Origin of the sequence: Legionella jordanis (genome assembly GCF_900637635.1) — a bacterium.
Lineage (GTDB): Bacteria > Pseudomonadota > Gammaproteobacteria > Legionellales > Legionellaceae > Tatlockia > Tatlockia jordanis.
This window is the reverse complement of sequence record NZ_LR134383.1, coordinates 911,543-1,026,885: the sequence shown is the minus strand read 5'-3', so window position 1 is coordinate 1,026,885 and position 115,343 is coordinate 911,543. Positions and strand designations below refer to the sequence as shown.

Genomic DNA, 115,343 nt, shown 5'->3' with positions numbered 1-115,343 from the left:
TAAACAGCTGGATTGGCAATAATACCAAAATCACCCAGGAGGCTGGTGTATTTAGTATAGCTGCACAGGTTTGGGATCTTTACAATGGTTTACCTCCCAACCAACAGCAATCCATTGGCTTCCAGATTTCAGGCCAGATTTTAAAAGACATTTCCATCAATGTCTTAGGCTGTGATGCGAAGTAAATTTTAATTGTTCTGCATAAGCTAAATCCTTCATTCCGCAGCTTGCGGAATGAAGGATAGTAATTTGATGTTAATCTCAGTTGCAGTTGGTTTTAAAATTCTCTGGCAATTCGATTTATACTTATTATTAAAGAAGAGTTGCATAAGGAGAATGCAATGAGCCTAATGCTTGAAAGTCCGGTTTTTGCCCATAAGACTTTTATACCGAAAGAATATACCTGCAGTGGTGCGGATTATCCCCCACCGTTGATATGGCATGATCCACCACCGAACACCAAATCATTTGCTCTGATAATGGAAGATCCTGACGCAGTCAGTGGCTTGTGGGTTCATTGGCTTGTATTTAATCTGCCTGCTGATTGCAGGGAATTAAGGGCAGGAATTAATGCAACCGGCCAAGGGGTTTGCGGTAAGAACAGTTGGGGTAAAACCGCTTATGGTGGACCCTGCCCCCCCAGTGGCACTCATCACTATTTCTTTAAGTTGTATGCTCTGGATACGGAATTGACCCTGGATAAAAATGCGACCAAACAAGAACTTGAGAATGCAATGAAAAACCATATTTTGGAAGAGGTCAGTTTGATAGGTCTGTATAGCAAATCTTCTTCCCATTAACGTGTTTAGAGCGTAAAACATTGACTGAATAATAAGGCTTATCCTGAAACAGAATAAGCCTTATGTAATTTCTCTTAGTCATTGTCTCTATTGGAGCGTCTACCGCCCTTTTCTCCTGCTCTGCTAAGACTCTCATGACCACGAGTTTGGGCAGCTTGTTTATGATCAGCAGCTTTCCCCCCCTTTCTTCCGGCTTCACTCAAACTTTCACGTCCACGAGTTTCAGCAGCTTTTTTTCCTCCTTCTGATGTACCGGCCATAGTAACCTCCTTTTCACATCAAAAAACCAAAGAATTAGCCAAGAAAAATGATTCCTTGCTATTTTAAGCTTAAGAATTGGGTTGACGATTGTCAAAGCAGTATGAGCCTATTGTGCCTTTTTTATTTGCAATTAGCACTTTTTTGCAGCGAGGATGGGAAATTAATGTGGCTAATAATTGAGGCTCGCAGCTTAAGATTATTTACGCGTACTTAGAGAGGTCTGCTATGATAGAGCAGGTATTGCCCTAAAAATCGGCTCATCCAATAAACAGTTCAATAACATGGAGAAGAAAAATAATGAAACTCTATTTTAGCAGAGGCGCTTGCTCCTTAGCAGTGCGAATTATTATCAATGAGCTTGGTAAAAACTGTGAGTTTGAGGCTGTTAATTTAAAATCCAAGCAAACCGATGAGGGACAGGATTATCTGAAAATTAACCCAAAGGGCTCAGTTCCAGTTCTTGAATTGGATAATGGTCAAAGACTTACGGAAAACTGCGTGATTTTGCAATTTTTAGCTGACAGCTCACAAGCCCGACATTTACTTCCCGGAACAGGGGATTTTAATCGCTACCGAGTTTTAGAGTGGTTGAATTTTATAACCACAGAGCTCCATAAAAGCTTTGGGGCTATCTTTAATCCCAAAATCCCCCAAGAAATGAAAGACAAAGTTTTTATACCAATTATAAAAACCAAATTAGGATTTGTGGATAAACAGTTAAAACACCGATTCCTTATGGGCAATGACTTTACACTACCTGATGCTTACCTGTTTGTAATACTCTTTTGGTGTGCAAATTTTAAAATTAATATTCAGGAATTTGATCATTTACCCAATTATTTTAAAAATTTACAAGAAAAGGATTGCATTGCAAAATCTCTAAAACAAGAAGGATTAGAAATCGCTTAAATTTTTTGAATTTGGGTTAAATAATCCCCGGATTGCTTCCGGGGAGCTTAAATTCAGTCAACCTTAGGCCGAACAATAAGCACATCACATTCCGCGCCATGCAGAATTGCATTAGCTGTGGAGCCTAACAGCAAAGCCAAACCATGCTTCCCATGACTTCCGGTGACAATTAAATCAATTTTCTTTTCTTTGGCTACGCGCAAAATTTCATTTTTGGTGGATCCAAACTCAATCATGCAATGCGCATTATCTACTCCGAGTTTTCTTGCTAAATTAGCCAGCTCTTTCTCAGCCTGTTCACGTATAGAAACTTCCACCTCAGCAAATCCTGCGAATCCAGGGTAAGCATAGGCAGGAATTGGTTCAACAACGTGAACTAACAGCAAATCAGCATTATTCTCATCAGCAATTTTTTTCGCTTTATGGGCTGCCTTTATACCCACCTCGTCGAAGTCAGTCGCGAATAACACCCTTTTGTACATTTTTTTCTCCTTGGCTACGCTTATTCAAGAATTTCGAAATTAAATTTCTCTTTGTTAGCAGTTTACTATAAAATTCAGCTTTCTTGAATTGAACGAATGATTTAAAACAAGATTTTACAAAGGCATAAGATTAAGAGGTTAAAATTTTTACTTTCTGCTTGTGAAAGTGACTTTTATACTTTCAAATCTTGACCTTTGTTCAAAGCAAGAAATTAAGGGGTGCTTTATCTCTGAAACATTTAATCAGAGTAAGGCTGAGAAATACCCATTGAACCTGTCGGGTAATGCCGTCGAAGGGATGAAACTATGCTTCTTGATGTTTTCGGAGCCCTATTATCATTAGTGGCGACATATTATTTTATTCGCATCAGCAGTAAAGCCTGGACAGCCAGTCTTTTAGCGATAATTCTCAATATGTATTTGTATTGGCAGAAAGGAATTTACGCGGACAGCCTCCTTGAAGGATTTTATTTTTTCAGCACTTGCTATGGCCTTTATCGCTGGGTGCGTGAGGGTAATCAGCAATCCAAAACAGTTGTTTCTCTTAGTCTTAAACAAAATATATTTCTAGTCATGGCAACCAGCCTCATTTTTCTTTTAATTGCCCTGTTTTTAATGGGTTTCACCCAATCTGATGTGGTCATTTTAGATGCGCTAACTACTGTTTTAAGCCTGGTTGCTCAAGGCCTAATGTGTTATAAAATTATTCAAACGTGGCTGCTGTGGCTCATCACTGATTCTCTTTACGCCTACATGTATCTGAAAAAAGACATCCTCTTTCATAGTGGGCTCATGCTTTTGTACACCATCATGGCTATTGTTGGTTATTATTCTTGGAAAAAACAGCAGCTTGATAGTCAAAAACAGACTTTTACCGCAATGGATTACAAAAAGGAGCGTTCCCCTCGAAGAGAGGAGAACAGCCAAAACTGCACTAACCTACATTCGTAAGCCCGGCGGTTGAACGAATCCAGGGTTTAAACTGAGTTAGAAAATGAGGCAGATTTTTAGCTACTGTCTGGGCTTGATCCATACGGGCATATTCACCCAAAGTCAGAATATACCAGCTATTATCCCCCCGTCTAACCATTCGAATGCTGGTGTTGTCCAGATGATGCTGGTTAATAAAACGCTTAAGATCTTCAATCTTTTGGCTGGCAAGGAGTTGTACTGTATAGCCACTCTTTCCTGTTATTTTTTGCTGCGTCGCAGCGTTTAAAGCTACTGCCGAGATTTGCGCGATTGAGGGGCCTTGATGAATGGTTTTCGGCAACTCTCTGCTTGAGATAACTTTCCGTTCCAAGCGACCTTGTGGATTTTCATCGATGCTGCCTCTACGGCTGGGTTTCGGAATCACCACAACTTTATCCATCACTACAAGAGAATTATTGTCTTTGTCCTCTTCATCCAAAATAATATCAACGACTCGCTTCAAAGGAGGCGGCTGAACGGCTTGAATTACTGCTGATAAATTGAAAGGAGGAATATAGCTATCCTCCCGTTTGGCCTCTGTTGTATTTTTTAGGGACAAACCGGGTATTTCACTGCTTAATACAGGATGCCTCTCAATCTGAATTGCAGGAATTGTTGAAGACAACTCTGGCTCACTCATACCGGCTGATTCCTTTTCCGTTAGCACATTTTGCTTTTTAAAAAGGTCCTGATTTTGCCAAACGTACAGCGAAGCCAACATCACCACCGCAAAGCTTGCGGCCACACCAACGTATTTCGGCGCCCTGGTGGATCCCCTACCTAGAGATTTCTGAGGTTCTTGACAAAAATAAGCAGTCATCTCTTTGTTAATGCGGGCAATATTGCCTCCTGTAATCTGATAAAATTGCTCCAACCGCTTATCAGACATACTTTGGTCCAATCGTCTTGGGGCTGGCAGATTACTCAGCAAATAACTTTTGGTTTCGGCTTCCGTCAATGCTCCAGGTTCCAAAGTCTGAATCAAATTAGCCAAGGCGGTGCCCTCCAATTTGTTCAAAGCAGCAACGATAGAAAAATCGGAAACCAGGCAGAGATGAAAATAAGGTTGCTCTTGTTGACTTATCTCCATCAAGATATTTTGTAAAAACTCATCTGACAAATGGTGAGCATCATCGACAACGATGAGGGTATGTGCTTTCCTTTCATTGATTTGTTGCACAAGGCTGCGAGGGGTAGCCATAGTCTCGGTGCGTAAATGAAAAATTCCAGCAAGCTCGTTCAAAAAATTCTCTTGTGAAAACGGCGGTTTTATTTTAATCACATGAGCTTTAATTTGACTGTCCAGCCCCGACATTAACAACTCAATAAAGGTACTTTTACCTCCACCCGTTTCAGCCAATACAGTAATTAAAACATTATTAAAAAGAACTGAATGATTGATAAAGTCAATTTTATTCAACCAGGAGGCGGGTTTAAAAATATCTTTAGCGGGGGGAATGGTTATGGAAAGATTCATTTCCTGAGCCATATTTTGCATTAATTAATCTCCTTCAACCGCAGCCTGCAATACAGAAAACACCAAATCATCTTCAACTTTCTCTTCGATGTAACAATCACCCGGTGCTTTCATTAATATGAAGCGCAATTTTTTATTTTTTATTTTTTTATCCTGAGACATTGCCCTTCGCATTGCCTCCAGACTGACATCCCTAGGAATTCGTCTGGGTAAATGAGCCAGCGACAGCATGTCATTAACAAGCTTCACCATAGCCTCATCCAATAGCCCACAGCGATGAGATAGCAATGCCGCACAATACAAGCCTATAGCCACGGCTTCGCCATGCAACCAACGTTCATAATGAGTGATTGATTCCAAAGCATGAGCAAATGTATGCCCTAAATTCAATAAGGCGCGTTGGCCAAATTGTTCAAACTCATCTTGTTCTACATAATTGGCTTTGATTTGACAACAATCCTTGATAACAGTCACTAAGTGTTCACGTTGTTCTTCGTCTAATCCTGCTTGTAAAACGGCATAAACCTGCTGCAAAAAATCACCACCCGCTAGTAAGGCATATTTGATGACTTCAGCAAAGCCTGCCCGAAATTCCCGCTTGGGCAAAGTTCTTAGGGTATTTAAATCAATAATAACCGCAGCCGGTTGATGAAAGCTGCCAATCATATTTTTACCTTGAGGGTGATTAATGCCAGTTTTCCCACCAATAGAAGCATCCACCTGGGCTAACAACGTTGTTGGAATTTGCAAAAATCTTACTCCCCTTTGGTAGGTAGCCGCAGCAAATCCAGTCATATCACCAATGACACCGCCTCCCAAAGCAATTAAAGTGGTATCACGATGATGTTTATTCGTTATTAATTTATCGTAAATGCTATTTAAACTGTGTTGATTTTTAAATGCTTCACCATCAGGAAGGATGACACAGTCGCATTGCTTACCTGTAAAAGCCGATTTAACCAAATCCAAATACAAGGAAGCCACCTTATCATTGGTTACGATTAGGATTTGCCCACCAGCTAAATACTGATTGAGCAAATTGTCGTCTTTTAGGACATCGTAACCAATAAAAATAGGGTACTCACGTTTGTTCAAATGGACTGTCAGCTGCTGATAAGTATCAAACTTCGCCATATATATATTTGATAATATTGTTGGCAACAGCTTTTACAGTTAATTTATCTGTTTCAAAACTAATATCAGCAAGCTCGTCATAGAATGGCTCACGCTCATCGCGCAATAACTCCAATCGGGTTTCCAAGTCATCCGTTTGTAATAGAGGGCGTTTTGTATCTCGCTTGGTTCTTTCATATTGTTGTTGCAAAGAGGTTTTGAGGTAAATGACGGTTCCTCGACCTGCCAGTGCATTGCGATTTTCTGGAGTCATTACAACCCCCCCGCCTGTAGCTAAAACAATATTTGTTTTTTGCGTTAATTCTTCAATTACTTTTTGCTCACGGCGGCGAAAGCCTTCCTCTCCCTCAATATCAAATATCCAAGAAATATCCGCTCCTGCTCGTTCTTCTATCACTTCATCGGAATCATAGAACTCGAGTTTGAGCTCTTTTGCCAAAGTACGGCCTATTGTGCTTTTACCCGCTCCCATCGGCCCTATTAAAAATATGTTTCGTACTTTAACTATGCTCATTTTTAATCACATACCCCTTCAGCTGAACAAGGAGGAAGCCTCCCTTGTTATTAAACATAGTACACTAGAGAAAGTTTAAACTTATTCTTTTTGCCCTATTTGATTTTGGTCGAAATGCATGTGTTAGCATGACTAACCTCAAGCTAAGCTGTGCCCCCTACAAAATCCAAATACAGCGCAAAAATTAAGCCACATTTCCCTTACTTGATTCCCGGATTTATTTTATTTTACACGCAACAAATCACCTCTTGCCATTCGACCTTGAATTTACTAATCAATACTCAAACTGACGTTGTTCCTCAAGATCTTGTTATATCTTCCTGATTCACTAATTTTACACCTCTTACAACATTTTGCCTTCCGTTATTCGGATGTTTTGGCAAAGAATAGTTTGTTATTATCCTAGGAGTAATGAAAATGAGCAACTCCTCATTTCGAATTGATGCAGCCCGATTTCGAAATAATCCGCCCAGCAAAGGCAGCTCCCCCAAAAAAGGTACGCGATTTATCTCGTTATTTTTATCTTGTTTATAGATTCCACCCAGCACAATGGTCTGACAATTATTTGCTAAGATCTTGGTTTGAATTTCCTTTGTTAAAATTGTCGGCACTCCATTAAACACTTTTGGTGTAGGGATGTCCTGGTTAATTTTCAAATCCATTAAAATTTTAGCGTCAGGTGTAATTTGTGGCGTAACTTTCAAACTGAGTACGGCTTTTTTGAATGACACAGCAGTGGCGCCACTGGAAGTGGATTCCTGGTAAGGAATTTCCTCTCCAGACTCAATTAATGCAGGCTGCTGGTTGGTGGTAATCAGCCGTGGGCTTGAGATTACCTCTCCGCGCCCTTCGCTTTCAAGTGCGGAAAGCTCTAAATCAAGCAAAATACCGTCGCCTAATTTGGCCAGCGCAACCCCAATAGAGACAGGTGAACTGGGGACAGCCAGATTGCCAAAATCAAAATTTAAACGCTCAGCCAGAGAGGAACTTGCTTCAAGATTTTGTCCTTGAGCTCTTAAGGAAGACAATAATCCAGGTTTGGAAATACTAAAATGCAAACCCAAATCCTGCGCAACGTCCTTGGTCACATTGACAATACGCGCCTCAATTAACACTTGTTTCACCGGCACATCGAACTGCTTAATTATTTTTCTAATGGTTGCCAAGCGACTCGCGCTGTCCTGAACCCACAATGTATTTGTTCTGGGATCAGCAATAAGCTGACCTCGCGGAGAAAGGAAAGCCTCCTTTTTATCCTGTAAGATACTGGCAATGTCAGAAACTTTGGCGTAGTTTATGGTAATGAGCTGGGACTTCAAAGGAGCCAAGTTTTTCAGTTCGAGTTTGGATTCCTGAACTTTTTTTTCATAATGGCTGATTTCATCTGTAGGAGCAATAAACAAAACTCTACCCATCAATCTCTTCTCCAGAGATTGCGTTCGTAAAATAATACTCAAAGCATGATCCCAAGCTACATTGTTTAAACTAAGTGTAATTTTGCCCTTTACTGTATCACTGACAACCATATTTATTCCAGCAAATTCAGCCAATACCTGCAAAACAGCGCGAACTTCAATGTCTTGAAAATTTAAAGAAATTCGTTTTTGATGAAACGATTGCTCTAAGGCTTTGGTGTCCGAAGGCGGAGCCGCTGCTGCCGGATTAGCAAAAGCGAATTCATTGGTTATCAGTAGATACAGTCCTAGTATGACGTAAAAACATTGCAGTCTAATCAACTTACGAGTCCCTTATTAGTTGCTAATCTTAGAGAACCACTCTTGAGAATCAAAGCCGCTTTATGAATTTTTATGATTCTACTTTTCTCTCTTCCCAGGTAATCCCCTTTTTTTACGTGTATTAACTTTCCATTTCCGCCTAAGACCAGGGCCCAAGTCGTGGATGTGGTTCGAAGTTGACCTACAAATCTAATCTGTTTCAAAGGCGTTTTGGTTAAAACTTCCGTAGAGGATACAACTGGGTGCTGCTTTGTTTTTATTCTTGTCCCCCAACTAAATGGGGTTCGTATTTCTATGTGAGCAGAATAAAAATAAGGGGGAACAAGGCCCATCCCAGGTAAGACTAAAGATATAGTATTTTTCTTGCTTACATGAGCCCTGCTGTACTTTTCAATAAAGTCACTCTGTGAGGAGTTAGATGTACTCATCATTAAGGACAGAAAAATAAAAGATAATCCTTTGAATACTGTCATCTATTTCAGCCGATAAATTTTTAATGTCAATTTCATTAATAACTCCTGAGATGAGTTAGCAGAAGATGAGCTTGAGATTTCAAAACTCCTAAATTGCATTGCACTTAAAAGACCAGTAAGCCCGCCTAGAAAGCTCGCCATTTCATGATAATGTCCTTTCACGCTCATCTTGATCGTCAATTCGCGATAAAATCCATGGTCTTTTTCTGAGGAAGGAGCAAAGAGGTTGATACTAAGATGCTGGTCTTTGGCTTGCTGGAATAGGGATTCAAGTAGGGAAGGCGACTTGCCTCCACTGGCCAATGGATTCAATGAGCTTGCCAAAATTTTATGGACCAAGCTGATCTCTGCCCTCATTCTATCCAGCTTTACAAGGGATAATCGACTTGTCTTAAGCTGCTGTTTTAAAGCCCCTTCAAATTGCTTTAAATGCCAATAGCTTTCTTTTTGAGGTTTTAGGTAAATTAGATAGCCAAACCCTAGGGTTGATAAAATACCAGCAATAAGGATAATCTTTAAAAATTGGAAAGCCTCAAGGAAACCCGATTTCCATTCAATACATTTCATGCTAGTTTCCTCACCCAATTGCGTCCGCTTTCAGCATCAAGCTTAATTTAAACTGCGCTACATTCTTTCCGTGGAATTCCATTTTTCTCATTTCAAGCAAGCGAGGTTGCGAAAGCCAGTGATTTTTTTCCATTAAACGAATTAAAATTCCTAATTCATGTTGAGACTTTGTTTGGCCTTGTAATAAGATAAGCTGATTTTTTCCAGAGATTTTCTTTAGGCGTACCTGCTGTGGCAGAATGGTGCAAAGCTCTTCCAATAAGTGCACCGCAAGGATGCAATGCCTCCGAAATTGCTTAATTCTTTCAAAAAATCTCATGACAGAAGCGTGCTTTTGATAAACCTCCTGATTTCCCTTGAGCTTAAGCTCGCATTGCTTTATCTCACTTTCTAATTGAGCATTGCGTTTTAGCTGTCGGGTAATTGCAAAGCTGTAATACGATTTAAAAAAGCCAATCAGGCTAATTGAAGACAACAAGGAAAAAACAAGTAGCAGAATAAATCTTGTACGCCGCTCTGCCCTAATTGTGTTCCTCCAAGGCAAAAAGTTTATATCATTCATGTCCCAATGAGCTCCTTAAAGCCAAACCACAAGCCAGACTAAATGAAGGCCATCTAGCCTTTGCTGGTTTGACTGAGCAATCCTCTGAGAATTTCAGTCGCGCAAATGGATTGGCAATACTGACGGAGGTTCCCAGTTTTTCTCGTAAGCGTTCATTAAAAGAGAAAACATCATTCATTTCAGCAATTAAAAAGAAGTGATCTATCGATTTCTTATGAGTCGAAGCAAAAAATTGCTGCATTCGTTTAATCTGTCTTAACAGAAGCTCTTGAGGAAGTTCTTCAGTTTTTGCTTGCGTTGCAGGGATTTGTCTGAAAATTCCGGCAGTATCCTTTGATAAGGTCTTGAGCCATTGTTGAGTGGCAAAGCTTTCTTCATAGCTAAAAATAGTTGTTGCTTTTTCCATGACGTGAAGACTAATAGAAAGATTTTTTATTAAAACAATACCTGTTGTTTTCGATCTAAACTCATTTGGAGAGCTGCCTAGCCAGAGTAGAAGACGTTCAAAGCTGGTCGATTCCATCTCGACTGCTTTGGCTGTTAGACCAAGTTGATTCATAATTTCCAAACGGCTATTGATGTGCTCAGCTCGGCTGGCAAACAACAGCACATCCAAGGCATTATTATGCATAGCGGATTGGCCTTTTATGACAAAATCAAAATTTAGTTCTTGTGCAGGATTGGCAAAAAGCTTAGCGGCTTCAAACAAAATAAATTGTTCGCGCTCCATTTCGGGTACTTTATTGCTTATCTGAATGAGTTTGCAAAGCACTGCCGAGTTAGGCAAAGCAAGTACAGCTAAATTACTTGTTAACCCGATCTTTGCGAGCATTTTGCTAATGCAGCATACAATGGCATTTGCATCTTGAATTTGGTTATCTATGACAGCATGAGGAGGCAAAGCTTCGCTAAGAGCAAAATCAACCTGACATTCCTTCAAGTCCCTTGAAATCTGCACGATTTTCACCTGCAGGGGACCTATATCAATACCCAAAATAGGGCGATTGAAATATTTAAATCGCCTAAACACGTTAATTCCTTATTTGCTGAGTTGGACAATCCATGGCAGACCATTTCCTATGCCGCCAAGGGGATGTAAATATATCCTAAGTTTTTGAAAAAATAAAATATTTATTGCATGAATGGATGGATTAGATTTAAAACTATACTTATTAACTTTTGCGTTGCCCGACTGTCCAACACTTGCACTCCCATTAGGCTTTAAATATAGTGGATTTTGCTGGGAGCATTTTTACCCATCACATAACATCGTTAAAAGGAGTTTTTATGACACGTTTACAAGAAACCATCCAATCCCTTTGTGAAATAATTTTAAGTTATGGGCAAAGTCAACCTGAGCAAGGCTCAAAAGAGTCTTGGCGTAATTTAAATATTGAAGCGTTATTAAAGAATTCAAATAGGGAAATTTTTGAAACATTACAAACCGTAATTAATGACTCTACCCGCAATTATACGGATCGGCAAAATCTAATGGATTATTTTTTGTTCAATTACATGAAATTGAAACCTTTGGTGGACCAACCGAGACCACTGAGTCCTACTGAAATTGAAGGGGTTTCTCAGGATCTTAAAATTTTAATTCAAGTAGCCAGTAATTTATTAAAAACTTCTCATAATAACGAATTGACGATTGTATATGACGGAAAAAGTGAAAAACTCATTGGCTGCACTAGAGGTCTTTTAAAACGTTATACCCTGTCCAATTCAGGGCAACTAATCGAGCGTTTACTTCTGCAACCCTTATCTCTGACCGACTACAGTGAAAAATCTATTACTTCCCTGATTGACAGACTTATTAATGAACACCAGCAACAATTTTCTGAACAAAAAAATGAAGCTTTAAAGCAAGAAAATGAGCTTTTAAAACAGAAAAATGATGCGTTAGCGCAAGAAAATGAAGAAATGATAAAACGGGTTCATCGTCTGGAAGAAGAGGTAAAGTTGCTGAAATATGAGAAACAGGAACTTGAAGAGGAAAAAAAATCAGTTTATGAAAATAAGCCAAAGCAAGAAGAGGAAAAACAATTTCTCCTTGATGAAATTGAAAATCTAATGTCCGCTCTGGCTCGGGCCAAAGAAGAACATGAGCGGCAACTTGCTGAACTACAATCAGAAAGAAACGATCTCAAACAGAAAGTTGTTGAATTGAGATACATGACCACGCCCATTATCAGAGGAACTTTGGGACACAGAGCCACAGTAGGATATCACCCATTTTTTAATGCAGGCCTGGGAGCATTACTGAAAGAAAAATCATTGGATTCAACACCCGAAACCAATTCTGCTAATCATCCGGATTGAATGTTGTCCCCTCAGATATCGAGGGGATTGCACCAATTCCATCAAAACTTAAGTTAAATTCCCTAGAAAGATCGCAATATACCCAAAAATAGCGCTATAATCCCACGAATTATTGATCGATTCTGCATAAAAATCTCATGAGAAAATCGGCATATTTTTGGCGCAAAGGTTTATGGGCTTTATTCAGTCTTTTATTTCTACTTATTGTGGCAGTGAGTTTTCTCTATCTTTATTTGGAAAGTCAACTACCCAATGTGGATTCCCTTAAAACCGTACGCTTGCAAGTCCCGCTGCGAATCTATACTCAGGATGGTTTATTAATTCAGGAGTACGGAGAGAAACGTCGAATTCCACTCAACTATGAAGACATTCCCCCTCTGCTTATCAAAGCAATCCTAGCAACGGAAGATCAACGTTTTTTTGAACATCCTGGAGTGGATATTTTTGGTTTGGGTCGGGCAACTGTCCGCATGCTGCAAACTGGAACAAAATCTCAAGGTGGCAGTACCATAACTATGCAGGTAGCGCGTAATTTCTTTCTAAGCCGCAAAAAAACGTTTCTAAGAAAGTTTAATGAGATTTTACTGGCCATTAAAATCGATCGCGAATTGCCCAAAGAAAAAATCCTTGAACTCTATCTGAATAAAATTTATTTGGGTAATCGAGCCTATGGGGTCGGTGCCGCCGCTGAAGTTTACTACGGGAAGCCACTAAAGGAATTAAATTTGGCAGAATTAGCCATGATCGCAGGTTTACCCCAAGCTCCTTCCACGCAAAATCCCATTGCTAATCCCATGGCAGCCAAAAAACGACGCGACCATGTGCTTCAACGTCTCCTCGAAGAGAATTTCATTACTGAAAAACAATATCAGGAAGCCATAGCCCAACCAATTACCGCGAAATATCATGGCACAAACATTGAGGTACCAGCTCCCTATGTAGCTGAAATGATTCGTCAATCGCTGTTTGATCATTTCGGCCCTAAAGCCTACACAAAAGGATATAAAGTCTACACCACCATAAAAGGTGACCTACAGACTACTGCTAACAAAGTAGTGGTTGATAATCTTCTCGCCTATGACCGTCGGCATGGTTATCGGGGGCCCATTGCCAAAATAACCGGCGTAAACAGCCAGTCTCCGGATGCTTTGCATAAATTGCTGGCGCAATATCCTGCAGTAGATTCACTTGAACCTGCTGTTGTTTTGGCAGTTGGCGATAAAGAAGCAATAGCTGCTAACCGGCAAGGTCGCAACTTTACTATCACTTGGGAAGGAATATCCTGGGCAAGACCCGCTCTTAAAAATGGTTGGACAGGACGAAGCCCGACGAAAGCTCAACAAGTCGTTACTGTGGGCGATATTATTTATGTACGCAACCAAAATAATAAATGGCTGCTGAGTCAAATTCCGCAAGTTGAAGGTGCTTTGGTGGCTTTAAACCCCAACAATGGAGCTTTGGAAGCATTAGTGGGCGGCTTTGATTTTCTAAAAAGCAAATTCAACCGGGCTACACAATCTGAACGACAACCAGGGTCAAGCTTTAAACCCTTTGTCTATGCTGCTGCTTTGAATAAAGGTTACACACTCGCAACCTTAATCAATGACGCGCCGATTGTCGTTGATGATCCAAGCCAGGCTAATTTGTGGCGGCCCCATAATGTGAATCTGACATTTAATGGACCCACCCGCCTTAAAGATGCCTTAATCCACTCAAGAAACTTGGTGTCCATTCGGGTCCTGGATGACATAGGCTTTGATTATGCAATTGACTTTATCTCTCGTTTTGGCTTTCGAAAAGATAAATTGCCTCGGGCTCTTTCTTTAGCTTTAGGAAGCTTATCCGTTAGTCCCATGGAATTAACAGCCGCTTATGCCGTATTTGCAAACGGTGGTTTTCGTATCGAACCCTATTTGATTGATCACATTACGGATAATAATGGCGCCATTTTGCTTCAAGCCAAACCATCCATTGCTTGTGATGACTGTTCAGCGGATAAGGTTGATCCTGCGAGCTTGGCACCTCGAGTTATTTCATCTGATGTTGCTTTTTTAATGACTTCGGCATTAAAGGGGGTCATTCAGCATGGTACCGCTCATGCAGCAAGAATTTTAAATCGACCTGATTTAGCAGGAAAAACAGGAACGACTAACGATCAAGTAGATGCCTGGTTTGCTGGATTTAATCGCGATTTGGTTGTTACCACCTGGATTGGCTTTGACAATCCGCAATCTCTTCATGAATACGCAGCCAACTTGGCATTGCCCATGTGGATAGATTTTATGAAAGTCGCCCTGGTGAATATGCCGCAGAAGGAAATGCCACAACCTGAAAATGTTGTGGCCGTACGCATTGATCCTAAAACTGGCCTCTTGGCTAGAAACAATCAAAGCAATGCCATCACTGAATATTTCCGCAAACAGGAAGTTCCAGGAACAGAACCTTCCTCAGACGATACTGAAACGTCAACAGAGGCAGACACACAAGAAAATCTATTCTGACAGAAACTGGCATAATTTAGTTATGCCAGTTTCCAGAAATGGTTGTCCATGGTCAATTAGCTAGCAAAACTTCGAATGAGGTTGTTGTCAGTTTTGCCTCACCGGACTAGATTAAAACTGCAGACTGTGTTGGGCGAGCCCAACACAGGGTTAACTGGCCAAAGCATCGGTAGCATCGACGTGTTCATAGCCCAAATCACGAGCTACTGCTTCATAAGTAATCATACCTTTATGCACATTAAGACCATTTAATAAGTGGCCATCGCTGAGCAGCGCCAGCTTTACTCCTTTGGTAACCAAACTGATTACAAAGGGTAAAGTAGCATTGTTTAAGGCAAAGGTCGAAGTACGCGGCACAGCACCAGGCATGTTTGCAACGCAATAGTGAACGATATTCTCAACCGTATAGGTAGGGCTTTGATGAGTAGTGGGTCGACTTGTTTCGAAGCAGCCACCCTGATCGATAGCCACATCCACCACCACAGAACCAGGGCGCATGGATTTAAGCATAGGCCGGGTTACTAATTTAGGAGCCGCGGCTCCTGGGACCAGAACGGCGCCAATGACCAAATCAGCCTCTGCAACGCACTGCTCAAGCGATTCAACTGTGGCATATATGGTTGTTAACTTTGATCCGAATTGAAAATCCAGTTCACGTAAACGGGTTAGTGATTTGTCAATTACTGTTACACGTGCCCCCATACCCATTGCCATGCATACAGCATTACTGCCAACAACTCCGCCTCCAATGACCACCACATTGGCAGGCGCAACACCTGGAACACCACCTAAAAGCACCCCACTGCCTCCTTGTGCCATCTCCAGGCAATGAGCACCCGCCTGAATAGACATTCGACCAGCAACTTGTGACATTGGCGTCAGCAAGGGCAAGCCACCATCATTTTGCGTAACGGTTTCATAGGCAATAGCTGTAGCACCTGACTCCTTTAAAAGCCTGGTTTGCTGTGGATCTGGGGCTAAATGCAGATAGGTAAATAGGGTCTGCCCTTCTTTTAAACGTTTGCATTCAATGGGTTGTGGTTCTTTAACTTTAACGATTAGTTCTGCTCGTTCAAATACTTCTTCGGCAGTAGCAACAATTTCTGCTCCGGCGGCGCGATATTGTTCATCAGTGATACCAATGCCCAAACCAGCACCTTGTTCAACGAGCACCTCACTTCCGGCCCTAACAATTTCACGTACACTACCAGGAACTAGACCAACTCGGTTTTCCTGGGATTTAATTTCCTTTGGCACCCCTACAAACATCATTTTTCCTTTAAAAATAGTCTAAATTAATGTCGCCAAGATGTTAATCTTCGCGATATCCAATCTCGTCCGGTTTATCTACAGAACAACACATATTCTTTTTCCAGCACGTTCCACCAGCACTTTACGATTCAGAGTGCCTTAATTTTTGAGTAAGTTCAGGTACAATTTGAAATAAATCACCAACCAGACCGTAGTCTGCTATTTGAAAAATAGGCGCATCCTCATCTTTATTAATCGCCACGATTACTTTTGAATCCTTCATACCGGCCAGATGCTGAACTGCACCTGAAATGCCTATTGCCATGTATAAAGTCGGGGCAACTACTTTTCCGGTTTGCCCTACCTGATAATCATTGGGAACGAAGCCTGCATCAACTGCTGCTCGGGATGCACCTACCGCAGCACCTAAAGCATCAGCCAATTCTTCAATCAATTTAAATTTTTCTGCACTTTGAAGCCCACGGCCACCAGAAACAACAATTTTTGCACTTGCTAAATCTGGGCGCTCTGAGCGACTCAATTCGTGCTTGATGAATCGGCTTGGGTTTTCCTCAACCGTTTTATCCAAACGTTCGATGCAGCAAGGAGCTTGATCATTGTCAACTGCATCAAATGCTGTAGCCCGAATCGTCATAATTTTAATTGAATCCAGCAGCTTTACTGTTTCAATGGCATTTCCTGCATAGATTGGATGCTCAAAAGTGCAATCGTCAACAATGCGAATGACGTCAGACACTTGTGCCACATCCAGCTTTGCTGCCACCCGTGGAAGGATATTTTTTCCGAAAGTGCTTGCGGGAGCAAGAACAGCTTTGAAAGAATTGGCCAGTGAAACAATTAATTTCGACATGTTTTCGGCCATTTGATGAGCTAAAGAAACATTATCTACCAGCCATACAGCATGAACACCAGCTATGCTTGCAGCTTGTTCAGCAACCTTCTGGCACTCGTGTCCACAAACCAATAAAACAAGTTCTTTATCAATTTGCAAAGCCGCAGTTACCAGGTTGCGTGTAACTGGGTTCATGCTGTTATTATCGTGCTCTACAATGACTAAAGTGCTCATTCCTTCTCCTTATGGAAGCACTTTGGCTTCAAATTTTAATTTATTAATCAGCTCGTCAACAGAAGACAGTTTGACCCCAGCACTTCTAGAACTGGGTGCGCTCACTTCAAGCACCTGAATGTGCTCTTTTAAATCTAACCCCAAGCTAGTAAGCTCAATGCTGTCTAAAGGCTTGCGTTTTGCTTTCATGATATTAGGTAAACTGGCATACCGAGGTTCGTTTAGTCTTAAATCACTACTGACAATTGCCGGCATATCCATGGCCAAAGTTTCAAGACCGCCATCAATTTCACGGGTCACTTCAATGGTTTTTCCATTAACGAGCAGTTGGGAAGCAAAGGTGGCCTGGGGCCAGTCAAGAAGCGCAGCCAGCATTTGCGGTGTCTGATTATTATCGCCATCAATGGCTTGTTTACCCATTAACACCAGATCGGGTTTTTCTTGTTCGACCATTTTGTGCAAGATTTTGGCGATATTTAAACTGCAATAGCTTTGCTCGGTTTTGATTAAAATCGCCCTGTCTGCGCCAAGAGCCAAAGCATGTCTTAAGGTTTCCTGACTCGCATCATTACCTATAGTTACAGCAACAACTTCTGTCGCTATGTTTTTTTCTCGCAGGCGCAATGCTTCTTCAACGGCTATCTCATCAAAAGGATTCATTGACATTTTGATGTTTTGGGTTTCGACACCCGTTCGATCGGATTTAACACGAACCTTCACATAGGGATCGATGACTCGCTTCACTGCAACCAGAATTTTCATAGTTCCTCTCTGGAAATATTGTTTAGTCAGCATCTTGCCAGAGATATTGACTAAAGTTCAAGTTTGATTTTCCTTTCCTTTCCCTGCTAAAAATATCTAGCATTCAAATTGAACGCAACCAAGGTCTTCTTTGTTATTGAACTGTGAAACTAATTCAAATTTTGTAAATAATCGTTAAATTCCTGCCCAATTTCTGGATGGATTAAGCCCAATTCCACAGTCGCTTGCAAATAACCTAATTTTGAACCGCAATCATAGCGCTTTCCATGAAATTGATAAGCCTGAACTTTTTGCTGTTTCAATAAACCGCGAATACCATCGGTTAACTGAATTTCTCCTTTTGAATCAGGGACGGTTTGCCTAAGACTGGAAAAAATTTCTGGAGTGAAAATATACCGTCCGACTGCTGCCAAATTAGAAGGAGCCAACTCCCGTTGAGGCTTTTCTATCATTGCAAGTATAGTTGAATAATTGTTGGAAGCATCGACAACACTCACCACGCCATATTGTGGAACATCATGCCAGGGAACTGGCTGAACTGCCAACACGGATAAACCATCTTGCTTGAAGTGTTCAGTCATGGCAGACAAGCAAGGCATCCGGGAATCATCAATTAAATCGTCTGCTAGCAGAACGGCAAACGGGTCATCGCCAATTACATGTTCTGCACAGAGTACAGCATGTCCAAGACCTAAAGGCTGATTTTGGCGCACATAAGTAAACTGAATTCCTGGGGGCGAAACGTTTTTAACCAACTCAAGCAATTTATTTTTACCCTGCTCTTCCAGGCGTTTTTCCAATTCATAGTGATTATCAAAGTGATCCTCAATGGCCCGCTTACTAGAGCTGGTAATAAAAATCATATGGTTAATACCAACCCTAACTGCTTCTTCAACTGCATACTGGATTAAAGGTTTATCCACTATGGGTAACATTTCTTTTGGATTAGCCTTTGTAGCAGGTAAAAAACGTGAACCTATTCCTGCGACGGGAAATACAGCTTTTTTTATAGGCATCCTTTTACTACTCCTAGATTAATTTTGACTCTTAACCAGCGGCCGGCCTACTGAATAGTAGTAAGTCAGTTCTGCTGCGGCCACTGTTTTCAAATCAAAGCAATTACGTCCGTCAATTATCGGCGCTTTACCCAATCTATCTCTTAATGTTTTCAAGTCAAACTGTTTAAAATCAGGCCATTCCGTAGCAATGACCAAAGCATCCAAATTCTCATCAAATACCTCCTCTGCACTCTCACAAAAGACAATTTCGGGATCATTTGTGAATATTTTTTTAGCAACTGGCATTGCTACTGGATCAAAAAGCCTGAGTGTTGCACCAGCCTCTCTTAGTGATTGAATCGCCACGAGGCTGCTCGCCTCCCTTATGTCATCGGTCCCTGGTTTAAAAGACAAACCCCAGATGGCAATTGTCAATCCTTCAAGATGATTATTGAAATGTCCGGCCAATTTTTTAAAAACCCAGTTTTTTTGCTCTCGATTCACCTCATCTATTGCTTCTAACAACTCAGAAGGGAGTTTTTTCGCCTTAGTGACTTGGATAAGAGCCCGTACATCCTTAGGAAAGCAGGATCCACCATAGCCAATACCCGGCTGTAAAAAATGAGGGCCAATCCGGGTATCCAAACTCATTCCTTCACGTACTTCATCAATATTGGCACCAACCGCCTCAGCCAATTGGCTTATGTGGTTAATAAAACTGATTCGGCTAGCCAGCATGGCATTTGCTGCATACTTGCTAAGTTCTGCAGACGTTCGGCCCATACACAAAAGAGGAATACCTTGTTCAACAAGGGGATGATACATGCGTTTCAATGCTTCAAGGGCCCGCCGATCGCCACCAATCACAATGCGATCCGCTTTTAAAAAATCGTTAACGGCCGTTCCTTCACGTAAAAATTCAGGATTTGAAGCCACAGAAATATTGAGTGCTTTGCCTCTCTTTGCCAACTCCTCTTCAACTAAACTTTGAATGGCATCCCCTGTCCCTACGGGCACGGTTGATTTGGTGACGAGAACCCCATCTTTTTGAACATGCTCCGCCACCTGGCGGGCAACAGCAAACACTTGAGATAAATCAGCACTGCCGTCTGGCAGGCTAGGCGTCCCTGTGGCAATGAGATGAATATCGGCTTGCGCAATCGCTTCGGCCAGATTGCTGGTGAAAAAGAGCTGCTCTATTCTGGATTGTTCATGCAACAGTTCAGGAAGATGTTCTTCATAGATAGGACACTCACCCCTTCGTAACATAGAAATTTTTTCTTGATTGATGTCCGCGCAAGTTACTTGATGACCAAGTTTGGCCAGGCAAGCAGCGGACACAAGGCCAACATAGCCTGCTCCATAAATTGAAATCTTCATTTAATTTCCCACAAAGCAAATCTTTGCAATTATCGGCAAAATCATCAAGAATGCAAATAACTTTCGTGGCAAATTACCTTTTTCTTACCTCTTGGGGCTTTCTTTTCTGAACACCCAAATTACCCAGGTTACTTACTTCCCCTTGAAATTCCTGTTAATAGATTCAGCTCTGACCAATGGATAACGTGCGCTCTTGCGCCACTGAAGGTTCAAGCAATAACTTTAAGGTATTTCTTGCATTACTGATTGCCTTGGCTGTATCGCTCCCGTAAACGTTTATCTTCCTATTATCAGCAAGGGTCTGTATTATGCTCCTTGCCTGTTGCAATTTTATATTTTCTTCAAGCCCGCTTTTGTCCACTAGCTGAAGACCCTGCAGCGCCTTTTTGATTGCAGCATTTTTTTTACTGCCTAAACGCCAATCATAAAACCATTGCTTTTCCAAACGGCCTGATTGTTCTTCCAGAATGGCGGCAATTAATTTTAATTGGAATGTTTCAAACCTTAAACCTCCAAACAAATCCTGTGGAGCAAGTGCTAAAGATTTAGCATCTTCGGTCAGCATTTGAGTGGGTTGAGTTTGGCAAGCCAATATTCGATACAAGCCATCGCTCGCATCCACGCTTAGATTAACAGCCCCTTTGGCAACAAATATATTTAATTCCGTCAAGCGGGCCACGAGCGCAGTGACAGCGCTGAAAATCGCTTCACCAAACACGCGCATGGTTTGGCCAATCATTTGTATCCCATTGGAGTGAGAGTGCTCAATCCATCTTCCACCTCTGGTCAGGGTATAAGTGACTGCATACAGTAAAGCCAATTCCTTCAAAAAAAGGCTTAGGCAATATCCTGTGGTTAAATAAGGCATTAATTGGCTAATTTTCTGTGCCCAAATCAAGGAAATTCGGCTATTGAGCTGACTGTTATATTGGTCAGCTGATTTCAACATGGAAAGGACACTATCCAGCAAAGCTCGCTCAGTAAGTGTTTTTGCTAACTTTCTATCTTGCCTCAAGCGGAAAATAAGAGCATCCATTGTTGCTATATGCTCAAGGTGAAATTCAGGAGCCTCTGGGTTTTTTAATTTTGCTTCGCATAATTTTGCTAAATTTAAGCAACTTGACGGATCAAATACATCGGCGCTCAGTATAACTTGTAACCATTTAATTTCAGGTGAAGCAAGAGGGAAGCGATCGGGATGGAGTAGCTTTTCAAGCTCTTTCATATAATATTCGATGCATTTTTCATCCAGTCCATCTTGGGAAAGATATTGGCAAACCAGAGCGATAAAACTGGCTTCAACTTTTTGTCGTTCTGCAAACGTCATCGTTTTTTTTTCTTGGTAGACGAAAAGTTGCGAATCAAAATCGGCATAGGCTGCAATTAATGGCTTGAGTTCCTCTTCAAAATTCATGTTTGCTCCCTGCTATTTGCTTTATTGCTCCTGTTTACAGCTTAAGTTAAGGGTAAAAAAATGCCAATAAGCAATTTTAGGTTTGTTGCGTGACTGAATTGTTTCGAATGGAATCACATTCCGCATGAACGACTCTGGTTTATTCTCGACTTTTTTTGCATAATGACCAGTTCTTCTTCGAACTATTGCCTCAAATGGATGTTCTAACAACAAAAAAGGCTTTTTGGGCTGAGTACCCTTCCTTTACACTCTTTGTAATCTGCCTCAGTTTGCTTTTTATTCGAATCTATTTTCGAGGCGATGTGCTGTTATTAGACGAATCTGAACAAGTCGTTCTTGCTCAACAATTTAAACCAGGGTACTTAGGTCAGCCTCCTCTTTACAGCTGGTTGCAATATTTTTTTTTCCAGTTTTTTGGCAGCAATCTGATTGCGGTTGCCTTGCTGAAATATAGCTTACTGTTTTTGTCATTTTATTGCTTTTTTTTAATTTGCGAAATTCATTGCGAATCTTCATCCATTGCCTTTTATGGCTTGGCTTCCTGGATACTTATTCCATCCATCGGCCTGGATCTCATTAAAGACAATACACATTCCATCACCGTATTACTCATGGTTACTTTGACCTGGTATTGGCTTGTAAAACCTGCTCCTGCAAATAAATTGCTCTGGTATTTGATTTTTGGATTAATAGTAGGGCTGGGCCTCCTATCCAAATTTAATTATCTTCTTTTTCTCATCATTGCCATCTCAGCGGCACTCTCAGTTAAGGAATATCAAACGATCTTATGTAATCGTTATATTATCCTGAGCCTAGTGGTGAGCTTACTAATGTTCAGCCCTTATTTGAATTGGATTTTAAAACACCCTCAAATTGCCTTTTCAAGTGCTTATAAACTCAATCCCCATACCCATGCCTCATGGCAAGGATTTGTGAAATTCGTACAAAATCTGCTGTTGTTTACGCTGCCAGTCTTGGCTTGTCTGTGGGCTTTTTTTCCTCGGGAAAATTACAGACTGCTCAGCACCGCAAAAGATAGACTGCTTAAACGTTATCACTTAATCGCTGTGCCTTTTCTGTCATTGCTTGTTGTCATTGCTAATATTCATGATTTTAAATCCCGTTGGTTGCTGCCTATTTTGTTTCTTTCTCCGTTGCTGTTTCTAAGTCGACTAAAAAACACAGTTTCGGTGAAAAAATCAGGAAAGTTTTTTTTAATATTCTGCCTCTCTGCTGAGTTGGTTTTCCTGGCGATTTTGGTTTTGACTCAACATACGGATCAAAATCGTGAACGAGAAAAGCAATTACGCACCATAATCCAGTTCGTTGGTCAGAATACAAAACAAGACGACTGGATTGTGTCAGATTCATTTTGGTTGCTTGGAAATCTAGCCTCTGCTCTTTCTTTAAAACATCTTTGGCTATTATCCGACGCGAATGATTATTCCTTGCCGAAGGGACGTTGTTTACTGGTTTGGTTGGGAGACAGCATTCCCTTTTGGGTCTCGCAACAGCCAAAACCGCTTGTTCAATTTATTTCGGATCCCGAGAAGAAAATGGCCATAGCAGGACATACTTATTTAGTGTTTTAACTTGACCTGTGGTATTAAAAGGTATTTGTCAGATTCAGCCAAGCTCCACTGCAGACGACCAATCCCATTCACATCCTTGTGCAAACTAACGGGAAAATGGCCAATTAAACCAAAATGATGGTATTCTTAATTAAACTGCACGACTGCTTTAAAGAACAATAAGAGCTGGGCAGGAAATTAATAGCCCAATTAAATTAAATTCCCTTTTGACTCATGCGATCTATCCTGGCCATACGAGAAGCCCTCTCCCTCTGAATGAGATATAAGTTTCTACCATAGATGAACACACCTGTGGATTGCCCAAGAATAAATACAGGGTCTTGTTTATAAATAGAATAAACCAACAAAGTCACGCCACCCAAAAGACTTAGGTACCAGAATGCGACAGGAATAATACTTTTTTTCTCTTTCTCACTGACGAGCCATTGGACAATAAAACGGGCGGAAAAAATTCCTTGTCCAATTAAACCAAGAGCCAACCAGTACATTTCAGTTTTCATGAGTGGATACCTCCGGCGCACAGGGTCGTTTTAGCAGCCAGCGAACACCTATGAGATCATGAATGCCTACAAACAATCGATTCATCACACCATACTTTGAAACACCATGCCATCTCGGACGATGATTGACTGGCACATTTACCAGTTTAAAACCAGCCCGAATAAAAAGAGCGGGCAAAAACCGATGCAAATGATTGAAATGGGGAAGTGCTAAGAAGGCTTCCCTTGGAAAGAGTTTTAAACTGCATCCGGTATCGGGGCAATCATCGTCTAAAAGCCGCTTTCTAATGCCATTACCAACGCGTGATGAAATCCTCCTTAAGCCGTTGTCATCTCTTTTCTTTCGATTTCCGAGCACAACAGTCTTTGCATCTTTTAGATGTTTAAACAAAAGAGGAATGTCGTTAGGATCATTCTGCCCATCGCCATCGAGGGTAACAAGCATGGGATATTGTGCCGCTCTGGCTCCACTGACAAGGCCGGCACTTTGACCATAATTTCTTTTGTGATAAACAACCTTTAGATTATCGAATTGCTGAGAAAGTGCTCTTAAGCGGTCTGAAGTACCATCTGTGCTTCCATCATCAACAAAGATTACTTCATAAATAAATTGTTCCTTCGGCAAAGCCGCAACAATTTCCTGATATAAACTCTCCACGTTATCTACTTCATTGTAAACAGGAATGATGATTGAAAGCTCATTAGGGGTCATTATTGGTATTACTCTTCTAAAGTAAACATGAAAGCGGGCATTATACTGCATGTCCCCAGGCCGGTGCTAGCCAGGATTTTCGGCGTAAAAAGCAGAGTAAAATGCCTATTTCAAGCAAGCTTAAATAACTAGCCGCCAAAACGTCGCTCAAATAATGATGGTTTAACAATACGCGAGAAAGAGCCACCGTAATTCCTGCTATTAAGAAAGCATAGGTATAGCGCGGAAAGAGGATTATCAACCCAAACGCCAGACTCATGATGGTTGTTGTATGTCCAGAAGGAAATGACCAAAACGGCACATGCAATTGTAAGCCGAAAAAGCCATACACGTCGTAATGCAGCCACAAATTGGGTCGTGCTCGTCCGAAAAGGACTTTTAAAAAACCGCAAATCACCCCAGGAATAGCCACGCAGATAAATAAAAACATCGTGCGCGCAGCCCATTCCTGGTTTTTAACAATGTATCGAAAAATTAATGTCAACAACGCTAAGGCGGGCAGGTAAACGATGCCTAAGCCTAAGCGGGTAATTGAATTAATTAAGGGAAAGTGGAGTCTTAGATCCAGATGGTAAAAATATTCAGCAATCGGGCGGTCAAGATATAAAAAAGAAAATGCAATTAAACCGACATAGCTTAACATGAACCAAGGTTTTGTCATTATCGCTAAAAAGCGATCAAATGGTGGCATTCTTATCTCCTCGTTGTCGTGGTTCTACCAGATAAAGTTCAACCCATTTACCTTTTGTGTAATTGAAGCCCTGACTTTGTGCTCTGATCGTTAATGGAAGGCCCCCTTGCAGCCATTCATTAAAGATAGCACGATCAATAAGGGCCAACCGCTGTGGCGCCCTTTTTAGCTCTTGCACTGCTGAAGATTCATCCATAAATTTTACAAGTTTGGTGTTTAAATTAAACACCAGGCTTGGCTCTGAGTAACCGACCACCAGCAAAGGCTCGCTTGCTGAAATTCGATTTTGATTAATGAGCTGCGCGACATTTTGGGATAACCACAAGGGTTCAAGAGGAGGAATGATTTTAGTAAATATAAGTGGGTAAGCACTAAGAGCAGTCAACAATATCACGAGGCTGGCGCGGCGGTAGGCTCCATGCCAGGCAAAGTAAATAGCTAGGACCGTCATGGATGCGATTAAAACAAAAAATATAATGCTGATCCAAGGTATTTGCTGGGTCACCAGATAAGGCAATATCGCCACTGCAAATGCAAAGCCAATCGACAATAAGCCCCACATAATTTGTAAACCATGCAGCCATTTTCCTGGCGAATGTTCCCTGTCTTTTTGACTATTGATAGCCAGAGCACAAATTAAAGCGATGGCTGGAAAAGTAGGCAAAACGTATTGTGGCAATTTGGTCGGCATGATTTCGAAAAAAAACCAGGTCGGGATTATCCAGGCCAATAAAAATTTAATTATCTTCTGATGGCGGTTAAGCACCGTATAAACCCCTCCTTGCCATAAAAACAAAGAAGCAGGCCAGAAGGTCAAAGGTAGAATGGCTAAGTGAAACAAAGGTGGCTTGCCGTGGGATTCGTGCCCGCCTTGTAACTTAGGCAATAAATCTTTGTGGAGCATTTGCATGAGATAGTTGCTGTTTTCTGCTGCATTCAACATCCCTAACCAGGCCAGGGTGCTAACCATGAAAAATGCAAGGCCACGATAGAGCCGCAGTTCTTTTAACCAATCCACGCGTTTTTCAATCAGACAAAGGCTAATGACGGTCAATATTCCGACAAGGGGGGTAACACCTTTTAAAACCATGCCGTAAGTCATGGCAAACCAAAAGCAAAAAGCCCATCCCCAATGAACAGGCTCTCTTCTCAGCCCTTTCTCATAAATTTGCCAAAGCGCGCCTTGCATTAACAAGACAGCGGATAGCAAAGAAGCATCAATAACCGCAATATGGGCTTCAACAATCAACAACAATGACGTGGCACATAATGCGGACGCTAAAAATGCTGTATTCGAATTGACAAACTGACGAGAAAAAAAATACAGCAGGAGAATCGAAAATAAAGCGCCTAAGGTAGAAGGAATACGGTAAGGCCAAATTTCATTCGCATCGGCATTGCTAAATAAACCCACACTGGCAGCTTGCAACCAGTTAATGCCAGGAGGTTTTTGAAAGCGGGTATTTTCCTGGAACCGAACCTGGAAATAATTCCCCGTTTGCAGCATCTGTCTGCTTGCTTGGGCAAAATGGGCTTCATCCCTATCGGTAACCGGCATGGCGGTAATGCCAGGAAGAAGCAGAAGCAAAGAAAAGCAAACGAGTATTAGGGTATGCTGTAGCTTGGACAAAATTTTAACCCAAAAATTCAAATGGAGAATCATATAAGAAGCTGCAATAGAATGCTATACAAAGCATCCCTACTGCTGGCAATTTTTTGAATAACTTGAGATGACCAGTTACTATCGCTAAAATGACCTATTTATTCGCTAGTATCTTGCCATGCTCGAGCTCTCTACTGTCCAACAGATAACCATTTGGTTGATTCCTGTACTTTTTGCAATTACTTTGCATGAAGCGGCTCACGGCTGGGTTGCCTATAGGTTAGGAGATACCACGGCTAAAATGATGGGACGACTAAGTTTTAACCCGCTCCGCCATATTGATTTGTTTGGAACGGTAATTGTCCCAATAGTTATTCTAATTCTCAGCCAGTTTAATTTTGTATTTGGCTGGGCAAAACCCGTTCCAATTAATCCGTCTCAATTTAGGAATCCGCGTCGGGATGTGGCTTTAGCTACTGCTGCAGGGCCATTATCCAACTTGCTTATGGCTTTGATGTGGGCTGGACTTTTCAAGTTGGGATTAATGCTCAATCCACAATCTTCAAATGCTGCTTTATTTCTGGTTCTATCCTCGCGAGCGGGTATTATCATTAATTTACTCCTCGCTTGGCTCAATTTAATTCCTATTCCCCCTTTGGATGGCAGTCGTATTCTGGGCAGTCTTTTGCCAGCAAACGTTGCTGTAAAATATGAGAAAATCGAACCATTTGGATTTATTATTCTACTGTTGCTGATGTTTACTGGTATTTTAGGATTTATAATCAATCCCCCCATACAATGGTCGCTGCAAGTTTTACGCGGTTTATTTAATTTATGAATATCTTAGCCGATGCGACTTTACCGGGATTAACCGCTGCCTTTCCAAAGCCTTTTAAGCTTAGTCTTTACCATCATGCGAAAGAAATCCCTGCCCTACTGCCTCAACAAAATATTTTGCTCTGCCGAGCCAACCTAAAAGTTGATCGCGATTTATTGCTAAATTCCAGCTTAAGCTATGTGGCTACAGCCAGCAGCGGAACTGATCACATTGATGAAGACTTCCTAAAAACTCAAAACATTTATCTCATTGATGCCAAGGGATGTAATGCTCCTGCCGTTGCCGATTACATTATTGCCCAATTGGCCTATCTAAAAAAAAACACCCTGCTGCAAGGCAATAAAGCCGCCGTCATTGGAGCAGGTCAGGTGGGTTCTAAAGTCGCGCAAAGATTGAAGGCTGCAGGTATGTCAGTCATCCAATTTGACCCACCCAAAGAATTGCGGGATAAAAGCTTTCAAAGTTGTTTATTGGCAGAGGTACAGCATTGTGATTTGATAAGCATCCACGCAAATTTGAATGCTTTACCGCCTTACCCTAGTCGAAATCTAATTAACAAAAACGTACTGAAACGTTTAAAAGACGGTGCAATCATCCTCAATGCCTCTCGTGGCGGCATCGTTAACGAGGATGATTTATTGGAGGCAAAGCCTTCACTTATTTATTGCACGGATGTTTATCAAAACGAACCCTCCATTAGTGCCAATATAGTCCGTTTTGCAACCCTATGCACGCCTCACATTGCTGGCCACAGCATTGAGGCAAAGGATAGCTCTGTAAAAGCAGTAAGCGAAAAATTACACAAGGCCCTTGGTCTTCTCTCCCCCCCTTCACTCCCCGCTACTATAACAAAACCTGTTGATTTCCCAGCTAGAACCGACTGGGAAGATTGCGTTCTCTCCCTGTACAACCCCATTTATGAAACTGAGGTTTTAAAAAATGCAAAGGATTTGGAATCCACTTTCCTAACTCTGCGTAAGGCCCACCAAAATCGTCATGATTTTGCAATGTATGCCCAATCCTCAGGATCAGATAGGCACTTGGCCGCAATCTTCGGTGCTGACGTCTAAAGTATCCAAATTAGAAATTAAATTTACATCTGAATGTTTTGGCCGGCTGATTCGGATAACCCATTCCCAAACCATCTATTCTTGTACTGTAATTTAGAACTAAGATATGGAGGGCCACTGAAATCATAGTTATTCATTCCTTAAAAGGAGAATTGGGATGGAAAATCAAAATAAAAAATTGCACATGGGCTGGTGTCGATTCTTTGCGATGATAATCACCTCAACCTTCATCATGTTTTTCTTGATGTACCAATTAGTCTACTCATTCAATGACGCCATGTTTAGCATCAATCGATTTCTTGCGTCATTGGTCATGGGGTGTGTGATGACCATTGTAATGCTCGGATTTATGTGGTCGATGTATAAGGGAAATCTAACTAAAATAATTATTCTCATCTTGGCTGTTCTTGCTTTTATTTTGCTATTAGTTTTAAACAGGAATCAGACGTTCATAACCGATGTTTCTTTCATGAAATCAATGATTCCTCATCACTCCATTGCCGTAAATAATGCAAGTAAAGCGAATATTGTGGATCCACGTGTCCGCAAATTAGCGGATGGCATAATAGAAGCTCAGGTTCGTGAAATTGCAGAAATGAACATGTTAATTAATGACATTCAGCAAAATGGCACTCGAGGAACTGTAATATTAGCACCCCGTGCCGCTGAAGTGACTCCCGAAATGAAAGCTCAAATCAAAGAAGCGGTTCAATAAATTCAATGAAAATAGCTGATTTAGTCTTATTTTAAATATGTTCGGCTATAACTTATTTCTGAAAGTTTTTTTGAATGATTTATGCAAATGGGAATAATTAAACATAATGAACTAAACTTAAAATGCGCTTACATTTATAGAGACAATCATGAAAAAATCATCCAAACATTCAGAAGAGAAATCAATGAAAGAAATACACGGAAAAGATTTAAAGAATGTCGTTGGTGGAAAGCGCCAAAAAACCTCAGGAGACGACGGCTACGGCTTTGCCATTCGGGCCGATAAAGACAAAACCACGGATAAAAGAAGTGGCAAATAGATTTATATAGGTCACTTAATGTAAATTTTGTATCATGAATTCCGCAGTAAAATTCCAGGTATAAGCAATAAGATTGTGAAAGAATGCTTTGCTTACTTTGTGTTAAATTTTTTCCCGTGCGAATGAAAATTCAATACATAATTTTAGGTTTTCATAGATGACTGTGATTTTCACCAAATGAATGACGTAATAAATCATCAGTTATTTATTTGCATTTGTTCTTTGACATTATACATTTTGTAACCGCCTATTTTCGGCAATGTGACCTCCTCGTAGAACATTCACTCAAAACCGATTAAAACTTCAAAATGGTTCTGTCACGCGCTGGTTCGATTTCAAATTTGTCGCTTGCATCCATTTATTGTCCTTATGAGTGACAGTCACTTAATAAAAACTTAATAGTACATTGCTAATATATATCATGATGTAACTAAAAGAGACATATTATGAAGCTCAAAGAATTGGTCGGAAGATACATGCATTCTTCTTATGATAAGTCGGAAGCTATTGTTTACATTTCAAGCAAAAAAATAGACTCCGAAATTCCTGAACAAATCCTTGCTTTCATAAAAAAATTTAACGGCAATGAATTGATAGAAGAGCAAGATTTCCTTACTTTCTCAAATGAGTTGTCCACTCTCAATGCAGAAGTGAAAAACTGCATAATTCATCTACTTTATGACATAAGTTTTAATAAATACAAAGAGAATGAAGAAGAAATTGAAAGTTCAGTTAGCAATATAGAACGTAATATAAAAGAAGGTAGAGAGATATCTAAAAGCGGAGGAAAGGATGCTTTAAGATACATTGGATTATTAAATTGCTATCAACTCTTTGCTCATCACCTTTCTGTTAATGAGGGCTGTCATTATTTCTCATATCCAGGGATTACCCCTTATATGCAACAACTAATTTCCCATGAGATACCCTTTGCTATTAATGCACTAAGATTAGTTGGCAAGTTACCCACGACGGATAATTTCAATGGAGTCGATTTAAGTAAGCCTTTTTATCCTTTACATTTGAACGTTGTTAAAAATAAAAAAGTCTCAATAAGAAAAGGAATTAAAGAGAGCGATGATTATTTCCCTTACAAGATGGTAAGTAAATTAGCTAAGGGAGATACCGGTGACAATACCTTCGTAGCTACCAATGGTAAGAAGATACTGTTTGTACGTGGAGTAGAACGTTACTCTCCGAATGCTATTCTGGCCTCCAAAATTGCCACTTTAATAAGTGCTGATCATTTCTCTTCAGAACGCTTATTAGATAACCGCTTAGTTGGTTCGCGCGCAATCCCTGGCTATGCTGTCTCTGTAGCTGATCACCGTACTCGTAACAGTAGAAAACAATACATTGAAGTAGAAAAGAGAATATTTCCTGGTTCAGGTATTATTGATGAAGTAACCAACTTTGTTGGTGAATCTGATGCAAATATTGAAAATTTTGGGTTTTCTTCCAGAGATGTTTATCAAAGTCATCTAACTAAAATTGATTTCGACCATTGTAATGTTACTTCAGAAATTACCAAAAAGGATTATGAAAGCAATATATTAACCCGCCCTTATGGGGGAATATACCACAACGCCCCTCATATACAGGACGATCCGGCTTATATAAAAGAGAAGTTATTTGCTCGACTAAAATTGGCTATGCTTCCCAAAGCATTACTCAGTTCCCTTGCCAGCAAAGCGTTTGCACCTGAGGATGATCGAAAGAGGGATAAAGCGATTGAGGAATGTACCAGTAGAAGCAATATTGCCTTAGAATTATTCTTTGAGCATCCCCAGGTCGATTACTTCCTACACGAAGATCCAAGGATTCTCAATCAATGCTACCAGCAAATTGCACGATATATCTCAACTCATTTTGACGATGAGGATCAAGAATTATTACAGCGTGCTCTAAGAGAGAGAGTCGAGGGTATACAGAGAGAGATTGATAAAAAAATAGGTATAGAGTTATCACTTGCTGATTATAAACCGGAAATTGTTGAGATAGTCTCTTTAGAAGAACATCTGCTAGTCGAACAGTATGATGAACCTAGTGTATCAGTAGAGCAGAAAAATAATAAAACCATACCTGAAACGCCAGTATCTGAAAGTACATGGTTGTCGCGTAATTGGCTGAAGTTGTTGGGTATCACCTTGCTCAGCTTAATAGGTATTGGGGTTGGACTAGCATTAACCGCTACGGGTGTTTTAGCACCTTTGGGTGTTGGAGTGGTTGGGCTTACAGTAGGAGCTGCGGTTGGTTTTGCGACAGGCCTAGCAGTCGGCGGGGCTACTTTCGGTGTTAAAATAGCCTACGATGAACAACAATATCGGACATCCCATCCGGTTAACGAGCCCAATTTGGAAGATGCTCTAAGACCTTCGTCAAGTGTTGAAAACTTAATTGAACAAGTAGAAGTTACCCGTCAACGACTTGATAAAGGAATAGCTAGTGCGGAGAATGAGCTTGTAAGGGTTTATATAAAACCAAAAGTTCAAATTCAGCAGGAACGCGAACATATTTTATCAAGTAACTTTGAAAATAGAGGAAATTAAATGGGTGATCTAAAATTCTTTAAGGATTTTAAGCAGAAGTTTGAATCACTTGAAAAACAAGTGGTCGTTGCTGAGGATCTTGCTCAGGTTCGACAAATTAGCGTGCAATTAGCTACTGAGCTGGAGAAATATAAGCAAGCAATAAACAATTGTTTTGATTCATTGTGGGACAAACGGAATAAACATAATCAACTACTGGCAGATAGCATGAATTCCCAGCCTTTAGAGCCGGAACAATATAAGCAAATTGCTAGTCAACTTAAACAACTTGATTGTGATATTAAGGCTTTAACCGACTTTATTAAACAAGTTAATCCTGAGGTGACCATTGCACATTATGAGGAGAGACTAAACGCGATTAATGAGCAAATTAGTTCTCTTGAGCAATCAGCATCGTTTAGAAGATAAATCATCCGCTTCAGGGATGAAAAACATTGCGGTAATATTTAAATGATTGTTTCAGCTCTCTATTTATAATCACAAGCAATAAGGAGAGCTGTACGCGTCGAGAAATAATGATGTAGCAATCTGACAGCACGAGATGGGAAAGCAGCTGATTAACCTGAAATTACCAAAGAGCGATAGACCTATTAAATGAATCGCTGGATAAACAAAACATTTCTCTTTATTGTTCCTGGAATGAGCTACAATGCTATTTTGAACATAGCGATCTTGTTGGGCCGGAAGCATCTCCTGCCAAAATAAACCAGGTGATCGATAGATTATTGCCGACTATCACTCAATGGTGCACCGTAGTTAATGCGAAATATCTGAAGGTCAAGTCCTACTTGAAAAGCATTGATAAAAGCTAAGTATTAAATATACTTTGAAGTGCTAAAGGTTCTGCAATGATGGCTTCCTTTTCAGCACGAGATAATTTTTTAATATATCGTTCTATCCTCATAGCCTTTGTTTTACCCTCAGAAATTTCCCACATTTGAGAAATTTTAATTGGTTTAAAACTACGCGTATATTTACACCTACTACTTCCATCAACATGGGACTTAAACCGCTTTTCTAAGTTATTCGTTATCCCAGTGTAGTAAGTGTTATTTTCGCAAAGCAAAATATAAACCCAGTAACATGTAGAGCCCATTTTTACATCCCTTTCTGTGTGGCTGCCACTATAGACAGCTTCTAAATGCCGAGTGATGGGTAATCTTCAATAAAGGAGAGCCATTTGACTCCTATCATCCTGTAGAATAAAGTTACGGGTGGTCTTAGAGTCCATCTGCCAACCCCTTTCCCACATAATATTTTAACTATTGTTTGCACCAGCAATGCAAACGGCTTGAACAAAATATTATTTTGCTGTTTCCAGATCAAGTTTCGAACCTTTCCCCACATTGCGCGAATAAGTATCCATTAGCATAAGTTGAAGTAAAATTATGAACATTAAAGAACTTGCAAGCTATTTATTGGGATGCATTAAGGAACAACATGAAAGACTGACATAGTATATTACTCTCGCCCCAGCAGTTTCCTTATTATTTCCTGGTCGGAAAAATGATGCTGCTCACCGCCTATGATTTGATAATTTTCATGCCCCTTCCCTGCGACTAATAGGATGTCGTCTGCCTCGGCAAGCTCAATTGCTTTTGCAATCGCTTCTTCACGGTCTGCGATTTTAAATCGGTTTGAATCCAAAGGCATCCCCGCATCAATCTCTTCAATAATGGACATTGGATCTTCCGTCCTAGGGTTGTCGCTGGTCATAATGGCTAAATCGGCATACTCGGCAGCAATTTTCCCCATCATAGGCCGTTTGGTTTTATCTCGATCACCGCCACAACCAAAAACAACGAAAATGCGTCCTTTCTTGATCTTTTGCAAGGTAGCCAAAGCATTTTCCAAAGCATCCGGGGTGTGTGCGTAATCCACAATGATGCAAGGATCATGAGAAACAATTTCCATACGTCCCGGGGCTGCCTGTAATTTTCCTATGGTTGCAGTAACTTGCTCAATAGGGTAGCCATAAGCGAGAAGGCTTGAAAAAACGGCGAGGGAATTATAAATATTAAAAAATCCCAGGGCATTGATTCGCAAGTGAACCTTGCCCCAAGGGGACTGAACTTCACAAGAGCTGCCTTTTAAGTCCATTTTCCAATCTAAAACACGGACATCAGCATCTGCCTTTATGCCGTATCTGATAATTTTACAGGAGGAATTGGTGGCTTCCACCATAACTGAGCTGTAAGCATCATCCTGATTTACAATGGCCCACTTTAAACCTGGCTTTGCAAATAGTAAGCTTTTTGCCTTAGCATAAGCTTCTAAGGTCAGATGATAATCCAAATGCTCGTGACTTAAATTGGTAAAAATGGCTTGTTGAAAATTGATTGCTTCGACTCTCCCCTGGCAAAGTGCGTGCGAAGACACCTCCATGCAAATGTGTTTCACATCATCTTTCAGGTAATCAGCTAATAAACTCTGTAAACGCAGTGCATCTGGGGTGGTGTTGGCCAAAGCCTGGAGCTGCTTCACTCGCCCTTGTCCTATCGTCCCAATATAGGCCGCGTTTTGTCCTAGAAGTTCATGGGCTTGAGCCAGTTGATACGCAATGGTTGTTTTGCCATTCGTACCCGTTACACCCGTAACGTTTAACTGTTTAGTTGGCTGACCGTAAAAACGACTCGCAATATCTGCCAGTCTCGTTGAAAGGTTGGGCATGGCTAGTGCAATTGCCTTAGATGGTATTTGAATTTGCTGAGGCCAATTGTTGGGGTCATACAATATCGCATTTGCACCCGCTTCAAGGGCGCGCGAAATGAACAACCGTCCATCTGTGCAAGCCCCAGGATAAGCAATAAATAAGAAGCCGGGTTTAATTTCCCGGCTGTCATTATGAAGCCCTACTATTTCACAATCAGGTATAGGCTGCTCAATCCAGGGTTTCAATAAATCTGCAAGTTTCATCTTTGCCTCGCGCAATCTAAATGCATATGATTAACTTTATAGCCTTCATTCTTCAAGAATAAACACAATTGTATTTACAAACTACATCATAACGAGCCTTTTATTTTTTTAACATGGCTGGTTGTACGACACAACCCAAGCCCTAATGATAACTTATTCCCCTGTGAAGGCCTATTCATCTGGAATACCGAAGTACTTAGTTGCCTAGCCGCATTTTTTTTCCATCAATCTCGAGCTAAACTAGAGTAAAAAGGAGGAAAATATGGCCCGTTTAATCATTGTCTTATCACTTTTATTGTCTCTTCCAACTTACGCTAGCGACAACACTGAAATTAACGTGCAACAAGAAAAAAGCGCGGAAGACGACTGTATGCAGCGAATTTTAAACCCCTGCATTGCAAAATGTGAAAGTCAGGAAGACAGTGATTGCGTGCAAGCCTGCCAGGAAAATGCTAAAGGCGAATGTCGTCAGGCTGGTGAATGATCAAAGACAGAAAGCCTGCTCAACTCGTGGAAACCTGATCGGGTGGCACTTCAAACATTCGCAACACGGCAGACATCACCTGGGCGAATAAAGGTGCGGCCACTTGTGCACCGTAGTAGCCATTTTTTGTTGGCTCATGAATAACAACAGCCACTACAAATCTTGGATTTGAAACGGGCGCAATTCCCACAAAACTACCAATGTGTCGATTGGCCTCATAACCATTTTTTCCGGCAATTCTTGCTGTTCCCGTCTTACCAGCGACTCGGTAACCTGGAACTCGTGCTGCTCTTCCTGTACCCTCATTTCCAAGAACCGCTTCCATCATCAATAGAACTTGGTTGGCAGTTTTTTCATCCACCACTTGTTCTCCTGGAGTTAAAGGTTGGTTATGAATCAGGGTAACAGGCATTGACCGTCCCTTATTAGCAAATATTAAATAGCCTTTCGCCAATTGCAAAGCGGAGACAGAGAGTCCATAACCGAAACTTAAAGTGGCCAGTACAAATGGATTTGCATCTTTGGCATTAACTATTGCACCTTCGCTCTCACCGGGATAACCGCTTTCTGTTCGCTGGCCGAAACCGCTTCGTTGCAACAAACCTATTAATTGTTCGGGAGGACTTTGCAAAATCATTTTGGTTACACCAACATTACTCGAATGTTGCAATACTCCCGTGACATCGAGCACGCCATAATTATGTACGTCGCGAATGGTATGGCCATGAACAATCATCCAACTTGGGCGAGTATCAATAATGGTATCCGGAGCAAAAAGACCGCTGCCCAAGGCACTGGCAATACTAAACGGTTTAATCACAGAGCCTGGCTCAAAGGTATCCGTGATGGCTTTATTTCGGTAACTGTCGCGTGAGTAGAGTCCGCGTGCATTGGGATTAAATGAAGGTGCATTTGCTGCAGCCAAAATCTCCCCATTTTTAGCATCAATCACTACAACCGAACCCGATTTTGCCGAAAATTTATCTATCGTGTGTACCAGTTCGTTATAGGCTAAATATTGAATTCGACTATCAATGCTTAAAACCAACGGATTACCAGGGCGAGGCTCCTTAAGCACGCCGAGCTCCTCAATGATTCGTCCCGTTCGATCCTTGAGTACCTTTTTCTTACCATTGATACCCATCAGCCAATCCTGATAGGCAAGCTCCAAACCTTCAATGCCTCTATCATCTATATTGGTAAAGCCCAGCAATTGGGCCACACAAGCTCCCGCAGGATAATAGCGTTTGAATTCTTGCTGAAAGTTAACACCAGGAATTTTTAATTGCTCAATACGCTTTGCCACCATCGGGGTTAATTGACGACGTAAGTAAAGAAACTCCCTACCATTCGCATTTTTAACGCGGCCCACCAGCGTTTTCGGGGTAAGTTGCAATAATTTTGAGAGTTCTAGTAGTTGCTCTGGTGTTGGAGAAAAGGCTTTTGGGTTTACCCAAACTGATTCGACGGGAGTGCTTACTGCTAAAGCTGTGCCTTGACGGTCGCTGATGATTCCACGATGAGCAGGAACATCAACGACACGAACACTGCGGGCATCACCCTGAACCTTCAAAAATTGTCGATGCAAAACCGTTAGGTCAACCATTCTCCACAACAGTGCCAGCAATAATAAAATAAAAAAAATGGCCACTACCAGGAGCCTGGCTTTGATGTTTCGCTCTTTCATCGGATTTGCAACACAAAGCTGTCCTTATCTGCGGGCAATTTCATTTGCAATTTCTCTATCGCCAATTGCTCGACTCGCCCCGGTGTTGACAAACTCGCTTGCTCAAGCAACAGCTGTCCCCATTGCAACTGCAATTGCTGGCTTTCTTGTTCAAGCCTTTGTAATTCACTAAAACTAATGCGATGTTCATTTGTAACATAAACCACAGCCAAGGCACTTACCAACACAGCCAGCAATAAGGTTAGAATAAAAGTCAATTGTTTTGAGAGACGCATATCGGATAAATGGCCACTGAAAAGATTGCTTTGATGAATCGCTTTAGCTGCTGCGTTCATGCTATTTTCTCCCCTACTCTTAATACAGCACTTCGGGCCCTTATATTTTCTTTAACTTCTTGAGGCCCTGCCTTTATTGCTTTACCAATTCGTTTAAAATTCGTTTTAATGTCCTCATAACGAACAGGAATGTTTGCGGGTAACCGCTCTCCTTGCTCCTTGTCACGCATAAACTGCTTTACAATGCGATCTTCTAACGAGTGAAAGCTGATTACTGCCAAGCGTCCACCTGGTGCCAAAACATCCACGCTTGCCTGAAGACAAATGTTTAGATCTTCCAATTCGCGATTGACGTGAATGCGAATGGCTTGAAAAACGCGCGTTGCCGGATGTTTATGCTTCTCCCATTTAGGATTGGCCTGTTTGATGATTTCAGCCAATTCGGCTGTTGTTTCAATGGGATTTATATTGCGGGCAGCAACTATGGCCCGAGCAATTCGTCCCGCAAATCGTTCTTCACCATATTCACGGAAAATAGAACTCATTTCATCCGCATCAGCCTCATTGATGAATTGAGCGGCATTCATCTCTTGTTCAAGATTCATGCGCATATCCAATGGCCCTTGCTGGCTAAAGCTAAAACCACGCTCAGGATTATCCAATTGCGGCGAAGAAACTCCTAAATCGAGCAAAATGCCATTCACTTTGCCCATAATATTGGCTGATTTAGCCAAATCAGCCAAATCAGCAAAAGAGCCATGATAAATGTGAAACCGCTTATCATCGGCAAAGTGTTTCTGGGCATAAACAATGGCTTCCGGATCCTTGTCAATGGCAAATAACTGCCCTGTCCCAGACAAATGCTGAAGAATAGCGCGGCTATGCCCCCCCCGACCAAAGGTGCCATCGATGTAAATTCCACCCGACTGAATTGCCAGGCCCTCTAAAGCCTCATGCAATAATACAGATTGATGTTGGGTCATAATCGTTTCCATCAGAGAGAAAAGGTTTTCATTTCATCGGGTAAGCCACCACCCGCAGCACTGGCTTCTTCAGCCAGCCATTGCTCCCGTTTGGATTGCCACATCGTTTCATCCCAAACCTCAAATTTATTACCTTGCCCAATCATTACTACCCGCTTATCGAGTTGGGCATAGTCTCTCAATAAGGGAGGGAGCAGCACGCGCCCGTTACTGTCTAAATCCACATCCGTTGCATGCCCTATTAGCAATCGCTGAATACGACGGGCTGCGGCATTAAAACTCGGCAAACTTTGCAATTTAGCTTCAATGACTTGCCATTCCGAAGCCGGATACAGCAGTAAACAAGTTTCTTCCGTATCAATAGTCACCACTAGAGGCGCTTTATCATGACCTCCCACTAGAGCATCGCGATACCTCGTCGGTACCGTCAATCGCCCTTTAGCGTCAATGGTGATGGCATTAATTCCACGAAACATGTTTTTCCTTTGGGTTTTAGGTTAAATAACCGTTCCCACAATTACCCACTTTTTAATAATTTTAACCCACTTTTATACACTATAGAAACACTATTTCCCAAGCGTCAACCCCCAGCATTATTTTTTATAAAAAAAATACACAAAGGCCTGCTTCAGCAAAAAAAAATTGCTGGTTTTAAAGCCAGTTAGATAAATATATGCATAATGGACAACAGAGTTACAACCGAATTTAAGAAGCAGCGCAAGCCTCATGATCACGTTTCATCCTGTTAAGGGTGAAACAACTATTCTTATTTATTTAGCATTGCTGCCAAACGAATGCCTTGTAAAACCAGATCCGGAACGAGTGAATCATAAAGCTCTTGCCTTTCAAATAGAGAGGCAAAACCTCCGGTAGCCAAGACCAATACCTCTTGTCCTGGAAAAACTTCACTTTTAATTCTTGTAATTAATTCCCGGCAAGCTCCTAAAGCACCATAAAAAACACCCGACTGAATGCTTTCTATTGTAGAGCGCCCCACCACCTGCTCTATTCTCACAATTTCTACAGCCGGCAATTTAGCAGTTTTGGTTGCTAAAGCATCAACCGAGAGACGAACCCCAGGTAAAATTGCACCTCCTAAATAGGCTTTTTGTGCAGTTATGACGCAAAAGGTAGTAGCAGTGCCAAAATCAATAACAATAATATTCTTGTTTGGATGAGCTTGTGTTGCAGCGATGGCATTGGCGATACGGTCTGCACCCACTTCAATTGGGTTTCGGTATTTTATATTTAATCCAGTCTTAACTCCGGCTTGCAGAAAGAATGGCTCAACTTCAAAATACTTCAAACAAGCTGCCCGCAAAGAGTAATCCAATTGGGGAACCACTGAACAAATGGCAATTTCTTTAATTGCTTCTGGGGAGCATTGATTTTCCCGCAATACGGATTTTAAAAAGATACCCAATTCATCGGATGTGCTCACTTGAGAGGTGTGACGAAAGCGAAGACGAATGTCTTCATCTGCAAATACACCGCCATAAATATGTGAATTACCAACGTCAAGACACAGCAACATGAAAAAACTCTGCCATATAGAATGGCGGGATAGTAAGGCTAGTCTTGATGAAAAATCAAGAGGAAAAAGAATTAAAGCCGGTCGATAAGCCGGGTTCTGTCTTGGACAACCATTCATCTGGGACATGCGTCACCGCATGCCTCAAGCGACCTACCCGAATCCAGTATGGGTCATACTTACCGGCCAAAGCCAGTTGGATTCCTATTTGGTCTTGCTCCGAGTGGGGTTTACCCTGCCACGACTGTTGCCAGTCGCGCGGTGCGCTCTTACCGCACCATTTCACCCTTACCTGCAGCAAAAGCAACAGGCGGTATATTTTCTGTGGCACTTTCCGTAGGCTCACGCCTCCCAGGCGTTACCTGGCACTTTACCCTATGGAGCCCGGACTTTCCTCTCCTTGACTGAGCAAAGAGCGATTGCCTGACCGACTTCGATATCAATACTAGCAGAATGCCCAGCAAAAGACCAGTAACATAAGCTGGGCAGCAATTCAGAAAAGAGATTAATTAGATATTAATTAGCCGCGGGTACCGATGAATTCATCATCAAAATAACGCTTCAATTTGGTACGTAATGTGCCACGACTGACGCCAAGCACTCTGGCCGCCTTTGATTGATTATAACGGGTTAACTCCATAACAGTACGGAACAAGGGGGCTTCAACCTCTTCTACAATCAATTGATACAAATTAAGGTTACTATCCTTGCTTCCTACGGTATTCAGGTAGCCTTTCACAGCACCAATGACTTGCTGAGTTAACGCTTCATTGTGTTGTTCAACTTGTTGCATAACTGCACTCATTTATCCTCTCCAACATCCAATAAACACTTCGTTTAAGCATTCAGTCACTCATAGACCGAACATCATGCTCGATATAGTAACAAATATCACAAACTATGTAAACATTGTCCTAATGATATTCATTTATTAAGGGAAGCTTAAGGAAATTTAAGGAATTTTTCAAGCAATTTTTGCACGAACAACGCATTTCTGAATCATTAGTACTCTTTTTTTACAAATTTTTGACTTTTAATGAGGGAATAAAAAAAATAATGAGGGTTTCTCGTTCGGGCAAAAATTATTTATTTTGTTTTTTAATTGCTCAAATAGACGAGAAGAAGCTCAGACGGCTTCTTCTTTATAACAAGAAGGGAAAAGGGGTTACAATGGAGCCATTCTTAAGATTTAGTCAACCGTAAAACTTTCTCCGCAGCCACACTGCCCTTTTTGATTGGGATTGTTAAAAACAAATTTGGAATTGAATCCCTGCTTGACATAGTCCACATGCATGCCTTTTAAATATGGGTAACTGGCCTTATCGATGTAAAGGTAATAATTATTATCTAAAGATTGCACAATGTCGCTGACTTCGGCAGTTTGAACATAATCAACCACATAGGATAATCCCGAGCACCCGGTTTTTTTAACCGATAATCGCACTCCCTGGCAATTTTGTTGTTTGCCAAGATAAGACAAAATATGAGTTAGAGCTGATTCACTTAGAGTTATGCCTACTGACAAATCACTCTCGTGTTGCATCACTTCAGACATTGTTCTCCCCTTTTAATAACTGTTTCATTCTTAAGACAACCTCACGATAACCATCTTCGGTTTGCAACGCCACAGGGTAGCGAGTTCTGGGAATTTCCAATTCTTCTACAAGCCAAAGGTAATCCAGTTGAGGATGACCCTCAATGTTATCTCCTTCAAGCCGCTGGCAAATCAATTCAGCTGCCGCGACTAAATAAGGGCTTCCATAAGCCTTAAAACAAGCTTTAAGTACGACACCTCGACTGTCACATAATAGATATAGATCAAGAACATCACCGCGCCCATTTTCGCCTGTGCGGGAATGGGCGCTAAGGGGTTTTGACAAATCAAGAACGCCGACGTGCTTGGGCGAAAAAAAATTGGCTTCAACTAATTTATTATACATCATAAGGGTGACATTTCTTGCAAACGGGCCACTTGGCAACAAATTATAGCAATAGCCCGTTCAATTTGCTCTTCCGTAGTAAATCGACCACAAGATAAACGGACAGAACTGTATGCAAGTTCGTCACTAAGCCCTAAAGCGCGCAAGACATAGGAAGGCTGCAGGCTTGCAGAAGCACATGCAGAAGTCGTAGAAATAGCCAGCTCTCGCAAAGCAAACAGTAAGGAGTCCCCTTCGACGCCTGCGAAAGTCAAATTTAAATTGCCCGCCACTCGCTGATGCTCATGGCCATTCAGTCGTATTCCCGGAAGATCTTTAATTCCATTCCACAAAAGCTGACGAAACTTAAGAATTCGTTCTTGCTCCTGAATTCTTGACTCTTCCGAAATTACAAAGGCTTCGCCCATACCAACGATTTGATGCGTTGCTAAAGTTCCCGAGCGCAATCCTCCTTCATGCCCGCCACCAAAAGACTGAGGCAGCAGGCGAATTCGCGGTTTTTGTCTAACATACAATGCTCCGACACCTTTGGGCCCATAATTTTTGTGGGCGGAAAATGACATCAGGTCCACCCCTAGCCGGTTCAAATTGATTTCCAGCTTACCTGCGCTCTGTGCGGCATCCACGTGAAAGACAATTCCTTTTCCGCGTAATGCTTCACCTATTGCTGCAATATCCTGGATAACCCCGATTTCATTGTTAACGTGCATAATGGAAACCAGGATAGTATCGGCTCTTATGGACTTAATTAAATCGTCCAGATTGAGCAATCCGTCAGGCTGTGGCTCCAAATAAGTGACTTCAAAACCTTCTTTTTCCAGCTGCTGAAAACTATCCAGAACTGCTTTGTGCTCAGTTCGCATGGTAACTGCATGGCGACCTTTTCTTTGATAAAAACGAGCAGCCCCCAAAATGGCTAAATTGTTAGCCTCCGTAGCTCCAGAAGTAAACACGATTTCTTGTGGGGAAGCGTGAATGACTTCAGCAATCTGCTCGCGAGCTCGTTCTACTGCCTGTGCAGCCATTGTTCCGTAAATATGGGTCTTGGAAGCGGGGTTGCCGAAAACGCCTTCTGGGCCTAAATAAGCAATCATTTTTTCAATAACCCGCGGATCAACCGGTGTTGTTGACATGTAATCCAGATAAATAGGCAAATTGTTCATTCCCACTCCCGTTTCTCCATCCCTAAATACAGCCATTTCCTTAAAATATACTACCCACTCAATGATTTAACCTGCAATGTCTTCACTGAAACTAGCACTTATCTCTGATCCAAGGCTTTCTGAATATGGCTTAACACACCACGCAAAATGGTAATTTCCATGTACTCCAATTTTGCCCTGCTAAAAATACGACGTATCCTTTGTAGTAAACGCTTGTTTGGTCGAGTTGTTTTTAAAAATTTGGTGCTCATCATAACGCTTTGCAAATGCTCATGGAATTGTTCAATCTCATCGGCTGTTGCCAGGCGATCATGATTCAATTCTGTTGACGATTTTGGCAACAGTAATTTCATCCTCAATTCGTAAGCAATGATTTGCACGGCCTGAGACAAATTCAAGGAACTGTATTCCGGATTGCTTGGTATATTGATGTGATAATGGCTGCGCAAGAGTTCTTCATTGGTTAATCCTGCGTGTTCGCGTCCAAATAATATTGCAATTTCAGTGTTATCGGCTTGCCGCGCTATAAATTTTGCACACTCCTCGGGTGTTAAACCAGGCAAGGGAATGCCTCGAGGCCTTGCACTGGTTGCCAAAATTAATTGACAGCCCTGCAATGCTTCATCCAATGAATTTGTGACAATGGCTTCCTCCAAAACATCATCAGCCCCTGCAGCCATTTCCAAAGCTTTCTGGTGAGGGAAGGCTTTTGGCGAAACCAAATAGAGTCTTCTAAATCCCATCGTTTTCAATGCCCTGGCTGAGGAGCCTATGTTTCCTGGATGAGATGTGGCGACTAATACAATTCGAATATTTGAAAAATTCATAACTATGATTGATAAATGTATTAAAGGTTAGACGTTCAAAGGAATGGCTGTCTCCCATCCTAATACTTCAGTTGCTTGAACCGGGAACAACAGCAATTTACGAAATTCGCATTTATTTATTGCAACTATACCGCAATGACTTCTCTCTGTACAAAAAAAAATGTGTTAGAATCGCTGACTTTGTTGAAATATGAGCAAACCATGCAACCATTATTAAACATTGCCATCACCGCCGCTCGTCTGGCAGGCGATATCATTCTGCGCCATATTGAGCAAATCGACCGTCTGAAGATCACGGCTAAAAGTGACGATGAGTTTTTTAGCGAAGTAGACATCAAAGCGGAACAAGCAATTATTAACAGCATTCATAAAGCATACCCTGATCATGGAATCATTGCCGAAGAAAGTGGCGTTTATAGAGATGATGCTGAATCAGTCTGGATTATTGATCCTCTGGATGGCACCACCAACTATTTACATGGATTCCCTTTCTTTTCCGTGTCTATTGCGCATCGCGTGAAAAATCGCATTGAACATGCTGTTATCTATGATCCCCTCCGCCACGAATGCTTCTCAGCCAGTCGCGGCCGTGGTGCCCAATTAAACGAAAGACGCATTCGCGTGTCCAAAAAAAACCAATTGTCGGCAGCATTGTTGGGAACGGGTTTCCCTTTTCGTAATCCCTCCATGGCAAAACGTTATTTGCCCACTTTTGAAGCACTCATTGGCAAATGCGCAGGCGTGAGAAGGACAGGATCAGCCGCTCTTGATTTGGCCTATGTAGCCAGTGGACGATTGGATGGCTTTTGGGAGTTGGGCCTACGACCCTGGGACATTGCTGCAGGTTCTTTAATTGTTAGGGAAGCTGGCGGCATTATAAGTGGCTTGCAGGGGGATGAAGATTATATGAAAAAAGGTGATGTCGTAGCTGGCAATCCAAAGATTTTTAAAGGTTTATTACAAACTTTCATGCCCCTCATGAAAGACTAATCCAACTTAGCTGCAAAATGGATTTGCAGCCCTTCTGCTCATGATACACTTCGTTTTTTCAGGATGTTGATTTGTTCATACAGTTTCCCGCATTCACGCATCAACATCATCACCTTTTAAACTCCTGCACACGCTTATTAAGACAGTATCCCAGGCTTTATACCCAAAGCAACGGGTATTTCATCGGCCAATGCAGTTCCCAGGTTTTTTGAAAATCGCTCAAGCACACTCGGTTTATGGGTGTAGTCTATGGCTTTTTCTACCTGGACTTTTTCACGAGCCAACTGGCCAGTGGTTGCAAAACCATCGATGAGACCTCGCGCCTTGGCTTGCTCCCCTGTCCAAAATAAACCTGAAAACGTATCTTGATCAATTTTAAGCCGATTACCACGCCCTTCTTTAACCCTGCTAATGAATAACTGATGAATCTCATCCAGCATAGTTTGCAGCAACTGAGTTTGCTCTGGATTTTCAGGAGAAAATGGATCCAGAAAACCTTTGTTTTTTCCTGCTGTATGCAAACGTCTGGTCATTCCCAGTTTTTGCAAGGTATCGACAAAGCCAAAGCCATTATAAAGCACTCCGATAGAACCGACCAGACTTGCCGGGTTCGCATAAATTTCATCCGCACCTGCCGCTATGTAATACGCTGCGGAAGCACACATATCAACACAAACAGCATAGGTTTTAATCTGGGGGTATTTTTCACGGTAATACTTCAAAGTACTGTACATATAATCCGCTTGCACGGGACTACCCCCAGGACTGTTAATACGGACGATCAATGCCTTTAAACCGGAGCTTTTGTATGCGGCTTTCATTCCTTTTGCAAAATCATCTGCGCTTGAGCCCTCTGAGTCAAAAATAGTACCTGTAACATCGATAATTCCAACATGGGCGCTTTGACGCAAAGTCTTTTCCTCGTCCTTATAGCTAAACAGTTCGTAGATGAGAAAAATAAATACCAGCAAGAAGAAACTCCGGCTTAAAATGCGCCACAATCGTTTCCGTCGTTGCTCCTTCATGTAATCCAATACTATTTGATTCAATAAGAGTTGAGCATCAGGTTTTTCCGAATTTGAATTATTATCCATTCACATGACCACTTGATTTTTTAAAATGAACCCTCATTTTACGGCAGGTACCAAGTATTTTAAACAATCATTTTAGAGGGGTCACAGGTTATGCGGATGGACAAACTCACCTCGAAGTTTCAAATGGCCTTGGCTGATGCTCAATCCCTGGCATTAGGACGAGACAATGGTTTTATCGAGCCTGAACACGTGATGAAAGCTTTGCTGGATCAACAGGGAGGAAGCTGCCGGCCTTTGTTAACAAAAGCAGGAGTGAATCTTTCCCAATTACGTACACTGATTGATCAAGCCCTGGACAGATTTCCGAAAGTTTCCGGTACAGGCGGCGACATTCACATTTCGAATGGTCTTAATCGCTTGTTAAACTTAACGGATAAATTGGCGCAACAAAGAAAGGACAGTTATATTTCAAGCGAACTGTTTATTCTTGCAGCCATCAGCGAAGACAGCAGTCTTGCGAAATTATTAAAGCAGGCAGGAGCTGAACGCGAAGCCATCGAAAAGGCAATCAATGACATCCGTGGGGGCGAAACGATCACGGATCCCGCTGCCGAAGAACAACGGCAAGCGCTTGAAAAATACACCATTGACCTGACTGAACGAGCCGAACAGGGCAAGCTTGACCCGGTGATTGGGCGAGACGATGAAATCCGCCGTACCATTCAAGTTTTGCAACGCCGTACCAAAAACAATCCGGTGTTGATTGGAGAGCCTGGTGTAGGTAAAACAGCCATTGTTGAAGGATTAGCCCAGCGCATCGTCAACGGTGAAGTTCCTGAAGGCCTTAAAGACAAACGCTTGCTTTCTTTGGATATGGGTGCCCTGATTGCCGGCGCCAAATTTCGTGGCGAATTTGAAGAGCGCCTGAAAGGAGTGCTTAAGGATTTATCCAAGCAAGAAGGACAAATCATTCTGTTTATCGACGAATTACATACCATGGTTGGTGCTGGTAAAGCCGAGGGGGCAATGGACGCAGGAAATATGCTAAAGCCTTCCCTTGCTCGCGGAGAATTGCATTGCATTGGTGCTACCACCTTGGATGAGTATCGGCAGTACATCGAAAAAGACGCTGCTCTTGAGCGCCGCTTCCAAAAGGTGTTAATTAATGAGCCGAATGTCGAAGATACCATTGCTATTTTGCGTGGTTTGAAAGAACGATATGAAGTTCACCATGGTGTTGAAATTACCGATCCAGCCATTGTTGCTGCAGCCACTTTATCTCACCGCTACATTACCGATAGGCAATTACCTGATAAAGCCATTGATCTAATCGATGAAGCAGCCAGCCAAATCCGTATGGAAATTGATTCCAAACCAGAAAGCCTGGATAAACTGGAAAGAAGACTTATTCAATTAAAAATTGAACGCGAAGCCTTAAAAAAGGAAAGCGATGAAGCCTCCAAGAAGCGTTTGGATGATTTGGAACATCTCATCCAGGATCTTGAGAAAAACTATTCTGACCTGGAGGAAATCTGGAAAGCTGAAAAAGCCAGTTTACAGGGTACTACGCATATTAAAGAGGCCCTTGAACAAGCCAAAACAGAACTTGAAACTGCAAGACGTGCAGGGGATTTAGCGCGTATGTCTGAATTGCAATACGGGCGAATACCCGAATTGGAAAAACAATTAACGCAAGTATCCACAACTGAAAGCAGTGAAACCAAACTGGTTCGCAATAAAGTAACTGAAGAAGAAATTGCTGAAGTCGTATCAAAATGGACCGGTATACCGGTTTCCAAAATGCTTGAAGGGGAAAAGGAAAAGTTATTGCACATGGAAGAAGTTTTGCACAAGCGCGTCATCGGCCAAGACGAAGCGGTGGATGCCGTATCGAATGCAATTCGACGTTCGCGCGCAGGATTATCTGATCCTAAACGTCCAATTGGTTCCTTTCTTTTCCTTGGGCCGACAGGAGTAGGAAAAACAGAATTATGCAAGGCTTTAGCGGGCTTTCTCTTCGATACAGAAGACGCAATGGTTCGGATTGATATGTCAGAATTTATGGAGAAGCATTCCGTTGCCCGCTTGATCGGTGCACCACCAGGTTATGTGGGTTATGAGGAAGGGGGTTATTTGACTGAGGCCATTCGCCGCCGCCCCTATTCTGTCATTTTGTTGGATGAAATAGAAAAGGCTCACAGTGATATCTTTAACATCCTTCTGCAGGTTCTTGATGATGGGCGTTTAACCGATGGCCAAGGCCGAACGGTTGATTTTCGTAACACGGTCATTGTCATGACTTCAAATTTGGGTTCTTCCCTGATTCATGACATGGGAAGTAAGTTAAATTATGACCAAATTAAAACGGCGGTCATGGACATTGTAGGCCAACATTTTAGACCGGAATTTGTTAACCGCATCGACGAGACGGTCGTATTTCACTCTTTGCAAAAAGAGCAAATCGCTGCCATTGCTTCTATCCAAATTGGCTATTTGCAAGATCGACTGCGTCAACAGAATATTTCTCTCCAGCTCACACCAGAAGCCTTAGCGCATTTGGCAGCAGCTGGATTTGACCCGGTCTATGGAGCAAGACCTCTGAAACGTACGATTCAGCAAAAGTTGGAAAACCCGCTGGCTCAATCCTTATTGACAGGCCAATTCAAATCGGGGGATAACATTAAAGTGAGTTGGAAAGATAATCAACTGCATTTTACTGTGTCTTAAAACAATTTCAGGGATTCCGCCCCCCGGAATCCCTTGTGGCAACGTTGTTTAAGCTTTTTTCATAATTGCAAACCTGAATTGGTAAAAAGGTTTAATAAACCCTACTGATAACTAAAATTCTGGCTCTCATTTTCTTTGTTAGGGCTGGCTTGAGCGAGCAAACTTTTTCTTTCCATCTCTTCAAGTTCTTTTCGAACATTGACCAGGCGATTGTCTAAATCCTGAAGCATTGATTCTTCACCTCGAACTCTGCTCCAACTCTGGCATCTAAAAGTTAATCTAGCAGATACGGGTAGACGTCGTGTGTAATCGCTTAAAGCTTTTAAAGCCATTTCGGTAGTGTAAAGATCCAATTGATTTTCACCAAGAACATTGATTGCTCCATTCAAAGCAATCAGTAGTTTTTCTGTTCCGCTATCGCATAAGCCCAAAGCCATAATATAAGCTCCTAACAGGCAGTAATTATTTCTAATAGCAAAAGCATGTTCAAAATATTTATCAAAGGAAATATTACCCACAACTCCAGTTTCAAGGGCTTCAATCTTGTCTTTGGAAATTTTAGCAGGGAAGAGCAAAATTAATCCGGCCAAGGCACACTCTTCCGGGGCTGGTTTGAGTGACTTAGCAAGAACAATCAATTCTTCATAAGTTAAATAGCCTTTGCTATTACCCTCCCTTTCTAATTCTTCCAGTTTTAGCCACACCATAGCTTTAAATTTAGGCAATACTGCACAAACAGCCTCTTCGGTTTTTTCTAAAGACTCATAAACAGAATATACAAAATCAATAACATTTAACTGAGCTCTAATTGGTTGCGCCTGAGGTTTCCTTTCATTAATAATTTCAGATAAATTTTTGTAGAATTTGTGCTTGTTTTTCACTATATAGGGAAATTGGTCACCAACATTCTGACTGCCAGTAGGAAGTGATTGCAGTAGATATCGCTGATAGGCTTCACAACAACTTACAATTGTTTCTTCATCCAGCTTGTTTTTAAAGTCAAATTCTTCATCCAGAACTTGAAAAGTATAAGAATCTTCTTCTGTTTTAAAAAAAGAAAATGGGTTCTCATAGGACTTTTTAATACGTAGATAGCGAAAAATGATTGCACCCAAGAGAATTTGCTCAGCACTCTCTAGTTTCTCTTCATCTTTTTCAGTTTTCGGATCTGGCAACTTAGGCAGCAACTGACTGATGCATGCGAGTTGATCGCAACGCAAACGAGTATCACTGCTGCTAAAATATCCTGATTTTCCTTTTTGAGATTTTGCTATATATTTTTCTTGCAACCCGCTAACTTTCTGGCGAAGAACTTCATAATTTTCTGTAGGATAGCGCTGGCAATAATTATTGAACTTCTGTAGTAATTCTTCAGTGTTCTTTTTGAAAATAGTATAATTTAACATTTGGTAACCCATGTAATCTCCTTAAAAATCCTTTCTATTTCTTGGCAAATTCTGGGATGTGTTACTTCTTCCCAGGCAGGAGACAGAACTGCTCTTGCAAGCAAGTAAAATAATTAATTAAATTTATAACATCCAAATAAAATTTGGATATCCACTGATACTTACTGCCGCTTAGAAACAATGGGTTAGAATCATGAGAGTTCAACTTTTTTTTTTGTGGCATATTGTCAGGATAGGCGAGGAAATATTGTGTATTTTCTCCGTTTAACCAATCCAGGAAAGATTGTAAATTAGGTTGCAAACTTTCAAATTTTGGCATGGTTCTCTCCTTGAAGACCATTTCTCACTTGAAGTGTGAGTGGATTGGCCCAAAGCAATCATCCGTGGTTCCTTTCTTTTTTTATAACAATCTGCCAAAGAATTTGCAACTAGAATCAAAACGTATTGTTGAATTTTAAATCAATTTCAGCCACTAATTTTTGATGAATGTTATCAAAGCCACGATTACTCATAACTAAAACTGCGTCACCTGGGCAAACCTCATCAACTACCGCTTTTACGATTTGATTACTGCTTGAAAGGATTTGGAAAGGGCAAAGCCATTGGTTTATCACATTATCCAGGCTAAACTGCTCAGGGTTTAAAACATAAGCCTTGTTTACCTGCGATAAAGCTTGAGGCATTTCTTGTGCATGGACGCCCGTTTTCATGGTGTAAGATGCAAACTCAAGAACAGCCAGGATGCGTTTATGACGACCACTCTCTTTCAGAGCATTTACGGTTTTGGCAATGGCCGTTGGGTGATGAGCAAAATCATCGTAAACGGTGATGCCATGTCGATTTGATTTGACTTCCAGACGGCGCTTAACGGGTTTAAACTCCGCCAGAGCAGCTGCTGCTAATTCTGGCCTAACTCCGGCTCTATGACTTGCTGCAATGGCTGCAAGACCATTCTCCACGTTAAATTGGCCAATTAAAGGCCAGTTCACCACGGCAACAGGGGCTGAGTTATGCCAAACTCGAAACGATTGTCCGCTTTCATCTAATAGTTCAGCTCGCCAGTTGGCATCTTCATTTAAAGAAAGCTCTTCTACGGGGCAAAAGACAGCTCGAGCCAGCACCTCATTTAAAGCCTCATCTCTCTTGGGTTTAATTACCAAGCCTTTACTCGGAATTGTTCGTAAATAGTAATGAAATTGCTGTTGAATGGCTTCTAGATTGCTGTAAATATCTGCATGATCAAATTCAAGATTGTTTAAAATAGCCACTTCAGGTCGATAATGCATGAATTTCGGCCTTTTATCAAAAAATGCACTGTCGTACTCATCTGCTTCTATAACAAACCACTCCCCTTTCCCCAACTGTGCACTGGTATTAAAATTAGAAGCAACGCCTCCGATTAAAAATCCAGGCTTTAACCCTGCCTGCTCAAGAATGTAGGCGAGCATGGATGTGGTTGTTGTCTTTCCATGTGTGCCTGCAACCGCTAAAACACGGTAGCGTGACAATATATTTTCAGCCAGCCATTGGGGACCAGAAATGTAATTTTTTCCTGCATTCAAGACCTCTTCCAATACAGGCATGCCTCTTTTAATTGCATTACCAACAATCACGCAATCGGATTTTAAGGCTTGTGAGCTGTCTTCATAACCCTCTGACCAGGCAATCCCTTTCGCCGTTAAAAGATCACTAACCGGGGGATAGCAGTTTGCATCACAGCCACTTACCTCAAATCCTGCCTCTCTCGCTAAAATAGCCAAAGCGCTCATGAAAGTGCCGCTAATACCTAAGATGTGTAAATGCATAATTTTCTCATCGCCAAAATGAAACAGTTAAAATATTACAAGCCAATAAACCCACACTTGCCAAAATAGCGGTGAGGTTATCAATTTCTAATGCGTATTTGTAAATATGAGCCGTCACTAAAAATTGCCAAAGGGTTAATGTTAAAGTTACAAAAAGATAAATAGTCGCTAATCCCAATGCCAAACTGTGATTTAAACTGGCTGCAGTTAAGGCTGGTGCAATCAATAATAAAGGAATTGCAAATACATGGATGACAAAATGACTGGCTAACAGTGCCGTCAGTGTCTGTATTAACCTCATCGCTTTGCCGTTGAACTTAAGCAATAGGAAAGTATAGAGCGAATAAGCAATAATTAAACTGATTCCAGCCAACATCGCCACCAGCATTTCAAAATGCTCTTGCATGTCAGACATGAACCATTGCCATATGATTAATAGGAAAAATAAAAAGCAAACTATGGCTAATAGAATTTTGGAATAAGGTGTATTGGCAGGACTGTCCTTAAAAGTTGCCACATTCCAATAACTTTTAAAAATTGACACCCACATTTTAAATCCTATTCATCCTTCGTGACTGAAGCTAGCCTCACTCAAGCTTTTCGTTTTTTAAAAATTTTAACTTGCTGAACTACAGGTTGCTTCCAGGGTCCAGTAATTTTGTAGGTATAGCCACTGATTTTTTGCATGCCATTGTTAATGAGTTTGCTTGCTACCCAAGTGGCGATACCAGCAATAGGCCCACCAGCTATGGTAGCAACTACAGGTAAACTGGCCGTAATATGCGGGTTTACTTTCAAATCCAAATCATAGTACTGCTTGGCAATATCCAAACTCCCTTTCATGCTGGCGTATGCAACCGGACCATCGATGTAGCTGTCTTCGGTTGTCATAACGCCATGGGCAACGTTAAAACTACCGTTAAATTCATCAAAACTATAACCACCCTCTGCCAGATCACTGAAATCCAGTTTCAGACGTCTGGGAATCGTTTGCAAGCTTAAAATACTAAGCAGCTTACCCAAACCTAATTTTTCCTCGGTTTCCGGACTTAAATTGGTGATGCGTCCATCTTTAAAGCTAATCCCCATGCCACCATTCACTTTGGCCAATGAGAAATCATACACAGCCCCAGGCCACTCCCCCTGAAACTTTACTATTCCACGATCTGCTTCGACCACCGGACTAACATTCCATTTTTCCAAACCTTTAGCAAGATTATTAATCTCTAAGTTGGCTTGAACTCTGGTGGTGTTAGTTTTTCCTTGCGCAGACCAATCCCCCTTAGCATTAAACTCATAAAAAGGAGACTTAATTTTGCAAGAATTGATTTGCCATTGGTTTTTTAAAGCAGTGGTCTTAAGAGACATACTGCCAATATCAATATCCCTAAGCTTAAGAGAGGCCACTCTTAAATCGAGGTTTGGCATTTCCCCGGGTGATAATTTAGAGAGAGACCGCTCAGAAAGAAGGCTGTTTTGATTAAATTGATCCAGGTGCAGCCTTTCCACCAATCCTCTGATGCTATTGCTCTCAGGGTGGTAGCGCAAATGCGCAACCACGTGCTCTTGATTTAAGTTGACTCCCCACTCCCCTTTATCGAGTTTCATAGCTTTAAACGTTAAATCTTTATAGTTCAGATTAAAAATTCTGGCTGACTGCAATTTAATGTTAATAAGACTAATTACATCTGCCAACTCATTATGTTCTGCTGATTTCGAGATTTTCTCCTTAAGCTTAAGCCATTCTTGCAAATCAAAATTAGACAAGGTGCCTACAACTTGCACGCCATGCTGGGATTCCCGTATGTCAGAGCCGGGGTTTCCGACAACCAATTTGCCTTTTTGCAAATTGAAAGCCCCTGTATGACCTGCAAACCACAAATCACTTCTCAATTGGTTATCGTAGTTGAAACGCAGGCGAATGGCTTTCTCAGGATTAAAATCAATATTAATCAACAATGGCCTGGAGGCCAGTCTATCTTTGCCAAAAGGAGCAGGCAAATCCACACTTAATCCTTGTAAGGAACTTTGAATCTGTAAATGATCCAGATCTCCCGGGGCGTCTGTAAGGGTAAGCAATCCCTCCAATGAAACAGCCCCTTGAACAAAAGACAACAAAGGAAGTTTAAAACGTTCACGCAAAGCCTTGGCATCCGCCTCACCCTTTATTTTAATTTCCGTAGCTGGGACTGGGGAACGTATGGACTTTATGAGAAGCTTAATTGGGTTTCCCAAAATGCTGGCTTGTAAATCACTCCCAAGAACACTGTCTTGATCAAATTGCAGATGACCGGCTAAATTCTTTAATTCTACATCATCGAGACTATGATGAACCTTGACGCTATTCCCTTTGAATTGAATGCTCCCCAAAGCCAAAATATCATCATTTTCGGGGTACAAAGGAGCCTCCAACTGCAAATCCAATTCCACAGGCCCCTTCATTTCTAATCTCTTTAATGCGGATAATTTTTTACTAAGTGGCGACTGCTGCACATAAACCATCGCCTTTTTAGCATCAGTCTCAGCTTTGGCATGAGTGAGTAAGACTTCACGATCAAGGCCTAGATCATCAATTCGCAAATTTCCTTCGCTCACCTCGATTCCCTGAAGATTCGCATGAAGGATATTGGCCTCAAGATTACGCTTGTCTATATTAAGAAAAGCATCTATTTGTCTGGTTACTGGCCATTTGGGTGCAAAAATTAACTCCACACCTGATAAATAGCTTTTAACAGAAAAGATTCCTTGTTCCTTATCGAATGGAAAATCGGCCATATTTCCATTTATTACTAACTCTCCTGTTGCCTTTTCAATGCGCTTAATATCCTGTTTAAGCCAGTGCTCGAGCTTGGGTTTTTGGGCTAACTTAGGCAAATAGCTAAGCCATTTTTCAGCACGATTGGCAGAAAATTGCGCATTAAGGCGCAATGCCCCCATCCCTTTTCCTGATACTTCATCCGCGACACCTTGAGCACTAAGCAACAGATTAGGATGACTCAATATCAAGCGCTCCATGCTGACGCGAAAACCTTGATCCAGTTCCTTCCAGTCAAAGGCAGCATTGATTAGATTAAAGATAATAGGCGGTTTGTTGTCATAGGAAACCGTGCTGTCTTTGCTGTCAATTTCCAAACGACCTTCATTGGGCTGCCAGTGTAAAACTCCGGATAAATTTTCCATACCAGGATATTTTTTGGAGGGCAACCATCCCAGGTTTGCAAACCGGCTTAGAGCATAATTAACGCCATTGGCATCTGCTTTAAGCTGCGTATCATGAAGCACCCCATGTGGTTGCAGGGATAGTAAAGGTTGCATGGAATCAGGCCAGGGTATAGCAATATTCATTAGTGATTGTAGAAGGATATTTTTGACGTAGATGAAATAGTCTTGTGAATTCTTGTAGTCTAAAACAAAAGAATTTTCAGGCCAGGTTGTACCACTGAGCCGTAAGCCAATATGATCTCCTGACAATTGCCAACCCTCATCAGTAGGCTTCCAAGCTAAGTTGGCTTTAAAACTGTGGATAAATTGATCTTTTTCTGTTTTATTGTCAGTTAACAGTAAATGAGAGAAATTAAATCTTCCTTGAACGGTTTGGAAATGACCATTTTTCAAATCAGCCCACATTTGCAAATCACCACCCCCACCTGAAACTTCAAACCTGGACTCCGGCATGAATTTTTGCCATTGCTCAGGTAAAAAATCCTGAATGGAAAGAAACAGTTGGCCTGAGGCTTTATTGAGGCTATTTGCATCCAATTTGAGATTGGCCAAAAATTCAAATTGGCTGGGGATTCTTTGGTCTAGATGAGTGGTTCCTTTAATGCGGTAACGTCCCGCTCGGTTAATAATTGCAAGGTTTAAATCTTTGAGGGATATTAAGCTGCCATCTTTAAGATGTATCTGAGCTGAAACATTTTTCAGCATTATTTTTTGCTGTGCCAGAATCCAGGCGAAAATGGGTTTTAAACTCTCAGCATCCAATGCCATGTTTTGACTATTTGTAAACCCATCGAGCTGCCAGCCATGGGAAGTTTGGTGCACACTCAGGTGTAAATCATCAATCAATAAAACACCAGGCTGTATCTGCCAGTGCCAAAGCGAACTAAACAGATCAATTCCAACAAGCAGTTTGTCCAATTTTAGCACAGACTTGGAGTCACTCAGCACCTCAACCTGATTCAATTTGACAACGGGTTCAAACCAATACCAGCCTGTTTCCATGGTATTAATGGTTACAGGACCACCTAATATCGTAGATAAGTGCTGTTCTACTTCACTCTTATATTGCGTTGCCCAAGGTGTTAATGCCCGAAAAAGGCTTGAAATTACCGCGGCGGTAATAATAAGGATAGCTAAAGGCATCCAGCAACGTTTCAAAAATTTATTCACCGCGTTTGTTCGAATTAATCATAGAGCTTTTACTATACCACTGCTTTTGTGCGTACTCATCATTTTCTTTCTGATTTCGCCGATTTTCTTTCATTTTTTCTCGCTTTTCGAGCTTTTCCAATAATGATTTTACTACATCTTCTTGTGATTTCGCTTGAAAATAAAGTTGCTCGAAATGCGTTCTTTGTTTAGCCAGATGAGCCAACTGCTGAGCTAGTTGACCCAAGGCGCGATCCAATTGATTAATGAAATCCAAACGATTTCGAATGTGGGCAACCTTACAACCTGCGTTCCCTAAACTGTTTAATTGTTCTAAGTATTCACGCCGGTACTCAAGCAATTTCTCATGTTGCATCTTACCTGCTATAAATTGCTCACGAGCTCGAACTAAATTACCCAGTGCAAGTTTGGTTGTTTGCTCTTTTATTCCAAGGAGCCTCATTAATCTGGTTTTTTGTGCATCCATTAAGATTCATCTTCCAATTTCCTGGCTAAAATATTTAGCAAATCCAGGCTTTCTTGAAAATCAACTCGTTCGTTCATCCCCTGAACAATGTAATCATTAATCTGTTTACGATAGGCAATGGCCTTATCCAATTGTTTATCATTGCCCTTGCTGTAAGCTCCCAGTAAAATTAAATCCTTATTTTTTTCGTAAATAGAAAGGTATTTTTTTACCGTGAGCATTTGCCCCAATTGAGCTGGTGAGGCAATGGACGGCATTAATCGACTGATGGAAGCTTCTAAATTAATGGCGGGAAATTGCCCTGCTTCAGCCAGGGCTCTATCAAGAACAATATGCCCATCCAATATGGCCCTGGCCGCATCAGCAATAGGGTCTTGCTGATCATCCCCTTCAGTCAGCACCGTGTAAAAAGCAGTTATTGAACCACTTCCCGGTTTGCCATTGCCCGCACGCTCCACAAGCTGGGGTAATTTAGCAAACACGGAGGGAGGGTAACCCTTAGTCGCAGGCGGTTCACCGATAGAGAGAGCAATTTCCCGCTGAGCTTGTGCAAAACGGGTGAGCGAATCCATGAGCAGTAAAACATGTTTACCTTGATCACGAAAATATTCTGCAATACTCGTAGCCACCATGGCACCATGCAATCGCATAAGCGGGCTTTCATCAGCAGGAGCAGCAATTACAACCGCTCGATTTAAACCAGAATCACCGAGATTATTCTCAATAAATTCTTTGACCTCACGCCCTCTCTCGCCAATTAAACCCACGACCACTAAATCGGCTGCAGTAAAACGTGTCATCATGCTCAAGAGCACAGATTTACCCACACCACTGCCGGCAAAAAGTCCTATACGCTGCCCCCGGCCTACAGTCAGTAGGCCATTGATAGCACGGACGCCCACATCCATAGGGCAATCAATTGCAGCCCTTTTCAAAGGATTAAACGGTTTGCTGATTAAAGGATAACTTTCTGAGACCTCCGCCTCTCCCTTTCCATCCATGGGAGATCCAGCTCCATTTAATACACGTCCTAATAAATGATAGCTGACGCCAACTTGCGCGACTTTCCCACTTGGAATTATAAGCATACCCGGTCCTATTCCCTGGGTATGTCCTATAGACATCAAATAAGCTTTTTCACTATCAAATCCAACGATTTCAGCCTCTACTCTTTGGTTGTGGTTAACTCTTACCCAACATCTGGCACCAACTGGCTGATGAAAGCCACGTGCTTCAAGGGTTAAACCAACAGCGCGGCTAATGCGACCGCAATGCAAAAGCCCTGAACTTTGATTAGCCCTTATTTTTTTCAATTTTCCCACGAGCTTGGATTGATAGATGATCATTGCAAATCTTTATCCTTTTTACCTTCACTTCCATTGTCTTCCAATAGGTATTTCTTTAAAATTTCCTCAAGTCTTGTTTTAATCCGTCCATCCAATTCACTGTAAGCACTTTTTAAATAAAAATCTCCTCTGCGCAGGTTGTCATCTGCTATGAGAATATTGTTTAATTCTGAGGATTGTTTTTCATCGAGCTCATTAAGTAGCCATTCTACATCTTGAGGGTTCATCAGGAGCTGTTTGTTTTCCTGTAAACTGGGGAGTTCTTTTTTAATTTCTTCCAATAAAGTTAATAGCTTTTCAGGATGGATAGACAATTCGATTCCTATACAATGCTCACAAATCCACGCGATGGTTTGTACCAGTTCATAACTTAGATGCTCATCCAGCAATAAGACGGGTTTTTGAAGAATTTCAAGCCACGCTAAAAGGTCTTGACGCATTTTATGTAATTCAGAAGCCGCTTGCTGCATACCCTCCTCAAAACCTAGTTTTTTTGCTTCTTCCCTTAATCGCTCACATTCTTTTTGAAGTTCTTCATTCGGATCTATGTCCTCTACCACCACAGGCTCTGAGGTTTTCAACTCCCAAACGTCAAAGGTTTCTTTATCCTCTGGTTCATAAAGCGGCTGGAAATCATTGGTCATTTTATCCTTTTTCCTTATCCTGTGCGGAGGCTTAAGACTTTGTATGAACAGGATTGCTCCATCCTTAAATCATTTCCTCACCGCCTTTGGCTCCTAAAGCAATTTTTCCTTCTTCAGCCAAGCTTCTGGCAATCGCTAAAATTTCCCGCTGCGCTTTTTCAACTTCACTGACTTTGACAGGTCCTTGCATTTCCAGATCATCTCGCAATAAATCAGCTGCACGTTTAGACATATTGCTAAAAATTTTATCTTTGACTGGCTCAGTTGTTCCTTTTAAAGCCAGCATCAATTGTTCTGTCGATACATCCCGCAAGAGGGTTTGCACACTTCGATTATCCATCTCCACCAAATTTTCAAAGACGAACATTTTGTCTTTGATTTTTTCGCAGAGTTCTACATCCCATTCTTCAATTCGCTCAAGCACATCGTTTTCAACTGAACCTTCGAGGAAATTGATCACGTCAGCCACGCTTTTAATACCCCCGGCCGAAGCCGTTTTACCCATTTTTTGCCCACTGAGTTGGCGCTCAATGACGTGGCCCAACTCCGAAATGGCTTCCGGTTTCACCGTATCAATGGTGCACATGCGCAACAAGACTTCCGCCCTTTTTTCGGAAGAGAAATAACTGACCACTTCTGCCGATTGCTCACTATCCAAATGAATCAAAATGGTGGCAATGATTTGTGGATGTTCGTTTCTTATCACATCAGCGATTAATCGCGCATCCAACCACTTAAGCCGATTAAGCCCACTGTCTTTGTCAGATACCAAAATGCGATCAATAAAAGGCATTGCATTTTCTTCGCCCAGGGCATTAATAAGCACCGTTCTTAAATAGTTTTCAGCGTCCACGGTAAGGCTGGTTTGATCCTCGATGGCATTTAAAAACTCACCAAGAACCCCTTGCATTTTCGCTTTGCTGACGCTACTCATAGTTGAAATAGCCATGCCGACTTTTTGTACTTGCCTTGGTTCAAGGTGCTTTAATACTTCGGCAGCATTTTTTTCACCCATTCCTAATAGCAAAATGGCTGCACGTTCAATTCCATCCATAACCTATCCCCGTTCCACCCAAGTTTTTACTACCTGCGCCACACGCTTGGGTTCTTTATCAACTACCTGACGCAAAAGAGCAAGCTGAGATTCATAATCATTGGCATGAGGTAGAAGAGTTTGTCCTTCCTGATTAGATTCCCTGTCTTCTATCTCAGCAATTTCTTCTTTAGGAGTAGTTAGCAAATTTTTAAAAAGAGGTCTAAAAATTCCAAAAATCAAAGCCAAAATTAGAAATCCAGCTCCTGCTTGTTTAACAATGGACCAGAAGGAGTCTTTTTGCCAGAAATGGAGGTCTGGAAGAGGTGGGATGGGTTCAGGTTTAACAAAATGACTGTTTACTACATTTAGGCTGTCCCCTCGTTTTGGATTAAGCCCAATGGCATCTGCAACCAGAACTTTGATTTGATCCAGTTCAGCTTGCGACAATGGTTTATTTTCCATTTTTTTTGTTTGCGGATTTAATTCAGTTTTATTGTCCACTAAAACCGCAACTGTAAGCCTTTTGATAACACCAGGTTGATTTTTGGTATGGCTAATTGTTTTGTCCAGCTCATAATTTTTGGTGGTTTGAGAACGAACATCTCCACTTTCCGTTGAGGCCTGATTAGTGTTCCCTGGTTTATTATTATTATTATTGGCATTGTTATTGCCATTTTTATTTTGCTGTAAAGTTGGGTTGGCAGGAGGCGTATTAGACAATGCTCCGGGTACCCCACTTGCGCTGCTTTGATTTCGTTTTTCCTCGAGTGTCTGTTCACTTCGAACGGCAGAAGATTCGGGATTGAAGACCTCTTGCGTTTGTTCGAAAGCGGTAAAATCCATATCGGCCGCCACTTTTGCCTTGACACGTCCAAAACCAAGGATAGGTGTTAAAATATCTTGAATTTTCTGGACATACTGCTGCTCAAGACTTTGTCTGTAATCCATAAACCGCTCTGTCTCGCTGAATAGGTTCTGACCCGCTCCTTCACTAAGCAACTGACCATTTTGATCAACCACAGTCACCCTACTGGCCGAAAGGCTTGGAATGCTAGAGGCCACTAAATTAATGATCGATGCGATGGTTTGTTTCTTTACTTCAACACCTGGATAGACATCAATAAAAACAGAGGCGCTCGGCTTCCGGTTATCGCGGACAAAAGCGGACTCACGAGGGATAGCCAAATGAACGCGAGCAGATTTTACATCATGGAATTGACTTATTGTGCGGGCTAATTCGATTTCTAATGCTTGTTTATAACGGGCATTTTCCATAAATTGGCTGGTTGTAAAGCCATTTTTTTCTGCAAGCAATTCGTAGCCTGCATTATTCCCTCTGGGTAAACCTGCAGCCGCTAACTTAAGGCGGGCATTCTGAACCTCGTCCGCGGCAACCAGAATCACTCCCTGGTTGGGATCGACTTTAAAATCAACCTTATTCCTTTCAAGCACTTCAACAACATCCGCCGCTTCTCGACTACTAATTTCATTGAATAAAGGTAAGTAGCTTGGCTGACGAGACCATAATACAACTCCCACAGCTATTGCGACGCATGCGGCAAGTCCAAACATAAAACCGAGCTGTCTTGGAATAGATAAACTTGCCAATCTCTCCGCAGCGGCTGCAGCATTCTTTGCCAATGCCATGATGATAGACTCCTGTACTTTAAGAAAAGAAACTAATAGGGTTCTCTTCTGCTATTCCTTTCTTTTGAACTTTTAGTCGGTTCCAATGTGAGCAATTCAGAATCAAAGCTTGTTGTTCAATTTAAATTTATTCCTAAAAAATATCCAACAAAATATCCTCTAGACAGGCATGTTCATAATATCCTGATAGGCTTGCACAAGTTTATTTCGAACACGTAAGGTGGCTTCAAAAGCTAAACTGGATTTTTGGGCTGCAACCATTACTTCCCCGACACCTACACTTTTATCACCTAGTTCAAACCGGGTTTTAAGATTGTCAGCGCCTTGCTGCAAATGATTTACCTCACCTAAAGCATTATGCAGATAATCTGAAAAAGCAGTTCCAGGTGAATTAAATTCGACGCTGCTTCCTTCTGCCTTCGCAGCCAGTACCCTCAATTGGTTCAATACTGAAGCTGTATTTATTTCACTCATTTGCCTCTCCTGCTATCCATAAAGAGTGACAACATTCACACTTGGTATCCTTCTTCACGCATCTTTGCCAGTTTATATCGCAAAGTTCGCTCGCTAACACCAAGAATGGCGGCCACTTGACCTCGATTACCACCATGCTCCTTCAGAGTTTGAGCAATTAGGTCAAACTCATAATTTTGCAAACTCTTAGCTTCACCCTTTTTAGGTTCAACAATAGTGAGGTTTGATTCTTCTCCACTTTCCCTGGGTAATTGCAAATGAGGTACTTCAATCTCTCCATGAGTTTGCAAAACCAAAGCTCTTTGAATGACATTATCCAACTCCCTTGCATTTCCTGGCCAACTGTAGTTTAGCAATGCCTGTTTGGCTTCTTCGCTCAAGACAGGAATTAAGGGATAACTGTTCTGACAATGGCGGCGTATTAAATAATTGGCCAAGGGGATAATGTCACAAGCTCTTTCCCTCAAAGGCAACCAGTGCAAGGGAAATACATTTAAACGATAATACAAATCCTCTCGAAACCGTCCTGCTTTGACTTCATCAAGCAATTTCCTGTTGCTTGTTGCCAAAACTCGCACATCGAGCTGAGTGAGCTTATTCGCACCAATCCGTTCAACTTCTTTTTCTTGCAAAACCCTTAAGAGCTTCGCCTGCAAGCTGAGGGGCATTTCACTGACTTCATCTAAGAGTAAAGTACCACCTTGCGCTTGTTCAAATTTACCTGGGGTGGATTTATAAGCCCCAGTAAAAGCCCCTTTTTCATAGCCAAACAATGTTGCTTCCAGCATTTGCTCAGGAATCGCCGCACAATTGATGGCAATAAAAGGCTGTTGTTTTCGGGGAGAGTGATCATGAATGAAATGCGCGAGAACTTCCTTTCCTGTTCCACTTTCACCACTAATCATGACTCCTACGTCCGATTGAGCCACTCTTAACGCCATGGATAATAGAGCTTGGCTTTTGGGATCTTGCGCCACCGGTTGAGAATCGTCATCTGTAGGAAGGGGTTTAATGTAGCGATTTATTTTTTCGGTTAAAGAATGGGCACTGAATGGTTTTTGTAAATAATCTACGGCACCATTTCGCATCGCCGTTACTGCATCCTCTACGGAACCGTGAGCAGTCATTAAAATAACCGGTACCCCAGGATTGCGACGCTGAATTTCTGCAAGCAGTTGTTGACCATCAATTTTATCCATGCGGATATCACTTAGCACAATAGCGGGGCTGTGCCGTTCGAGCATAGCCAGGGCTTCTTTGCCATCCTTTGCTGCCAAGTAGGAATGCCCAGCCAGGTTCATTGTTTCAGCCAATGCTTCCCTTAAAACTGGATCATCTTCAACTATCAACACGTCACTCATAGGTAAAATCCTTGTTCTAAAGTACCCATTATCCTGGTAGTTTGATTGTGATACAACTACCCTGACCCGAAGAAGAGTCTAATACCACCTCACCTCCATGTGCTTTTACAACGGCATTCACGACGGCAAGGCCTAAGCCGGTACCTTGGGCTTTTGTTGTGAAAAAAGGTGAAAAGGCTTGTGATTTTACTTCCTCTGACATGCCTATGCCGTTATCCGTAACTTTTATCTGCACGCCTTTTTCATGAATGGGCTCCATAGTTATAGTAATTTGATTTGCCTTTGCTTGTAAGGCATTAATAATAAGATTTAATAAGGCTCCGGTTAAGGATTCGGGATGTAAGCAAACTTCTGTTTCTCCCAATTCATTGTGGATCAGCAACTCTGCTGATTGGGCGGTCAATAAGGGCTGTGCTCTTTCTAAAAGCTGAGCTGCCCAGTCCTGAACACGCATCATCGTCGGCTTAATGCTTTCTCCACGGGCGAATAACAACAAATCCTGAATTTGTTGCTCAATGCTAATATGGCATTCATGCAGGCGAGTAATCCATTGTAAACAGCGAGCATCTTCGAAATGTTGTGCTGCCAAATGCTCGGTGTAAAGCATAGCCGAAGACAGTGGAGTTCGAATTTGGTGGGCCAACTGGGCAGTCATTCGCCCAATTTCCATCAAACGATGCTGATTAGCCTTCGCCTGTTCATAATCGCGCGTCGCGGTTAAATCCGTTAAGGTGACCAATTGTCCCGGTAAATCACAAAGGGAAGAAATGGCTACGCGGACTCTCTTGCCGTCTACAAGCGAAACCTCATGGCCATCATCTTCTTTAGGAGCAAAAGCCTGTTGAATAATATCCCTCCAAGCTGCTCCTTTCAGATTAGTTCCTAATAAGGCCTCAGCGGCTGGGTTTAACCAAACAATCCTGCCCTGCGCATTTAAAATCAAAAGACCACAAGGCAGGCAGGAAAGAATCTCAGTTTCAGATAAATTAAGTAATTGCTCGGTTTTCTTCATCGATTTATTCAGGCATATCATCCTTATTTTTAGACTTTAACAAAGTTTATGAAAAAATAAAAATAGTCTTTAAAATCATAGTCTTCTAAATCTCAATATTGCTGATTTACAATCCTTATTAGCTATGGAATCACATTCCAGTGGCGCTGAGATCTGCTAAATTAAATATAAAGAGGACGATTGTGGATAAAACTGTAAGAAAGAATTCCGCAATACCGCCCCATATGATGTATTATTAGGGCTTAGAGCTTTCTAGGAACGGGCGTAAAGAAGTAATGGAACACATACAGCAATTACTCAATTATATTTTACACATTGATGGTTATCTTTTTTCCTTTGTTTCCACTTATGGAACTTGGACTTATCTGGTTTTATTCCTCATAATATTTTGTGAAACCGGTTTAATAATTATTCCCTTTCTGCCTGGTGACTCACTCTTGTTTGCCAGTGGAAGCCTGGCAGCTCAGGCAGACGCATCCCTGGATATTATTTTTTTAATGGTGCTTCTTACCCTGGCTTCAGTTTTTGGCAATCAAGTCAATTATCTTATTGGCAAAAGAATTGGCCCTCAAATATTCAATAAAGAAGGCTCTCTCTTGCTTAATAAAAAATACTTAGGGCAAACTCATGCCTTTTATGAGAGGCATGGGGGCAAAACGATTATCTTGGCGCGTTTTATGCCAATCATCCGCACCTTTGCACCGTTCATCGCTGGAATTGGTTTAATGAGGCATTCACAATTTTTGGCTTATAACATAGCCAGCGCTGTACTTTGGATAGGTAGTCTTCTTTGCCTGGGGTACTTTGTAGGTGGATTGCCATTTGTCAAAAACAATTTCACTTTAGTCATTTATGCCATTATTGCCATTTCGTTACTTCCACCTGTTTTTAGCTTTGCCTATCACAAGCTGACAGGAGTGAGCGCGTCATCAAGTTAGCCAAAATGGCCGAGACAGAAGCGCAACCATCAAACCCTTTAAAAAGGACCGGAGGTTGGTACCCTGATTGCGCTTCATCTCCTCATTCAGCGGTTCTTCGGCCCTAAACCTGCATCCTCCCACTCCAATTTTGTGCATGAGTGACCGTTTCACGTGATTGCACATTTTCAATAATCAATCCTGGAATACCGGTAAACATGGGTTCAATATTCAGCTCGGCACACTTCCTGATGTATTTCTTCAATCTCTACACGGGCTGTCGAAACTTGATCAGTGACTTGGGGTCAAAAATATCATCCGGCATGGCTCCCACCAGGGGTGCCTCCGTTGCCCGATTTCAATTTTTTCCGATTTAGGCTTAAGGATAAAACTCATTATTCGGATTTTATTCGATTGGTTTTAACGATCTAATTATAAGTCTTGTTTTACAATCCACTTGTTAATATAGTCTATATCCGAAGATTTCAGTTAATTCTTAAGGAAATCATTGAGCTGCAGTTAAGCAGCCAGGAACTATTCCGAAGGCATTCCTCGCTGAATTATCAAATGGAGATATTGATGAATTGGCCTCACGCTCTAAATTTTAAAACCCTGTTACTTCTTAGTTACATCTTGTCCATCATATATGTTCATTTACGTGGTAAAGAGCGTATGGGTGTGTTGCGGCAACTTACAGATCATTCGAGTCTTTTGGCTCCAATTAATGCCATTATGTATCTTTTTTCAGCTGTACCTAAAACGCCCTTTATCGATATAAGCACATTCCCAGAATTACAAAAATTACAGGACAACTGGCAGATCATCCGCGAAGAAGCAGAAGCATTGATGCAAAAATCCTATATTAGCGCCTCTACAAAATACGACGACATTGGTTTTAACTCTTTCTTCAGACGGGGCTGGAAACGTTTTTACCTCAAATGGTATAACGATCCCATGCCATCTGCCTTAGCTGAGTGCCCAAAAACTTTGGAGATAATTCAACAGATTCCCTCAATTAATGCGGCTATGTTCACCTTGCTACCAAAGCAAAGTTTTTTATACAAGCATCGTGATCCTTACGCTGGTTCCTTACGTTATCATTTAGGATTGATTACGCCAAATAGCGAGGAATGTTGTATTTATGTAGATGGTGAAAGTTATTTTTGGCAAGATGGCCAGGCTGTTTTATTCGATGAAACTTATATCCATAGCGCCGAAAACAAAACCGATCAGGATAGGCTCATTCTTTTTTGTGACATTCAACGCCCTTTGAGAAATTATTTTGCCATTAAACTCAACCAGATTTTCAGCCAGACGATAATGAAAGCAGCATCCAGTAAGAATCTTCCTATTGAACAAGTCGGCATCATCAACCAATTATTTCAATACGGATATAAAATACGTCTGATCGGCAAACAGTTAAAACAATTCAATAGAGCCATGTATTACCTGATTAAATACAGCCTTTTTGTTTCTATTGCTTATTTTATTTTTATTAAATAACTGGCTACTGATAATCTGTTTGTCGTTTATTTGCTTGGAAAATATATATTTTTTTCATTGAAAGAACAATTTAACAAGCTCAAAATAGTCCCTGGGTAATTTTACCCATCCATTTTTTGTCCTTTTAGAGTTAAAATTAATCACTTTTTGCGCTAAAGTGAGTGTTCTTTGTGGGTAAAGTTTATTATTGGCAGGGTATCATAGGCGATGCCTCGCGATTCGCACCTTATCATGAAATCATTAACAAACTGGTACAGGGAAACTATAAATCAGCCGATTTGGATTTAAAAAAGTTACAGGGATACCGTGTTTATAGTGTGCGAGTTAACAAAAGCGACCGCCTGATTTTTACCACAGTGAACAAAGATGGCCAATCTTTTTTAGTTCTTTTGGATGTGGTGTTAAACCATGACTATAACAAATGCCCATTCCTGAAACCTGCAGTCTTGAAGAACTATCTTGAAAAAAATGCCGAGACAATTACGAATCACATTGAGCAGAAAGATTTTCTCGCTACAACCGAGGTCCCTTTATCCGAGCAAAAAATTGCTGACAACACTCCCCTCCAATACGCACCTATTGCTTATTACAACCAGATGTATATCGAATTTAATGATGAACAACAAGTAGCAAGAGGTGCAACATTACCGGCAGTGATAAGTGGTCCGCCCGGCTCCGGTAAATCCTGTGTGGCACTGTCGCTATTGGAACAAGCAGTTAATCAACTGGCCTATGAAAATGGTCCTATTTTATACGTTACCCAATCTGAACCACTAAAAAAAGCGCTTGAGGCAGGTTGGCAGGAATTACCTGTTGCTCAAAATCTTCCACCCAAGTCGGTTCAGTTTCGAACATATCAAGAGCTGTTAAGCGAGTGTGATCTTGAGTTTTCAAAGAAAGAAATTGTTGGCAAGGCACATTTTCAAGAGTGGTTTAAACAATACAAGGCTAAACAAAAGAAGCGCAATGATTCTGCCGCAGTAAATCCTAATTTTTTGCAACAAATTTCTCTGATTTATCGGGAGCTGCGCATTCTTACTGCTTACTCTTCAGAAGAATACCTGAAGTTGGGTGAGCGGCAATCGTTGATTCACAATACGGAACAGAGACAATGGCTTTGGGAAATGTCACGGGCCTATTTGCTCTATTTGGAAGGAACCCAACGCATTGACCCTGGTTTTTATTCAACAACTGTCAACTCTTTGTATTCTTTTATTGTGGTTGATGAAGCGCAGGATCTATCCCATTGCGAGTTGAACAATTTGGGTAAATTAGTCAAAGAATATCAAATTGTTGCCTGCATGGACACGCACCAGAGTTTAAAAGATGAGCAATCAAAACGTGATTATTTATTGCATGCATTCAGCGGGGGTCACTATAAAGCAGAGCATTTTGCTTTAAGTGCTACTTATCGTTGTCACCCATGCATTGTGGAGCTAGCTAATAAAATCATTGATATTAAAAATAGTTTCACGGGAGGAATTGCTGATAAAAAAGAGTTCAGAGTCATTTCGTCCTCTCAAGACGCAAAAGCTGAACCCGGTTTTGTCGAATGGCTTGAATACTCATCCACCGAGAGCTTACAAACTCTCCGGCAAAAAGAGCTTGTGGTAGTCACCTACAAAGAATTTAAAGAAGAAGCCATCCAGTTATTTCAAACGCCTCTGGTGTTTACCCCAAAACAGATTAAAGGGCTTGAGTACAAAACAGTGGTTGCATATCGTTTATTTGATAAAGAAGAATTTAAACACATTAATGCATTGCTAAAAGATAAACTTAAAGAAAACGATTTTGTTGCTCCCGTGCATCGAGCAAAACAGGGACAAAGAAACGCAAGTTACGGCCCTTTATTTAATAAAATTTTTACTGCATTTACCAGGGCAAAAAATCATTTAATTATTGTTCAAAATTTAAAACCCATAGCTCATCTCGGTAATTTATTGCAAAAAGCTCATGTGAATCATGAGTCGGCTTCAATAATGAACCTCGGGCAAGATACGCAAATAGACTGGCATCAGGAAGCACAAAAACAGCGTGATCGTGGCAATGAAGACATTGCCAGGGAAATTGAAAAGCAGAAACTGCAAAGTGCTGAGGCCAATAATAAGGAAGCCACTAAAGACCAGGTGAAACCTAGAGAAATTAAGTTAAACACTAAAAAGCAGGCTAAATCTCAGGCTGTTAACAGGAATAAAGCTGCAACTACAGAATTAAGATGGCCAAAAATTGATTCAAAAAAGACATTGATAAGATTGCTGAATGATTCCCAGGTAAAGGAATATCTATTCAAACGCTCAGCAAGTCAGAATTCCTGCGGGTTTATTGATTTTATTAAAAATGAAGACAACATCAGACTCTTGGCTTCTGTATTGCAGCAGCATCCGAAATTTACCAGTTTGATAGCAGAGGGGTTAAAAGATGACTTTGATGGCCGACCTCTTCTGGTAAATTTATTTCAAAAAGAATTATTAGGGAAATTACTGAATTACATCCCTGAGTTGGCTTCGCATTTTTCTGCCAAAGACTTGACTAAAGAATATTCTTACGGGAAAACGAAAAGCACAATTTTTCTGACTTTGGCGCAAGAAGGCCACGGGCGTGAGATCTTAATTTTGTTGCTATCTAACAATTCAAATTTAGCAAAGCAGTTCACCGTCGCTGACCTAACTACCTCATACAATGAGGACAGCAATTACCCGTTAATGCATTTTACGGCTGACTTACACTTCGGCGGAATGAAGTTACTTCACTTATTATTAAAGCAAAATCCCATGCTGCAAGATGTACCAGCATCGGTTTTTATGAAAATTTCCAAGAGTAAGGGAATTTTTGAAAATACATCCCCTTTTTATTGGCTGTGTGTTTATGGGGTGAATTTACTCAGTGAATGGCTTGATGTAAATCCATCACTCATCACAGATTTACCCATTGAGGAGTTGATAAACTCCATCTTTTCAAGTGCACCAGTGGCCAACTCCGCTTTATATTGGCTTTCTTTGAACAGTTCAACTCAATTTATCTTGAAAAGAATATTTGAATTGAAGCCTGAGATCCTGTACTGCATTTCTCCAGAGAGCCTGGCTCATGCACTGACTCGGCGAAGCAGCAGTGATGCTTCTGCATTGTATTGGCTAAGTACCAGTGCTGATGGCTGCTATTTGCTCAATCATTTATTAAAAATAAACCCGGAATTGGCCAATTACATTTCAGCTAAAGATTTAGGTGATCCAACCATCGAAAGCTATTATACGCAAGGAGATTCCTCACTATACTGGTTATCATCGACTGAGGAAGGACGCGGTGTTTTAAAAAATTTATTGGGTCTAAACAAATCAATAGCCAAAAATCTGAAGCAAGATGATCTGGTGAGGCTGGTTATACCATCAGCTGAATTCAAAGACATCGGCTTATCTAATGTAAATACCTCCGCTTTTTATTGGTTAACGACCAAGCCCGACGGGCGGCAATTGCTCAAGGAATTATTTGAGCTAAACGAAAGACTGAGTGAACATTTTTCAATTGACAGCTTGATACAGCTGCGTGGAAAAACTGCTGGGAAAGACGCCAGCACTTCAGCTTTTTATTTTCTATCATCAGATTTACTAGGGCATCATATTTTAAGAGTATTGATTCAAAAAAACCCCAATTTGCCAAATGAGATACCCTATACGAGCTTAGTCCAGTCATTAACTCTTGAAGCTAAAATGTTTGCAGTTACCTCTCCATTGTATTGGTTTGCCTATCATTACGAGCAGAGTGATTTATTAAATGTATTTTTACACTCTGAATACGAAAAACAACTTAGCGCATCAACATTGGTTGGACAAAACATTCATTTGAGTGAGGTAAGCATACTGCCGAATTGCATTTTAAGCTGTCTTGGACGGAATCAGAAAGGGTTAAACAAAATCAGCGAGATAGCGGCGAAATACCCACACCTGATTAATGAGCTTATTTCCCGCAACATCGAGGCGGTTCGCCTGCTTGCTGTCAAAGGGGCACAATCTGCTACACCTTATTATATTATGATTTTAACATTTGTCGGGCGGATTGCGCTGCATGAAAAAATTCGTCAAGATCATTCCTTTGTACAGTTTCTTCCTGCTCAGGATCTGGCGAAACCAATCACTTTATCCGTTAAAGTTGGATTCAATTTTACTGCCCTACAAATTCTAAGCAGCACTAAGGATGGCATTGCTTTCCTTAAGACATTGTTCGAGTTAAAACCAGATTACCTCAAAGAAATCCCTCTTTTGGCCTGGACAAATGTAGTAGAAACAGAGACTGAATCCGGTGCTTTTTGCATACATTCCCTGGCCCAATCTGAAGAAGGATTAGACATCCTGGAACTGTTAGTTAACAACAATGAGGCTTTTTCAAAATGTATTACCAACGCCGATCTGCACAAAGCTGTCATTGATCGAAAAACAAAGGAAAAAACCAATTTGCTATTTTGGCTAGCCAAAAATCCCCGGGGACGCAATATACTCATGCATTTTCTTGAAGGGAATCATGACTTACTCCAGCAATTTTCTGAAGACTATTTTGCTGAACCCGAGGAAAAGGAAGCATTAAATACAAACCAGCTCAATGAGCAAACCCCAACACCCACTGGCTCTACCGCCGAGGTGATTCCGGAGCAGGTTAAAGAGAAGGAAGTCTTAGGGGCAAATTTAAGATTATTCAAGCCTGCCAATAAGGAGAAGGAAACTGAAAGCGCAGACTTGAGCGACATGAAGACAATTATTTAATGCAACAAGTTAGATAATTTTTCTAGCAGTAACTCACCCTTAATAACATGGATTCAAGGGTGAGGCCGGGACCAAAGGCACAGCTAAATATTGTTTTTTGATTATCCTTGTTGCTTAAACATTCCCATAAGCGCTTTAACACAAACAGAATGGTTGATGAGGACATGTTGCCAAATTCACGAAGCACTGCATAGGAATGTTCATTGTCCTTTTCGGTGATGTTAAGCGCTTGCTCACAAGCCTGAAGGATTTTAATTCCGCCTGGATGAATTGCATAATAATCTATATCATGAAATGACGAATTGGCTTTGTTTAGCAAATTATTAACAAACACTGAAATTCCTGAGCGAATCACGTCTGGGACATAAACACTTAAATCAATATCAAAACCAAAATCAGCAATATGCCAAGCCATTTCTTGCTTGGTTTGAGGCATCAAATCGCAATGGAAAGCTTCTAATTGAAGACTGTTGTTACCTTGTTTTCTTTGGATAAGTGCTGCCGCCGCTCCATCGGCAAAAATTGCGTTTGAAATAATGTTTTTTGTTTCCTGGTTTTTCTGGAAGTGAATCGTGCATATTTCAACGCAAACGATAAGCACACTTGCATTTTCATTGCTTTGACAGATGCTGTCTGCGATTTTCAAAGCATTGAATGCCCCATAGCAACCCATAAAATTAATAGCGGTGCGCCTTGAAGTGGAATTAAGACCTAGCTCCTGCACAATTTCGATATCCAAACCTGGAGCATACATACCTGTGCAACTGACGGTAATTACGTGGCTGATGTCTTGCTTATTGAATGATTTAATTTGTTGCAGGCATTGCTCGATGGCGGATAAAGCCAATTTTAAGGCATGTTCTTTATAAATTCGCATGCGCTTGGCCGTGCTGGGTAATGGCTCATTGAATGCATTGGGAAAAAACTCAAATTCCCCGGAGGATTTGCAATAATCACTCAACACGCTGTGTCTTTGCTCAATTCCACAGGATTTATAAATGGCCTTTACCAATCTCCTTTCTGCTGAAGTCATTTCAAAGCCATTACAAATGAGCTCAGCAATCTCATGCTGGCTTCTCTTGTATGGGGGGGTTGCAAGTCCTATTGCAGTAATGGCGGATTGCATCTTAAATCCTTTTACGCATCCACTCGATTAATCGAGAGGCTAATCTTTTTCAGAAGCATAACTTAACATAAGTTATTGTATAACCCTAGTTCTTGGAGGGGTTATTTTTGTTGGCCTCTAAATCCAGATTGTTTAGAAAGTCCAATTTCTCAGAAATCTTCCCTTCCAACCCTCTGGTAGTGGGTTGATACCACTTGTGTTCTTTCATACCTTCAGGAAGGTAGGTTTCTCCTGCGGCGTAAGCATGCGGCTCATCATGAGCATATCGATATTTTCGGCCATAGCCTAGTTCCTTCATTAATCGTGTTGGCGCATTGCGAAGATGCAAAGGCACCTCCCTGGATTTATCATGATTAACAAAGGCCATAGCCTCATTAAAAGCTTTGTATCCAGCATTGCTTTTTGGAGCAACTGCCAAATAGATAACGGCTTGAGCTAAAGCCAACTCGCCTTCAGGAGAGCCTAGACGTTCATAAGTTGCCGCCGCTTCGTTCGCCAATTGCATCGCCCTGGGATCGGCCAAGCCAATGTCTTCCCACGCCATACGAATAATACGACGTACCAAATAGAGTGGGTCAACACCGCCATCCAGCATGCGACACAACCAATAAAGTGCTGCATTGGGATGAGAGCCACGAACGGATTTATGCAAAGCTGAAATTTGATCATAAAAGTGTTCACCCCCTTTGTCGAAACGACGGTTGGCGGGGCTCAGGGCATCTTGAATGAGCTCTTGCGTCACTTCCATACTTCCCTGCACCTTGGCAGCGGTATTAACCTGTTCTAACAGATTCAGTAATCGACGCGCATCGCCATCAGCGTATGCAAGCAACTGCCGGGTTGCTTCTTCATTGAAATGCAAATGGCTTAACAACTTTTCATTGGCTCGTTGCAGCAACTCCCGCAAGTTCGCCTCATTTAATGCTTTTAACACATAAACTTGTGCCCGCGATAAAAGTGCAGAAATGACTTCAAAGGATGGATTTTCAGTCGTGGCGCCGATGATTGTGATCAATCCTGATTCAGTGAACGGTAAAAGCGCATCCTGTTGAGCTTTGTTAAAACGATGTATTTCATCAACAAATAATATGGTATGACGGTTTTGTTCCAAATTGTGCTTTGCTTCATCAATAGCGGCACGAATGTCTTTGACCCCTGAAAGCACAGCCGAGAGTGCGATCCATTCGCAATCAAATGCTTTAGCACTTAATCTGGCCAGAGTTGTTTTACCTACACCCGGAGGCCCCCAGAGAATCATGGAATGAGGTTGTCCTGATTCAAAAGCTACTCTTAATGGTTTGCCGGCTCCTAATAAATGATCTTGGCCGATGACCTCATTCCAATGCGATGGCCGGAGCACCTCGGCCAATGGCGTTCTTGATTGCATGTGTTGAAACTCATTGTTGAACCACATCCGTTCCTTTTGGTGGTTTGAACTTAAATAAATTTGATGTCAGTTTGGGATTGGTTTTTACATTTTTCAAATTAACTATGGTGTGTTGCCCCAATTGGTCATACATTTCAATGCCATTTAGGACTCCGGCTACAAAAATTAATTTGACTCTTTCAAAGTTGGCTTTATTTGATTTGGAACGTAAATCATAGACCTGAGTATTACCCTTTGTCGCTTCACTCACATCAAAATCTCTTGTCACCGTGTCATTATAGCCACTCAAAAACAAAGCTGCCGTACCGCCTACTCCTTTTTCCTGTTTTTTAACCGTCACTTGCTCCAAATCAACATCGTATACCCACAATTGCTCCCCGTCCGCTACCACGAGTTGCTCCATAGGATCTTTGGTCTGCCAACGAAATCGCCCAGGTCTTTCCAGAGCCATTGTTCCTGTGGATCTTGACAATTCTTTTTGTTTTGACTTAACGACCTGAACAAAATTGGCACTCAGGCTTCGAATTTGATTGAGCTTGTTTTGCAACACATCCCCTGCGGAATCACTAAATGCCATGCTGCTAAATAACAGCGACAGGAGTAAGGCTAGTTTTTTCATAATTAATCCTCAGTAATAGTATTAACCAGTACATCACGAAATCCACCATCCAATGGTCCAACGATGCCGGTTCGTTCCATTTCTTCAACAAGACGAGCAGCTCGGTTATAGCCAATTTTAAAACGGCGTTGAACAGCCGAAATGCTGGCCTTTCGAGTTTGGATTACAAATTCAACCGCTTGATCGTACAAGGGGTCAGCTTCTTCAGTGTTTTGGCTTTCTTCACCAAAACCACCTTCAGAACCTTCACTTAGGCTGGTAATGTCATCGATGTACTCAGGTTCTCCACGAGCTCGCCAGTCATCAGTTATGCGATGGACTTCCTTATCATCCACGAAGGCACCATGGACCCTTAAGGGGGCACCACTTCCAGGAGCAAGATAAAGCATGTCCCCATGGCCTAACAGCTGTTCTGCGCCTTGTTGATCAAGGATGGTGCGAGAATCAATTTTAGATGAGACCTGAAAAGAAATTCTGGTTGGTATATTGGATTTAATCAAACCCGTTAATACATCCACAGAAGGTCTTTGGGTGGCCAAAATCAAATGAATACCTGCGGCTCTTGCCTTTTGTGCAATGCGTGCAATTAACTGCTCAACTTTTTTACCTACAACCATCATCATATCTGCTAATTCATCAATGATGACCACTATATAAGGCAGAGATTGCAGAACAGGGGCTTCCTCTTCCATGGAACTTCCAGGCTTCCATAATGGGTCCGTTATGGGCTCGCCTCGTTCATTTGCTTCTGCCAGCTTACTGTTGAAGCCAGCAAGATTACGCACCCCCAGGGCAGCCATCAAACGATAACGCCGCTCCATTTCACCCACGCACCAGCGAAGGGCACTGGCCGCCTCTTTCATGTCGGTCACTACCGGTGTTAATAAGTGCGGAATGCCATCGTAAATTGACAATTCAAGCATTTTTGGATCAACCATAATCAGGCGCACTTCTTCCGGTTTTGATTTGAAAAGAATACTCAAAATCATGGCATTAATGCCCACCGACTTACCTGATCCGGTTGTCCCTGCCACCAAAAGATGAGGCATTTTTGCCAAATCAACTACCATGGGATGTCCGGCAATATCCACGCCAAGCGCCAAAGTCAAAGGAGAATGCGCCTGTTGATACACATCAGCTGATAAAACCTCAGACAAGCGCACCATATTACGCTGCTGATTTGGCAATTCCAGCCCTACCACCGTTTTTCCAGGTATGACTTCTACCACGCGAACACTAATGACAGATAAAGAGCGAGCCAAATCTTTGGCCAAGGCCGAGAGCTTACTGACCTTAATGCCGGCTGCCAGCTGCAATTCGAAGCGGGTAATCACAGGGCCTGGGTGGACAGCAACCACATCAGCCTGAATACCAAAATCCAAAAGATGCTGTTCGACTTCACGGGATACATTTTCGAGCTCCTGGGAACTATAACCTCCCATAGGCTTGCCTTGAATGCCTTTGTCCAGGAGGCTTAAAGAAGGTAGATTGCCTGAAACTTGCGCGGGAGATTTAGCAACACGGGGGCTCTCCTTTAATTTTTCAGTGGCTGCGCCTGAAAGACCTGGCGAAAGTATAGTTTGTACTGGCAGAGGAGTTCCCAAGCTAGGTATACCTTGAGTTGCAGGTACAACTTGAGGTACTGGGGCGAGCGAAGGAATAGACGTCACTTGGGGCGCTGGCGTGGACATTACCTGAGGTTTTGCACTGGCCTGGCCAGTGGATATAATTTGAGGGATGTTGTCCTCTTTTTCCTTTTTGGTAGTAGCGTTTTTGCGCTCAACTGTTTCATTGGGAAAAATGGATTTCTTATGCCTAAACCCTTTAAAGCGTGCTCTTATTATTCTTGAACTAGCCAAAGTGGTGCGAAAGAGCCAACTGGCTGCCAAAGAAGAATAGCATCCAATCAATTCAACTACATAAATCCAGGATAACCCAGTCAATAGCGTGGTACCAACGAGAAAAATCGCTGCCAGTAGGAGAGAAGCACCTTGCAGGCCCAAGGAGTAATTAAAACCCTCCGCTATAAACCCCCCTAAAACACCTCCAGCGGAATGTTTTGCATTCAAAGCAATTTGCGAATCTAGACTTAAAAGCGCACAGCCTCCCAACATCATAAAAACGAACCCACTGCCTCGTAGCAGCATGGCTGGCTTGTTAATGCCTCGGAGTGCGCGATGATCTTTTGAAATTAACCATGCCAGATACACAAAAACAAGAGGAATTAGAAATGAAAAATAGCCGAAGACGTAATAGAGAGCATCGGCAATGCATGCTCCAACCTGACCTCCAGCATTGCTTATATCTTCTTTGCCTTTGCTGGTTTGCAGCCAGTTTGGGTCGCTCGTGTCATAGGTTACTAGTGACAAAAGAACAAACAGTGCTATGGTTAATACTATGATAAAACCACCTTCACTGATACGTCGAATTAAAAATGTTGGTAAGGTTTGTTTACGGTTAGCAGCCTGGCTGCTGGCTTGTTGTTTTCCCATAGCTATTTCATTGTTTGTTATTTTGTCATAATATTTGCCATCTTAACACAATTAATAAGGAAGGCAGAGATGAGAAGCGAAAGCAATCACCATCGCCTAATAATTCTGGGTTCTGGTCCGGCAGGTTATACTGCTGCAGTTTATGCCGCCCGTGCTAACCTTAAGCCCGTTCTCATTACAGGTATGCAACCCGGTGGGCAATTAACAACGACTACCGATGTGGACAATTGGCCAGGGGATGTAGAAGGCCTACAAGGCCCTGCCCTCATGGAACGCATGCAAAAACATGCCGAACGTTTTGAAACCAAAATTATTTTCGATCATATTGTAAAAGCCGATTTGCAACAACGTCCTTTTGTCTTGCAAGGTGATAGCGAAACCTATACTTGCGATGCCTTGATTATTGCTACCGGGGCATCAGCCCGCTATTTAGGCCTGGATTCTGAAAAAGCCTATCAAGGACGAGGAGTTTCTGCTTGCGCCACTTGTGATGGTTTTTTCTTTCGCAATAAAACCGTTTGCGTAGTTGGCGGGGGCAACACTGCCGTTGAGGAAGCCTTATATCTGTCCAATATTGCTGCTTCCGTGACTTTAATTCATCGCAGAGACAGTTTACGTGCGGAAAAAATACTTCAAGACCAATTGCTTGAAAAATCTCAAAGCGGCAACATCAAACTGGTATGGAACCATACTTTGGAAGAAGTACTTGGGGACAATATGAAAGTGACTGGTGTACGCTTACGTAATATCAAGGACAATAGCGAACAAGAGCTCTCCCTCGATGGCGTCTTCATTGCAATTGGTCACGATCCCAATACAGCCATCTTTAAAGGCCAACTTGACATGAAAGATGGTTATATTCAAATTCGATCTGGTCTGGATGGCATGGCCACAGCCACCAACATTCCTGGCGTATTTGCCTGCGGAGATGTGGCCGATCATGTCTACAGGCAAGCCATCACTTCAGCTGGTTTTGGCTGTATGGCGGCTTTGGATGCAGAAAAATTCCTGGATACTCTGGAGAAGTAAAGATAGCACCCATTCGATTTTTAGCGAGCAATCATTTCGATTTCCCTGATCCTTCGCAAGCGGATGAACAGGGATTGCTCGCTATCGGCGGCGACTTAACAGCAGAGCGATTGTTAACCGCTTATCGGATGGGAATTTTTCCCTGGTTTGAACCTGATTGCCTTCCTTTATGGTGGTCGCCCAATCCAAGGCTTATTTTAAAACCCACTCATTTCAAACTGTCCCGAAGCTTAAAACAGTCTCTCAAAAAACCCCATCATTTCTCCATTGATTGTGCCTTTTCGGAAGTAATTGCCGCTTGTGCTTCAAGTCCTGGCCGCATAAACCACACCTGGATAACTGATGAGATGCAAACGGCTTATAATCTATTGCATGATTTAGGCTATGCCCACTCTTTTGAAATCTGGCAGGATGACCAATTGAGTGGCGGGCTTTATGGCATCAGCATGGGTAAGGCTTTTTTTGGCGAGTCCATGTTTCATCGAACACGCGACAGCTCCAAAATGGCCATGTATTACCTTTGTGCAACTTTGCAGGCATGGGATTTTCACTTTATAGATTGTCAGCTACCTACCGAACACCTGCTTAGTTTGGGGGCTGAAATAATTAGCCGCTCAGAATTTCTAAAGTTGTTGAAATCAGCCCTGGAATTTCCAACACGACAAGGCCGTTGGACCACCTGAAATCAATTAAGCCTTTGTCGAGCACAAAACAGCTAATTGCCATTTTGCTTGTTTTAGTGCACTATTTGCGCTTTATTACATTCACATTTTTTATTTGGGAGCCCCATGGCAAAAGAAGATCATATTGAAATGCTTGGTACCGTAATTGACACCCTGCCAAACACCATGTTTCGAGTAGAGCTTGAGAATGGCCACATCGTAACAGCACATATCTCAGGACGCATGCGCAAAAATTATATACGCATCTTGACCGGTGACAAGGTTAAAGTTGAGTTGACGCCTTATGATCTGACCAAAGGGCGCATTATTTTTCGCGATAAGAATTAATTCTTTGCAGTTTAAGTTGCTATTTAAACATCATTTTTCCTGCAGTTGCCTGACGGTACTCTTTTAATGAGTTAAGTTGGGTTCTACCCAACTTAGAATTTTTAGGCTCGGATAAGTCGCAACCATCCGAGCCAAATAGGCAATGGAAGGCATCGTCTGGGTTCATCATCGAATTCTTGTGTTCTCACCAGTCCTTGCTCGAGATCCCCCAGCCTATCGCTCTTATAACACTGAAGCTTTTATCGAGCCTTTTACACATACAAGTCTAAATAGCCTTTTGTCCCCTTGGGGTCAATTAAAGTTCCGCTTTTCTTTTGTTGAATTTTAAAGGCATCATAATTATCCCCTGCCAAAAGCTTATTCCAGGGGAAAAAGACAGCTTGCCCAATTTATTGGGCAAGTTTGAACTGTGCTCTAGGCCGCTAAACACGCAGCCTAGCTTTTAGCAGGTGGATTATCAAGCTAATGCGAGGAACTGCAAGTTAGGTGAGCCACTAACAACCGGTGAAGGCACGCAGTTGCTTAAAGAGGTAACCCCTAAGCTACAACTATTTACAGTGCCAGCCGTGTAACTCGAAACATAGGCCAGGCTTCCTTCCGCATTCAGCGCAATGCCTGTCGGCGAAGAAAAGCCTGTTGTAAGACTGCAAGAACTGATCAATCCTGTGCTGTTATCCAGTACGCATTGCGAAACACCTCCACTAACTCCGGTGCTCGTAATAAAAATTACCGTCTGATTACTATTGATGGCAATCGCATGAGCCCCGTCAAAGGACTGCCCACTAGGAACACAATTGCTCAAATTACGATTTGCACCGATATTGCAGATGAAGAGCTGTTCGGGATTAAAAGGAGCAGATATGTAAGCACGACTGTTATTGGCGTTAAGAGTAATGCCATTAGGAAGGAATGTATAGCCCGGGGTGCTAGTCGAACCAGCAATCGTACATTCACCAAAATCTCCATTGGCAGTTATTGGACAGAGTGATATGTATTGATTAGGGCTGGTGCTGTTGGCAATATAGGCATAGTTCCCATCAGCGGTTAAGCTAATGCCTACAGGGACAGTAAAGGGAACACTATCCTGGCCGCCAGCATCGCTGCAGTTGGAAAACGAAGCGTCAGAATTAATAGAACACTTATAAACGCTATTGGAGCTGGCATTCACTACATAGGCATAGGTGTTTGTATTATTGACAGAAATACCCTGCGGCTGAGCAAATATGCTTCCCACACCAGAATCAACGCACTCTTGAACTAAACCATTATCATCTATGGGACACTTATAAACTGAATTACTGCCGGCATCCGTCACAAAAATAACTGATTCACGAACATTTAGTGTGGCAGTGGTTACGGTGGTATTTGTGCCCTGGATGGTAAATGTTGTTGGAGCAACCGCCATGCGTGCTGAAGTAAAAGTCATGGTGCAGCTTGCGCCTGGAGCAACAGAGGTGCAAGTCGACGCACTTACCTTGCCTTCCAATGCAGTTCCTGAAAAAAGCGCATTGATATTGGTCGCGGTAATGTTGGAGGAAAGATTGGTTAAGGTAATGGTTTGTGTAGAGCCAAAGGTCTTAAGGTGCAGCGGCAAACCTGATGTGATCGCTATGGGGGCAAGCTGTGGCGCGTTTGCTTTTTGTATATTGAGCATCGCACCGGCAGCAGGCTGATAACATTGGTTTCGATTAGGGCTACCATCGCCGTTAGCCTGACAGAGGACGGGGCCTCCATGAACGCCCGCTGCGGGTATAGCATTACCATTTATTGTGAGGGTTAATAGGCAACTGCCCATTTGGCTTTTAGGTGCCAAAATACAGGGGGAGGTTTGTTGCACTCCGGGAGTAAATGTTGAGTCCAGCACTAAAACTTTAGCTTTTTGAGACTGATTAATAACTGTATATTGAACGGTAGCAGTCTCTGTCGGATTTATGGAAAAGGATGTATTGGTTAAAGCTGTAAACGTCCATAGTGGAGCACCTGCAAAGGCCATTGACTGTAATCCAAGAATTGCAGCGCCAAGGGTACTACGCAATATAAAAGTTCGCATCATAAGAATGTCCTTAGGCAAGATAAGTTAGGTTAAAAAGAACAGCGTTTGAATAGAGATGATTTAATTTGAGCCTGTTATCAAACAGCTGGCCAGCTGCCTTGCCCAATTCGCTTTTACCCCAATCGGCAAATTCATAACCCGCGCCAATACTCCAGTGTGCACCCAGATGTTTTTGAACACCAGCCCCCACAGTGTAGGTAAACGCCGTTTTCGTATGATTGCTGAAATTGGAATTCGCCAGAGCCTCAGGAATCAAAGGGCTATTATTAAAATCGTAGGAGCGATTAAAGCCCACGCCTAAACTGCCACTGACCCAGGGGGTAACCCAATAACCCAACTCCTTAAATAATTTGCCTTTCACCGCAATATGGCTATGAAATAACTTGTAGTCGTAACGATAGTTGGCAAATTGTGGATCCGCGTCATCCCAAATAATTCCTTGCAGCTTGGCATTACCAGATACAACCCCAGCCAGTCCTATCTGCCCATGCCAGTCCGGAGAAAAAGCTTCTTGCAAACCCAAAAACAGCTCCCCTGATGCTAAAGCATCCGTGTGTTTATTAGCAATGTAGGCTTTCTCTATTTCAGGGGCTAAATACAAAGTTTGATTTTGCAAAGTTCTAGTCCACGCGGGTCCTGCGCTTATAGCACCCACCCACTGCCAAGTTGGCTGAAATGGCTCTCCCATTGAGCCCGCTGACACCACAATGGGTAGAAAAACACCCGTCGCAAGTGATAAAAAATGATTCTTGCTCATCACCGATCCTTATTGTCAAAAAAATTTATTCTAATGATTAATGAATAAGAATCAAGCATTTATATCTTCTATGTTGCTCATAAATGGGGCTCATCTCAGTAAAGAGCTACCTCAGTGGACCTATTAAAGGGGGGTAAAGTGATGAAAGATAATTTCTTGAATTTGTTGCAAGCCACACTATTAATGCTTTTTCAAATAATAAGCCTGCCTTATGGCAGGTTTATTATTTGAGGCAGAAATAAACTAAATTGCATTTCTAACGTTGGGTAGGAACATTACCTTTTTGTAGTGACTTTAGAGATTATCGCCCTGCAATCATCATCTCCTTAATAAGAATTGAACCGCAGTGGGTTGAAATGTTTGGATTGATATCAGTTCCCACTGCAATAATATCTTTAAACATCTCCTTCAAATTGCCTGCTATGGTAATTTCTTCCACAGGATATTGAATTTGGCCGTTTTCAACCCAAAAGCCACTGGCTCCTCTGGAATAATCCCCCGTTAAACCATTTACACCTTGGCCCATCAATTCAGTCACCAGGAGACCTCTATCCATTTGTTCAATCAAGTCTTGCAAATCTCCAGCTGTGGCATCAATAGTGAGATTGTGGACACCGCCACTGTTAGCGGTGGTTTTAAGACCCATACGGCGCGCAGAATAACAACCCAAAACGTATTGCTGCAAAATGCCATTTTCAATGAAAATATTATTGCGTGTGGGCACTCCCTCGGCATCAAAGGGCGAGCTGCCTAAGCCTCGTGATAAAAAGGGTTGCTCATAAATTTTGAAGCCTTTCGGAAAAATTTGTTGTTGTAAAGAATCCAATAAAAATGAATTTTTTCGGTATAAATTCCCGCCACTGATAGCATTGATAAAACTGGATAAGAGGCCGCTTGAAACCCGTGATGAAAACAGCACGGGCGCCCTTTGAGTTTTAATGGGGTTGGCCCCAAGGCGGGATGTGGTTCTTTCAACGGTATTTTTGGCGACTTCCTTAAAAGCACGCAAACCTTCGGCATACCTTGCGGTAGTATAATCGTAATCCCGTTGCATGCTTTCATCCTGTTTTGCTATGAGCGAGCAACTTAAACTATGGCGCGTACTGCGAATAATTCCTTCTCCGCCGTATGTATTCGCAAAGCCATTGCAGAAGGCATGAGTGGATAAGTTGACGCCGTCAGAATTTACAATGCGTTTATCCAGGCTCAGGGCATATGATTCGCAAGCCAGGGCCTCCTCAATTGCCTCTGAAGGCGTTATTGACCAAGGGTGATATAAGTCCAGATCAGGAAATGTTTTGGTCATCAACTCACGATCAGGAAGGCCAAAACATGGATCTTCAGCACTCACTTTTGCAATATCACAAGCTGCATTCACTAAAGAATCAAGAGCAGATGAGGAGGTGTCTGTGCTACTGGCTGCGCCTTTTCTCTGCCCTATATAAACGACAAGACTAACTCCTTTATCCTCATTAAAGGAAACCGTCTCAACTTCGCCCATCCTGATGTCTACGGAAAAACCACTGTCTTGATTGATGGAGACCATGGCATCAGTAGCTCCCTGGGCTTTGGCCCGATCAAGAACATCATGCATTAATTCCAATAAATTCTTGGTTGACTTCTCTAGCTCTCTATTGTTATTTTCCGATAATGTTCGCATGGTAATCCCGCAGCAATAATTGTAGTTCACAAGGATACAAGATTAATATGTTCAGGCAAACCATTGCTATCTCTCTATGGTACAATTCAATTAAAAAATTATTGCCGCTGTTAGTCTTCTTATTGACTTTTAGCTCCTGCCCTTTAGCCAACAGTGAATGGCGAAGTTTGGCACCTGGCATTGAATATCAGGATTTGGATGGCAATTTTTTAACTCCCTGGTCGCATATACATGCTTTTCGCATCGATTTAAAAAAAAATCATTTATCCATCGTGACAGCCAGTGAATTAGCCCGTGATCATGCTTCTGTCAATGAATACGCGCAATTTTCGCATGCCTTACTCGCCATCAACGGCGGTTTTTTTGATAATAATTTTAAGCCATTAGGCTTGCGAATTTATAATAAACGCCAGAAAGCACCGCTTAAAAATATCAGTTGGTGGGGTGTTTTTTACATTAAAAACCATAAACCCTATTTGACTAGCGCAAACCAATTCAGAGCCAACAATCAAATTGACTTTGCAATTCAAAGCGGCCCAAGATTATTGGTTAACAATCGCATACCACCGTTGAAAGCCGGACGGGCAGAACGCTCTGCATTGGGTATAACACATGATGGCCGCGTTATCATTTTGGTCACCGACAATTTGCCTTTATCCACCACCGAGTTAGCCCAGCTTATGAAGGCTGCCCCCTTAAATTGCCAAAATGCTCTAAATCTAGATGGAGGAAGCTCCAGCCAATTACGCGCGCAATTGGATTCTTTTCAATTGGAAGTACATGGTTTTTCAAACGTCAGCGATGCCATTATCGTTAAAGCCCGCAAGTCATGACGCCCCAAAACTATTAATTTTCAACGATTTTTCCTGAATGCGTGCTATTGCAGTAAATTTTATCTTATGTTTATTATTTAAAATTGTTTATTCAATAATTTTGGCATGTCCTTTACCCTCCACCATTTCAATTGGCAACCCTGGAGTATTTTAGGTTCCCTATTGGCTATTTTGATTCACCTTTGCTTAAGATGGTTTGCCTCAGCTTTGGCCGAACTGCCTTTGATTGCTATCATCATCTTAAGCGGCATTCCGTTGTTTTTAGCCATCCTTTTCAAATTGTTCCGGGGTAATTTTGGTGCAGATTCGCTGGCAGCCCTCGCCCTACTTACTTCCGTTATTTTGCATGAATACCTGGCAGCAACGTTAATTATTCTCATGTTAGCCAGTGGACAAAGCCTTGAGCAATATGCCATGCGCAAAGCTTCTTCAGTTCTTATGGCCTTGGCCGCGCGCATGCCTGCCAAAGCTCATCGTAAGGATGGGCAAAGCATTACAGATATTAACCTTGATGAGCTTAGGATTGGCAATTCTGTGGTGGTCTATCCTTTTGAAACTTGTCCGGTTGATGGGGACGTTATTGAGGGTCATGGGTATATGGATGAATCCTATCTGACCGGCGAACCTTATCTTATTGCTAAAGCCCCGGGAACGCAGGTTTTCTCAGGAGCTATCAATGGTGAATCCCCCCTAACCATCGAAGCGAGCAAATTGCCCTCTGATTCCAGGTATGCAGCCATTGTGGAAGTCCTTAGGGAAGCAGAGCAAAAGCGGCCCAACTTAAGACGCTTAGGCGATCAAATAGGGGCCATTTTTGCTCCCATTGCCTTGATTCTAGCTGGCCTTGCCTGGTATTACACAGGTTCTGCCATACGGTTTTTGTCTGTCCTGGTTATTGCAACACCTTGTCCTTTGCTGCTTGCCATACCCATTAGCCTAATTGGCGCCATTTCCAGGGCAGCAAAACTTAGCATCATCATTCGCGATCCTACTGTTCTTGAGCGATTACCTCTTTGCCGGACAGCCATTTTTGACAAAACGGGCACTTTGACTTACGGTGAACCTAAATTAACTAAGATTCGCGCGCAGAATATTGATGATGATAAAATTTTGCAATATACCGCCAGTCTTGAAAAATACTCCAAACATCCTTTAGCTAAAGCCATCCTTAAAGCAGCCAAGGACAGGAATTTAGAATTGCTCGAAGCTTCGCATGTATCAGAAAAACCAGGGCAAGGCTTAACCGGCATCATTGATGGGCAAACGGTTCATGTCAGTAGCCGAAAAAAATTCCAAGACCAATTTCCGACACAAGCTAATGAGCTTCCCCCAATTGAACATGGCCTGGAGTGCATTGTTCTTTTGAATAACCAGTTTGCCGCCGCTTTCTCTTTTCATGATGCACCGCGTAAAGAAAGTAAATCTTTCATCCGTCACCTGGGACCATCCCATGCTTTTGAAAAAATTATGATTGTTTCCGGTGATCGTGAATCCGAAGTTAAGTATCTAAGTGAATTGCTTAACCTCAAAGACATTCATGCCTCCCAAAGCCCTGAGCAAAAACTCAATATTGTTCGGGAAGAATGCAAAAAAGCTCCTACAGTGTTCATGGGGGATGGCATCAACGATGCCCCAGCATTAACGGCAGCCACTGTCGGTATTGCTTTTGGACAATCCAGCAATATCACTGCAGAGTCTGCTGGAGCTGTGATTCTGGACAATACTTTTATTAAGGTCGATGAGTTAATTCATCTTGGCTTAAAAACTCGTCGTGTTGCCTTGCAGAGTGCCCTAGGCGGTATGCTGTTGAGTCTTATTGGCATGGGTTTCGCAGCTTTTGGCTTTATTCCCCCGGTTGCCGGTGCCCTTCTGCAAGAACTGATTGACGTTCTTGCCATTCTTAATTCATTAAGGCTGAGTTTTGGAAAAAAAATCGCCATTGACTTGCCAACCTCTGCAAACCTCCCCGCTAAATAAAATGGTTATTTCCGCATATTAAGGAAAGGCTGATCATTTTTTCTACCTTTCTCCAATAAATTACTCATTGTTTTTATAGGCTTAGACTCAACTGATAAGTTTACACAAGAGGTTAACATTTTATCCACAGCTTATTCTCTTGACCTATTTAAAAAAACACAATATATAGTGAGTGTTTATTATGCACGCAACCAGATATAGTGTTTTTATATTGTGCCCAGGCCTAAACTAGGCTAAAATTTCAAATATGAACTGTGATTTCACGGATCGAATCAGCACAGATTATCAATAAGAAAAACAGCTTCCTTGGGGGAAAAACATGTCTGAAATTCTTGAGCCGGTAAAAGATGTGCCGCAAACAGGTCAACTGGAATTGGCCGCCAATGTTCCAGGTGTATTAAAAACCATCAAACGCAATGGCAAAGTCGTCCAGTATGATGACAATAAAATTAAAGTGGCCATCACCAAAGCGTTCATTGCCATAGAAGGAAGTAATGCCGCCGCATCTAACCGCATTCATGAGCAAGTTAACCAATTAACGCAGCAAATAACCCAAGCATTCAAGCGTCGTTTACCCAGCGGTGGGGCTATTCACATTGAGGACATCCAGGACCAGGTTGAATTAGCCTTGATGCGCAGCAGTCATTATGAAGTAGCTCGTGCCTATGTCCTTTATCGCGAAGAGCATCGCAAAGTTCGTGAAAACGCACTCAAGCAACAAGCTCGTGATGCCAAAGTACCTTTAATTACCATGCCGGACGGCGAGATCAAGCCTCTCGACATGGAGCGTGTTAAAACCATTGTTAATGAAGCTTGCCGGGATTTGGACAATGTCAGTGCAGAACCCGTTATTAAAGATGCCTTACGTAACCTTTATAACCAGGCGAAATTGGAAGACGTTCATAAAGCGCTGATTATGGCAGCTCGTACTCTGGTTGAGAAAGAGCCCAATTACACTTATGTCAGTGCCCGTTTGTTATTGGACAGTTTGCGCTCAGAAGCCTTAAACAAGCTGCAAATGCAAACGGAAGCCACATTCGACGAAATGGCAGAACTTTATCCCGCCTACTTCAAGGCTTATTTGGCACAAGGCATTAATCAAGGCTTACTTGATCATAAATTAGCAGAATTTGATTTGGATAAACTTGGCAAAGCTTTGCTGCCTCAGCGGGATATGCAGTTTACTTATTTGAGCTTGCAAACTCTTTATGATCGCTATTTCATCCATGAAAATGGCGAACGTTATGAGCTGCCTCAAGCCTTCTTTATGCGGGTAGCTATGGGATTGGCAATTCGTGAACCCGAGAAAAACGAACGGGCTATTGAATTTTACCTGCTTTTATCCTCCTTTGATTACATGTCGTCTACGCCAACATTGTTTAATTCAGGTACAGTAAGGCCCCAGCTTTCAAGCTGTTATTTAACCACTGTTCCAGATGATTTGGATGGCATCTACAGCGCCATTAAAGATAATGCCCTATTATCAAAGTTTGCCGGCGGCCTCGGTAATGACTGGACACCCGTTAGGGCTATGGGTTCCTACATCAAGGGCACCAATGGCAAGTCCCAGGGCGTTGTCCCTTTCTTAAACGTTGCTGATGCTACCGCTGTTGCTGTGAATCAGGGGGGTAAACGAAAGGGAGCGGTTTGCGCCTACTTGGAATGCTGGCATCGCGATGTTGAAGAATTCCTAGAACTTCGTAAAAACACCGGCGATGATCGACGACGTACTCATGACATGAATACAGCACTTTGGGTTCCGGATTTATTCATGAAACGAGTTCATGAAGATGGTGAATGGACCCTCTTTTCTCCCGATGAAGTACCCGAATTGCATGAAGAGTATGGCAAAGCGTTTGAAGCGTTCTACACCAAATGCGAAGAAAAAGCTCGCCGTGGAGAAATTAAAAACGCTAAGACCTTATCCGCGGTTAAGTTATGGCGAAAAATGTTGTCCATGCTCTTTGAAACAGGCCATCCATGGCTAACGTTTAAGGATCCTTGCAACCTTCGCTCACCTCAACAGCATGCGGGTGTGATTCATAGCTCGAATTTATGCACAGAAATTACCTTAAATACTTCACAAGATGAAATTGCGGTTTGCAACCTAGGCAGTATTAACTTGCCCGCACACATTCGCAACGGCCAATTGGATAATGAAAAACTTAAACAAACCATTACCACCGCAGTGCGCATGTTGGATAACGTGATTGATATTAATTACTACTCCGTTCCCCAAGCTCGTAATTCAAACTTGCAGCACCGGCCAGTCGGCTTGGGCTTAATGGGCTTTCAGGATGCGCTTTATGAATTAAAAATTAATTATGCCTCCCAAGAAGCTGTGGAATTTGCCGATGTTTCCATGGAATTGATAAGCTACTACGCCATTGAAGCATCCTGTGAACTGGCTAAAGAGCGCGGCAATTATTCCAGCTATGAAGGTTCATTGTGGAGCAAGGGGATACTGCCTATTGATTCTATTAATTTATTGCAGCAGGCTCGCAATAAATATCTTGAACAGGATCGCTCACAACGATTGGATTGGGAAAGTTTGCGTGTGAAGGTTCGTACCCAGGGGATGCGTAATTCGAACGTGATGGCCATTGCGCCCACCGCCACCATTTCCAACATCTGTGGTGTTTCGCAATCCATTGAACCGACTTATCAAAACCTCTATGTGAAATCGAATTTATCGGGTGAATTCACGGTAATAAATCCCTATTTGGTTGCGGACTTGAAAGCATTGAACCTATGGGATGAGGTCATGGTAAATGATTTGAAATATTTCAATGGCAGCGTACAACCCATTAGCCGCATTCCCAACGAATTAAAAGCGCGCTATGCCACTGCTTTTGAAATTGACCCCATTTGGCTGGTTGAAGCGGCTTCCCGTCGCCAAAAATGGATTGATCAAGCGCAGTCACTCAACATTTATATGGCTAAACCGTCCGGTAAAAAACTGGATCAACTGTATAAATACGCCTGGATAAAAGGCTTAAAAACTACCTATTACTTACGCAGTATGGGCGCGACCAATGCTGAAAAATCAACCATCGCAGATGGGGCACTTAATGCAGTAAAAATTGAAGAACCCAAAGTGTGCTCCATTTTGGATCCGGACTGCGAAGCTTGCCAATAAGAGGAGATTAAAGAATGTCAACAACCAATATGAACACTCCTGAGGCATCCAGACATTTGGGTGCCACTGGCCTGGAATTATTAGAAATGGGAGCCAGTCGTATTCACGTTGATGATAAACAAATCATCAATTGCCGAGCTGATTTAAACCAATTGGTCCCATTCAAATACAAATGGGCTTGGGATAAATATTTGGCTGCTTGCGCCAATCATTGGATGCCCAATGAAATCAGCATGAGTGCCGATGTAGCTCTATGGAAGGATCCCAATGGACTAACGGCAGATGAGCGCCTCATCGTCCTTCGTAATTTAGGTTTCTTCTCAACGGCTGATTCTTTAGTTGCTAATAATTTGGTGTTGGCAGTCTATCGACACATCACCAACCCAGAGTGCCGCCAGTATTTATTACGGCAAGCCTTTGAAGAAGCGCTCCATACTCATGCTTATCAATACATCATTGAAAGTTTGGGATTGGATGAAGCAGCGGTATTTAACATGTATCGTGAAATTCCAGCCGTGGCTAGAAAAGCTTCCTGGGCCTTGCCTTTCACCCAAAGCCTGGGCGATCCTAATTTCCATACGGGCAGCCTCGAAGACGATCAACGCCTACTTCGTGATTTAATTGCCTTTTACGTGGTTTTTGAAGGCATATTCTTCTACGTAGGTTTCACGCAAATTCTTTCCATGGGAAGACGCAACAAAATGGTTGGAACGTCCGAGCAGTTCCAATATATTTTGCGCGATGAGTCCATGCACATGAATTTTGGTATTGATGTCATCAATCAAATTAAAATTGAAAACCCCCATTTATGGACGCCTGAATTTAAAACCGAAATCATTAATCTCATTAGAGAAGGGGTTGAGCTGGAATACCAATACGCTAAAGACACAATGCCCCATGGCATTCTTGGCATGAATGCAGAAATGTTTGAAGAATATCTGCACTTTATTGCCAACAGACGCCTCAGTCAAATTGGTTTGCCAGAACAATATCCTGGTGCTGAAAATCCTTTCCCCTGGATGAGTGAAATGATGGATCTTAAGAAAGAGAAAAACTTCTTTGAAACTCGTGTCATTGAGTATCAAGCCGGCGGCACACTGAGCTGGGAAGATGAAGATTAATTTGGCATAACCACTAAATACCCTCGGACTGCTTACGAGGGTATTTACGATTCACCCGAACTTCCGTGTAGCCCTCACAACTTTTTGAACCATCTAATTATCCATACAACACCTTAGACAGATTATCGCCTTCATGATAATTTATTGAACGAAAGAAATACCCAATGACTCTTAAGGTAGGTGAAGTATGAATCCCCAGGCTCTCCGCTTAAATAAAGAAGGTAAGAAACTACTCAAAAGTAGACAAAAACAAGAGCGTAGCAGACAGGCCTTGAACAATTTTGACGAAGCAATTCGCTTAGAGCCGGTATTCGCTGAAGCCTGGTATAACAAAGGATTGGCTCATCTTGCCTTAAAACAATACCGTTTAGCGGTAAGCTCTTTTTCAATGGCCTTTGCTTTAGCTCCAAACAGTAAAGTGCTTAAGCAGATAAAACTTTTGAAAGAAGAACATTTAAACACCGATTTTTTCGTGGATGGGGGGTTGCGAGGTCTAATTTGCAGCGAAGAATACTTAAATGAATTTGAACTCATGCGCACAAAGCATGCTAACGTAGCTAAATTAAGCTTTAAGGAGCAAGTGGCCTGGATCAATGAATTAATGCAATTTGTGTATAAATATTACGATTCCCACGATAAACCCTTTGCCTTTGCAATCAGTCAAACCTTGCTAAATAAAGATAACCCCAATGCCAAAACATATCGGTTAAAAGTCGCAGGTGAATTTATGGCCTTCCAATTCGCCGATGAACCAAACCAGGCTACGGCTTTTGCTGATACCTATATTCTGAAATTCATTTCCACCGCTCTCGATGACATTTTTCTTGATGACGCCAAAATAGCCTTGCGCATGATGTTTGAAACCATCCATCAGTTCCCACGTGATGAACGTGGCAAGCTATTGGATCATTTACCCTGGGCCGGAAACTCCTGGTATTTTCTGGAATTTTGCGGCTCGCTGTTCATAGCCGATGATCAAGTTGATAAAGAAAATGAATTGGGGGGGTTACCCCTAAGTTACATATATGACCGTAATAATGATCAGGGAGAGATTATACAAAACTTTTTTAATGCGGTCTTAAATGAAACTTGCTTGGTTAAAATGGCTATGCTTGACATCGTCAAAACAGACTTAAAGAGCCTGAGACAATTTTTTGAAGTCCTCAGTCAACGTCTTAATGGCCATCCAATTGAGCAAATAACCATTAGCGATTTACCCAACCTGCATGCATTGATGTGGTATAGCAAACATTCTGCCAATTATTTGCGTTTAATGGCTTTGCTTCCCAACAAAGGGGAGGAAATGAATCTGTCCCTGATTGAAGGAAAAACACCATCCACGCCGTTGGCTCAATTGCAAGTCCTGATGCATACCTCTTCTTACAGTCAAAGTTTGAAAGGGAGATTGGCTTTTTTACGGAGCATGCAACTGGTAGGAGAAATGTTCTCCATACGCAGTTGGGGCAGTCATCTCAAACGACTGGATTTCATCAGCACCGATCGCTTGTCCGGCGCAATTCGCAATGGCCTTTGCCATGCTGAAGATCTCGAATCCTTCGACGTCTTAACTCATCTTGAAAATGATGAAGCTCAAATCTCAGCTTTGCAAAAAGAATTCAGCCTTCTGAAGGAGTACATCCAGGGAGACATTGTCAAACGAGAAAAACACTTCCCTCTCTGGCCCAATATTGAATCTGGCTATTCCACCTGGGAAAAACCGGTTAGAGCATACTGGGAGGCAGTTAAAAGTTATTATCAAGTAGTCCCTCCCTTTATGCCTAACCTATTTGTACCTAAACAACCCTTGCTGTCTGTGGAGGAAATCAAATTGGTGGTATCCAGCCTTAAACCTGTACGGGTTGGCTTTTTCACCGAGGTTATACAAATGTTAAAGGGTGGAATCCCTTTCTTTAAAATTAGAAGCTCTGATTTTAAAAATCTAAGTGGTAAAGAATTACGTGAACCTAAACGATTATTGAGTTTGGCCGAGGACAATTACAAGGATAAAAGAACTCAAGCACAGGCTGAACTCAGCAGAAAGAAGCAGGATTTAGAAAGCAAAGTAAGAGATTCCATGGATAAAGTTTTTCCCAACATCAAAGCTGTGGGTTTCAACTTGTTTGAAGAGCTTAGAAAAGGTAATGAGGCAGGCGTCACCAATACTCCTAAACAAACAACCGAAGAAACAATCAAGCGTTTAAAAAATCGCATGAATTTGCTGAAAGCCTTGATGGTGGAATCCAAGGTTTTAAGAGAAGACCATTTATCTGAAACAGGAAGGGTCAAGCCATTTTTACAAACCGACATTGAGCTTTTACTCAGTACCTCTTATGTAGTAGCACAGATAATAAACATGATTAACAAACTGTCAGCACTTGGTGTGCTAGAGAGCATCGATGCTGATTTAAAAAAGGACTTAGTGACCTTAGTGGCCTTAAGAAACGCTCTTGAGCATTCTGATCCCATAGAGGAAAGCAGCGAGATAACCCTCTTCCAAATGCACAGCAAAGTCTATGAAGCTTTGGCATATGTCGTTGAAGATTTACTGGGTCAATATTACTGTAAAATCATGGCCATCAATGAAAGCAGCATCACTCCTCCTGCCTCCGCTACTGCAGATCCTGGGGAACGGGTCAAACAGGAACGCCCAGTTGATCTCACCGCTTTCGTGAAAGCAAGGAGTACCGCATCTCCCGGAACAAACTCAATGGCTTTCTTCTCCTCAACCCCTGAAGTGAAAGCCTCAGAATCTTCTCCAGGAAACTTAAAATCAATGGAAGGGGTTAGCCTAGATAGGATGTAAGACATAGACGGCCGGCTTTGCAAGGAAGCAAAGCTAATACCATCAATTAACAGTTCAATCAATTCCTGCCTTGAGTAAACCTGAAACTTGTCTTTATAGTATTAAGATCTTCGACCGTCCGAAAAGATATCCCAGTTTTAACGCAATTTACTTAGCACTGTAACCGCGAATTAGCCAATATGCACATTCTTTTTCGCGCAGGGTTAGAGCTGTATTTTCAGTCTGCATTTGCGAAAAAATTTTAAGAGGTGAAGGATTATTAAAATCCCTTATCTCACTAAGAAATCAGCAGGAATTTCATGAACATTGTGTTGAAAGAATTTTAAAAGCCATGTTAAGCCGCTGTCGTGTGGGGCAACTTTTAGTGGCAGCAAGATACACACGTAGAGGAGGTATTGAGATAAATCCTTGGAAGAGCCACAGGAAATTTTCATCAGAACTTCAATTTTCGCCTAGTTAGACAATAATTCGCTCTGGTTAATCACGTTTTCTTTCTTGCTCCCTGTCTAGAAGTTCATCAAATCTCTCATCGAGCAAATTTTCAATACTATCAAGTTGAGACATAAATTCATCCACTTTGTACTCAATGCGACGTAAAATTTGCTCCATTTCCTCAATTTTTTTATTGCTGTCCATGGGAACCTCCTCTGTCATAAATTTATTATAGATAAGAAGAGGCCTGGTGGATTTAAATAATAAAAAAATATTTACAGAAAACTGATTCAAAAAAATAGCTATTGAATAATCAAAGTCTCAGAGAGTTGCTGGTTGATGGAGAGCATCAACCAGCCTGCATCTAGCTTTTCAATGGGTTTAGTTTTGACGTAAATGAGGAAATAAAATCACATCGCGAATAGAAGGAGAATCAGTGAACAACATCACCAAGCGGTCAATACCGATACCTTCTCCAGCCGTGGGCGGCATGCCATACTCTAATGCCTCAATATAATCATGGTCAAAATGCATCGCTTCGAGATCTCCAGCATCCTTTTCCTCAACCTGCTTTTGGAACCGTTCTGCCTGATCTTGGGCATCATTTAATTCTGAAAAGCCATTTGCAATTTCGCGGCCAGCAATAAAGAATTCAAAACGATCCGTCACCTCAGGATTCATGTCGTTTCTTCGAGCCAAGGGGGATACCTCAGTGGGATAAGCCGTGATGAAAGTTGGTTGAATTAATAAACTCTCAACCGTCTCTTCAAAAATCAGCATCTGCAACTTACCTAAGCCATCGCTTTCCTTGTAAGCAATGCCCAGGCGCTTGAGAACTGTACGACAGCCATCAATGGTTTCAATTTCACCGTGAGCAAGATCTTCATGGTAATGCAAAATGGCCTCTTTAACCGTCATGCGTTCAAAGGGTTTGCCAAAGTTAATCACTTGACCTTGGTAAGGAACTTCTAGAGAACCCACCACCTCTCTAGCTAAATAACGCAATAATTTTTCGGTGAAATCCATTAAATCCTGGTAATCCGCGTAAGCTTGGTAGAATTCAACCATTGTAAACTCAGGATTATGCCGGGTAGAAATGCCTTCATTACGGAAGTTGCGATTGATTTCATAAACTCGCTCAAACCCACCTACCACCAAACGTTTCAAATACAGCTCAGGAGCAATTCTTAAGAACATTTGCATGTCTAAGGTATTATGGTGTGTAATAAATGGCCGAGCCAACGCCCCACCTGGAATAGGGTGCATCATTGGGGTTTCCACTTCAAGGAATTGATGGCTGTCCATAAATTGACGAAATGCTGAGATCAGCTTTGATCGCATTAGAAACGTTTTTCGGCTTTCTTCATTAGCAATCAGATCCACATAACGCTTGCGGTAACGCATTTCCTGATCCGCTAAACCATGAAATTTATCTGGCAAAGGCCTTAAGGATTTCGTCAGCAACTCAATGTGACTGGCATGGACTGTCAATTCACCGGTATTGGTTTTAAACAGTTCACCGGACAAGCCAACTATGTCCCCCAAATCCCAGTGCTTAAATTGTTCGTAAAGGTCAGCCAAGTCATTTTGCCGAATGTAGGCCTGGATTCGCCCAGATACATCCTGGATGTGGAAAAAACTTGCTTTACCCATGATGCGTCTAAGAACAATACGTCCAGCAACGACAACTTTGATGTGCTTTTCTGCTAATTCTTCTTTTTCAAGGGACTCGTATTTATGAATTAAATCAGCAGCAAGTTCATGACGGCGAAATTTATTCGGGAAATTAAAGCCTTGACTGCGTAAATCAGCGAGTTTCTGCTTGCGAATTTGATACACTTCGCTCTCATCTAAATGTTCTTCTGTCATACCTCTTCCCCTACTCCCGCCTTTAAACTGGCTTCAATAAATTGGTCTAAATCACCGTCTAAAACGGCTTGGGTATTGCTTGTTTCCACACCCGTTCGTAAATCTTTAATGCGTGATTGATCAAGAACGTAAGAACGAATCTGTGAACCCCAACCAATATCCGATTTGCTGGCTTCAAGCGCTTGTTGAGCTGCGTTTTTCTTTTGCATCTCCATTTCATAAAGTTTTGCGCGCAACTGCTTCATCGCCTGGTCTTTATTTTTATGCTGACTTCGATCTGTTTGGCATTGAACCACTATACCACTTGGGACGTGAGTGATGCGCACAGCTGAATCAGTACGGTTCACGTGCTGACCACCTGCACCTGATGCGCGATACGTATCGATTCTTAAATCAGCCGGATTAATGTCAATTTCAATGTCATCATCGATTTCAGGTGAAACAAACACTGCCGCAAAAGAAGTGTGCCGACGATTGCCTGAATCGAAAGGAGACTTCCTTACCAAGCGATGAACGCCAGTTTCAGTTCTTAACCAGCCATAGGCGTATTCACCCGTAAAATGGATGGTTGCGCTTTTTATCCCCGCAACTTCACCTGCTGAGCATTCAACCAGTTCGGTACCAAAGCCATGATGCTCTCCCCAGCGGAGATACATCCGAAGCAACATTTCAGCCCAATCCTGTGCTTCCGTACCGCCTGAACCGGATTGAATATCCAAATAGGCATTGCATTGATCCATTTCGCCAGAAAACATTCGACGAAATTCCAGTGCTGCAACGCGTTGCTCAATGCCAGTCACTTCAGCATAGACATCGCTGATTGTGCTTTGATCGTCTTCCTCTCGGGCCATTTCAAACAATTCAGTTAAATCGATAACAGACTGCCCAAGCTCTGCCAATTGATGAACTATCGCTTCCAGTTGAGCCCGCTCTTTCCCTAAAGCTTGCGCATGCTCAGGGTCATTCCAAACTTCTGCCGATTCTAATTCACGAGAGACTTCTTCGAGCCGCTCACGCTTATTATCAAAGTCAAAGATACCCCCTAAGCGCTGTAATCCGCTTTTCCAAATCAGCCAAAGAAAGTGCAATTTGATTGACTTCTAACATGAGTATCCCAAACGGTTAAATCAAAGGGCATTATTGTACAGCTAAAGCTCATTTCTGACTACCTTGAAGCTGCCTCAATAAATTCCAACAATAGGATTATACAGGAGCCAAGGCTGTTTTTTTGTTCTCCCAAAATTTCAATGGGGATAAATCAGGATTTTTCATGCCATTAACCGGCAAATAAAAAGTTTGCTCTAACAGAAATTGCCCGCTCAATGCCGCGTGTGACACCTGATCAGTAAAGACAATCCAAGTGCTTTGTGGTGGAAAATCAAAGCGTTGCTTATTTACTGTTTGTTGGTAGTTGTCATCAAGTTTCATGCGATCATGCAAATTAAGCTGGTAATGATCATAGGCCGATCTTAAAGTCTTAGTAGCCTTGATCAGATGTAAAAGCTTGGCAATGACAGGATTATACTTGGGAATCTGGCTGGCAAACCGCTCAGCTACATCATTAAATGGTTCTCCCAAATGCCACACACGGGGTTCTCCGTAAGGATTAACATTGGCAAAGACCCTTAAGATTCTGTTGCCATTCACTGGGGTAGCGGGAAAAGAATCCACATGCAAGCGGGTATCGTCTTTGCGCTTGGAGCTTGCTCGTCCACTAATTTGTGCCGGACGATAACTCGTTCTCCCCCAAATTAAATTCTGTCCATACTCAGGGAAGGCGGTTTCCAGCAACTCCCTCGCATATTCAGCATAGCCTTGCATAAAATGACGCAATTTGTTAATGAAGCCAGGGTCTAGCTGCTGGTTCATACCACCCAATCGTTGGCTTTTATAATCAAAACTTAAGTTTTTATGTTTGCCATCAAGAATTTTATCGGTAAGTAAGGCATGATGCTCTTCGTCTTCAAATTGAAACGGATACGAGGGAAAATAAAGCACTTTCCCCTCTTCCAACGCAGTCAGGGCGCGTTGTTTATCATTTGCAGTCAATGCTCCCAAGTGATCAATGTCTAAAATATGAAGCGGATCCATTATGGCCTCAGAACGATTAAAAGAAATACCTTATTAACCCCGTATTATATTCTATTCAGATGTTTTTTCCTAAATCCTGTGGAAATCGACTATTAACCATGCAATCAAATAGGGATTTTTTTGAAACAAAATAAATAGCAATCAATAAATTTGCTAAAATGCACCGGTTTTATGAATATGGGTTTTTATGAATAATCAAACAATTTCTGCCGCATACCTTGCCAAACCGGAATTTCTTACAGAGCTCTGCGAAGAATTAAAAGGGCATGGAACGGTTTATGAAGATTTATTGTTGTCTCCTGATTGCAAGCTCGACGTCTGCTTTGCGCAAGATATTTGGCTAAAGCCCACAATTGTAGATTTTCAATCCATTTCAGAAGCAGTAAGAATCCTCAGACAGGCGGGAAAATTCTGGTACCTTCATCCACTTACCCACATCAGGCGTTCAAAGCTTATTGAACAACAATTAAGAGTTTATTCAAAATTATCACGCCATTTTCCCATTCAGGAGGAGATTCCCCAGGTAGGTGCATTTAGCCTTCTTAATCAGAATACGTTAATTTACAGTCAAAAACGCCTTAAGAGATGGCCAGATGGCTATTGTCATTTTATCGAAGATAAAATCAATCCGCCAAGCCGGGCGTATTTAAAACTTTGGGAAGCCTTGAGCTTTCTGAATAGACAACCTAAGCCTTTTGAAACTGCTCTGGATTTAGGTGCCTCTCCAGGAGGGTGGACCTATGTGATGCAATCACTAGGCACCCAAGTTACTGCCGTTGATAAAGCCAGGCTTGATCCTAAGGTAGCCAGGCTTCCTCGCGTCACTTTCTTGCAAGAAAGTGCATTCTCCATAGAGCCTGGGGATTTGGAGCAATCCTATGATTGGGTTTTATCCGATGTGGCCTGCTACCCTCAAAGAGCTTATGATCTCATTTGCAAATGGCTTGATTCCGGGAAAGCCGGGCAACTCATTTTTACCATTAAGTTACAAGGTAAAACCGATTTAGCCATGATTGAAAAATTCAAAGCCATTCCTGATTCGAGAATTATTAATTTATTTTATAACAAGCATGAGGCGACATTTTTTTATCCTTTTAACCCAGACCAGATCTCTTGTTAGACCCAAACCATTAAGAATTTACGCGATTTGGGTGGGTTTTGATTACTGCCCTGTAGGCGTGTAAGTTCATCAAAAGTTCGGCTTCGGCATTGGATAAATGACAACTGCTTATGATTTCTTCCTTGTCGCCCCCCATTTCAAGGATTCGAAGGGCATGCTGGTAAGCCCCATCATTTTCGCGCTTGTTTTCAAGGGATTGTACTTGTTTATCCAAGCTTAGAATCTGCCGATTCGCTTCTGCAAGCTGCTTGGCAAAACTTAAATCCGCATTCATCAACAAGTTGTGGTTGCGTTGTAGTTGCCTTAACTCCCCCAGTACTTCATTAAGTTGCTGACTAACTCTTTTTTTCAAAGAATTGAAACGCAGCATCATTACTGCAATAGTCACGCAAGCCAAGCTTAATAGAAAAGCAATTATCATCATTCGTTCCTTAATTTATATTTTCTTGTATTCTTTGGGTATATTTTGCTCCGTTTCCTGTTTTGGAAACAGCTGTTGATTTTTCATGATGATGGCCGGATTAAGTAAACGTGGCACTGATTTATCCTTAGCAATGATCATATTCACTCTTCTGTTTTGCGCTCGACCCTCATCCGTTGAATTGTCAGCGACTGGGTATTGCTCACCGAATCCAGTCACGGTAATTCGTCCCTGACCTACCCCAAATATGGTTAAAAGACGCGCAACGGAAGCCGCCCTTGCCGCGGATAATTCCCAGTTTGAAGGATACTGCGCTGTGCTGATGGGCATATTATCCGTATACCCCTCCAAAGCAATGGGATAAGGCAATTGCTGCAGTACACCAGCAAGCTGCATCAACTTAACAAATGCGATTGGCCGTAAATCGGCGCTCCCGCTCTCAAACAAAGCCCCGGCCTTCATATCCAGTTCAATCCAGCCGTCTTGAGGACTCATTTGATAGTCGGAATCTTGCAGATTAGCCAGGGATTTTACTAATTCACCAAAAGGATCGTCGGAATTTTTATTAGCCGTCGGGCTATTGGGTTCTTTGGGATTAGTTGGATCCTCACTGGGTTTTTTATCCCCTTTTTGCGCAAAGGCTGAATGCATACCTTGTGCTAAGGATTTATATTTTGAAACATTCACTGAAGAAATAGCATACATTACAACAAAAAATGCAAAGAGTAAGGTAATAAAATCGGCGTAGGAGACCACCCATCGATGGGCGTCTTGATGATCATCCGCCTTCTTTTTTCTTCCGTGTGGCATGAGGGTGCGATTGTCCGTAATTGTTTAATTTCAAGTTTAGCATATTGGGGCTTTCACCACTTGCCATGGATACCAGCCCTTCAACAATCATTTCATCATGATGATATTGATTGGCAATACAGCTTTTAATTTTGTTTGCAATGGGTAAAAACATTAAATTGGCCAGCCCCACACCATAGACAGTGGCAACGAAGGCCACAGCAATTCCAGTTCCAAGTGCCCCTGGATCCGTTAAATTACGCATCACCTGAATAAGCCCTAAAACTGCCCCTAAAATGCCAATGGTCGGGCTATATCCCCCCATGCTTTCAAACACATGGGCTGCCCGGAGATTTTGATCTTCAACCCTGTTGATTTCAGATTCCAGTACTTGACGGATGGTTTGTTTATCCACCCCCACCACCAACAACTCTAATCCTTGGCGCATTAAAGGATTTTTTTCTCGTTCCATGTGCTCTTCTAAAGACAATAAACCAAATTGGCGCGCACGGCGCGACAAATCAATTAATTGTTCGCGGCTTTGTTCATAAGGTTGTTCGGGCGGACGGAAAATCCAGGGCAGAAGTTTAAAGGCCAATTTAAAGGTGCGAAAAGGAGTTTGGATCATGACAGCACCAACTGTCCCCCCAAAACAATCAATAAAGCAGGAAGATTAATCAAGGAATGTATCTCCCCACCTTCAATCATTTGCCCAACGATGACGGCTGAAAAAGCCGTAATTAAGCCAAGTAGGGTCAAACCATCCATAGTGGTATCACTCCGGTAGCCGTGATTTGATTCGAAGAGTAGCCTGGCTGTGAATTTGCGAAACACGAGACTCGCTAACACCAAGAACTTCACCAATTTCTTTTAAATTTAAGTCCTGCTCATAATAGAGTGACAATACCAATTTCTCTTTCTCAGGCAAACTGTCAATAATTTGCGACAATTGATTAATCATATCCTGCTGTAGAACATTCACGTGAGGCTCTGTCGATTCATTACCACTCTCAATTTTTAACACATCATCCGTAACGCCAAGATCGTCAAAGCCATAAAGCTGGCTTCCACAGGAATCCTTTAGCATCTCGTGATAGTCTTCTAAGCTGATGTTTAACTCACTGGCAATTTCACTATCTTTCGCATCACGACCTAAACGGTTTTCAACTTTTTTCACAGCTTCGGCAATGACCCGAGCATTACGATAAACAGACCGGGGAACCCAATCGTTGCGTCGGACTTCATCCAACATATGGCCCCTTATGCGGATTCCGGCATACGTTTCAAACGAGGCGCCCTTTGTTGAATCATAATGACGAACTGCTTCTAATAAACCCAGCATACCTGCTTGAATTAAATCATCCAATTGAACAGAATGCGGTAAACGTCCTAATAAATGATGAGCAATTCGTTTCACCATTAAAGCATGCGTTTTTACCAGCATTTCCTGGGTTTGCTGATTTACTTTGCCATACGCAGCCAAAGCATCCACGATTTCTCCTTAGTCTTTGCCTCAGGGCTGCCTGCTTGGCAACCCTTAAAAGACAAGCTCTAATTCTAATATTCTCTAGCTACAAGACGCTCAAGAAAAAAACTGGTATTGCCACCCAATGCATATTTCGGCGGCCATTCCTCAACGATCTCTGCCAACTGCAAGAAGGCCTTGGCTGCACTGGATCCCGGATAAGACAGCACAACTGGTTTTTGCTTTTTTATGGCTTCATGCACGCAGTTATCGAAAGGAATGGCTCCCATATAATCCAGTCGTACATCGAGAAAATGCTCAGCCACACGATAGAGTTTATTAAACAATTCACGTCCCTCTTTTGGATTGGGAACCATATTGGCTAATACATGAAAATGACTCCACTCATATCGCTTGGTCATCACTTTAATGAAGGCATAAGCGTCAGTCAGTGACGTGGGTTCATCGCGCACAATCACCACCAATTCTTGAGAAGATCGGGCAAAACTCAATACCGTATCCGAAATACCTGCAGCCGTATCAATAATCATGTAATCAAACTCATCCGTGAGTTCATTAAATGCATCAATGATACCCGCATGCTCACTGGCACTTAATTGAGTCATGTAATCACTACCTGAAGAGGCTGGAATAACCTGGATGCCCTCAGGTCCTTGCAAGAGAATATCATGTAATTGGCAGCGGCCCTTTATTACATGGGATAAGTTGTATTTACTGTGCATACCTAACAGAATATCTACATTAGCCAAACCTAAGTCTGCATCCATGAGCATGACTTTTTTATTTCTTTGCGCAAGAGCAATAGCCAGGTTGACAGAAATATTGCTTTTTCCCACTCCTCCTTTGCCCGCAGCAATTGCAATGACTTTTATTGGCTTGGATCGGGATAAGTTTCGGAGCCCGGATGCTTGATCCGTCCTATTGTTAGCTTTCGACATACAGCCTCCTTGCAAACCCTGGGTCCGGCCTGCTTTCTTTACTGCCCAGCAACTTCTCTTGTTCGCAAAACTGCTCCATCAATTGATGCCGAGTAGCTATTTTGATGTCTTCGGGAACCCGTTGGCCGTGAGTTAAATAACTTACTTCAAGCCCGGTTTCCGCCATAGCACTTAAAGTTCCACCCAGAGTTAATGCTTCATCCAATTTTGTAATGATGCATTGCTCAAGCCGTTGTGCTCCATACTGGCTAATAGCATGCATAAGTACATGATAGTCGCTGGTTGCCTGTAATACCAAAACGGTAGATATCGAACGAAGTTTGTTGTTTAAGCAATCCATCTGCAAACGAACTCGCTCATCTACCGGGTTCATACCAGCCGTATCAATTAAAATTAATTTTTTATCATTTAATTGTTTTATCACCCTTGTCAAAGAGATGTCATCGTCAGCGACACAAACCTGAACACCCAATATTTTTCCATAAAGCATTAATTGTTCTTGAGCGGCGATGCGATAATTATCCATAGTAATAAGCCCAAGCTTATCCGCACCGAATCTCAATGAAAATCGGGCAGCAATTTTAGCCAATGTCGTTGTTTTACCTACCCCTGTTGGGCCAACAAAGGCATAGATGCCACCTTCCTCAATGCGATTTAAGTTACGGACAGTCAAGCTGTCAGAAAAATGGCTCAATACCTGCTGCCAAGCTTGTTGTTGATTTAATGATGGATTAATTTGCTGAGCCAAATGACTGGCCGTAATCTGACTTACACCTGCATCAAGAAGTTTTTGAATCAGCACAGCATGTAGAGGTTGTTTTCCTTGTCCTCCCTGTCCACGCATTTGGACTTCCAGCATTCCTCTTAGCGTTTGCAGTTCCAAACGCATGTCATCCAAAGGAGAGGGAGAAGTAGGTTGCGCAGGAAGCTGGGGCGCCGGATCGGCACTGGCAATGGCAGCACTGGCTGTTAAGACCGTTTCATCAAAATCCACCGCAGCCACAATTTCCACGCCATTCTCAACCCTGCTACTGGATAGAATGACGGCATCTGGACCAAAAGTCGCTTTGATTTGTTGCATGGCGCTTCTAGTGTTTGGCGCAACAAAGCGTTTTAATTTCATAAGCCCTCACCCCTCCCCTAACCGACTGTACCAATAATTCTAATTTGTTTGTTATCAGGAATTTCCTGATAAGATAAAACATGCAGGTTACTTGAAATGTTACGCACAAAACGTGCCAGAACTGATCGAATGCTGGGTTGCACAACCAATACGGCCAATTCTTGTTTAGCCTGTTGTTGTGCTGTCAGTTGAACAAGGGCCTGTTGTAAGCGATCAGCCATCCCTGGTTCAAAACTTACCCCCTGGCCATTGTTTTGAATGGTGTTTTGCAATAATTGTTCCAATTCAGGCTTGAGTGTGATGATTGGCAGCTCTTCATTTAAGCCACTTATTTTTTGCGTAATTAACCTGGATAAGGCCACTCTGACCTGACCGATTAGATAATCGCTTTCTTTTGATTTATGCGCTGCTTCTGCCAAAGTTTCAACGATCGTTCGAATGTCTGACAAGGGGATATGTTCAACGAGTAATCCTTGTAACACTTTATTTACCGCCCCAAGCGACATGGTTTCCGGCACAAGTTCTTTCACCAGTTTGGGGGAACTATTTGCCAATTTATCGAGCAATTGTTGCGTTTCTTCATAACCCAGCAATTGATAACTGTTTTCTTCCAGAACTTGACTGAGGTGGGTGGCAACGACAGTAGAGGCATCCACTACGGTATAACCTAAAGTATGCGCCAGCTCCTTTTGATTTTCGTTAATCCAGACCGCATCCAAACCAAAAGCTGGATCTTTGGTCGGTTGTCCATCCAGTTGGCCAAATACCTGCCCGGGATTGATGGCTAGCCACTTGTCGTTAAAAATGGCCGCTTCACCCATAATTACTCCAGCCAAACTAATGCGGTAATGGTTGGGTTTCAGATCGAGATTATCACGAATATGCACGGTAGGAATTAGGAACCCTAATTCTTGAGAAATTTTCTTCCTTACACCTTTGATACGCGAGAGTAATATTCCGCCTTGTGAGCTATCAACCAAAGGGATTAAACGATAACCCACTTCAAGGCCAATGGAGTCAACCGGATTAACATCGTCCCATGAGAGTTCACTGCCTCCACTCTCAGCGGCAGTCTGGTTGCTGACTTCCATTGTCTCCGCTTTTGCTTTTTGTTGATTCTTAATCATCATCATGTAAGCCATAGCTCCTAGGCCTGCCGCCAAAATTAAAAAGGCAACATGAGGCATTCCGGGTATTAAACCAATAATCGCTATGATTGAAGCAGCAATGACTAAGGAGCGAATGTTGCCAAACACTTGACTTACCAAGGCCCGGCTCATATCTTGAGCTGCTGAAACCCTCGTTACCATAATGGCAGCAGCCGTAGATAACACCAGCGAGGGAACTTGCGCAACCAGTCCGTCACCAATAGTTAATAAAATATAATTATGTAAGGCATCACCAATCGTCATGTCGTGTTGCAGCACGCCAATAATCAATCCACCAATCATATTGATGAGCAAAATTAAAATACCGGCGATGGCATCACCTCGAACAAACTTGCTGGCACCATCCATTGAGCCATAAAAATCGGCTTCCTGAGCCACTTCAGCACGTCTTTTGATTGCCTGTTCCTGATTGATTAAACCTGCATTCAGATCAGCATCAATGGCCATTTGTTTTCCAGGCAAAGAATCCAGTGTAAACCTTGCGCTCACCTCAGAAACACGCCCTGCTCCTTTGGTTACCACCACGAAGTTGATAACCACCAAAATGATGAAGACAACCAAACCAACCGTGTAATTGCCACCAATAACTACCTCTCCAAATGATTGAATCACCTTACCGGCTGCCGCAGTCCCTGTATGCCCATTGAGCAAGACTACCCGGGTTGAGGCCACATTGAGTGAGAGCCGCAGCAAAGTGGCAATCAGGATCACTGTTGGAAAAACCGCAAAATCCAAGGGCCTATCACTATAAATTACCGCCAACAGAACAATGAGAGACAAAGCGATATTAAAGGTAAATAAAATATCCAGAAAAAAAGCAGGGAGAGGTAATATCATCATACTAAGCATGATGATAAGCATAATGGGTGTACCTAAACCCTGATGCATCCATTGTTTCATGTAATGCAATACGGCATTCATCATGCGTTCTCCTCAGCATCTCGTTTTAATTCTTCTGGAATAGGAACTTTTTGCAGAAATTCAGGACGTTTTTCATAGTGCTGTTTATCTCTAAGCTGAAAGATATAAGCCAAAACCTGAGCCACAGCCACATAAAGCCCTCGAGGTATTTCCCGATTTAATCGGGTGGAAAAATAAATCGCCCGGGTTAAAGCCGGAACCTCAAGCAAGGGCACCCGATTAGCTTGTGCGACCCGGTTGATTTGCAAAGCGATTAAATCCTTCCCTTTGGCCACAACAATTGGTGCTTTTTGACTATTTCGTTTATAACTTAATGCAACGGCATAATGCGTGGGGTTTGTAAGCACAACATCGGCTTTAGGTACTTCACTCATCATTCTTCTTTTGGCGATTTCCTGTTGTGCTTGTCGAATGTGACTTTTTACCTCCGGTTTACCTTCCGTCTCCTTGTACTCATCTTTGACTTCCTGCTTGGTCATTTTCAATTGTTTGCGCTGCTCATACCACTGGAAAGGCACATCCACGGCGGCAATTAAAATAAGACTGGCACTGAGCACAATAAATGCCCACATCACCAGACCCAATCCATGGGTTATTGCTACTTCTATGGAAAAATGAGTCAGCTTGAGCAAGGAAGGAATTTCTAATTTAAGAAGAAAAACAGCCACTACTGCCACCAGTGAGAACTTTAAAAAAGCCTTGGTCATCTCAACTGCGCCTTTGAGCGAAAACATTCGCTTTAAACCCTTTAACAGACTTAAGCGAGAAAACTTAGGCAGTAATGCTTGGGTACTAAAAACCCAGCCTCCCATAAAAATAGGGGCAATCAAGGTTAAGATAAAAAGAAGCATTAAAAATGGGAATAAAACCCAAAATCCATCTTGCATCAGAAGAAATAATTTGGCTAATAAAAGCCAGGGCGCCCTTAAGTCCTCGCTGTTAAATTCAAAAGCCTGACGCATGATTTGCATGAACTGTTGCGACAAATAGTGGCCAAATACGAAAAATCCAATCCCAGAAAACAATAAAATTAAAGTGGCATTCAGATCTTTTGAACGTGCTACTTGCCCTTTTTCCTTTGCCTCCCTCAAGCGTTTTGCAGAGGGTTGTTCGGTCCGCTCCTGCGATTGTTCTTCATCTGCCATTTAATGTAATAGTCCTACTATCAATTGCATACCTTGCTCAAGGCTTTTTCCAGCTTCGGCGGAAATCCCTGGCAAACTGATATAAATAATGAACATTCCCATTAAAAGCGTGATAGGAAAACCCATAGAAAACAGATTAAGCTGGGGGGCTACTCTTGCCATCACCGCAAAAGCAAGATTGACGATAAGCAACGCCAAAATGGCTGGCAGAGCGACTAATACCGCTTCTTTAAACATCCAACCTGAAAACATGATGATTTTGCCTAAGGATGAAGCATCCAGAGAGATTTTTCCTATCGGCAAATTCTGGAAGCTGCTTAATAACGCCTCAAGAATCGCTAAGTGGCCATTGAGGTTTAAAAATAAGAGGCTTATTAACATCAAATAAAATTGGCTAAGCAAAGGCACACTGACTTTGCTTGCAGGATCAACCATAATGGCAAATCCAAGCCCAGTTTGCATGGCAATCACTTGCCCGGCCATAATAAAAATTTGAAATACAATTTGCAGGATAAAACCCATCAAAACACCCAAGAGAATTTCCTGAACCAAAAACAGCACATAGCCAGCGTTAAAATGCAAAAACGACAAACTTTCGGCAATAAAGGGTGCACATATAAAAGACAGGGCCATTGCAAAAATAATACGAATCCGAGCGGGGACCATTGTTGAAGAAACCAGGGGCATTGTAAGGAATAAACCGCTTATCCTTGGCAAAGGCCATATAAATTTACTAAACAAGTTAATCATGTCCTGATACTGAATATTCATATTTAACCTATCAAATAGGGAATATTGCTAATTAATGAATCCGTATAACTGACAATGGTTTTTAAAAGCCAAGGTCCTGCAATCACCAACACCAGAAACGTAACCAACAATTTCGGAATAAAACTCAAACTCATTTCATTAATTTGAGTAGCCGCTTGAAACATGGCAACCATAAGTCCAACAACCAAACCAGGAAGGATAAGCACCAAAAGCATTACAATCATCACGTAAATGCCCTCGCTAAATAGCGACACTACGGTTTCTTCCGTCATTACCCCTCCCTCCTAAGGACCTGCTATTTTCTAAATAGCAAAGCTTGATGCAAGTGATCCCAGCACCAAAGTCCATCCATCCACCATGACAAACAACATAATTTTAAATGGCAAAGAAATAATCAATGGTGACAACATCATCATTCCCATCGCCATCAACACGCTGGCAACTACTAAATCAATAATCAGAAAGGGTAAAAACAAAATAAATCCAATTTGAAAAGCCGTTTTTAATTCACTGGTTACGAATGCAGGAATCAATATGCTCATCGGTACATCTGAAATAGACGGATAATGGTCGTGACTAAATTGTTCAAACAGTGATAAATCATTCTTTCGGGTTTGATTCAGCATAAATTTTCTTAATGGCTCTTGCGCGCGTTGCATAGCCTGTGGAAATTCAAGCTGATCTTCCAGATAGGGCTGAATCGCTTTTTCATTGATTTGACTAAAAATGGGCGACATCACAAAAAATGTGAGGAAAAGAGCAATACCAATAAGAATCTGGTTTGTGGGCGTTTGAGCCATGCCAATGGCTTGGCGAAGAATTGAAAGCACAATAATAATTCTGGTGAAAGCCGTCATGGCCATGAGAAGCCCTGGCAAAACGCTTAGAAGCGTCATAAAAATTAAAATCTGCAAATTGACGCTGTAGGTTTGCGCTCCACTCGGCGCGCCTGAAACAGTCAGAGCAGGTAAAGACGTGGGACCAGCTGTTACGAGCATAGGAACAAGCAACAAAAGCAAAGCAACAAACAAAGTGGTGTTTTTTTTCATTTCTTTACTACTTTCCGAGGGCTGTTTTAAGGAACTCACTAAATGAACCTTTGTCATTCAATAAAAAACCACTCGGCAATTCTTCACCAAAATCATGCAGTGTATTGATACTTCCAGCAGTAATTCCCAGCAATAAATAACGCTTACCCACATTTAATAACATAATTTTTTCTCTCGTCCCTAAGTTCATGCTTGCAATCACTTTAAAGGCATTGCTACTACCAAAATTGACACGATTTAGACGTTTTAGGAGCCAGGACAAAAAAACAATGACGCCCACAACCAACAACAATCCAGCCATTACTCTTATTAATTCAGTGTGATTGATTGAGCCCGTTCCAGTTCTACTGCTAGCCCAAATAGAAGCTGAAAATAGGGTGGCCACTACACCAACAACATGTCTCATCTTAAGCGCTTTATCCTCTCTGTTTTACTTACAATGTCTGTTAACCTCACCCCAAATTTGTCATTTACGACAACAACCTCGCCATGAGCCACCAATGTCCCATTGACCAAAACATCCAAAGGCTCCCCTGCTAAACGATCCAAAGCAACAATTCCACCCTGGTTAAGTTGCAATAGATTTCGGATGGTCATTTTGGTGCGACCTATTTCAACGGTGACAGCCACCGGAATATCCAGGATTACTTCCATCTTTTCGACGTCGTTTTCTTGAGAAGTGTTGTTTTGTTCCTGGTTTTCAGCCGCTTTTGGCGCAGATTCCGTTTGATTACTCAATTCAACTCTCCTCAATAACTGATTTTCTTAATAATTCGTACGGCTCTTTTATCGTTCGCACTCCCCATGATGGCTGTAAAACCAGGAGTACCCTCTATATCCAAGGTCACTTCCTCGTTTTTTTCCATAGGAATGAAATCACCCACTTGCCACTCCATTACTTTCCCAAGAGTGGTACTTGTTTTAGCCATGACCGAGCTGACAATCAACTTTACATCCATTAATTCTTCTTTTAGCGACATTACCCAATTGGGATCAATTTCATCATCAGGTCTGGCTGCGCCGAGTTCTAATTGCTGTTTGATGGGTTCAACCATTGAATAGGGTATAACAAAGGAAAAAGAACCTATTTCCTTACCAAAATCCAAAGTAAAGCGACTAACCAATAGCAATTCGTTTGGTTCACCGATATGAACCAACTGTGGGTTGGTTTCATCACCAACTTTGAGAATATCCAATTTTATAATGGGAGCCCAGGCTTGCTCTATGTTATGGACGAGCTTGCCAATTATAATTTCCATAACCCGAAGCTCAGTTGCGGTGAAATCGGTGCGATTGGTTTGTGCTAGAAATTGAGAGCTGCCGCCGAAATAATAATCAACCAAATCATAAACAAATGTACTATCAAAAAGGATAAGTGCTTTTCCCCTCAAGGGCTTAAAACGTCGGATGGTCATTAAAGTTGGGTTTGGAAGGCTGGCAAGAAATTCCCGATGCTTTACCACTGCCAGAGGCTCTTGCTTAATTTGTAAATCTTTAGCCATTAACTGGTAAATGTCATTGGCAAAAAAACGAGCCGCCCTATCGTGTATTTTATCAAGTACCGGCAATTCGCCGCGAACCACTCTTTCCTGACTAGCGAAGTTAAGTACCTGAACGTCTTCCTCATGCTTAACTGCAGTCGTCTGGAGCTCATTATCATTGTCCAGAGATGAGTTATTTTCAGTTGAAGATTCTTCGTCTACTGCATTTAGCAGGGCATCAATTTCTTCAGGAGATAATACTTCTTTTTCAGCCATAAATTCCCTGTACTTCCAAACAGCTGCTCTGAGCTATACTTATGTTGCGACGGATCTTAAGCAAGCTCTATGCCAATATTATTTTTTAGGCCTCTTGCTAACGAAGACATTTCGTTTCTTTGCAAATCATGACAAACTTTTAAAAGGACAATCTATTATTGTATCTACTGGTCATCAATCAGAGAATTCAGGCTAAATTATGCTAGGTGCGAATAAAACACTCTCCAACTTCAGCAATGCGGTTAAAACCAGTGCCCACTGCCTGCGTCCTGACAATGAAGAACAACTGGGCCAAGTATTTAATCAAACCGATGCTCTTTTAGCGCGGGGAAATGGCTCAAGCTATGGGGATTGCTGTGTTAACCATGAAGGTATCATTGTTGATACCACCAGATTAAACCATTTATTATCGTTTGATAGGGCCAGCGGTTTACTAACAGCACAGGCCAGCGTAACCTTTGCGGATTTATTTTCTGTTGATCCATCCTATATCCCACCTGTAATACCAGGCACGCTGCGCGCCACATTAGCTGGTGGTATTGCCAATGATGTCCACGGCAAAAATAATCATCAATCCGGCAGTTTTGGTCATCACATCGCCTGGTTGGATCTTCAGTTGGACAAACAAAGCTATCATTGCAGTCCTAAGGAAAACAGGCAATTATTTTACGCCACGATAGGAGGTTTAGGGTTAACCGGAATCATCAAACGCATAGGCTTAAAAATGCGAAAGGCGTCTCATTTTGTGGTCGCCGGAGTGGAGAAATATGCAGAGCTTAAGCCCTTGCTTGAGCGCATGCAATCCCAGGGCATCCAATATGATTATCAAGTCGCCTGGCTGGATTTGCTCAATCAACCTCAGCGTGCGGTATTATCTTTTGCCAACCACAGCGAATTGGTCCAACCTAAATTGCGTAGAACTTTTAGCATCCCGAAGTTGCCATTCAGGCTTTTGTCTAGTTGGAACATGCGCTGGTTTAACCGTTACTATTTCAGTTCCTGCCAGAGCAAGGAAGTCATTCTCCCCCTTCCTTATTTTAATAATCCCCTTGATGCAATCAGTCACTGGAATCGTTTATATGGACGTAAGGGGTTAATTCAATTTCAAGCTGTTTTTAAGGAAGATGAAGCTTATGAGGTGATTCAACGATTATTGCAAATGATAAATAATGCCAACGCGAATCCTATGTTGGCCGTGCTAAAATATTTTACGAAACCAGGCGACGGTCTCTTGTCTTTTCCTCAGCCAGGCTTTACCTTAGCCATTGATTTTATAAACAACAGACAAGCTCAAACAGCAATCAAGGCAATGAATGCTTACATCAGTGACATAAAGGGTAAAATTTACCTTGCCAAGGATTTATTGCTCACCCCCGGGCAGTTTCAAGAGCAATATTCCAATCATCAGGAATTTATTGATCTGCTGCATCATTATCAAAGTCCGATGTCTTCTGATCTCAGTCGTCGATTGGAAATTACCTCATGACGAAAAGAACCTGGCTGATTCTTGGTGCAAGTTCCGTTATCGCAGAAGAATTCGCAAATCTTGCGGCACTAGCAAAGAATGATTTGATTCTGGTTGGCCGCAACTTAAAACAACTTGAAATTATCGCAGCGAACATTCGCCTGCGCCACGGCATAGACAGCACTGTTCTTTGCATAGATTTTGCTTCCGACATCAGAAATCTTCTGGATTTACTCGGACAGCAATCTCAGGAATTTGATTTATTCATTGCTCATAGTGTGATGACTCAGAATGCACATTTGTCAGCCCATGCCATCGATGAATTGCTCCATACCAATGTTGTAAGCACAGTGCAAATTATCCACAGCTATCTACAACGGATTCAGAAAAGTTTCCACATCGTATTTTTAAGTTCGGTAGCTGCCTGTCGGGGCCGCAATAAAAATAGCCTCTATGGGGGCAGCAAGGCAGCCGTTGAAGTTTATTTACAAGGTTTGCAGCAAACGACTAATAAAAATCTCCATATTACCATTGCCAAATTGGGTTTTATTGATACCGGCCAAACCTACGGGATGCCAGGAATATTTTATGCATCGCCACCGAAAGCTTGCGCAAAAGCTTGTTGGAAAGCAATGCAGAAAGGAAAGCCACAGATTTTTCATCCTTTTTTTTGGTGGCCTCTAATGAAGATCATCAAGGCACTACCTTTTTTTATTTATCGCCGGTTAAAATTCTAAGTCTTAGCGAAATAGCCGAATGGGTGGCAGTACAGGATGGATGATCGCAAAGAATTGCAAAACATAGATAATTAAAATAATTAAAACAACGAGATTCAGTAAAGTCTTAATGGCATAAGGCATGGGTATCAAAACATTAACCAGCCACATTGCAACACCAAAAACAATAATAATTGCCAATAAATTCAATATTTCTGCCATGATGAAATTCCCTATCTGTTGCTTCTTTAATTAGTGTAGTACAAATTAACAAAGCTCCGGTTTCATTTGGGATTAATCCCACTCCATATAATTTTCAACGCCAGGGTCACGCCATGCCACAGTTGGTTTTCGTTCTGTTTTGGCTTTCTGCTTCTTGACAAGAATTTTTGTATTGTCGTCTGAATTCTTTAAAGCTTCTTCCAAGCTAATAAAATTAAAACCATTTTGCTTATACAGATTAAGTATATCAGGTAATACATAGGCATTTAGCAGGTTGGCATGGATAAGCAAAATTTGTGGTTGCTCAGGTTTATGCGCCAGTTTACTGTGCTCTTCCGCCTTAAGTGTTTGTTTCCAGATAAAATCAATGTAGCAAGGTTTTAAAACCTCGAGAAAACTCCGTCTCTCATTTTCAGGCACAGCGTAAAGGATTTGGTTAAACAGGAAATCTTTACTGTCGATGGTAATTGGAGCAATCTGGTAGTTTTTCGCTCCCAAAAATTGCAAGACTTTGTCTTTTTTAGCACCATGACTCATTGCGAGATAAGGATAACGAAAATATTTAGGCTCGGTCATGATGGGCAATAAAATTTTGTCCGCAGCATCAATTTCCTGAATGTAAGCACCGGCATTCATTTTATTTAAATTGGCATGGGAATAGGTATGATTACCTAATCCTAAACCTGCATCGTGAAATTTGCGCAGCATCGTCCAATTGTCTTGAGTTACTTCTCTGGCAATGACAAACCCTGTTGCCGGCACTTCATTGCTTTTTAATGCATCAATGATCATGTTGAGGTGAAAATTCTTACTCTCGCCAACGAAAGGTAAGTCATCAATGGTAATGGCAATTTCACGCTTTTGAGCCAAGCTCAAGTTAGAAAAGCCTAAAAGAAACAACAAAATTAATAAACAGGTTTTTTTAATCAATGGAATTCTCATCAGAAATTAACATTTAAAGCTTGGTAACAAGAAAACAGCTTGTATCATCGCTGAATTATAAATTAGAAGCGCATGAGTTTAAACTGCGCAAATAATATCATATTTTTCAATGATAACCCATCGCGAATGTATTTTCATCACTTTGTTCTGTTTTAAATCAAGGCATTTTACCAGCAGATCTAAGTGATCGCTGACGATCTAATGTTTATCCTGATCTCTGAAGTTCGTCTTCAGTAAGTCTCTAATTTCTAACAATATTGCTTCACCGCGAGTTAATTTTTCAGCTTCTTCCTGGCGTTTGATTTGCAAAAAGTTAATAAATTTTACGGCCACAAAAATAGCAAAAGCAATAATGGAGAAATCAATAATATTTTGTAAAAAAGCGCCCCACTTAATAACAGCTGCACCTATTTTAAACGCCTTTTCACTGATATTAATACCCCCGAGTAACAGCCCAATAACAGGCATAATGATTCCATCTACCAGTGAGGAAACAATTTTACCAAAGGCGGCTCCTATGACCACGGCAACTGCCAAATCAATCACATTGCCGCGCATGGCAAATTCTTTAAATTCACTCCAGAAACTCATTGCCTTAGCTCCTGTCTTTGCCTTGATCGTCACCTGTCCACAGCCGCCAATTAATTGTTTAAATTACCTATGGCTACAAAGGCATCAGTTCCTGTAGCAGTTGGAATTGTTCTGGACTCATCACAACCATTGCCTTGCAAGCGAAAGACATTATGAAGTGAGCGGATGCCCTCATCTAGAAACGATGAATCAATCAGTACTGAAATCTTAATTTCTGAAGTGGCAATCAATTGAATGTTAATCCCTTTGGCTGCCAAGGTTTTAAACATTATCGAAACTACCTCAGGGTGACTTTTCAGCCCAGCACCAACCAGAGACAATTTCGCAAGGCCGGTCGTCCCGCTCACTTCTTCAGCCTTTAACGTTTCTGCAACTTGTCGCAATTGTTTTAAGGTGCTTTGATATTCATCGCAATGCACTGTAAAGGTAAAATCCGTCCTGTCAGGTGCTGACAAATGTTGGACAATCATATCCACGTTAACACCAATATCACTTAACACAGCAAGAATTCCTGAGGCAATGCCTGGCGAGTCTGGAATACCGGATAGGGTTATTTTTGCCTCTTTACGGCTGAAAGCTATTCCTGTGACAGAAGGAGATTCCATGCTGTTTTTTTGTTGATAGGTGATTAAGGTACCTGGCCCCTCTTGTGAAGAAGATAAGACCCGCAAAGGAATATTATACTTACCAGCAAATTCTACCGCCCGTATTTGCAATACTTTTGCGCCCAGGCTGGACAATTCCAGCATTTCTTCAAAAGTAATTTGCTCAAGGCGCTTGGCATCAGGAACAATCCTTGGATCAGTGGTATA

General features: G+C 41.9%; 107 protein-coding genes and 1 other RNA gene (2 of these 108 running past the window's edge). 31 read left to right on the top strand and 77 right to left on the bottom strand.

The features are described from left to right. Positions 1 to 185 carry the end of a cellulose binding domain-containing protein gene (locus EL203_RS04760; RefSeq protein WP_064108330.1) on the top strand. Its footprint begins 2,230 nt before the window's first position, so only the last 185 of its 2,415 coding nucleotides appear in the window; the start codon falls outside the window, past its left edge; it ends in the stop codon at positions 183 to 185. Between the two features lie 156 nt (positions 186 to 341). Continuing rightward, entirely contained in the window at positions 342 to 800 is a 459-nt protein-coding gene (locus EL203_RS04755; RefSeq protein ID WP_058470266.1) for a YbhB/YbcL family Raf kinase inhibitor-like protein, read from the top strand. A gap of 74 nt (positions 801 to 874) precedes the next feature. On the opposite strand, the gene EL203_RS04750 is transcribed toward EL203_RS04755, so the two are convergent. Beyond that, the gene (locus EL203_RS04750; protein WP_058470267.1) at positions 875 to 1,060 is read right to left on the bottom strand and encodes a hypothetical protein; all 186 of its coding nucleotides are present in this window, start codon (positions 1,058 to 1,060) and stop codon (positions 875 to 877) included. A 298-nt stretch (positions 1,061 to 1,358) separates the two neighbouring features. Between EL203_RS04750 and gstA the strand changes: the two genes are divergently transcribed. Continuing rightward, complete coding sequence (gene gstA / locus EL203_RS04745; RefSeq protein WP_058470268.1) at positions 1,359 to 1,970, top strand: glutathione transferase GstA; 612 nt, start codon at positions 1,359 to 1,361, stop codon at positions 1,968 to 1,970. A 53-nt stretch (positions 1,971 to 2,023) separates the two neighbouring features. On the opposite strand, the gene EL203_RS04740 is transcribed toward gstA, so the two are convergent. Continuing rightward, positions 2,024 to 2,452, bottom strand: a complete 429-nt coding sequence (locus EL203_RS04740; RefSeq protein WP_058470269.1) for a universal stress protein — start codon at positions 2,450 to 2,452, stop codon at positions 2,024 to 2,026. A 306-nt stretch (positions 2,453 to 2,758) separates the two neighbouring features. Here EL203_RS04740 and pnuC point away from each other — a divergent pair, with 306 nt between their 5' ends. Continuing rightward, a complete protein-coding gene (pnuC, locus tag EL203_RS04735) occupies positions 2,759 to 3,403 on the top strand; it encodes a nicotinamide riboside transporter PnuC (RefSeq protein ID WP_058470270.1) in 645 nt (214 codons plus the stop codon). Here the strand turns inward: pnuC and EL203_RS04730 are convergent. The 8 genes from EL203_RS04730 to pilM form a co-directional block, all read right to left on the bottom strand. Further along, positions 3,387 to 4,922, bottom strand: a complete 1,536-nt coding sequence (locus EL203_RS04730) for an AAA family ATPase (protein WP_058470271.1) — start codon at positions 4,920 to 4,922, stop codon at positions 3,387 to 3,389. The two genes, pnuC and EL203_RS04730, sit on opposite strands and share 17 nt — an antisense overlap. 3 nt (positions 4,923 to 4,925) lie before the next feature. Continuing rightward, entirely contained in the window at positions 4,926 to 6,035 is a 1,110-nt protein-coding gene (gene aroB, locus EL203_RS04725) for a 3-dehydroquinate synthase (protein ID WP_058470272.1), read from the bottom strand. Continuing rightward, positions 6,022 to 6,549 carry a shikimate kinase AroK gene (gene aroK / locus EL203_RS04720; protein WP_058470273.1) on the bottom strand — a complete coding sequence of 176 codons (528 nt, stop codon included), beginning with the start codon at positions 6,547 to 6,549 and terminating at the stop codon, positions 6,022 to 6,024. The genes aroB and aroK overlap by 14 nt, the downstream gene beginning before the upstream one ends. A gap of 299 nt (positions 6,550 to 6,848) precedes the next feature. Further along, complete coding sequence (locus tag EL203_RS04715) at positions 6,849 to 8,285, bottom strand: type IV pilus secretin PilQ (RefSeq protein ID WP_058470274.1); 1,437 nt, start codon at positions 8,283 to 8,285, stop codon at positions 6,849 to 6,851. Next, complete coding sequence (locus EL203_RS04710) at positions 8,282 to 8,758, bottom strand: pilus assembly protein PilP (protein WP_058470275.1); 477 nt, start codon at positions 8,756 to 8,758, stop codon at positions 8,282 to 8,284. Before EL203_RS04710 ends, EL203_RS04715 begins: the two co-directional genes overlap by 4 nt. Further along, positions 8,759 to 9,325: a type IV pilus inner membrane component PilO gene (locus EL203_RS04705; RefSeq protein WP_058470276.1), complete on the bottom strand. Its 567-nt coding sequence runs from the start codon at positions 9,323 to 9,325 to the stop codon at positions 8,759 to 8,761. A gap of 10 nt (positions 9,326 to 9,335) precedes the next feature. Then, positions 9,336 to 9,887, bottom strand: a complete 552-nt coding sequence (locus EL203_RS04700; protein WP_058470277.1) for a PilN domain-containing protein — start codon at positions 9,885 to 9,887, stop codon at positions 9,336 to 9,338. Continuing rightward, on the bottom strand, positions 9,880 to 10,917 hold the full coding sequence (pilM, locus tag EL203_RS04695; RefSeq protein ID WP_058470278.1) for a type IV pilus biogenesis protein PilM: 1,038 nt from the start codon (positions 10,915 to 10,917) through the stop codon (positions 9,880 to 9,882). Before pilM ends, EL203_RS04700 begins: the two co-directional genes overlap by 8 nt. A gap of 257 nt (positions 10,918 to 11,174) precedes the next feature. Here pilM and EL203_RS04690 point away from each other — a divergent pair, with 257 nt between their 5' ends. Together EL203_RS04690 and EL203_RS04685 are read left to right on the top strand one after the other, a co-directional pair. Continuing rightward, the gene (locus EL203_RS04690) at positions 11,175 to 12,209 is read left to right on the top strand and encodes a hypothetical protein (protein ID WP_058470279.1); all 1,035 of its coding nucleotides are present in this window, start codon (positions 11,175 to 11,177) and stop codon (positions 12,207 to 12,209) included. Between the two features lie 137 nt (positions 12,210 to 12,346). Continuing rightward, positions 12,347 to 14,710, top strand: coding sequence for a penicillin-binding protein 1A (locus EL203_RS04685; protein WP_058470280.1), 2,364 nt, complete (start codon positions 12,347 to 12,349; stop codon positions 14,708 to 14,710). Positions 14,711 to 14,860: 150 nt separating this feature from the next. Here EL203_RS04685 and ald read toward each other — a convergent pair whose 3' ends face one another. The 6 genes from ald to EL203_RS04655 all read right to left on the bottom strand — a co-directional run bounded on the left by ald (position 14,861) and on the right by EL203_RS04655 (position 21,602). Continuing rightward, positions 14,861 to 15,979 (bottom strand): alanine dehydrogenase, encoded by a 1,119-nt coding sequence (gene ald, locus EL203_RS04680; RefSeq protein ID WP_058470281.1) that lies wholly within the window; start codon positions 15,977 to 15,979, stop codon positions 14,861 to 14,863. A 124-nt stretch (positions 15,980 to 16,103) separates the two neighbouring features. Then, positions 16,104 to 17,048 (bottom strand): electron transfer flavoprotein subunit alpha/FixB family protein, encoded by a 945-nt coding sequence (locus EL203_RS04675; RefSeq protein ID WP_058470282.1) that lies wholly within the window; start codon positions 17,046 to 17,048, stop codon positions 16,104 to 16,106. Positions 17,049 to 17,057: 9 nt separating this feature from the next. After that, a complete protein-coding gene (locus EL203_RS04670) occupies positions 17,058 to 17,810 on the bottom strand; it encodes an electron transfer flavoprotein subunit beta/FixA family protein (protein WP_058470283.1) in 753 nt (250 codons plus the stop codon). Between the two features lie 149 nt (positions 17,811 to 17,959). Next, positions 17,960 to 18,826, bottom strand: a complete 867-nt coding sequence (galU, locus tag EL203_RS04665) for a UTP--glucose-1-phosphate uridylyltransferase GalU (RefSeq protein WP_058470284.1) — start codon at positions 18,824 to 18,826, stop codon at positions 17,960 to 17,962. An 18-nt stretch (positions 18,827 to 18,844) separates the two neighbouring features. Next, complete coding sequence (locus EL203_RS04660; RefSeq protein ID WP_058470285.1) at positions 18,845 to 20,188, bottom strand: UDP-glucose dehydrogenase family protein; 1,344 nt, start codon at positions 20,186 to 20,188, stop codon at positions 18,845 to 18,847. A gap of 163 nt (positions 20,189 to 20,351) precedes the next feature. Continuing rightward, positions 20,352 to 21,602 carry a hypothetical protein gene (locus EL203_RS04655; protein WP_058470286.1) on the bottom strand — a complete coding sequence of 417 codons (1,251 nt, stop codon included), beginning with the start codon at positions 21,600 to 21,602 and terminating at the stop codon, positions 20,352 to 20,354. 194 nt (positions 21,603 to 21,796) lie between these two features. On the opposite strand from EL203_RS04655, the gene EL203_RS04650 reads away from it, so the two are divergent. Next, entirely contained in the window at positions 21,797 to 23,194 is a 1,398-nt protein-coding gene (locus EL203_RS04650) for a glycosyltransferase family 39 protein (RefSeq protein ID WP_058470287.1), read from the top strand. A 194-nt stretch (positions 23,195 to 23,388) separates the two neighbouring features. Here the strand turns inward: EL203_RS04650 and EL203_RS04645 are convergent, their stop codons facing one another. The 4 genes from EL203_RS04645 to EL203_RS04630 are packed head-to-tail and all read right to left on the bottom strand — an operon-like array spanning position 23,389 to position 26,760. Further along, positions 23,389 to 23,694, bottom strand: a complete 306-nt coding sequence (locus EL203_RS04645) for a lipid-A-disaccharide synthase N-terminal domain-containing protein (protein ID WP_058470288.1) — start codon at positions 23,692 to 23,694, stop codon at positions 23,389 to 23,391. Next, a complete protein-coding gene (locus tag EL203_RS04640; protein ID WP_058472155.1) occupies positions 23,684 to 24,406 on the bottom strand; it encodes a glycosyltransferase family 2 protein in 723 nt (240 codons plus the stop codon). Before EL203_RS04640 ends, EL203_RS04645 begins: the two co-directional genes overlap by 11 nt. A gap of 40 nt (positions 24,407 to 24,446) precedes the next feature. After that, on the bottom strand, positions 24,447 to 25,097 hold the full coding sequence (locus EL203_RS04635) for a phosphatase PAP2 family protein (protein WP_058470289.1): 651 nt from the start codon (positions 25,095 to 25,097) through the stop codon (positions 24,447 to 24,449). Beyond that, the gene (locus EL203_RS04630; RefSeq protein WP_058470290.1) at positions 25,084 to 26,760 is read right to left on the bottom strand and encodes an ArnT family glycosyltransferase; all 1,677 of its coding nucleotides are present in this window, start codon (positions 26,758 to 26,760) and stop codon (positions 25,084 to 25,086) included. Before EL203_RS04630 ends, EL203_RS04635 begins: the two co-directional genes overlap by 14 nt. 118 nt (positions 26,761 to 26,878) lie before the next feature. Here EL203_RS04630 and EL203_RS04625 point away from each other — a divergent pair, with 118 nt between their 5' ends. The 6 genes from EL203_RS04625 (at position 26,879) to EL203_RS04605 (ending at position 32,599) form a co-directional block, all read left to right on the top strand. Continuing rightward, positions 26,879 to 27,538 (top strand): site-2 protease family protein, encoded by a 660-nt coding sequence (locus tag EL203_RS04625; protein WP_058470291.1) that lies wholly within the window; start codon positions 26,879 to 26,881, stop codon positions 27,536 to 27,538. Further along, the gene (locus EL203_RS04620; protein WP_058470292.1) at positions 27,535 to 28,608 is read left to right on the top strand and encodes an NAD(P)-dependent oxidoreductase; all 1,074 of its coding nucleotides are present in this window, start codon (positions 27,535 to 27,537) and stop codon (positions 28,606 to 28,608) included. Before EL203_RS04625 ends, EL203_RS04620 begins: the two co-directional genes overlap by 4 nt. 157 nt (positions 28,609 to 28,765) lie before the next feature. Next, on the top strand, positions 28,766 to 29,323 hold the full coding sequence (locus tag EL203_RS04615) for a DUF305 domain-containing protein (protein ID WP_058470293.1): 558 nt from the start codon (positions 28,766 to 28,768) through the stop codon (positions 29,321 to 29,323). 148 nt (positions 29,324 to 29,471) lie between these two features. Then, positions 29,472 to 29,642: a hypothetical protein gene (locus EL203_RS14305; protein WP_156413818.1), complete on the top strand. Its 171-nt coding sequence runs from the start codon at positions 29,472 to 29,474 to the stop codon at positions 29,640 to 29,642. 446 nt (positions 29,643 to 30,088) lie between these two features. After that, complete coding sequence (locus EL203_RS04610; protein WP_058470294.1) at positions 30,089 to 32,191, top strand: hypothetical protein; 2,103 nt, start codon at positions 30,089 to 30,091, stop codon at positions 32,189 to 32,191. Further along, a complete protein-coding gene (locus EL203_RS04605) occupies positions 32,192 to 32,599 on the top strand; it encodes a hypothetical protein (RefSeq protein ID WP_058470295.1) in 408 nt (135 codons plus the stop codon). 400 nt (positions 32,600 to 32,999) lie between these two features. Here EL203_RS04605 and EL203_RS04600 read toward each other — a convergent pair whose 3' ends face one another. Together EL203_RS04600 and EL203_RS04595 are read right to left on the bottom strand one after the other, a co-directional pair. Continuing rightward, positions 33,000 to 33,287 (bottom strand): GIY-YIG nuclease family protein, encoded by a 288-nt coding sequence (locus tag EL203_RS04600; protein ID WP_058470296.1) that lies wholly within the window; start codon positions 33,285 to 33,287, stop codon positions 33,000 to 33,002. Positions 33,288 to 33,652: 365 nt separating this feature from the next. Then, on the bottom strand, positions 33,653 to 35,107 hold the full coding sequence (locus EL203_RS04595) for a UDP-N-acetylmuramoyl-L-alanyl-D-glutamate--2,6-diaminopimelate ligase (protein ID WP_058470298.1): 1,455 nt from the start codon (positions 35,105 to 35,107) through the stop codon (positions 33,653 to 33,655). Between the two features lie 262 nt (positions 35,108 to 35,369). On the opposite strand from EL203_RS04595, the gene EL203_RS04590 reads away from it, so the two are divergent. Next, on the top strand, positions 35,370 to 35,591 hold the full coding sequence (locus EL203_RS04590) for a hypothetical protein (protein ID WP_058470299.1): 222 nt from the start codon (positions 35,370 to 35,372) through the stop codon (positions 35,589 to 35,591). 19 nt (positions 35,592 to 35,610) lie between these two features. Here the strand turns inward: EL203_RS04590 and EL203_RS04585 are convergent, their stop codons facing one another. The 11 genes from EL203_RS04585 to EL203_RS04535 form a co-directional block, all read right to left on the bottom strand. Further along, positions 35,611 to 37,278 carry a peptidoglycan D,D-transpeptidase FtsI family protein gene (locus EL203_RS04585; RefSeq protein ID WP_058470300.1) on the bottom strand — a complete coding sequence of 556 codons (1,668 nt, stop codon included), beginning with the start codon at positions 37,276 to 37,278 and terminating at the stop codon, positions 35,611 to 35,613. After that, a complete protein-coding gene (gene ftsL / locus EL203_RS04580) occupies positions 37,275 to 37,613 on the bottom strand; it encodes a cell division protein FtsL (protein WP_058470301.1) in 339 nt (112 codons plus the stop codon). Before ftsL ends, EL203_RS04585 begins: the two co-directional genes overlap by 4 nt. Continuing rightward, positions 37,610 to 38,536: a 16S rRNA (cytosine(1402)-N(4))-methyltransferase RsmH gene (gene rsmH, locus EL203_RS04575; protein WP_058470302.1), complete on the bottom strand. Its 927-nt coding sequence runs from the start codon at positions 38,534 to 38,536 to the stop codon at positions 37,610 to 37,612. The genes ftsL and rsmH overlap by 4 nt, the downstream gene beginning before the upstream one ends. A gap of 11 nt (positions 38,537 to 38,547) precedes the next feature. Next, positions 38,548 to 39,012, bottom strand: coding sequence for a division/cell wall cluster transcriptional repressor MraZ (mraZ, locus tag EL203_RS04570; protein WP_058470303.1), 465 nt, complete (start codon positions 39,010 to 39,012; stop codon positions 38,548 to 38,550). A gap of 290 nt (positions 39,013 to 39,302) precedes the next feature. After that, positions 39,303 to 40,070, bottom strand: a complete 768-nt coding sequence (locus EL203_RS04565; protein ID WP_058470304.1) for a type III pantothenate kinase — start codon at positions 40,068 to 40,070, stop codon at positions 39,303 to 39,305. Between the two features lie 69 nt (positions 40,071 to 40,139). Beyond that, positions 40,140 to 40,502: RNase P RNA component class A (gene rnpB / locus EL203_RS04560), an RNA gene on the bottom strand. An 85-nt stretch (positions 40,503 to 40,587) separates the two neighbouring features. After that, positions 40,588 to 40,872, bottom strand: coding sequence for a helix-turn-helix domain-containing protein (locus EL203_RS04555; protein ID WP_058470305.1), 285 nt, complete (start codon positions 40,870 to 40,872; stop codon positions 40,588 to 40,590). Positions 40,873 to 41,256: 384 nt separating this feature from the next. Next, the gene (locus tag EL203_RS04550) at positions 41,257 to 41,622 is read right to left on the bottom strand and encodes a HesB/IscA family protein (protein WP_058470307.1); all 366 of its coding nucleotides are present in this window, start codon (positions 41,620 to 41,622) and stop codon (positions 41,257 to 41,259) included. Beyond that, a complete protein-coding gene (locus EL203_RS04545) occupies positions 41,615 to 42,010 on the bottom strand; it encodes an iron-sulfur cluster assembly scaffold protein (RefSeq protein WP_058470308.1) in 396 nt (131 codons plus the stop codon). The genes EL203_RS04550 and EL203_RS04545 overlap by 8 nt, the downstream gene beginning before the upstream one ends. Continuing rightward, positions 42,007 to 43,170: an IscS subfamily cysteine desulfurase gene (locus EL203_RS04540; protein WP_058472156.1), complete on the bottom strand. Its 1,164-nt coding sequence runs from the start codon at positions 43,168 to 43,170 to the stop codon at positions 42,007 to 42,009. Before EL203_RS04540 ends, EL203_RS04545 begins: the two co-directional genes overlap by 4 nt. A gap of 98 nt (positions 43,171 to 43,268) precedes the next feature. Next, entirely contained in the window at positions 43,269 to 43,997 is a 729-nt protein-coding gene (locus EL203_RS04535) for an RNA methyltransferase (RefSeq protein ID WP_058470309.1), read from the bottom strand. Between the two features lie 201 nt (positions 43,998 to 44,198). Here EL203_RS04535 and EL203_RS04530 point away from each other — a divergent pair, with 201 nt between their 5' ends. Beyond that, positions 44,199 to 44,987 carry an inositol monophosphatase family protein gene (locus EL203_RS04530; protein WP_058472157.1) on the top strand — a complete coding sequence of 263 codons (789 nt, stop codon included), beginning with the start codon at positions 44,199 to 44,201 and terminating at the stop codon, positions 44,985 to 44,987. Positions 44,988 to 45,124: 137 nt separating this feature from the next. Here EL203_RS04530 and EL203_RS04525 read toward each other — a convergent pair whose 3' ends face one another. Continuing rightward, the gene (locus tag EL203_RS04525) at positions 45,125 to 46,081 is read right to left on the bottom strand and encodes a S49 family peptidase (RefSeq protein ID WP_058470310.1); all 957 of its coding nucleotides are present in this window, start codon (positions 46,079 to 46,081) and stop codon (positions 45,125 to 45,127) included. A 90-nt stretch (positions 46,082 to 46,171) separates the two neighbouring features. Between EL203_RS04525 and clpB the strand changes: the two genes are divergently transcribed. Continuing rightward, on the top strand, positions 46,172 to 48,748 hold the full coding sequence (gene clpB / locus EL203_RS04520) for an ATP-dependent chaperone ClpB (RefSeq protein WP_058470311.1): 2,577 nt from the start codon (positions 46,172 to 46,174) through the stop codon (positions 48,746 to 48,748). A 101-nt stretch (positions 48,749 to 48,849) separates the two neighbouring features. Here clpB and EL203_RS04515 read toward each other — a convergent pair whose 3' ends face one another. From EL203_RS04515 to EL203_RS04455, 13 genes are all read right to left on the bottom strand, one after another. Then, the gene (locus tag EL203_RS04515) at positions 48,850 to 50,166 is read right to left on the bottom strand and encodes a hypothetical protein (RefSeq protein ID WP_058470312.1); all 1,317 of its coding nucleotides are present in this window, start codon (positions 50,164 to 50,166) and stop codon (positions 48,850 to 48,852) included. Between the two features lie 49 nt (positions 50,167 to 50,215). After that, complete coding sequence (locus EL203_RS04510) at positions 50,216 to 50,473, bottom strand: hypothetical protein (RefSeq protein ID WP_058470313.1); 258 nt, start codon at positions 50,471 to 50,473, stop codon at positions 50,216 to 50,218. Positions 50,474 to 50,588: 115 nt separating this feature from the next. Beyond that, a complete protein-coding gene (gene mpl / locus EL203_RS04505) occupies positions 50,589 to 51,959 on the bottom strand; it encodes a UDP-N-acetylmuramate:L-alanyl-gamma-D-glutamyl-meso-diaminopimelate ligase (protein ID WP_058470314.1) in 1,371 nt (456 codons plus the stop codon). A 7-nt stretch (positions 51,960 to 51,966) separates the two neighbouring features. Continuing rightward, positions 51,967 to 52,509: a hypothetical protein gene (locus tag EL203_RS04500; RefSeq protein WP_058470315.1), complete on the bottom strand. Its 543-nt coding sequence runs from the start codon at positions 52,507 to 52,509 to the stop codon at positions 51,967 to 51,969. A 41-nt stretch (positions 52,510 to 52,550) separates the two neighbouring features. Then, on the bottom strand, positions 52,551 to 56,351 hold the full coding sequence (locus EL203_RS04495; protein WP_058470316.1) for a YhdP family protein: 3,801 nt from the start codon (positions 56,349 to 56,351) through the stop codon (positions 52,551 to 52,553). Continuing rightward, positions 56,344 to 56,817 carry a flagellar export protein FliJ gene (gene fliJ / locus EL203_RS04490; protein ID WP_058470317.1) on the bottom strand — a complete coding sequence of 158 codons (474 nt, stop codon included), beginning with the start codon at positions 56,815 to 56,817 and terminating at the stop codon, positions 56,344 to 56,346. Before fliJ ends, EL203_RS04495 begins: the two co-directional genes overlap by 8 nt. Next, positions 56,817 to 58,163: a flagellar protein export ATPase FliI gene (gene fliI / locus EL203_RS04485; protein ID WP_058470318.1), complete on the bottom strand. Its 1,347-nt coding sequence runs from the start codon at positions 58,161 to 58,163 to the stop codon at positions 56,817 to 56,819. Before fliI ends, fliJ begins: the two co-directional genes overlap by 1 nt. After that, positions 58,160 to 58,807, bottom strand: coding sequence for a FliH/SctL family protein (locus EL203_RS04480; protein ID WP_058470319.1), 648 nt, complete (start codon positions 58,805 to 58,807; stop codon positions 58,160 to 58,162). The genes fliI and EL203_RS04480 overlap by 4 nt, the downstream gene beginning before the upstream one ends. 64 nt (positions 58,808 to 58,871) lie before the next feature. Further along, on the bottom strand, positions 58,872 to 59,861 hold the full coding sequence (gene fliG / locus EL203_RS04475) for a flagellar motor switch protein FliG (RefSeq protein ID WP_058470320.1): 990 nt from the start codon (positions 59,859 to 59,861) through the stop codon (positions 58,872 to 58,874). A 3-nt stretch (positions 59,862 to 59,864) separates the two neighbouring features. Then, entirely contained in the window at positions 59,865 to 61,490 is a 1,626-nt protein-coding gene (gene fliF / locus EL203_RS04470; protein ID WP_058470321.1) for a flagellar basal-body MS-ring/collar protein FliF, read from the bottom strand. Between the two features lie 159 nt (positions 61,491 to 61,649). After that, positions 61,650 to 61,964 (bottom strand): flagellar hook-basal body complex protein FliE, encoded by a 315-nt coding sequence (gene fliE, locus EL203_RS04465; RefSeq protein ID WP_058470322.1) that lies wholly within the window; start codon positions 61,962 to 61,964, stop codon positions 61,650 to 61,652. Positions 61,965 to 61,999: 35 nt separating this feature from the next. Continuing rightward, positions 62,000 to 63,325: a sigma-54-dependent transcriptional regulator gene (locus EL203_RS04460; protein WP_058470323.1), complete on the bottom strand. Its 1,326-nt coding sequence runs from the start codon at positions 63,323 to 63,325 to the stop codon at positions 62,000 to 62,002. Between the two features lie 28 nt (positions 63,326 to 63,353). Next, positions 63,354 to 64,337 (bottom strand): sensor histidine kinase, encoded by a 984-nt coding sequence (locus EL203_RS04455; protein ID WP_064108331.1) that lies wholly within the window; start codon positions 64,335 to 64,337, stop codon positions 63,354 to 63,356. Between the two features lie 275 nt (positions 64,338 to 64,612). On the opposite strand from EL203_RS04455, the gene EL203_RS04450 reads away from it, so the two are divergent. The 3 genes from EL203_RS04450 (at position 64,613) to EL203_RS04440 (ending at position 71,508) form a co-directional block, all read left to right on the top strand. Next, complete coding sequence (locus tag EL203_RS04450) at positions 64,613 to 65,275, top strand: DedA family protein (RefSeq protein WP_058470325.1); 663 nt, start codon at positions 64,613 to 64,615, stop codon at positions 65,273 to 65,275. A 558-nt stretch (positions 65,276 to 65,833) separates the two neighbouring features. Then, positions 65,834 to 66,757: an aspartyl/asparaginyl beta-hydroxylase domain-containing protein gene (locus tag EL203_RS04445; protein ID WP_058470326.1), complete on the top strand. Its 924-nt coding sequence runs from the start codon at positions 65,834 to 65,836 to the stop codon at positions 66,755 to 66,757. Between the two features lie 170 nt (positions 66,758 to 66,927). Next, complete coding sequence (locus EL203_RS04440; RefSeq protein ID WP_058470327.1) at positions 66,928 to 71,508, top strand: DEAD/DEAH box helicase; 4,581 nt, start codon at positions 66,928 to 66,930, stop codon at positions 71,506 to 71,508. Between the two features lie 22 nt (positions 71,509 to 71,530). Here the strand turns inward: EL203_RS04440 and EL203_RS04435 are convergent, their stop codons facing one another. The 4 genes from EL203_RS04435 to EL203_RS04420 all read right to left on the bottom strand — a co-directional run bounded on the left by EL203_RS04435 (position 71,531) and on the right by EL203_RS04420 (position 77,132). Next, positions 71,531 to 72,634: a type III polyketide synthase gene (locus tag EL203_RS04435; RefSeq protein WP_058470328.1), complete on the bottom strand. Its 1,104-nt coding sequence runs from the start codon at positions 72,632 to 72,634 to the stop codon at positions 71,531 to 71,533. Between the two features lie 85 nt (positions 72,635 to 72,719). After that, a complete protein-coding gene (locus EL203_RS04430; RefSeq protein ID WP_058470329.1) occupies positions 72,720 to 74,048 on the bottom strand; it encodes a replication-associated recombination protein A in 1,329 nt (442 codons plus the stop codon). Continuing rightward, positions 74,032 to 74,640 carry an outer membrane lipoprotein chaperone LolA gene (gene lolA, locus EL203_RS04425; protein ID WP_058470330.1) on the bottom strand — a complete coding sequence of 203 codons (609 nt, stop codon included), beginning with the start codon at positions 74,638 to 74,640 and terminating at the stop codon, positions 74,032 to 74,034. The genes EL203_RS04430 and lolA overlap by 17 nt, the downstream gene beginning before the upstream one ends. A gap of 2 nt (positions 74,641 to 74,642) precedes the next feature. After that, complete coding sequence (locus EL203_RS04420; protein WP_058470331.1) at positions 74,643 to 77,132, bottom strand: DNA translocase FtsK; 2,490 nt, start codon at positions 77,130 to 77,132, stop codon at positions 74,643 to 74,645. 69 nt (positions 77,133 to 77,201) lie between these two features. Between EL203_RS04420 and trxB the strand changes: the two genes are divergently transcribed. From trxB to infA, 3 genes are all read left to right on the top strand, one after another. Continuing rightward, positions 77,202 to 78,161, top strand: coding sequence for a thioredoxin-disulfide reductase (gene trxB, locus EL203_RS04415; protein ID WP_058470332.1), 960 nt, complete (start codon positions 77,202 to 77,204; stop codon positions 78,159 to 78,161). Positions 78,162 to 78,235: 74 nt separating this feature from the next. Further along, entirely contained in the window at positions 78,236 to 78,844 is a 609-nt protein-coding gene (gene aat / locus EL203_RS04410; protein WP_232004022.1) for a leucyl/phenylalanyl-tRNA--protein transferase, read from the top strand. Positions 78,845 to 78,949: 105 nt separating this feature from the next. Beyond that, positions 78,950 to 79,171 (top strand): translation initiation factor IF-1, encoded by a 222-nt coding sequence (gene infA, locus EL203_RS04405; RefSeq protein WP_044011715.1) that lies wholly within the window; start codon positions 78,950 to 78,952, stop codon positions 79,169 to 79,171. A 457-nt stretch (positions 79,172 to 79,628) separates the two neighbouring features. Here infA and EL203_RS04400 read toward each other — a convergent pair whose 3' ends face one another. The 3 genes from EL203_RS04400 to pmbA all read right to left on the bottom strand — a co-directional run bounded on the left by EL203_RS04400 (position 79,629) and on the right by pmbA (position 83,641). Continuing rightward, a complete protein-coding gene (locus EL203_RS04400) occupies positions 79,629 to 81,224 on the bottom strand; it encodes an NHL repeat-containing protein (RefSeq protein ID WP_058470334.1) in 1,596 nt (531 codons plus the stop codon). Between the two features lie 10 nt (positions 81,225 to 81,234). Beyond that, positions 81,235 to 81,981: an outer membrane protein gene (locus EL203_RS04395; RefSeq protein WP_058470335.1), complete on the bottom strand. Its 747-nt coding sequence runs from the start codon at positions 81,979 to 81,981 to the stop codon at positions 81,235 to 81,237. 301 nt (positions 81,982 to 82,282) lie between these two features. After that, positions 82,283 to 83,641 (bottom strand): metalloprotease PmbA, encoded by a 1,359-nt coding sequence (gene pmbA, locus EL203_RS04390; RefSeq protein ID WP_058470336.1) that lies wholly within the window; start codon positions 83,639 to 83,641, stop codon positions 82,283 to 82,285. Positions 83,642 to 83,688: 47 nt separating this feature from the next. On the opposite strand from pmbA, the gene EL203_RS04385 reads away from it, so the two are divergent. The 6 genes from EL203_RS04385 (at position 83,689) to EL203_RS14755 (ending at position 93,974) form a co-directional block, all read left to right on the top strand. Continuing rightward, positions 83,689 to 84,474, top strand: coding sequence for a phosphodiester glycosidase family protein (locus tag EL203_RS04385; protein WP_058470337.1), 786 nt, complete (start codon positions 83,689 to 83,691; stop codon positions 84,472 to 84,474). Between the two features lie 105 nt (positions 84,475 to 84,579). Further along, positions 84,580 to 86,451, top strand: a complete 1,872-nt coding sequence (locus EL203_RS04380; protein WP_058470338.1) for a heavy metal translocating P-type ATPase — start codon at positions 84,580 to 84,582, stop codon at positions 86,449 to 86,451. A gap of 319 nt (positions 86,452 to 86,770) precedes the next feature. Then, positions 86,771 to 89,590, top strand: coding sequence for a ribonucleoside-diphosphate reductase subunit alpha (locus tag EL203_RS04375; protein ID WP_058470339.1), 2,820 nt, complete (start codon positions 86,771 to 86,773; stop codon positions 89,588 to 89,590). A 14-nt stretch (positions 89,591 to 89,604) separates the two neighbouring features. Then, positions 89,605 to 90,711: a ribonucleotide-diphosphate reductase subunit beta gene (locus tag EL203_RS04370; protein WP_058470340.1), complete on the top strand. Its 1,107-nt coding sequence runs from the start codon at positions 89,605 to 89,607 to the stop codon at positions 90,709 to 90,711. A gap of 187 nt (positions 90,712 to 90,898) precedes the next feature. Then, positions 90,899 to 93,514 carry a tetratricopeptide repeat protein gene (locus EL203_RS04365; RefSeq protein WP_058470341.1) on the top strand — a complete coding sequence of 872 codons (2,616 nt, stop codon included), beginning with the start codon at positions 90,899 to 90,901 and terminating at the stop codon, positions 93,512 to 93,514. A gap of 169 nt (positions 93,515 to 93,683) precedes the next feature. Next, on the top strand, positions 93,684 to 93,974 hold the full coding sequence (locus EL203_RS14755) for a hypothetical protein (RefSeq protein ID WP_082647135.1): 291 nt from the start codon (positions 93,684 to 93,686) through the stop codon (positions 93,972 to 93,974). Between the two features lie 17 nt (positions 93,975 to 93,991). On the opposite strand, the gene EL203_RS14300 is transcribed toward EL203_RS14755, so the two are convergent. The 4 genes from EL203_RS14300 to EL203_RS04345 form a co-directional block, all read right to left on the bottom strand. Then, positions 93,992 to 94,150, bottom strand: a complete 159-nt coding sequence (locus tag EL203_RS14300; protein WP_156413819.1) for a hypothetical protein — start codon at positions 94,148 to 94,150, stop codon at positions 93,992 to 93,994. Between the two features lie 177 nt (positions 94,151 to 94,327). Continuing rightward, positions 94,328 to 95,815, bottom strand: coding sequence for a lysine--tRNA ligase (lysS, locus tag EL203_RS04355; RefSeq protein WP_058470342.1), 1,488 nt, complete (start codon positions 95,813 to 95,815; stop codon positions 94,328 to 94,330). Continuing rightward, positions 95,812 to 96,922, bottom strand: a protein-coding gene (gene prfB, locus EL203_RS04350) for a peptide chain release factor 2 (RefSeq protein WP_122224912.1) whose coding sequence is annotated in 2 segments (ribosomal slippage) — positions 95,812 to 96,846 and positions 96,848 to 96,922 — 1,110 coding nt in all. Because the reading frame shifts where the segments join, the coding sequence is not laid out codon by codon here. The genes lysS and prfB overlap by 4 nt, the downstream gene beginning before the upstream one ends. 96 nt (positions 96,923 to 97,018) lie before the next feature. Beyond that, complete coding sequence (locus tag EL203_RS04345) at positions 97,019 to 97,906, bottom strand: Kdo hydroxylase family protein (RefSeq protein WP_058470343.1); 888 nt, start codon at positions 97,904 to 97,906, stop codon at positions 97,019 to 97,021. Positions 97,907 to 98,093: 187 nt separating this feature from the next. Here EL203_RS04345 and EL203_RS04340 point away from each other — a divergent pair, with 187 nt between their 5' ends. Further along, entirely contained in the window at positions 98,094 to 99,026 is a 933-nt protein-coding gene (locus EL203_RS04340) for an SAM-dependent methyltransferase (protein WP_058470344.1), read from the top strand. 10 nt (positions 99,027 to 99,036) lie between these two features. Here EL203_RS04340 and EL203_RS04335 read toward each other — a convergent pair whose 3' ends face one another. The 15 genes from EL203_RS04335 to fliM all read right to left on the bottom strand — a co-directional run bounded on the left by EL203_RS04335 (position 99,037) and on the right by fliM (position 110,595). Continuing rightward, on the bottom strand, positions 99,037 to 99,447 hold the full coding sequence (locus tag EL203_RS04335; protein WP_064108333.1) for a DUF2802 domain-containing protein: 411 nt from the start codon (positions 99,445 to 99,447) through the stop codon (positions 99,037 to 99,039). Positions 99,448 to 99,462: 15 nt separating this feature from the next. Then, positions 99,463 to 100,257: a flagellar motor protein MotB gene (locus EL203_RS04330; RefSeq protein ID WP_058470346.1), complete on the bottom strand. Its 795-nt coding sequence runs from the start codon at positions 100,255 to 100,257 to the stop codon at positions 99,463 to 99,465. After that, a complete protein-coding gene (locus tag EL203_RS04325; RefSeq protein WP_232004020.1) occupies positions 100,226 to 100,864 on the bottom strand; it encodes a flagellar motor protein in 639 nt (212 codons plus the stop codon). Before EL203_RS04325 ends, EL203_RS04330 begins: the two co-directional genes overlap by 32 nt. After that, positions 100,861 to 101,004 (bottom strand): hypothetical protein, encoded by a 144-nt coding sequence (locus EL203_RS14560; protein WP_232004017.1) that lies wholly within the window; start codon positions 101,002 to 101,004, stop codon positions 100,861 to 100,863. Before EL203_RS14560 ends, EL203_RS04325 begins: the two co-directional genes overlap by 4 nt. Before the next feature lie 7 nt (positions 101,005 to 101,011). Next, positions 101,012 to 101,728 (bottom strand): RNA polymerase sigma factor FliA, encoded by a 717-nt coding sequence (locus tag EL203_RS04320; protein ID WP_058470348.1) that lies wholly within the window; start codon positions 101,726 to 101,728, stop codon positions 101,012 to 101,014. A gap of 65 nt (positions 101,729 to 101,793) precedes the next feature. Beyond that, positions 101,794 to 102,660 (bottom strand): MinD/ParA family protein, encoded by an 867-nt coding sequence (locus tag EL203_RS04315; RefSeq protein ID WP_058470349.1) that lies wholly within the window; start codon positions 102,658 to 102,660, stop codon positions 101,794 to 101,796. Next, positions 102,647 to 103,783, bottom strand: a complete 1,137-nt coding sequence (gene flhF, locus EL203_RS04310) for a flagellar biosynthesis protein FlhF (RefSeq protein ID WP_058470350.1) — start codon at positions 103,781 to 103,783, stop codon at positions 102,647 to 102,649. The genes EL203_RS04315 and flhF overlap by 14 nt, the downstream gene beginning before the upstream one ends. Positions 103,784 to 103,800: 17 nt before the next feature. Then, the gene (flhA, locus tag EL203_RS04305; RefSeq protein ID WP_058472159.1) at positions 103,801 to 105,873 is read right to left on the bottom strand and encodes a flagellar biosynthesis protein FlhA; all 2,073 of its coding nucleotides are present in this window, start codon (positions 105,871 to 105,873) and stop codon (positions 103,801 to 103,803) included. Further along, positions 105,873 to 107,018: a flagellar biosynthesis protein FlhB gene (gene flhB / locus EL203_RS04300; protein WP_058470351.1), complete on the bottom strand. Its 1,146-nt coding sequence runs from the start codon at positions 107,016 to 107,018 to the stop codon at positions 105,873 to 105,875. The genes flhA and flhB overlap by 1 nt, the downstream gene beginning before the upstream one ends. Further along, positions 107,019 to 107,789, bottom strand: coding sequence for a flagellar biosynthetic protein FliR (gene fliR / locus EL203_RS04295; RefSeq protein WP_058470352.1), 771 nt, complete (start codon positions 107,787 to 107,789; stop codon positions 107,019 to 107,021). 2 nt (positions 107,790 to 107,791) lie between these two features. Continuing rightward, complete coding sequence (gene fliQ, locus EL203_RS04290) at positions 107,792 to 108,061, bottom strand: flagellar biosynthesis protein FliQ (RefSeq protein WP_058470353.1); 270 nt, start codon at positions 108,059 to 108,061, stop codon at positions 107,792 to 107,794. Between the two features lie 30 nt (positions 108,062 to 108,091). Further along, positions 108,092 to 108,838: a flagellar type III secretion system pore protein FliP gene (gene fliP / locus EL203_RS04285; RefSeq protein ID WP_058470354.1), complete on the bottom strand. Its 747-nt coding sequence runs from the start codon at positions 108,836 to 108,838 to the stop codon at positions 108,092 to 108,094. A gap of 7 nt (positions 108,839 to 108,845) precedes the next feature. Further along, positions 108,846 to 109,244: a flagellar biosynthetic protein FliO gene (gene fliO, locus EL203_RS04280; RefSeq protein WP_082647136.1), complete on the bottom strand. Its 399-nt coding sequence runs from the start codon at positions 109,242 to 109,244 to the stop codon at positions 108,846 to 108,848. After that, on the bottom strand, positions 109,241 to 109,576 hold the full coding sequence (gene fliN / locus EL203_RS04275) for a flagellar motor switch protein FliN (protein ID WP_082647137.1): 336 nt from the start codon (positions 109,574 to 109,576) through the stop codon (positions 109,241 to 109,243). The genes fliO and fliN overlap by 4 nt, the downstream gene beginning before the upstream one ends. 11 nt (positions 109,577 to 109,587) lie before the next feature. Then, on the bottom strand, positions 109,588 to 110,595 hold the full coding sequence (gene fliM / locus EL203_RS04270; RefSeq protein ID WP_058470356.1) for a flagellar motor switch protein FliM: 1,008 nt from the start codon (positions 110,593 to 110,595) through the stop codon (positions 109,588 to 109,590). Positions 110,596 to 110,794: 199 nt separating this feature from the next. Between fliM and EL203_RS04265 the strand changes: the two genes are divergently transcribed. Then, positions 110,795 to 112,081, top strand: coding sequence for an FAD-binding oxidoreductase (locus EL203_RS04265; protein WP_058470357.1), 1,287 nt, complete (start codon positions 110,795 to 110,797; stop codon positions 112,079 to 112,081). After that, the gene (locus EL203_RS04260; protein ID WP_058470358.1) at positions 112,078 to 112,797 is read left to right on the top strand and encodes an SDR family NAD(P)-dependent oxidoreductase; all 720 of its coding nucleotides are present in this window, start codon (positions 112,078 to 112,080) and stop codon (positions 112,795 to 112,797) included. The genes EL203_RS04265 and EL203_RS04260 overlap by 4 nt, the downstream gene beginning before the upstream one ends. A 3-nt stretch (positions 112,798 to 112,800) precedes the next feature. Here EL203_RS04260 and EL203_RS04255 read toward each other — a convergent pair whose 3' ends face one another. The 4 genes from EL203_RS04255 to EL203_RS04240 form a co-directional block, all read right to left on the bottom strand. Then, positions 112,801 to 112,998 (bottom strand): Thivi_2564 family membrane protein, encoded by a 198-nt coding sequence (locus EL203_RS04255; RefSeq protein ID WP_058470359.1) that lies wholly within the window; start codon positions 112,996 to 112,998, stop codon positions 112,801 to 112,803. Between the two features lie 72 nt (positions 112,999 to 113,070). Next, a complete protein-coding gene (locus tag EL203_RS04250; RefSeq protein WP_058470360.1) occupies positions 113,071 to 113,940 on the bottom strand; it encodes a polysaccharide deacetylase family protein in 870 nt (289 codons plus the stop codon). Between the two features lie 198 nt (positions 113,941 to 114,138). Continuing rightward, positions 114,139 to 114,531 (bottom strand): large-conductance mechanosensitive channel protein MscL, encoded by a 393-nt coding sequence (mscL, locus tag EL203_RS04245; RefSeq protein WP_058470361.1) that lies wholly within the window; start codon positions 114,529 to 114,531, stop codon positions 114,139 to 114,141. Between the two features lie 50 nt (positions 114,532 to 114,581). After that, positions 114,582 to 115,343, bottom strand: partial view of an aspartate kinase gene (locus EL203_RS04240; protein WP_064108335.1) — the 3' portion only. 534 nt of this gene lie beyond the right edge of the window; the window shows 762 of its 1,296 coding nt (coding positions 535-1,296); its start codon lies beyond the right edge, outside the window; it ends in the stop codon at positions 114,582 to 114,584.

What these genes read in the sequence shown, in the direction of transcription:
- flhB (WP_058470351.1), bottom strand. Translation starts at nt 107,018, where the DNA reads ATGGCAGATGAAGAACAATCGCAGGAGCGGACCGAACAACCCTCTGCA.
- mraZ (WP_058470303.1), bottom strand. Translation starts at nt 39,012, where the DNA reads ATGTTTCGTGGAATTAATGCCATCACCATTGACGCTAAAGGGCGATTG.
- EL203_RS04480 (WP_058470319.1), bottom strand. Translation starts at nt 58,807, where the DNA reads ATGACCAATGATTTCCAGCCGCTTTATGAACCAGAGGATAAAGAAACC.
- EL203_RS04655 (WP_058470286.1), bottom strand. Translation starts at nt 21,602, where the DNA reads ATGAATTTTGAAGAGGAACTCAAGCCATTAATTGCAGCCTATGCCGAT.
- EL203_RS04600 (WP_058470296.1), bottom strand. Translation starts at nt 33,287, where the DNA reads ATGGGCTCTACATGTTACTGGGTTTATATTTTGCTTTGCGAAAATAAC.
- EL203_RS04605 (WP_058470295.1), top strand. Translation starts at nt 32,192, where the DNA reads ATGGGTGATCTAAAATTCTTTAAGGATTTTAAGCAGAAGTTTGAATCA.
- ftsL (WP_058470301.1), bottom strand. Translation starts at nt 37,613, where the DNA reads ATGAACGCAGCAGCTAAAGCGATTCATCAAAGCAATCTTTTCAGTGGC.
- flhF (WP_058470350.1), bottom strand. Translation starts at nt 103,783, where the DNA reads ATGAAATTAAAACGCTTTGTTGCGCCAAACACTAGAAGCGCCATGCAA.
- EL203_RS04595 (WP_058470298.1), bottom strand. Translation starts at nt 35,107, where the DNA reads ATGAAACTTGCAGATTTATTGAAACCCTGGATTGAGCAGCCTATACCT.
- EL203_RS04555 (WP_058470305.1), bottom strand. Translation starts at nt 40,872, where the DNA reads ATGAGTGCAGTTATGCAACAAGTTGAACAACACAATGAAGCGTTAACT.
- EL203_RS04395 (WP_058470335.1), bottom strand. Translation starts at nt 81,981, where the DNA reads ATGAGCAAGAATCATTTTTTATCACTTGCGACGGGTGTTTTTCTACCC.
- EL203_RS04530 (WP_058472157.1), top strand. Translation starts at nt 44,199, where the DNA reads ATGCAACCATTATTAAACATTGCCATCACCGCCGCTCGTCTGGCAGGC.
- EL203_RS04380 (WP_058470338.1), top strand. Translation starts at nt 84,580, where the DNA reads ATGTCCTTTACCCTCCACCATTTCAATTGGCAACCCTGGAGTATTTTA.
- EL203_RS04635 (WP_058470289.1), bottom strand. Translation starts at nt 25,097, where the DNA reads ATGCCACCATTTGATCGCTTTTTAGCGATAATGACAAAACCTTGGTTC.
- EL203_RS04705 (WP_058470276.1), bottom strand. Translation starts at nt 9,325, where the DNA reads ATGAAATGTATTGAATGGAAATCGGGTTTCCTTGAGGCTTTCCAATTT.
- EL203_RS04585 (WP_058470300.1), bottom strand. Translation starts at nt 37,278, where the DNA reads ATGAAAGAGCGAAACATCAAAGCCAGGCTCCTGGTAGTGGCCATTTTT.
- ald (WP_058470281.1), bottom strand. Translation starts at nt 15,979, where the DNA reads ATGTTTGTAGGGGTGCCAAAGGAAATTAAATCCCAGGAAAACCGAGTT.
- EL203_RS04670 (WP_058470283.1), bottom strand. Translation starts at nt 17,810, where the DNA reads ATGAAAATTCTGGTTGCAGTGAAGCGAGTCATCGATCCCTATGTGAAG.
- fliQ (WP_058470353.1), bottom strand. Translation starts at nt 108,061, where the DNA reads ATGACGGAAGAAACCGTAGTGTCGCTATTTAGCGAGGGCATTTACGTG.
- EL203_RS04645 (WP_058470288.1), bottom strand. Translation starts at nt 23,694, where the DNA reads ATGAAAACTGAAATGTACTGGTTGGCTCTTGGTTTAATTGGACAAGGA.
- EL203_RS04420 (WP_058470331.1), bottom strand. Translation starts at nt 77,132, where the DNA reads ATGGGAAAACAACAAGCCAGCAGCCAGGCTGCTAACCGTAAACAAACC.
- EL203_RS04375 (WP_058470339.1), top strand. Translation starts at nt 86,771, where the DNA reads ATGTCTGAAATTCTTGAGCCGGTAAAAGATGTGCCGCAAACAGGTCAA.
- EL203_RS04650 (WP_058470287.1), top strand. Translation starts at nt 21,797, where the DNA reads ATGGATGTTCTAACAACAAAAAAGGCTTTTTGGGCTGAGTACCCTTCC.
- aroB (WP_058470272.1), bottom strand. Translation starts at nt 6,035, where the DNA reads ATGGCGAAGTTTGATACTTATCAGCAGCTGACAGTCCATTTGAACAAA.
- fliP (WP_058470354.1), bottom strand. Translation starts at nt 108,838, where the DNA reads ATGAAAAAAAACACCACTTTGTTTGTTGCTTTGCTTTTGTTGCTTGTT.
- EL203_RS04540 (WP_058472156.1), bottom strand. Translation starts at nt 43,170, where the DNA reads ATGAACAATTTGCCTATTTATCTGGATTACATGTCAACAACACCGGTT.
- aroK (WP_058470273.1), bottom strand. Translation starts at nt 6,549, where the DNA reads ATGAGCATAGTTAAAGTACGAAACATATTTTTAATAGGGCCGATGGGA.
- fliO (WP_082647136.1), bottom strand. Translation starts at nt 109,244, where the DNA reads ATGAGACATGTTGTTGGTGTAGTGGCCACCCTATTTTCAGCTTCTATT.
- EL203_RS14300 (WP_156413819.1), bottom strand. Translation starts at nt 94,150, where the DNA reads ATGGACAGCAATAAAAAAATTGAGGAAATGGAGCAAATTTTACGTCGC.
- EL203_RS04450 (WP_058470325.1), top strand. Translation starts at nt 64,613, where the DNA reads ATGGAACACATACAGCAATTACTCAATTATATTTTACACATTGATGGT.
- trxB (WP_058470332.1), top strand. Translation starts at nt 77,202, where the DNA reads ATGAGAAGCGAAAGCAATCACCATCGCCTAATAATTCTGGGTTCTGGT.
- EL203_RS04640 (WP_058472155.1), bottom strand. Translation starts at nt 24,406, where the DNA reads ATGACCCCTAATGAGCTTTCAATCATCATTCCTGTTTACAATGAAGTA.
- EL203_RS04370 (WP_058470340.1), top strand. Translation starts at nt 89,605, where the DNA reads ATGTCAACAACCAATATGAACACTCCTGAGGCATCCAGACATTTGGGT.
- fliR (WP_058470352.1), bottom strand. Translation starts at nt 107,789, where the DNA reads ATGAATATTCAGTATCAGGACATGATTAACTTGTTTAGTAAATTTATA.
- mscL (WP_058470361.1), bottom strand. Translation starts at nt 114,531, where the DNA reads ATGAGTTTCTGGAGTGAATTTAAAGAATTTGCCATGCGCGGCAATGTG.
- EL203_RS04460 (WP_058470323.1), bottom strand. Translation starts at nt 63,325, where the DNA reads ATGAGTGACGTGTTGATAGTTGAAGATGATCCAGTTTTAAGGGAAGCA.
- EL203_RS04590 (WP_058470299.1), top strand. Translation starts at nt 35,370, where the DNA reads ATGGCCCGTTTAATCATTGTCTTATCACTTTTATTGTCTCTTCCAACT.
- pnuC (WP_058470270.1), top strand. Translation starts at nt 2,759, where the DNA reads ATGCTTCTTGATGTTTTCGGAGCCCTATTATCATTAGTGGCGACATAT.
- rsmH (WP_058470302.1), bottom strand. Translation starts at nt 38,536, where the DNA reads ATGACCCAACATCAATCTGTATTATTGCATGAGGCTTTAGAGGGCCTG.
- EL203_RS04500 (WP_058470315.1), bottom strand. Translation starts at nt 52,509, where the DNA reads ATGTGGGTGTCAATTTTTAAAAGTTATTGGAATGTGGCAACTTTTAAG.
- EL203_RS04690 (WP_058470279.1), top strand. Translation starts at nt 11,175, where the DNA reads ATGACACGTTTACAAGAAACCATCCAATCCCTTTGTGAAATAATTTTA.
- EL203_RS04740 (WP_058470269.1), bottom strand. Translation starts at nt 2,452, where the DNA reads ATGTACAAAAGGGTGTTATTCGCGACTGACTTCGACGAGGTGGGTATA.
- EL203_RS04755 (WP_058470266.1), top strand. Translation starts at nt 342, where the DNA reads ATGAGCCTAATGCTTGAAAGTCCGGTTTTTGCCCATAAGACTTTTATA.
- EL203_RS04625 (WP_058470291.1), top strand. Translation starts at nt 26,879, where the DNA reads ATGCTCGAGCTCTCTACTGTCCAACAGATAACCATTTGGTTGATTCCT.
- EL203_RS14305 (WP_156413818.1), top strand. Translation starts at nt 29,472, where the DNA reads ATGAAAAAATCATCCAAACATTCAGAAGAGAAATCAATGAAAGAAATA.
- EL203_RS04525 (WP_058470310.1), bottom strand. Translation starts at nt 46,081, where the DNA reads ATGGATAATAATTCAAATTCGGAAAAACCTGATGCTCAACTCTTATTG.
- EL203_RS04250 (WP_058470360.1), bottom strand. Translation starts at nt 113,940, where the DNA reads ATGAGAATTCCATTGATTAAAAAAACCTGTTTATTAATTTTGTTGTTT.
- lolA (WP_058470330.1), bottom strand. Translation starts at nt 74,640, where the DNA reads ATGAAAAAACTAGCCTTACTCCTGTCGCTGTTATTTAGCAGCATGGCA.
- EL203_RS04610 (WP_058470294.1), top strand. Translation starts at nt 30,089, where the DNA reads ATGAAGCTCAAAGAATTGGTCGGAAGATACATGCATTCTTCTTATGAT.
- EL203_RS04345 (WP_058470343.1), bottom strand. Translation starts at nt 97,906, where the DNA reads ATGGATCCGCTTCATATTTTAGACATTGATCACTTGGGAGCATTGACT.
- EL203_RS04510 (WP_058470313.1), bottom strand. Translation starts at nt 50,473, where the DNA reads ATGCCAAAATTTGAAAGTTTGCAACCTAATTTACAATCTTTCCTGGAT.
- EL203_RS04700 (WP_058470277.1), bottom strand. Translation starts at nt 9,887, where the DNA reads ATGAATGATATAAACTTTTTGCCTTGGAGGAACACAATTAGGGCAGAG.
- EL203_RS04445 (WP_058470326.1), top strand. Translation starts at nt 65,834, where the DNA reads ATGAATTGGCCTCACGCTCTAAATTTTAAAACCCTGTTACTTCTTAGT.
- EL203_RS04750 (WP_058470267.1), bottom strand. Translation starts at nt 1,060, where the DNA reads ATGGCCGGTACATCAGAAGGAGGAAAAAAAGCTGCTGAAACTCGTGGA.
- lysS (WP_058470342.1), bottom strand. Translation starts at nt 95,815, where the DNA reads ATGACAGAAGAACATTTAGATGAGAGCGAAGTGTATCAAATTCGCAAG.
- EL203_RS04265 (WP_058470357.1), top strand. Translation starts at nt 110,795, where the DNA reads ATGCTAGGTGCGAATAAAACACTCTCCAACTTCAGCAATGCGGTTAAA.
- EL203_RS04255 (WP_058470359.1), bottom strand. Translation starts at nt 112,998, where the DNA reads ATGGCAGAAATATTGAATTTATTGGCAATTATTATTGTTTTTGGTGTT.
- EL203_RS04365 (WP_058470341.1), top strand. Translation starts at nt 90,899, where the DNA reads ATGAATCCCCAGGCTCTCCGCTTAAATAAAGAAGGTAAGAAACTACTC.
- fliI (WP_058470318.1), bottom strand. Translation starts at nt 58,163, where the DNA reads ATGATCATCTATCAATCCAAGCTCGTGGGAAAATTGAAAAAAATAAGG.
- clpB (WP_058470311.1), top strand. Translation starts at nt 46,172, where the DNA reads ATGCGGATGGACAAACTCACCTCGAAGTTTCAAATGGCCTTGGCTGAT.
- EL203_RS04335 (WP_064108333.1), bottom strand. Translation starts at nt 99,447, where the DNA reads ATGATAATTGCTTTTCTATTAAGCTTGGCTTGCGTGACTATTGCAGTA.
- mpl (WP_058470314.1), bottom strand. Translation starts at nt 51,959, where the DNA reads ATGCATTTACACATCTTAGGTATTAGCGGCACTTTCATGAGCGCTTTG.
- fliG (WP_058470320.1), bottom strand. Translation starts at nt 59,861, where the DNA reads ATGGATGGAATTGAACGTGCAGCCATTTTGCTATTAGGAATGGGTGAA.
- EL203_RS04430 (WP_058470329.1), bottom strand. Translation starts at nt 74,048, where the DNA reads ATGTGGTTCAACAATGAGTTTCAACACATGCAATCAAGAACGCCATTG.
- EL203_RS04550 (WP_058470307.1), bottom strand. Translation starts at nt 41,622, where the DNA reads ATGTCTGAAGTGATGCAACACGAGAGTGATTTGTCAGTAGGCATAACT.
- EL203_RS04435 (WP_058470328.1), bottom strand. Translation starts at nt 72,634, where the DNA reads ATGCAATCCGCCATTACTGCAATAGGACTTGCAACCCCCCCATACAAG.
- infA (WP_044011715.1), top strand. Translation starts at nt 78,950, where the DNA reads ATGGCAAAAGAAGATCATATTGAAATGCTTGGTACCGTAATTGACACC.
- EL203_RS04620 (WP_058470292.1), top strand. Translation starts at nt 27,535, where the DNA reads ATGAATATCTTAGCCGATGCGACTTTACCGGGATTAACCGCTGCCTTT.
- EL203_RS04330 (WP_058470346.1), bottom strand. Translation starts at nt 100,257, where the DNA reads ATGCCACACGGAAGAAAAAAGAAGGCGGATGATCATCAAGACGCCCAT.
- gstA (WP_058470268.1), top strand. Translation starts at nt 1,359, where the DNA reads ATGAAACTCTATTTTAGCAGAGGCGCTTGCTCCTTAGCAGTGCGAATT.
- EL203_RS04455 (WP_064108331.1), bottom strand. Translation starts at nt 64,337, where the DNA reads ATGAAGAAAACCGAGCAATTACTTAATTTATCTGAAACTGAGATTCTT.
- EL203_RS04565 (WP_058470304.1), bottom strand. Translation starts at nt 40,070, where the DNA reads ATGTTGCTGTGTCTTGACGTTGGTAATTCACATATTTATGGCGGTGTA.
- EL203_RS04685 (WP_058470280.1), top strand. Translation starts at nt 12,347, where the DNA reads ATGAGAAAATCGGCATATTTTTGGCGCAAAGGTTTATGGGCTTTATTC.
- flhA (WP_058472159.1), bottom strand. Translation starts at nt 105,873, where the DNA reads ATGAATGCCGTATTGCATTACATGAAACAATGGATGCATCAGGGTTTA.
- EL203_RS04675 (WP_058470282.1), bottom strand. Translation starts at nt 17,048, where the DNA reads ATGAGCACTTTAGTCATTGTAGAGCACGATAATAACAGCATGAACCCA.
- fliE (WP_058470322.1), bottom strand. Translation starts at nt 61,964, where the DNA reads ATGAGTGAAATAAATACAGCTTCAGTATTGAACCAATTGAGGGTACTG.
- EL203_RS04325 (WP_232004020.1), bottom strand. Translation starts at nt 100,864, where the DNA reads ATGATCCAAACTCCTTTTCGCACCTTTAAATTGGCCTTTAAACTTCTG.
- EL203_RS14560 (WP_232004017.1), bottom strand. Translation starts at nt 101,004, where the DNA reads ATGGATGGTTTGACCCTACTTGGCTTAATTACGGCTTTTTCAGCCGTC.
- EL203_RS04385 (WP_058470337.1), top strand. Translation starts at nt 83,689, where the DNA reads ATGTTCAGGCAAACCATTGCTATCTCTCTATGGTACAATTCAATTAAA.
- pmbA (WP_058470336.1), bottom strand. Translation starts at nt 83,641, where the DNA reads ATGCGAACATTATCGGAAAATAACAATAGAGAGCTAGAGAAGTCAACC.
- EL203_RS04535 (WP_058470309.1), bottom strand. Translation starts at nt 43,997, where the DNA reads ATGAATTTTTCAAATATTCGAATTGTATTAGTCGCCACATCTCATCCA.
- EL203_RS04660 (WP_058470285.1), bottom strand. Translation starts at nt 20,188, where the DNA reads ATGAAGATTTCAATTTATGGAGCAGGCTATGTTGGCCTTGTGTCCGCT.
- fliF (WP_058470321.1), bottom strand. Translation starts at nt 61,490, where the DNA reads ATGGCATTGGCAAAGAATGCTGCAGCCGCTGCGGAGAGATTGGCAAGT.
- EL203_RS04315 (WP_058470349.1), bottom strand. Translation starts at nt 102,660, where the DNA reads ATGTCGAAAGCTAACAATAGGACGGATCAAGCATCCGGGCTCCGAAAC.
- galU (WP_058470284.1), bottom strand. Translation starts at nt 18,826, where the DNA reads ATGCCTATAAAAAAAGCTGTATTTCCCGTCGCAGGAATAGGTTCACGT.
- EL203_RS04340 (WP_058470344.1), top strand. Translation starts at nt 98,094, where the DNA reads ATGAATAATCAAACAATTTCTGCCGCATACCTTGCCAAACCGGAATTT.
- EL203_RS04400 (WP_058470334.1), bottom strand. Translation starts at nt 81,224, where the DNA reads ATGATGCGAACTTTTATATTGCGTAGTACCCTTGGCGCTGCAATTCTT.
- EL203_RS04710 (WP_058470275.1), bottom strand. Translation starts at nt 8,758, where the DNA reads ATGACAGTATTCAAAGGATTATCTTTTATTTTTCTGTCCTTAATGATG.
- EL203_RS04615 (WP_058470293.1), top strand. Translation starts at nt 28,766, where the DNA reads ATGGAAAATCAAAATAAAAAATTGCACATGGGCTGGTGTCGATTCTTT.
- EL203_RS04515 (WP_058470312.1), bottom strand. Translation starts at nt 50,166, where the DNA reads ATGGGTTACCAAATGTTAAATTATACTATTTTCAAAAAGAACACTGAA.
- EL203_RS04545 (WP_058470308.1), bottom strand. Translation starts at nt 42,010, where the DNA reads ATGATGTATAATAAATTAGTTGAAGCCAATTTTTTTTCGCCCAAGCAC.
- EL203_RS04730 (WP_058470271.1), bottom strand. Translation starts at nt 4,922, where the DNA reads ATGCAAAATATGGCTCAGGAAATGAATCTTTCCATAACCATTCCCCCC.
- EL203_RS04630 (WP_058470290.1), bottom strand. Translation starts at nt 26,760, where the DNA reads ATGATTCTCCATTTGAATTTTTGGGTTAAAATTTTGTCCAAGCTACAG.
- EL203_RS04260 (WP_058470358.1), top strand. Translation starts at nt 112,078, where the DNA reads ATGACGAAAAGAACCTGGCTGATTCTTGGTGCAAGTTCCGTTATCGCA.
- fliJ (WP_058470317.1), bottom strand. Translation starts at nt 56,817, where the DNA reads ATGGATGCACAAAAAACCAGATTAATGAGGCTCCTTGGAATAAAAGAG.
- fliM (WP_058470356.1), bottom strand. Translation starts at nt 110,595, where the DNA reads ATGGCTGAAAAAGAAGTATTATCTCCTGAAGAAATTGATGCCCTGCTA.